At 67.6% G+C, this 113,235-nt stretch carries 102 protein-coding genes (2 of these 102 running past the window's edge); 48 read left to right on the top strand and 54 right to left on the bottom strand.

All coding sequences use genetic code 11. The features are described from left to right. Window positions 1-103 carry the start of a dihydroorotase gene (pyrC, locus tag ACFSC3_RS10785; RefSeq protein WP_380940408.1) on the bottom strand. Its footprint begins 938 nt before the window's first position, so only the first 103 of its 1,041 coding nucleotides appear in the window; the start codon lies at window positions 101-103; its stop codon lies off the left edge, out of view. Between the two features lie 47 nt (window positions 104-150). On the opposite strand from pyrC, the gene ygfZ reads away from it, so the two are divergent. After that, window positions 151-879, top strand: coding sequence for a CAF17-like 4Fe-4S cluster assembly/insertion protein YgfZ (ygfZ, locus tag ACFSC3_RS10780; RefSeq protein ID WP_380940406.1), 729 nt, complete (start codon window positions 151-153; stop codon window positions 877-879). A 46-nt stretch (window positions 880-925) separates the two neighbouring features. Here ygfZ and ACFSC3_RS10775 read toward each other — a convergent pair whose 3' ends face one another. From ACFSC3_RS10775 to dapF, 7 genes are all read right to left on the bottom strand, one after another. Further along, a complete protein-coding gene (locus ACFSC3_RS10775; RefSeq protein WP_380940405.1) occupies window positions 926-1,600 on the bottom strand; it encodes a hypothetical protein in 675 nt (224 codons plus the stop codon). Window positions 1,601-1,739: 139 nt separating this feature from the next. Beyond that, on the bottom strand, window positions 1,740-2,888 hold the full coding sequence (locus ACFSC3_RS10770) for an OmpA family protein (RefSeq protein ID WP_380940404.1): 1,149 nt from the start codon (window positions 2,886-2,888) through the stop codon (window positions 1,740-1,742). A gap of 107 nt (window positions 2,889-2,995) precedes the next feature. After that, on the bottom strand, window positions 2,996-3,448 hold the full coding sequence (locus tag ACFSC3_RS10765) for a DUF2793 domain-containing protein (RefSeq protein WP_380940402.1): 453 nt from the start codon (window positions 3,446-3,448) through the stop codon (window positions 2,996-2,998). Window positions 3,449-3,467: 19 nt separating this feature from the next. Further along, window positions 3,468-5,597: a GTA baseplate fiber-binding domain-containing protein gene (locus ACFSC3_RS10760; protein WP_380940401.1), complete on the bottom strand. Its 2,130-nt coding sequence runs from the start codon at window positions 5,595-5,597 to the stop codon at window positions 3,468-3,470. Continuing rightward, window positions 5,585-5,977, bottom strand: coding sequence for an NlpC/P60 family protein (locus ACFSC3_RS10755; RefSeq protein ID WP_380940400.1), 393 nt, complete (start codon window positions 5,975-5,977; stop codon window positions 5,585-5,587). The genes ACFSC3_RS10760 and ACFSC3_RS10755 overlap by 13 nt, the downstream gene beginning before the upstream one ends. After that, the gene (locus tag ACFSC3_RS10750) at window positions 5,974-7,833 is read right to left on the bottom strand and encodes a baseplate hub domain-containing protein (protein WP_380940399.1); all 1,860 of its coding nucleotides are present in this window, start codon (window positions 7,831-7,833) and stop codon (window positions 5,974-5,976) included. Before ACFSC3_RS10750 ends, ACFSC3_RS10755 begins: the two co-directional genes overlap by 4 nt. Before the next feature lie 563 nt (window positions 7,834-8,396). Further along, window positions 8,397-9,338, bottom strand: a complete 942-nt coding sequence (dapF, locus tag ACFSC3_RS10745) for a diaminopimelate epimerase (RefSeq protein WP_380940398.1) — start codon at window positions 9,336-9,338, stop codon at window positions 8,397-8,399. A 761-nt stretch (window positions 9,339-10,099) separates the two neighbouring features. Here dapF and ACFSC3_RS10740 point away from each other — a divergent pair. Further along, window positions 10,100-12,592: a DUF2339 domain-containing protein gene (locus ACFSC3_RS10740; RefSeq protein ID WP_380940397.1), complete on the top strand. Its 2,493-nt coding sequence runs from the start codon at window positions 10,100-10,102 to the stop codon at window positions 12,590-12,592. On the opposite strand, the gene ACFSC3_RS10735 is transcribed toward ACFSC3_RS10740, so the two are convergent. Continuing rightward, a complete protein-coding gene (locus tag ACFSC3_RS10735) occupies window positions 12,577-13,044 on the bottom strand; it encodes a DUF6456 domain-containing protein (RefSeq protein WP_380940396.1) in 468 nt (155 codons plus the stop codon). The genes ACFSC3_RS10740 and ACFSC3_RS10735 overlap by 16 nt on opposite strands. Before the next feature lie 87 nt (window positions 13,045-13,131). Between ACFSC3_RS10735 and ACFSC3_RS10730 the strand changes: the two genes are divergently transcribed. Together ACFSC3_RS10730 and ACFSC3_RS10725 are read left to right on the top strand one after the other, a co-directional pair. Next, complete coding sequence (locus ACFSC3_RS10730; protein ID WP_380940395.1) at window positions 13,132-13,695, top strand: helix-turn-helix domain-containing protein; 564 nt, start codon at window positions 13,132-13,134, stop codon at window positions 13,693-13,695. Then, window positions 13,692-14,522: an endonuclease/exonuclease/phosphatase family protein gene (locus tag ACFSC3_RS10725; protein ID WP_380940394.1), complete on the top strand. Its 831-nt coding sequence runs from the start codon at window positions 13,692-13,694 to the stop codon at window positions 14,520-14,522. Before ACFSC3_RS10730 ends, ACFSC3_RS10725 begins: the two co-directional genes overlap by 4 nt. 409 nt (window positions 14,523-14,931) lie before the next feature. On the opposite strand, the gene bglX is transcribed toward ACFSC3_RS10725, so the two are convergent. Next, complete coding sequence (gene bglX, locus ACFSC3_RS10720; RefSeq protein ID WP_380940393.1) at window positions 14,932-17,289, bottom strand: beta-glucosidase BglX; 2,358 nt, start codon at window positions 17,287-17,289, stop codon at window positions 14,932-14,934. A 169-nt stretch (window positions 17,290-17,458) separates the two neighbouring features. On the opposite strand from bglX, the gene ACFSC3_RS10715 reads away from it, so the two are divergent. Next, a complete protein-coding gene (locus ACFSC3_RS10715) occupies window positions 17,459-20,530 on the top strand; it encodes a TonB-dependent receptor (RefSeq protein ID WP_380940392.1) in 3,072 nt (1,023 codons plus the stop codon). A gap of 65 nt (window positions 20,531-20,595) precedes the next feature. Then, complete coding sequence (locus tag ACFSC3_RS10710) at window positions 20,596-22,071, top strand: glucoamylase family protein (protein WP_380940391.1); 1,476 nt, start codon at window positions 20,596-20,598, stop codon at window positions 22,069-22,071. Window positions 22,072-22,162: 91 nt separating this feature from the next. Here ACFSC3_RS10710 and ACFSC3_RS10705 read toward each other — a convergent pair whose 3' ends face one another. The 6 genes from ACFSC3_RS10705 to ACFSC3_RS10680 form a co-directional block, all read right to left on the bottom strand. Next, entirely contained in the window at window positions 22,163-23,509 is a 1,347-nt protein-coding gene (locus ACFSC3_RS10705; RefSeq protein ID WP_380940390.1) for a GH1 family beta-glucosidase, read from the bottom strand. 31 nt (window positions 23,510-23,540) lie between these two features. Next, window positions 23,541-24,362: a carbohydrate ABC transporter permease gene (locus tag ACFSC3_RS10700; protein ID WP_380940389.1), complete on the bottom strand. Its 822-nt coding sequence runs from the start codon at window positions 24,360-24,362 to the stop codon at window positions 23,541-23,543. Further along, entirely contained in the window at window positions 24,347-25,234 is an 888-nt protein-coding gene (locus ACFSC3_RS10695; RefSeq protein WP_380940388.1) for a carbohydrate ABC transporter permease, read from the bottom strand. Before ACFSC3_RS10695 ends, ACFSC3_RS10700 begins: the two co-directional genes overlap by 16 nt. Before the next feature lie 109 nt (window positions 25,235-25,343). Further along, entirely contained in the window at window positions 25,344-26,609 is a 1,266-nt protein-coding gene (locus ACFSC3_RS10690; protein ID WP_380940387.1) for an extracellular solute-binding protein, read from the bottom strand. Beyond that, the gene (locus ACFSC3_RS10685; RefSeq protein WP_380940386.1) at window positions 26,609-27,619 is read right to left on the bottom strand and encodes a LacI family DNA-binding transcriptional regulator; all 1,011 of its coding nucleotides are present in this window, start codon (window positions 27,617-27,619) and stop codon (window positions 26,609-26,611) included. The genes ACFSC3_RS10690 and ACFSC3_RS10685 overlap by 1 nt, the downstream gene beginning before the upstream one ends. 63 nt (window positions 27,620-27,682) lie before the next feature. Continuing rightward, the gene (locus ACFSC3_RS10680) at window positions 27,683-28,798 is read right to left on the bottom strand and encodes an ABC transporter ATP-binding protein (RefSeq protein ID WP_380940385.1); all 1,116 of its coding nucleotides are present in this window, start codon (window positions 28,796-28,798) and stop codon (window positions 27,683-27,685) included. Between the two features lie 163 nt (window positions 28,799-28,961). Between ACFSC3_RS10680 and ACFSC3_RS10675 the strand changes: the two genes are divergently transcribed. From ACFSC3_RS10675 to ACFSC3_RS10665, 3 genes are all read left to right on the top strand, one after another. Continuing rightward, window positions 28,962-29,423: a DUF2721 domain-containing protein gene (locus tag ACFSC3_RS10675; protein ID WP_380940384.1), complete on the top strand. Its 462-nt coding sequence runs from the start codon at window positions 28,962-28,964 to the stop codon at window positions 29,421-29,423. Beyond that, window positions 29,420-29,854: a DUF4345 domain-containing protein gene (locus tag ACFSC3_RS10670; protein WP_380940383.1), complete on the top strand. Its 435-nt coding sequence runs from the start codon at window positions 29,420-29,422 to the stop codon at window positions 29,852-29,854. The genes ACFSC3_RS10675 and ACFSC3_RS10670 overlap by 4 nt, the downstream gene beginning before the upstream one ends. A 101-nt stretch (window positions 29,855-29,955) precedes the next feature. Next, window positions 29,956-30,486, top strand: coding sequence for a methylated-DNA--[protein]-cysteine S-methyltransferase (locus tag ACFSC3_RS10665; protein WP_380940382.1), 531 nt, complete (start codon window positions 29,956-29,958; stop codon window positions 30,484-30,486). On the opposite strand, the gene ACFSC3_RS10660 is transcribed toward ACFSC3_RS10665, so the two are convergent. Further along, the gene (locus tag ACFSC3_RS10660) at window positions 30,408-32,018 is read right to left on the bottom strand and encodes an amidase (protein ID WP_380940381.1); all 1,611 of its coding nucleotides are present in this window, start codon (window positions 32,016-32,018) and stop codon (window positions 30,408-30,410) included. The two genes, ACFSC3_RS10665 and ACFSC3_RS10660, sit on opposite strands and share 79 nt — an antisense overlap. A gap of 431 nt (window positions 32,019-32,449) precedes the next feature. Between ACFSC3_RS10660 and ACFSC3_RS10655 the strand changes: the two genes are divergently transcribed. Then, window positions 32,450-34,372 carry a ribonucleoside-diphosphate reductase subunit alpha gene (locus tag ACFSC3_RS10655; RefSeq protein WP_380940380.1) on the top strand — a complete coding sequence of 641 codons (1,923 nt, stop codon included), beginning with the start codon at window positions 32,450-32,452 and terminating at the stop codon, window positions 34,370-34,372. Window positions 34,373-34,488: 116 nt separating this feature from the next. Then, on the top strand, window positions 34,489-34,857 hold the full coding sequence (locus tag ACFSC3_RS10650) for an endonuclease domain-containing protein (RefSeq protein ID WP_380940379.1): 369 nt from the start codon (window positions 34,489-34,491) through the stop codon (window positions 34,855-34,857). Between the two features lie 77 nt (window positions 34,858-34,934). Here ACFSC3_RS10650 and ACFSC3_RS10645 read toward each other — a convergent pair whose 3' ends face one another. Beyond that, complete coding sequence (locus ACFSC3_RS10645) at window positions 34,935-35,204, bottom strand: DUF2171 domain-containing protein (RefSeq protein ID WP_380940378.1); 270 nt, start codon at window positions 35,202-35,204, stop codon at window positions 34,935-34,937. 56 nt (window positions 35,205-35,260) lie between these two features. On the opposite strand from ACFSC3_RS10645, the gene ACFSC3_RS10640 reads away from it, so the two are divergent. The 3 genes from ACFSC3_RS10640 to ACFSC3_RS10630 are packed head-to-tail and all read left to right on the top strand — an operon-like array spanning window position 35,261 to window position 36,712. Beyond that, the gene (locus ACFSC3_RS10640) at window positions 35,261-35,464 is read left to right on the top strand and encodes a hypothetical protein (protein WP_380940377.1); all 204 of its coding nucleotides are present in this window, start codon (window positions 35,261-35,263) and stop codon (window positions 35,462-35,464) included. A 17-nt stretch (window positions 35,465-35,481) separates the two neighbouring features. Beyond that, window positions 35,482-35,634, top strand: coding sequence for a hypothetical protein (locus ACFSC3_RS10635; protein ID WP_380940376.1), 153 nt, complete (start codon window positions 35,482-35,484; stop codon window positions 35,632-35,634). 19 nt (window positions 35,635-35,653) lie between these two features. After that, complete coding sequence (locus ACFSC3_RS10630; protein WP_380940375.1) at window positions 35,654-36,712, top strand: ribonucleotide-diphosphate reductase subunit beta; 1,059 nt, start codon at window positions 35,654-35,656, stop codon at window positions 36,710-36,712. Window positions 36,713-36,986: 274 nt separating this feature from the next. Here the strand turns inward: ACFSC3_RS10630 and ACFSC3_RS10625 are convergent, their stop codons facing one another. Beyond that, a complete protein-coding gene (locus ACFSC3_RS10625) occupies window positions 36,987-37,793 on the bottom strand; it encodes an SDR family oxidoreductase (RefSeq protein ID WP_380940374.1) in 807 nt (268 codons plus the stop codon). Window positions 37,794-37,825: 32 nt separating this feature from the next. Here ACFSC3_RS10625 and ACFSC3_RS10620 point away from each other — a divergent pair, with 32 nt between their 5' ends. From ACFSC3_RS10620 to ACFSC3_RS10605, 4 genes are read left to right on the top strand one after another with little or no spacing between them, the layout of a single operon-like run. After that, window positions 37,826-38,572 (top strand): ATP-binding cassette domain-containing protein, encoded by a 747-nt coding sequence (locus ACFSC3_RS10620; RefSeq protein ID WP_380940373.1) that lies wholly within the window; start codon window positions 37,826-37,828, stop codon window positions 38,570-38,572. After that, window positions 38,569-40,080: an ABC transporter permease/substrate-binding protein gene (locus ACFSC3_RS10615; RefSeq protein ID WP_380940372.1), complete on the top strand. Its 1,512-nt coding sequence runs from the start codon at window positions 38,569-38,571 to the stop codon at window positions 40,078-40,080. The genes ACFSC3_RS10620 and ACFSC3_RS10615 overlap by 4 nt, the downstream gene beginning before the upstream one ends. A gap of 49 nt (window positions 40,081-40,129) precedes the next feature. Beyond that, a complete protein-coding gene (locus ACFSC3_RS10610) occupies window positions 40,130-41,239 on the top strand; it encodes a fumarylacetoacetate hydrolase family protein (RefSeq protein ID WP_380940371.1) in 1,110 nt (369 codons plus the stop codon). Further along, window positions 41,236-41,961, top strand: a complete 726-nt coding sequence (locus ACFSC3_RS10605) for an SDR family NAD(P)-dependent oxidoreductase (protein ID WP_380940370.1) — start codon at window positions 41,236-41,238, stop codon at window positions 41,959-41,961. Before ACFSC3_RS10610 ends, ACFSC3_RS10605 begins: the two co-directional genes overlap by 4 nt. Window positions 41,962-42,160: 199 nt before the next feature. Here the strand turns inward: ACFSC3_RS10605 and ACFSC3_RS10600 are convergent, their stop codons facing one another. From ACFSC3_RS10600 to ACFSC3_RS10580, 5 genes are all read right to left on the bottom strand, one after another. After that, on the bottom strand, window positions 42,161-43,039 hold the full coding sequence (locus ACFSC3_RS10600) for a transglutaminase family protein (protein WP_380940911.1): 879 nt from the start codon (window positions 43,037-43,039) through the stop codon (window positions 42,161-42,163). Continuing rightward, window positions 43,039-45,510, bottom strand: coding sequence for a circularly permuted type 2 ATP-grasp protein (locus tag ACFSC3_RS10595; protein WP_380940910.1), 2,472 nt, complete (start codon window positions 45,508-45,510; stop codon window positions 43,039-43,041). The genes ACFSC3_RS10600 and ACFSC3_RS10595 overlap by 1 nt, the downstream gene beginning before the upstream one ends. 240 nt (window positions 45,511-45,750) lie before the next feature. Next, window positions 45,751-47,130: a UdgX family uracil-DNA binding protein gene (locus ACFSC3_RS10590; RefSeq protein ID WP_380940369.1), complete on the bottom strand. Its 1,380-nt coding sequence runs from the start codon at window positions 47,128-47,130 to the stop codon at window positions 45,751-45,753. A 167-nt stretch (window positions 47,131-47,297) separates the two neighbouring features. Next, window positions 47,298-47,783 carry a hemerythrin domain-containing protein gene (locus ACFSC3_RS10585; RefSeq protein ID WP_380940368.1) on the bottom strand — a complete coding sequence of 162 codons (486 nt, stop codon included), beginning with the start codon at window positions 47,781-47,783 and terminating at the stop codon, window positions 47,298-47,300. Window positions 47,784-47,848: 65 nt separating this feature from the next. Continuing rightward, window positions 47,849-49,093, bottom strand: a complete 1,245-nt coding sequence (locus ACFSC3_RS10580; protein WP_380940367.1) for a putative DNA modification/repair radical SAM protein — start codon at window positions 49,091-49,093, stop codon at window positions 47,849-47,851. A 35-nt stretch (window positions 49,094-49,128) separates the two neighbouring features. Between ACFSC3_RS10580 and fghA the strand changes: the two genes are divergently transcribed. After that, window positions 49,129-49,971 (top strand): S-formylglutathione hydrolase, encoded by an 843-nt coding sequence (gene fghA / locus ACFSC3_RS10575; protein ID WP_380940366.1) that lies wholly within the window; start codon window positions 49,129-49,131, stop codon window positions 49,969-49,971. Window positions 49,972-50,138: 167 nt separating this feature from the next. Here the strand turns inward: fghA and ACFSC3_RS10570 are convergent, their stop codons facing one another. Both ACFSC3_RS10570 and ACFSC3_RS10565 read right to left on the bottom strand, forming a co-directional pair. Continuing rightward, on the bottom strand, window positions 50,139-51,008 hold the full coding sequence (locus tag ACFSC3_RS10570) for an ROK family protein (protein WP_380940365.1): 870 nt from the start codon (window positions 51,006-51,008) through the stop codon (window positions 50,139-50,141). Then, a complete protein-coding gene (locus tag ACFSC3_RS10565) occupies window positions 51,005-52,174 on the bottom strand; it encodes a phospholipase D-like domain-containing protein (protein ID WP_380940364.1) in 1,170 nt (389 codons plus the stop codon). The genes ACFSC3_RS10570 and ACFSC3_RS10565 overlap by 4 nt, the downstream gene beginning before the upstream one ends. Window positions 52,175-52,291: 117 nt before the next feature. Between ACFSC3_RS10565 and rpoZ the strand changes: the two genes are divergently transcribed. Next, on the top strand, window positions 52,292-52,636 hold the full coding sequence (rpoZ, locus tag ACFSC3_RS10560; RefSeq protein WP_380940363.1) for a DNA-directed RNA polymerase subunit omega: 345 nt from the start codon (window positions 52,292-52,294) through the stop codon (window positions 52,634-52,636). Window positions 52,637-52,816: 180 nt separating this feature from the next. On the opposite strand, the gene rnr is transcribed toward rpoZ, so the two are convergent. Further along, window positions 52,817-55,039 carry a ribonuclease R gene (gene rnr, locus ACFSC3_RS10555; RefSeq protein ID WP_380940362.1) on the bottom strand — a complete coding sequence of 741 codons (2,223 nt, stop codon included), beginning with the start codon at window positions 55,037-55,039 and terminating at the stop codon, window positions 52,817-52,819. 171 nt (window positions 55,040-55,210) lie between these two features. Here rnr and glpD point away from each other — a divergent pair, with 171 nt between their 5' ends. From glpD to ACFSC3_RS10535, 4 genes are all read left to right on the top strand, one after another. Then, entirely contained in the window at window positions 55,211-56,665 is a 1,455-nt protein-coding gene (gene glpD, locus ACFSC3_RS10550) for a glycerol-3-phosphate dehydrogenase (RefSeq protein WP_380940361.1), read from the top strand. Next, complete coding sequence (locus ACFSC3_RS10545) at window positions 56,665-57,045, top strand: histidine triad nucleotide-binding protein (RefSeq protein ID WP_380940360.1); 381 nt, start codon at window positions 56,665-56,667, stop codon at window positions 57,043-57,045. The genes glpD and ACFSC3_RS10545 overlap by 1 nt, the downstream gene beginning before the upstream one ends. Beyond that, window positions 57,042-57,542: a DUF5946 family protein gene (locus tag ACFSC3_RS10540; RefSeq protein WP_380940359.1), complete on the top strand. Its 501-nt coding sequence runs from the start codon at window positions 57,042-57,044 to the stop codon at window positions 57,540-57,542. Before ACFSC3_RS10545 ends, ACFSC3_RS10540 begins: the two co-directional genes overlap by 4 nt. Before the next feature lie 124 nt (window positions 57,543-57,666). After that, a complete protein-coding gene (locus tag ACFSC3_RS10535; RefSeq protein WP_380940358.1) occupies window positions 57,667-59,196 on the top strand; it encodes an amino acid permease in 1,530 nt (509 codons plus the stop codon). Between the two features lie 207 nt (window positions 59,197-59,403). On the opposite strand, the gene ACFSC3_RS10530 is transcribed toward ACFSC3_RS10535, so the two are convergent. Then, entirely contained in the window at window positions 59,404-60,405 is a 1,002-nt protein-coding gene (locus ACFSC3_RS10530; protein ID WP_380940357.1) for an adenosine kinase, read from the bottom strand. A 124-nt stretch (window positions 60,406-60,529) separates the two neighbouring features. On the opposite strand from ACFSC3_RS10530, the gene ACFSC3_RS10525 reads away from it, so the two are divergent. Together ACFSC3_RS10525 and ACFSC3_RS10520 are read left to right on the top strand one after the other, a co-directional pair. Continuing rightward, complete coding sequence (locus ACFSC3_RS10525) at window positions 60,530-61,210, top strand: EI24 domain-containing protein (RefSeq protein WP_380940356.1); 681 nt, start codon at window positions 60,530-60,532, stop codon at window positions 61,208-61,210. After that, window positions 61,207-61,584: a hypothetical protein gene (locus ACFSC3_RS10520; RefSeq protein WP_380940355.1), complete on the top strand. Its 378-nt coding sequence runs from the start codon at window positions 61,207-61,209 to the stop codon at window positions 61,582-61,584. The genes ACFSC3_RS10525 and ACFSC3_RS10520 overlap by 4 nt, the downstream gene beginning before the upstream one ends. A gap of 120 nt (window positions 61,585-61,704) precedes the next feature. Here the strand turns inward: ACFSC3_RS10520 and queG are convergent, their stop codons facing one another. After that, on the bottom strand, window positions 61,705-62,760 hold the full coding sequence (queG, locus tag ACFSC3_RS10515; RefSeq protein WP_380940909.1) for a tRNA epoxyqueuosine(34) reductase QueG: 1,056 nt from the start codon (window positions 62,758-62,760) through the stop codon (window positions 61,705-61,707). Window positions 62,761-62,807: 47 nt separating this feature from the next. Here queG and ACFSC3_RS10510 point away from each other — a divergent pair, with 47 nt between their 5' ends. From ACFSC3_RS10510 to msrB, 3 genes are all read left to right on the top strand, one after another. After that, window positions 62,808-63,737: an ABC transporter ATP-binding protein gene (locus tag ACFSC3_RS10510; protein ID WP_380940354.1), complete on the top strand. Its 930-nt coding sequence runs from the start codon at window positions 62,808-62,810 to the stop codon at window positions 63,735-63,737. Next, window positions 63,734-64,978: an ABC transporter permease gene (locus ACFSC3_RS10505; RefSeq protein WP_380940353.1), complete on the top strand. Its 1,245-nt coding sequence runs from the start codon at window positions 63,734-63,736 to the stop codon at window positions 64,976-64,978. Before ACFSC3_RS10510 ends, ACFSC3_RS10505 begins: the two co-directional genes overlap by 4 nt. Before the next feature lie 320 nt (window positions 64,979-65,298). After that, complete coding sequence (msrB, locus tag ACFSC3_RS10500; protein ID WP_380940352.1) at window positions 65,299-65,769, top strand: peptide-methionine (R)-S-oxide reductase MsrB; 471 nt, start codon at window positions 65,299-65,301, stop codon at window positions 65,767-65,769. Window positions 65,770-65,805: 36 nt separating this feature from the next. Here msrB and ACFSC3_RS10495 read toward each other — a convergent pair whose 3' ends face one another. Further along, window positions 65,806-66,363: a CHAP domain-containing protein gene (locus tag ACFSC3_RS10495; protein ID WP_380940351.1), complete on the bottom strand. Its 558-nt coding sequence runs from the start codon at window positions 66,361-66,363 to the stop codon at window positions 65,806-65,808. Between the two features lie 352 nt (window positions 66,364-66,715). Here ACFSC3_RS10495 and ACFSC3_RS10490 point away from each other — a divergent pair, with 352 nt between their 5' ends. Continuing rightward, a complete protein-coding gene (locus tag ACFSC3_RS10490; RefSeq protein WP_380940350.1) occupies window positions 66,716-67,267 on the top strand; it encodes a hypothetical protein in 552 nt (183 codons plus the stop codon). A gap of 462 nt (window positions 67,268-67,729) precedes the next feature. On the opposite strand, the gene ACFSC3_RS10485 is transcribed toward ACFSC3_RS10490, so the two are convergent. The 3 genes from ACFSC3_RS10485 to ACFSC3_RS10475 all read right to left on the bottom strand — a co-directional run bounded on the left by ACFSC3_RS10485 (window position 67,730) and on the right by ACFSC3_RS10475 (window position 69,681). After that, on the bottom strand, window positions 67,730-68,422 hold the full coding sequence (locus ACFSC3_RS10485) for a hypothetical protein (RefSeq protein ID WP_380940349.1): 693 nt from the start codon (window positions 68,420-68,422) through the stop codon (window positions 67,730-67,732). A 92-nt stretch (window positions 68,423-68,514) separates the two neighbouring features. Beyond that, window positions 68,515-68,796 carry a hypothetical protein gene (locus tag ACFSC3_RS10480; RefSeq protein ID WP_380940348.1) on the bottom strand — a complete coding sequence of 94 codons (282 nt, stop codon included), beginning with the start codon at window positions 68,794-68,796 and terminating at the stop codon, window positions 68,515-68,517. 138 nt (window positions 68,797-68,934) lie between these two features. Beyond that, a complete protein-coding gene (locus ACFSC3_RS10475) occupies window positions 68,935-69,681 on the bottom strand; it encodes a Bax inhibitor-1/YccA family protein (protein WP_380940347.1) in 747 nt (248 codons plus the stop codon). Between the two features lie 119 nt (window positions 69,682-69,800). Here ACFSC3_RS10475 and thpR point away from each other — a divergent pair, with 119 nt between their 5' ends. After that, a complete protein-coding gene (gene thpR / locus ACFSC3_RS10470) occupies window positions 69,801-70,340 on the top strand; it encodes an RNA 2',3'-cyclic phosphodiesterase (RefSeq protein ID WP_380940346.1) in 540 nt (179 codons plus the stop codon). A 102-nt stretch (window positions 70,341-70,442) separates the two neighbouring features. On the opposite strand, the gene ACFSC3_RS10465 is transcribed toward thpR, so the two are convergent. After that, window positions 70,443-70,970: a superoxide dismutase family protein gene (locus ACFSC3_RS10465; RefSeq protein WP_380940345.1), complete on the bottom strand. Its 528-nt coding sequence runs from the start codon at window positions 70,968-70,970 to the stop codon at window positions 70,443-70,445. A gap of 331 nt (window positions 70,971-71,301) precedes the next feature. Further along, window positions 71,302-73,647: an EAL domain-containing protein gene (locus ACFSC3_RS10460; RefSeq protein ID WP_380940344.1), complete on the bottom strand. Its 2,346-nt coding sequence runs from the start codon at window positions 73,645-73,647 to the stop codon at window positions 71,302-71,304. Between the two features lie 188 nt (window positions 73,648-73,835). On the opposite strand from ACFSC3_RS10460, the gene acnA reads away from it, so the two are divergent. The 4 genes from acnA to ACFSC3_RS10440 are packed head-to-tail and all read left to right on the top strand — an operon-like array spanning window position 73,836 to window position 78,115. Beyond that, the gene (gene acnA, locus ACFSC3_RS10455) at window positions 73,836-76,520 is read left to right on the top strand and encodes an aconitate hydratase AcnA (RefSeq protein ID WP_380940343.1); all 2,685 of its coding nucleotides are present in this window, start codon (window positions 73,836-73,838) and stop codon (window positions 76,518-76,520) included. Then, complete coding sequence (locus ACFSC3_RS10450; protein ID WP_380940342.1) at window positions 76,520-77,035, top strand: HIT family protein; 516 nt, start codon at window positions 76,520-76,522, stop codon at window positions 77,033-77,035. Before acnA ends, ACFSC3_RS10450 begins: the two co-directional genes overlap by 1 nt. 4 nt (window positions 77,036-77,039) lie before the next feature. Further along, window positions 77,040-77,447, top strand: a complete 408-nt coding sequence (locus ACFSC3_RS10445; RefSeq protein WP_380940341.1) for a DUF2147 domain-containing protein — start codon at window positions 77,040-77,042, stop codon at window positions 77,445-77,447. A 56-nt stretch (window positions 77,448-77,503) separates the two neighbouring features. Beyond that, window positions 77,504-78,115 carry a hypothetical protein gene (locus ACFSC3_RS10440; RefSeq protein ID WP_380940340.1) on the top strand — a complete coding sequence of 204 codons (612 nt, stop codon included), beginning with the start codon at window positions 77,504-77,506 and terminating at the stop codon, window positions 78,113-78,115. A gap of 137 nt (window positions 78,116-78,252) precedes the next feature. On the opposite strand, the gene ACFSC3_RS10435 is transcribed toward ACFSC3_RS10440, so the two are convergent. Further along, window positions 78,253-79,677: an amino acid permease gene (locus tag ACFSC3_RS10435; protein WP_380940339.1), complete on the bottom strand. Its 1,425-nt coding sequence runs from the start codon at window positions 79,675-79,677 to the stop codon at window positions 78,253-78,255. 124 nt (window positions 79,678-79,801) lie between these two features. On the opposite strand from ACFSC3_RS10435, the gene ACFSC3_RS10430 reads away from it, so the two are divergent. Next, entirely contained in the window at window positions 79,802-82,177 is a 2,376-nt protein-coding gene (locus ACFSC3_RS10430; RefSeq protein ID WP_380940338.1) for an HAD family hydrolase, read from the top strand. A gap of 3 nt (window positions 82,178-82,180) precedes the next feature. Here ACFSC3_RS10430 and ACFSC3_RS10425 read toward each other — a convergent pair whose 3' ends face one another. Together ACFSC3_RS10425 and ACFSC3_RS10420 are read right to left on the bottom strand one after the other, a co-directional pair. After that, window positions 82,181-84,031 (bottom strand): AsmA family protein, encoded by a 1,851-nt coding sequence (locus ACFSC3_RS10425; RefSeq protein WP_380940337.1) that lies wholly within the window; start codon window positions 84,029-84,031, stop codon window positions 82,181-82,183. A gap of 56 nt (window positions 84,032-84,087) precedes the next feature. Next, window positions 84,088-84,246: a DUF1674 domain-containing protein gene (locus ACFSC3_RS10420; protein ID WP_380940336.1), complete on the bottom strand. Its 159-nt coding sequence runs from the start codon at window positions 84,244-84,246 to the stop codon at window positions 84,088-84,090. 51 nt (window positions 84,247-84,297) lie between these two features. Between ACFSC3_RS10420 and ACFSC3_RS10415 the strand changes: the two genes are divergently transcribed. Genes ACFSC3_RS10415 through purH form a run of 4 tightly spaced genes read left to right on the top strand, consistent with a single transcriptional unit; the run spans window position 84,298 to window position 89,597 of the window. Then, window positions 84,298-85,572 (top strand): RsmB/NOP family class I SAM-dependent RNA methyltransferase, encoded by a 1,275-nt coding sequence (locus tag ACFSC3_RS10415; protein WP_380940908.1) that lies wholly within the window; start codon window positions 84,298-84,300, stop codon window positions 85,570-85,572. 38 nt (window positions 85,573-85,610) lie between these two features. Further along, entirely contained in the window at window positions 85,611-86,282 is a 672-nt protein-coding gene (gene rpe, locus ACFSC3_RS10410) for a ribulose-phosphate 3-epimerase (protein WP_380940335.1), read from the top strand. Then, window positions 86,279-88,021: a heparinase II/III family protein gene (locus ACFSC3_RS10405; protein ID WP_380940334.1), complete on the top strand. Its 1,743-nt coding sequence runs from the start codon at window positions 86,279-86,281 to the stop codon at window positions 88,019-88,021. The genes rpe and ACFSC3_RS10405 overlap by 4 nt, the downstream gene beginning before the upstream one ends. Before the next feature lie 10 nt (window positions 88,022-88,031). Further along, window positions 88,032-89,597, top strand: coding sequence for a bifunctional phosphoribosylaminoimidazolecarboxamide formyltransferase/IMP cyclohydrolase (gene purH / locus ACFSC3_RS10400; RefSeq protein ID WP_380940333.1), 1,566 nt, complete (start codon window positions 88,032-88,034; stop codon window positions 89,595-89,597). A gap of 111 nt (window positions 89,598-89,708) precedes the next feature. Here the strand turns inward: purH and ACFSC3_RS10395 are convergent, their stop codons facing one another. The 6 genes from ACFSC3_RS10395 to ACFSC3_RS10370 all read right to left on the bottom strand — a co-directional run bounded on the left by ACFSC3_RS10395 (window position 89,709) and on the right by ACFSC3_RS10370 (window position 98,796). Beyond that, window positions 89,709-91,199 carry a lipopolysaccharide biosynthesis protein gene (locus tag ACFSC3_RS10395; protein WP_380940332.1) on the bottom strand — a complete coding sequence of 497 codons (1,491 nt, stop codon included), beginning with the start codon at window positions 91,197-91,199 and terminating at the stop codon, window positions 89,709-89,711. Between the two features lie 162 nt (window positions 91,200-91,361). Continuing rightward, window positions 91,362-94,136, bottom strand: a complete 2,775-nt coding sequence (gene polA / locus ACFSC3_RS10390) for a DNA polymerase I (protein WP_380940331.1) — start codon at window positions 94,134-94,136, stop codon at window positions 91,362-91,364. 139 nt (window positions 94,137-94,275) lie between these two features. Continuing rightward, window positions 94,276-94,938, bottom strand: a complete 663-nt coding sequence (gene pdeM, locus ACFSC3_RS10385; protein WP_380940330.1) for a ligase-associated DNA damage response endonuclease PdeM — start codon at window positions 94,936-94,938, stop codon at window positions 94,276-94,278. Window positions 94,939-94,979: 41 nt separating this feature from the next. Next, window positions 94,980-95,945, bottom strand: coding sequence for an aspartyl protease family protein (locus ACFSC3_RS10380; protein ID WP_380940329.1), 966 nt, complete (start codon window positions 95,943-95,945; stop codon window positions 94,980-94,982). A 209-nt stretch (window positions 95,946-96,154) separates the two neighbouring features. After that, on the bottom strand, window positions 96,155-98,548 hold the full coding sequence (locus ACFSC3_RS10375; protein WP_380940907.1) for a ligase-associated DNA damage response DEXH box helicase: 2,394 nt from the start codon (window positions 98,546-98,548) through the stop codon (window positions 96,155-96,157). A 56-nt stretch (window positions 98,549-98,604) separates the two neighbouring features. Then, complete coding sequence (locus ACFSC3_RS10370) at window positions 98,605-98,796, bottom strand: hypothetical protein (protein ID WP_380940328.1); 192 nt, start codon at window positions 98,794-98,796, stop codon at window positions 98,605-98,607. Window positions 98,797-98,887: 91 nt separating this feature from the next. On the opposite strand from ACFSC3_RS10370, the gene ACFSC3_RS10365 reads away from it, so the two are divergent. Further along, the gene (locus ACFSC3_RS10365) at window positions 98,888-99,886 is read left to right on the top strand and encodes a ligase-associated DNA damage response exonuclease (RefSeq protein WP_380940327.1); all 999 of its coding nucleotides are present in this window, start codon (window positions 98,888-98,890) and stop codon (window positions 99,884-99,886) included. A gap of 35 nt (window positions 99,887-99,921) precedes the next feature. Here ACFSC3_RS10365 and rpoN read toward each other — a convergent pair whose 3' ends face one another. The 5 genes from rpoN to ACFSC3_RS10340 all read right to left on the bottom strand — a co-directional run bounded on the left by rpoN (window position 99,922) and on the right by ACFSC3_RS10340 (window position 104,249). Further along, the gene (gene rpoN, locus ACFSC3_RS10360; RefSeq protein ID WP_380940326.1) at window positions 99,922-101,373 is read right to left on the bottom strand and encodes an RNA polymerase factor sigma-54; all 1,452 of its coding nucleotides are present in this window, start codon (window positions 101,371-101,373) and stop codon (window positions 99,922-99,924) included. Window positions 101,374-101,532: 159 nt separating this feature from the next. Next, window positions 101,533-102,306 carry an LPS export ABC transporter ATP-binding protein gene (gene lptB / locus ACFSC3_RS10355; RefSeq protein ID WP_380940325.1) on the bottom strand — a complete coding sequence of 258 codons (774 nt, stop codon included), beginning with the start codon at window positions 102,304-102,306 and terminating at the stop codon, window positions 101,533-101,535. 122 nt (window positions 102,307-102,428) lie between these two features. Beyond that, window positions 102,429-102,962 carry an LptA/OstA family protein gene (locus ACFSC3_RS10350; RefSeq protein ID WP_380940324.1) on the bottom strand — a complete coding sequence of 178 codons (534 nt, stop codon included), beginning with the start codon at window positions 102,960-102,962 and terminating at the stop codon, window positions 102,429-102,431. Between the two features lie 2 nt (window positions 102,963-102,964). Then, window positions 102,965-103,636: an LPS export ABC transporter periplasmic protein LptC gene (gene lptC / locus ACFSC3_RS10345; RefSeq protein WP_380940323.1), complete on the bottom strand. Its 672-nt coding sequence runs from the start codon at window positions 103,634-103,636 to the stop codon at window positions 102,965-102,967. Next, window positions 103,629-104,249, bottom strand: a complete 621-nt coding sequence (locus tag ACFSC3_RS10340; protein WP_380940322.1) for a ribonuclease D — start codon at window positions 104,247-104,249, stop codon at window positions 103,629-103,631. The genes lptC and ACFSC3_RS10340 overlap by 8 nt, the downstream gene beginning before the upstream one ends. A gap of 353 nt (window positions 104,250-104,602) precedes the next feature. Here ACFSC3_RS10340 and ACFSC3_RS10335 point away from each other — a divergent pair, with 353 nt between their 5' ends. After that, window positions 104,603-105,442, top strand: coding sequence for a cold-shock protein (locus ACFSC3_RS10335; protein WP_380940321.1), 840 nt, complete (start codon window positions 104,603-104,605; stop codon window positions 105,440-105,442). A 649-nt stretch (window positions 105,443-106,091) separates the two neighbouring features. After that, window positions 106,092-106,904, top strand: a complete 813-nt coding sequence (locus ACFSC3_RS10330; RefSeq protein WP_380940320.1) for a glutaminyl-peptide cyclotransferase — start codon at window positions 106,092-106,094, stop codon at window positions 106,902-106,904. Window positions 106,905-106,944: 40 nt separating this feature from the next. Here ACFSC3_RS10330 and ACFSC3_RS10325 read toward each other — a convergent pair whose 3' ends face one another. The 4 genes from ACFSC3_RS10325 to ACFSC3_RS10310 form a co-directional block, all read right to left on the bottom strand. Beyond that, window positions 106,945-107,694 carry a helix-turn-helix domain-containing protein gene (locus ACFSC3_RS10325; RefSeq protein ID WP_380940319.1) on the bottom strand — a complete coding sequence of 250 codons (750 nt, stop codon included), beginning with the start codon at window positions 107,692-107,694 and terminating at the stop codon, window positions 106,945-106,947. A 73-nt stretch (window positions 107,695-107,767) separates the two neighbouring features. Beyond that, window positions 107,768-109,360: a cisplatin damage response ATP-dependent DNA ligase gene (locus ACFSC3_RS10320; protein ID WP_380940318.1), complete on the bottom strand. Its 1,593-nt coding sequence runs from the start codon at window positions 109,358-109,360 to the stop codon at window positions 107,768-107,770. Between the two features lie 61 nt (window positions 109,361-109,421). Beyond that, window positions 109,422-109,922: a Dps family protein gene (locus ACFSC3_RS10315; RefSeq protein ID WP_380940317.1), complete on the bottom strand. Its 501-nt coding sequence runs from the start codon at window positions 109,920-109,922 to the stop codon at window positions 109,422-109,424. A 116-nt stretch (window positions 109,923-110,038) separates the two neighbouring features. Further along, window positions 110,039-110,365 (bottom strand): hypothetical protein, encoded by a 327-nt coding sequence (locus ACFSC3_RS10310; protein WP_380940316.1) that lies wholly within the window; start codon window positions 110,363-110,365, stop codon window positions 110,039-110,041. A 203-nt stretch (window positions 110,366-110,568) separates the two neighbouring features. On the opposite strand from ACFSC3_RS10310, the gene rpmG reads away from it, so the two are divergent. Continuing rightward, a complete protein-coding gene (gene rpmG, locus ACFSC3_RS10305; RefSeq protein WP_181558573.1) occupies window positions 110,569-110,736 on the top strand; it encodes a 50S ribosomal protein L33 in 168 nt (55 codons plus the stop codon). A gap of 255 nt (window positions 110,737-110,991) precedes the next feature. Here rpmG and ACFSC3_RS10300 read toward each other — a convergent pair whose 3' ends face one another. Then, on the bottom strand, window positions 110,992-111,372 hold the full coding sequence (locus ACFSC3_RS10300) for a response regulator (RefSeq protein ID WP_380940315.1): 381 nt from the start codon (window positions 111,370-111,372) through the stop codon (window positions 110,992-110,994). 44 nt (window positions 111,373-111,416) lie between these two features. On the opposite strand from ACFSC3_RS10300, the gene ACFSC3_RS10295 reads away from it, so the two are divergent. From ACFSC3_RS10295 to ACFSC3_RS10280, 4 genes are all read left to right on the top strand, one after another. Then, entirely contained in the window at window positions 111,417-111,683 is a 267-nt protein-coding gene (locus ACFSC3_RS10295) for a DUF3572 domain-containing protein (protein ID WP_380940314.1), read from the top strand. Then, on the top strand, window positions 111,680-112,321 hold the full coding sequence (locus ACFSC3_RS10290; protein WP_380940313.1) for an HAD family hydrolase: 642 nt from the start codon (window positions 111,680-111,682) through the stop codon (window positions 112,319-112,321). The genes ACFSC3_RS10295 and ACFSC3_RS10290 overlap by 4 nt, the downstream gene beginning before the upstream one ends. After that, complete coding sequence (locus ACFSC3_RS10285) at window positions 112,318-112,785, top strand: RidA family protein (protein WP_380940312.1); 468 nt, start codon at window positions 112,318-112,320, stop codon at window positions 112,783-112,785. Before ACFSC3_RS10290 ends, ACFSC3_RS10285 begins: the two co-directional genes overlap by 4 nt. 181 nt (window positions 112,786-112,966) lie before the next feature. Next, window positions 112,967-113,235 carry the beginning of a TorF family putative porin gene (locus ACFSC3_RS10280; protein ID WP_380940906.1) on the top strand. It continues 559 nt past the right edge of the window, so 269 of the gene's 828 nt are visible here — the first part of the coding sequence; it begins with the start codon at window positions 112,967-112,969; the stop codon falls past the right edge of the window.

Here is a 113,235-nt window from a genome sequence, read left to right as displayed (position 1 = left end):
CGAACTGACGCGCCGTCGGCGGCGCCACGGCCTTGAGCATCGCCCCGTCACGCAGATGGACATGCCAGTCGTCGGGCCGGCGGATGGTGAGGCGATCGAGCATCTGGTGTTCCCGCTTGGAAATGGTCGCGGGCGGCTTACCTAGCTCTTATGGCCGACACCACCCTTGCCGACCGCCGCGTGCTGCGCATCGCCGGCGACGATCCCCGCGCCTTCCTGCAAGGCCTGGTCACGCAGGATCTGGCGAGCGTCACGCCGATGACCCCGCAATGGGCCGGTCTGCTGACGCCGCAGGGCAAGGCGCTGTTCGATTTCCTCCTGTGGGACGGCGGCGACGACAGCATCCTCGTCGATTGCGAAGCCGGTCAGGCCGACGCCCTCGCCCGCCGCCTGACGCTCTACCGCCTCCGCCGCGCGATCGAAGTGACGGCGACCGATCTGGCGGTCCATTGGTGCCGTACCGACGACACCGGCATCGTTGACCCCCGCCTTCCCGACCTCGGCCGACGCTGGCTGGACGCCGCAACCGATGGCGACGCGTCATCGGCATGGCGTGCCCACCGGCTGTCGCTGGGCGTGACTGAGGGGGCCGAGGAACTTGGTCAGGATGCGACGCTCTGGCTCGAATGCAACGCGCGCGAACTGAACGGCGTCAGCTTCACCAAGGGCTGCTACGTTGGACAGGAGAACACCGCCCGCATGCATCATCGTTCGAAGGTCAACCGGCGACTGGTCGTCGCGCCGCTCGGCGACGGCGGCGACCGCATCCGCGCACGGTATCCGGATCTGTCGCTGATGGTCGAACTCCGCCGCGTGGACACGCTTGGCGACGCGCTGCGACCGGCGTGGCTGGAGGCAGCGCTGACCGCCGACGCCTGATCCGTGGGCTGACGAGACGGCGTACGGAACCGTCCGGGGTGTCACGTCAATTTGCGCCGCCATCCGCTACGCGTCCCAACACGAGCCCGGTCACGCAGTCGCGTTGGCCGACATCGATCGACACGTTTGACCGTCCGCGACGCAGGATCGTGCGCGGGCTCGACATGCCATGCGTCGGAACGACGATGACCGTTTCGGAACGCCAGCCGTAGCGGCGGCCAGCGCCGACAACAGCGTCCATTGCCAGCGAGCAGGGGCTGTTCAACGGCTTCGTCGGCATCATCGTCAGATCGACCGTGATTTCGCCACGGGTCTTCGGGTCGATCAACCTCGGGCGCAAACCCGCCCGGAAGCGCGGTCGACGCCACGCATCCAGCGGAAAGAATTGCTCCGTGAAGGTAATCGTGGCCTGCCATCCCCCATCGGTGCCGTTCATGGATGCGGTGTAGCGCGCTGAGCGAGGATCATCGTAGGACGCGGCAAGTCGCGGGATGGAAAGACGTTGCTCGACGGCATCGATGCTCAAGGCCTTTTCAGGAAGTGCGAGCAGGGACACGAAACGCCGGAAAAGCTGCCGCTCGTCGTAATCGCACGACACGATCGCTGTCCGGCGGAGCCTTGAGAACGAGGATTGTTCGTGACCTGTCGTGTCGCACGAACTCGCGCCCGGCACACCGCTCGACAGGAAAGCTGCGACAATCGAAGCAAAACCGGCTGTCATGACCAGAACCTAACAGCCAGAGGATCAGCGGCAAGACCGACCGATCTCTCAGCGCCACTGCACCGATCGACAAACAAAAAGGGAGGCCGGATCGCTCCGACCTCCCCTTCTGTCTTAACCCGAGAACCGGGCCAGTGGATTACATCCCCGAGCCAGGCCCGTAGGTGATTTCCACGCGGCGGTTCTGGAGCTCGCGGACGCCATCGGCAGTCTCGACGCGCGGACGGCTTTCGCCGAACGCTTCCGACGAGATCACACCGTCGCTGATACCGCGGCCGGTCAGGTACGAACGGACCGAGTCCGCGCGACGCTGCGACAGGCCGACGTTGTAGCTCGCCGAACCCGAACGGTCGGCGTGGCCAGCCAGCATGACCTGCGCGTTACCGCAGTTCTGGTACGCCGACACGGCGTTGTCCAGAATGCCCGACGCTTCCGGCGTGATGTCCGAGCGATCCCACTCGAAGAACACGATGTACGGCCCAGGCGTGCACGTCACTGCCGGAGGCGGCGGCGGCGGCGGGGGCGGAGGAGGCGGCGGCGGCGGGGGCGGCGGCGGCGGCGGGGGCGGCGGAGCCGGTTCCGCACCACCGAAGTTGTAGGTCAGGCCACCCATCAGGCTGTGCGAACGGTAACGACCGTCGAACGTACGGCCGGTCACGTCGACCAGACGAACGTCGTCGGCGTTGAAGAAGCGATACTTCAGCGTCGCGTCCAGGTGATCGCCGAGCGGTGCACGCACGCCGGCCAGAGCCTGCCATGCGAAGACCGTGTCGGAATCGTCGAGGAACGCACCGCGGCGGTTCAGCGAATAGTTATCCGCCTTCACACGAGCGACACCGACACCACCGCCAACGAAGCCCTGCACGCCGTCATCGTCACCGAAGTCGAGCAGGCCGTTGACCATGAAGCTCAGCGCCGACGTACGGCCACCAGCATAGTCGAAATTGTTAGCGCCGATGCTGCCCAGAGCACCGGTGGTGCCATAGACCGGCGTGGTCACGCTCGAACGATAGCCATCGACGTTCGCCTGACGATAGCCGACCTCGGCTTCAGCACGGAACATGCCGAAGTCGTAACCGATGACGCCATCGACGTCCCAGCCATATTTGTGATCGACGGTCGCGGCGTTGGCGGTGGTTACGCCAGCTGCGGTTCGGATGTCGAAGTCGATGTCTTCGACGATCATCGCACCGCCCTCGACGCCAACGTACCACGAATCATCGCGGGCGAAGGCGGGAGTGGCCAGCGCGGTAGATGCAAGCGCCATCATGACGGCAAGCTTCCGCATAAGTTCCCCTTTCTTGGTTGTCACTACGGACAGCGCAAACTCACTAAACCGGCGATGGTTGCGGTGCAAGTCGACAAAAACCGGGGAATGTTGCTTAAACGTCACATTTATTGCGGGATCAAGTGCAGCCCACGAAGCGCGGCGAGCAGCTGGTCGATCGCAGTTCTCGCTTGTACATCAATGACATTGCCTCCGGACGGGTCGGTGATGGCCGCCGGCGCAAGGTCGTTCCGCCATGCTCCGGATAAAAACATGGCACGCTGTCCGGTCGCCGCGACATGGACCACGAAGCCATCGCGCGGCGCACAGAACCGCCAGCCCCCCGCGGTCCACCCGGCGATCGCATTCTCTCGTCCCGCCCACGCGCCGGTAGCAGCCGCGCCGACGACCCAACAATCGCCGAGCGACGGCGCGCCCGGCGGATCGGATCGACCGATCGCGACGACCGTGGGCTGGGTCATCAGGTCGATTAGCGCCAGCGCCTCGTTGTGCGTCAGGTCCTTCTGCGCCTGCCCCGGCGCCAGCAACGGCATGCCCAGCCGCGGTGTGGTCTCGTTCATCCTCGCTCCCTTTCCTTCGTCACAAGGCCAGCCGTACGGGTCGTGACCGCGCGGTCGTTCCCGCCTGGCGCACCGACACAGCCGTCGCGCCGGTCGGAATGACGATCCCGGTTTCCGTCGTCAGCGCCTCACCCGCCCCGCTTCCCTCGAAGGCGACGGCATAGGTTTCGCGTTCCTCGGCCAGCGGCGTATCGATGCCTTCGCCCCACACCCATCCGGCCCGGCTGCGTCGCACCCACGACGCCTGACGGCTGCCATCGGCCGCACGGCGAACGGTCAGATGAACGGGCGTCGGCGGCGCGACCGAAGCACCATCGACGACGATGCTTGCGATCGCGGGCGTATCGCCATCGCCGACGCCACTCGCCATCACGCGCACCTCGCGCCCGATCACACCGGAGGGTAAGTCGATCCGCGTCGATGTCGCGGCGTCGAGCAGGACGAAACGCTGTCCCACACCGCCGCTGTCGATCGCCCATTCGGTGCCCAGTCGTCCGCGCCACAGGTCGCGCAGCCGCCAGCGCCTTGGGCCGATCCGCTCGGCCGATCCGAACTGGATGATCTCCGCGCCGACCATCGCCAGGTTCGCATCCGCATCCAGCGCGGCGGCGTCGGCCTCCGCCAGCAGCATCGCGTCGTGGAGCAGGTCGACCTCGATCACCGTCCGCCGGTCGACCAATGTCGCAGACCCCGGCCCGCCAGCGATTCCGACGACCCGCCCGAGTACCGCCGGCCCGGCCGTCGTGCCGCGTGCTTCCCAGGTCACACCTCCGTCCAGGCTGATCTGCAACGCCGCCTGCCGCCATCCCGGCCCACGCCCCGCCGCGGCCACGGTCAACCGTGGCGCTGTCAGGATCGTCCCGTCCGCCGGCAGCATCTCGACCACCTCCAGCACGGTCGCCCCGACGATCGCATCGGACGCCGCCAGCACCGCGCCGGACGTCGCCGGAACCGCCACGGGCGCGCGCCGCACACGCACCAGTTCCACCGTCACGACCATATGTTCGACCGCCATCTCGACGACCCGCCACAAGCCGGGTTCGCCGATGATCGTCACCCGATCCCCCGGCACCAGCCCCAGCGCACGCCAGTCGAGCGCGACCGTCCGGCGCTCGCGCTCGGCATCGATACGGGCGAGCGCTGCGGCGGCCAGGCCCTTGGCGGTGCCCGCATCCACCGCCGCCGGCAACTCGATCGCCAGTTCCCGCGCACCGCTGCCTGCCCGGCGCACCCGCTGCAGTCCGACCTGATAGTCGCGCGCCGGATCGTGGTGCTGCAGCGTCACCGCCCGCGGCGCGGTATCGGCTGCCGCCACCGCGCGCACGCCCCGTCCGCCCCGGCCGGCGCCGACGTCGGCGATCGCCACCGACGCCCCCGCCCCCGCGCGCACGGTCAGCCCGTCCGCCCCCTCGCGCAGCCATGCTCCACCGACCTGAAGCAACGCCGCCAGCGGCCCGCGCACGCTCTCACCATAGCCCGAATAACCCGCCAGCCGCGTCCCGCTCTCGCCGGTCGCGCGCTGGCCCGACATCGCCCGCACGACCTCCGCGCAATCGACGTCGTCCGCGTCCGCCGTCACCTCAAAGGTGAGCGAGGGGATACGGTTGCCGAAGTCGCCCAGCCCCAGGTCCTCGAACACCGCATAGGCCTGTCCCCGGCACGCAGGCGCCCGGTCGAGGCCGATGGCAGAAGCGATCAGCGGATCGACCGCCTGGTCCTCATCGCCCAGGTACAGTCGCATCCGCACCGGCACCTTCAGGTCACCCGCCGCCCCGCGCAGCAGCCGCCCATCGGCCCAGATCCGCCCGACCGACCGGATCGCCCGCGCCGACAGCAGCACCGCGAACGACGCGGAGGAGCTGTAGCGCGTGCCCCCGCTCCGCCCCTTGCCGCCGCCGTCCTGCGCCGCATGCTCGATCAGGTCGGTCGACCAGATCACCGTCCCCGCCACGCGCATCGTCCCGAACAGCTGCGGGATCGGCGTGCCGTAGGACGATGTCTGCACCGCCAGGTCGGTCAGCCGGGGACCGTCGCGGCCCTTCTCCCGAAACAGCCGTTGGTCGATCGCCTGCCCGACGATCGCCCCCACCGCTCCGCCGATCGGCCCGCCGACCGCGGTCCCGGCCGCCGTCAAGATTATCGTCGCCATGTGCCCTCCTCCCGCCGCCACCGCGCGAGCACCGGCCACGGCGGCGCGCCCGGCCGCTCGACCACGCGACGCAGGCCAGCGTCGGCGTGGACGAAGCCGTCCCCCACATCGATCGCCAGGTGCAGCTGCCCCGGCGCGCTCGCCATCACGATCAGGTCGCCGACCGCCCCGTCCGCGACAGCCCGCAACCCCGCCGCGGCGGCCACCGCCGCGACCAGCGAAGCCGACCCGCTCCGCAACCGATATCCGGTCGGCACCGCCACCCCGTACGCCAGCCCGACCAGCCCGACGCAGTCGAGCCCGTCCGGCCCGCGTCCGTGCAGCCGGAACGGCGTCCCCACCGCTCCGCGCGCCCGCACCGCAATCTCCGCCCCGGTCATGCCGGCGGATACCGGGTCAGCAGGTCGATCCCCGGCAGGAACGGTTCGCCCCGAAAGTTCGCTGCGTTGCCGAACCGCTCGGCACAGGTCGCGAGGCTCTTGTCGCACCCCTCGATCACCACGCAGCGATCGCCGACCGCCACTTCGAAGCGCGGCGTTCCGCTCAGCCGCACGCGCGCCTGTTCGACGTTCGCGACGACCTCCTCGATCCCGGCGTTCGCGCCGTCGAGCCAGCGCAACCGCCCGCCGTCCCACGCCCCGGCAACAGGCGGGGCGTGATCGAGCGTCAGTACATCGTCGTCGACCGCGGTCACACGCGCGATCGTCCTTCGCCCCGCCATCGATACCCGACACCGCCGGTCGCCCAGTTCGGCGCGGCATTCGGGCGAGGTCGTCTCGCACGCCGGCGCATCGAACGCCGCACCGCTGCCGCGCAACTCCGCGGTAAAGGCGCCGTCCGCCGTTTCGATCGCGCCCAGCGTTCCCGTCCCGAGCGCGATGCGGTTGTCCGGCGCCGTCCAGTCGACCGCGAAGATTGCGACCCGCGCGCCGTCCCACCGCCCGCCGATCAGGTCCGCCTCGCGGATCGCCGCACTCGACAGCGCGCCCGCCACATCCATCGTGTCGGCCTCCATCGGATCGCGCCGCCGGATCGCGGACGGCGTCATGCCCGGCGCGGCGCGATAGACGCTGCCGTCGATCGTCAGGTCGCGGTCGTGCGCGGTCACCGGCTCCGCCCGCGCCACCTTGCCGCGGCTGGCGTGGACCAGTTTCAGCGGCAGCCGCGCGTCGGCGGCGAGCAGCACGCTCTTCACCATGTCGCCGCCCTGGTTCTTCTCCGCCACCACCCGGTCGGCCTTGTGCCGCGCCACGCACGCTGCGACCGCCCGCGCCCAGCCTTCGGGCGTGGCACCCGCCACGCTCGCATCCTCCAGGACATAGCCGATGTCGTCGGCGCCCAGCGCCACCGCGACGATCCCGCACGCATCGCCGTCCGCCCCCGCCGGCGGATCGACCCCCACGACCACGCGGACGATGCGCGACCGCCGCCGCTTCACCCGGCAAGTTTCCAGCCGCGCCCGCGTCCACAGCGCGCCTGGCACATCGTCGATCAGTTCGCCGTCCAGCTCCTGCCGTCCCAGCCGCGTGCCGCCATATTCGCCCAGCATCGCCGCGACGAAGCTCTGCGGCAGATGGGGATTGTCCCGCGTCCGCCCCCGCATCACGCTGCCCGACGCCCCCGCCTCGCGCTCGATCGCGCGCAGCAGGCCGCCCGGCCGTGGCGTCGTCGTCACCAGCACCCGCGGCCGCTCCCCCAGCCTCAGGCCCATCTGCAGATTATCCCACGCCACCTTGGCCGCACCGTGCCGCCACTTCGCAAGCTCATCGCACCACGCCAGATGATGCTCAGGCCCGCGCAGGCTCTCGGGCGCCCCGGCCGAATAGACGAAAGCCTTGGCTCCGGACGCGAATTCGATCTCGCCGCGATCGCGACGCCAGACGATCGCTTCGTCGTCCCGCCCGACGGCGAGCAGCCCGGCGGCGCCTTCGATCATGACGCGACGCACGTCGTCCGCCGTCCCGCCGACCAGCGCGAACCTGCCGTCGGGCATCCGCCGCGCCATCTCGCTCAGCCATTCCGATCCCGCGCGGGTCTTGCCGAAGCCGCGCCCGGCCAGGATCAGCCAGATGCGCCAGTCGTGTTCGGGCCATTTCTGGCCGCCGAGGGCATGGGCATCGAACCAGCGCTCCCGCAGTTCGCGCTTTTCCGGCATGGTCATCCGGGACAGGATCCACGCCTGTTCCTCCGGCGTCCTGCCGATCAGTTGGGTGAGCGGATCGATGGGGTCGCTCACGCCTGCTCCGCCTGGATACGACGGCGGAGCGCATCAAGCTGCTTCAGGATCGCCGCATCGGTTTCTTGCCGCGTCGCGCGTTTCACGGGTGCCCGTGTTGCTGCGCCGGATCGTATCGGTCATGCCCCATTCCCCAAAACGCGAACGGGCCGGCCGCAGCCTAAACTGCGCCAGCCCGTTCGCCTGCGCGTCGACAGGCCCCTCCGCCCCGACCCGCAATTCTTCAGCGTTCCTGTTATGTGCCAGATGAGCGTGACGATGTCAAGCAGAAAGTGCCAAATAGGTTATTCTTAAATCCTCCCCCGCACGGGGAGGGGGACCGCCGCGCAGCGGTGGTGGAGGGGGCAGGCCGAAAAGGGCGGCGCTTGGACAACTCGCTCAACACCGCCGTGCGAAGCAAACATCCACAACAGTCCCCTCAGTGCTCCCGCGCAGGCGGGAGCCCAGGGCCACAAACACCGCAACCCGTCGTATTGCTTGACCCTGGGTTCCCGCCTGCGCGGGAACACGGGTAGTTGGCCATAAGCAGGGTCTTCCGCAAAGGCTTCGCAGGCGGCGAGGATCTACCCAGCCACCACCCGCGCCCAGGCCGCCACCTCATCATCCCGCCGCCGCACGACCTCCAACCACGACGCCGTTTCCGCCGCCAGGTCGACCTCGATCACGCCGTCCCATTCGAACGTCGCATTCCCCTGGATCGTGACCACTGCCCCGTCCGCCGGCGCCTCGGCACGCGCCCGCACGCGGCCGCCCGGATTGAACGCCGTCGTCCAGGTTCCGAACGCCACCCGCCCGGTCAGCCCGGCGGCAAAGGTCGACGCCGCCATCGCGCTCCCGCACGCATCGGTCAGCCCGACGCCGCGTTCATGCGTTCGCACGAACAGGTCGCCGCCGCGCACCTCGACGAAGGACACGTTCGCCCGGTCGACCAGCAGTTCCGGCCGCGCCTCGCACCATTCGCCCAGCGCAACCAGTTCGGCTTCGTCGACCCGCTCGACGAACGTCACCAGATGCGGGTTGGGCATCGCGACGCCAGTGAACGCGCGTGCGCTCGGCAGGCCGGGGATGACCGCATCGATCGCCGGCCCGTCGATCCGGATGCCGACCGCCTGCGGGTCGGTCGACGCCGGTCCGGCCCGCGTTTCCACGCCATATACCCCGGGCAGGATATCGGCGACATGCGCGACCTCGGCCCGCGACACCTTCAACCGCACCCGCGCCGCCTCCAGCCCCATCGCCTCGAACCCAGCGCGCGCGGTACAGCGCAGGCCGTTCAGGCACGTCTCCGCCTCGCTCCCGTCCGAATTGAACATCCGCATCCCGAACTGCGCGTCGCCATCCCCCGCCGTCAGCAACAGGATACCATCGCCCCCGACAGGTCCGTCCCGATCCGCCAGAACTCGCGCGACCGCCGCCCATTGCGTATCCGACAGCGCCATTTCGCGCGCGTCGATCAGCGGGAAATCATTGCCGCTCCCGTGGCATTTGGTGAAGGCGATACGCATCGACGGTTCTCACGTGCTAGACAGGTGCGGCCACCCGTTGAACCCTTTCGGCACCAAATCCAATCCTCTCCCGCAAGGGGAGCTGGCAGGCCGCGGCTCTGACGGGGGCTGCTTAGGTGTAATACTGTTGGTTTGAATCAACCGGTGCTCCGGCGCGGGCCGGAGTCTTGGCAGTCGAAGACCTATCGCCCGCCAACGCTCCGGCCTTCGCCGGAGCACGGCTATGCATCAACCCCGTTGAATCCGACTCCAGAGCCGGGAGCGATCAGCTTTGTTCACCACCGTTCGCCCTGAGCGAAGTCGAAGGGCAGATCGCCGCAAGGTGCTTCGACTTCGCTCAGCACGAACGGTTGAACAAAGCTGATCGAAACCGACCCTAGGGTCCAAACCCAATCAGGACGGGGATCGTGATCGCTCAAAGGAAGGCGCTGGCAAGGAGCACAGCGCAGCAGGTAGCGACGCTACCTGCAAGCAAGCGACGCCGTCCAGCGCCTTCCTTTGAGCGACGGCTCCGCCGCGGGCCGATTTTGCCCCAGGGCGGCGTCGCTCGCCGGTCACGATGCAATAGCATCGCTCCGCTCCTCGCTTCTTGCCCTAAACCAAAATCGGCTCCGTCACGACCCCGTCCTGATTGGGTTTGGACCCTAGCCATCCGGATCGGGCAACATCCCTGCGCCGCTTTCACCTGTCGGTGAAAATCGAGAGCGCTTCCACCCCATTCCCGCGTGACGCCCACCTCTGATCCCTCTACTGTCCCCCCCGTGGAAGCTTCGCTCCTCCTCGTCATCGCCGTCCTCGTCGCGCTCGCCGCCGGCTGGCAGCGACTGCGGCGGCTGGAGGCGGAGGTGGCCGACCTGCGCGCCCGCCTCGAACGCGCCCACGTCGAACCGGCGCGCGCCCCCGAACAGCCGCCACTCCGCGCCGAATATGCCGCCGACGTCGCGGCCTTCGTGCGAACGCCGACACCGCTCAGCGAACCAACGCCGGCCGAGCCGCCGCCGGCCGGGCCGCCGCCGGCCGAATGGCTCCCCGATCCCGCTCTGCCAATCCCGGATCGCCCGACCTTTGAATCGATCGTCGGCGCACGCCTGCCGATCTGGGTCGGCGGCGCGGCGCTGGTCGTCGCCGGCTTTTTCCTCGTCCGCTATTCGATCGACAGCGGGCTGCTCGGCCCCGCCGTCCGCGTCGCGCTGGCCGCGCTCTTTTCGATCCTGCTGGTCGCGGGCGGCGAGCTTGCCGGACGCCTGCCCGGCCTGCGCGACGACGCGCGCGTCGGCCAGGCGCTGACCGGCGCGGGGATCGCCAGCGCCTATGGCACGCTGTACATCGCCGTCGCGCAATATGCCCTGGTCGGGGCGGGCGCGGGCTTCGCCCTGACCGTCTTGGTCACTACGCTGGCGCTCGCCCTGTCGCTCCGGCAAGGGCCGCCGACCGCGGTCATGGCGCTGATCGGCGGATTCGCCGCGCCGCTCGTCGCCGGTGTGGGCGCGGGGCAGTTGGGGGCGCTGCTCGCCTATCTCGCGGTCTTCATCGCCGCGCTGTTCGCATTGGCCGCCTGGCGCGGCTGGGCGTGGCTGGCATTCGCCGCGGTCGGTGCGGGATTCGCCTGGGCCAATCTGATCGTCGTCCTGCTCTCCGGTGCCGACACCGCCGGGGTCGCCGCCTTCGTCGTCGCGCTGGCCATCGCCGGCACGCTTGCCCTGCCGCGCACAGGCGTCGCCGCCGCGTGGCTCCGCATGCTCCCCCTCGTCATCGGGCTGGTCCAGCTGATCGTGCTGGCGCCCGCGCTCGATTTCGATGCGATCGCGTGGAGTTTCCACCTGATCCTCGCCGCCGCCGCGGTCATCCTCGCCCGCCGCGATCCGACGCTGGCCCCCGCGGCGATCGTCGCCGCTGCGCTCGTCGCCGTCCTGATCGCCGCCGGCCTTTCCGCGCCCGAACGCGCCGCCACGCCGATCGCCGCCATCGTCGCGACCGCGCTGTTCGGCGGCAGCGGTCTCGCTTGGTCGCGACGCGCGCGCGCCTGGGCCTGGGTCGCGATCCTGGGATTGGGCGCGCCCGTGCTCGCCAGCCACGCCATCGCGCCCGACCTGCTTCCCAAGGCCGGATGGACGCTCGTCGAACTCCTGCTCGCCTCCGCCGCCGGTGCGCTCGCCTGGCGCCACCGCGCCCTGATCGACCAGCGCGATCCCGGCCTCGTCGGTGGGACCGCGCTCGCCGCCGTCCTCGCCGCGACCGGCCTCGCCACCATCGTCGGCCTCGATCATGCGCCGACCGCCGTCGCCATCGTCCTCGCGGCGCTCGGCTGGTGGGGAAACCGCATCCCCGACCGCGATCTCGCGCGCCTGCCGACCATAGCGCTGGCCGCAATCGCGCTGCTCGCTTTCCGCACGCTCGGCGAATGGGCGATGCTGATCGGGTTCAGCGTCATCGGCACGCCGCTGACCTACCCGCTCATCCCCCCGCTCGGCGATATCGCCACCGCCGCCGCGATTCCCGCATTGGTCGGCGCCGCCTTGTTCGCCTTCCCCCGCACCTACGCGCCCCACCGCCCGCGTGTCGCCGCAGCGCTGGCGATCGTCGCGACGCTCGTCCTCTACAGCCTCGCCAAGCAGCCCCTCGCCATCGCCGACGACGCGCGGTTCCGCGACTGGGGCTTCCACGAGCGCGCCGCGATCACGCTCCTCCTCGCCGCCGCCGGCGTGGCGCTGGTCCGCTTCACCAGGCTCGTACGCACCGGCGCCGCGCTCGTCGCCCTCGCCATCGCCCGCGCGGTGTGGTTCGACCTGCTGGTCCACAGCCCGCTGACCCTGGCGCAGCGGGTCGGCAGCATTCCGGTCCTCAACACCGCCGTCCTGCTGCCCGCCCTGCTGGCGCTCGCGGCGGAGGCGGTGCGGTGGCGCAAGGCAGCACTCGCCCTCACCCTCGTCGCGACCCTCGCCGCCGTCCGCCAGGCGACCCACGGCAGCATCCTGACCGGCCCGCTCGGCAGCGGCGAGACGTGGCTCTATTCCGCCGCCCTCCTTGCGCTGGCCATCGTCTGGCTGTGGCGGGGCCTCGCCACCGGCGACCGTACCACCCGCCTCGCCGCCCTCGCGCTGCTCACCACCGTCACCGTCAAGGTCTTCCTGATCGACGTCGCAGCCTTGGGCGGGCTGCTGCGCATCCTCTCCTTCCTCGGCCTCGGCCTCGCGCTTATCGGCATCGGCTGGACCTATGCCCGCGTCATCGCCCGGCCTCACCCCAGCCCATAGTGATCCGCCAGCCGGTCGAGCGCCAGGCCCAGCACCAGCTTGCCCGCCCGCGCCGGCCAGCCCAGCCCCTTCTCCGCCATCGCCAGCCCCTCACCCGCGCAGACCACGAGCCACAGCACGTCGCCCAGCCCCGGCCCGACCGTCGCCAGCCCCCCATCGAACCGCCGCTTGGCCGCAACCTGCGCCAGCGTCGGGTCAAGCGTCTCGCCGCCTCCGCAGCCGCGCGGGCTCGCATCCCAGCGCATCGTCACCCGCGGCCCCAGCGACGCGGTTTCGAAGTCCGCGCGCAGCCGCTCCCCCGCCTCATATTGCCGCGCATCGACATGGCCCCGCGCATGAAGCCACGCGAGCGGCGACTCGCGCAGGTTGACCGTCACGCTCCGCCCGCCCCGCGCCGCCGCCCCCTCGCACACCCGCCCGTCCTCGAACCGCCGCTCCACCAGTTCCCGCATGCCCGCCTCCATTCGATTCGAAATAGGCTTGCCACAGCGGCATGTTTGTAGGAAAGTGTTTTCACCATATCGGTTAGGGAGGGGCCTATGATCACCGCCATTCGCGAAGTCCGCCGCGCCAAGGGGATGACGCTCGACGACGTCGCGCGCGCGTGCGTGCCGCCGACCACCGCGCAGACGATCGGCCGGCTGGAAACCGGGACGCGAACCGTCTCGGTCGCCTGGCTCAACCGCATCGCCGCCGCGCTCGGCGTCACGGCCAGCGATCTCGTCACCCTGCCCGATCGCCCGGATGTCGCGGTCGCCGCGCTGCTCGGCCCCGACGGCGCCACCGCGCCCCGGAAACCCGCGACCGTCGCCGCGCCGACCCCGGCGGGCACGATGGTCGCGGTCCGCGTCACCGGCGGCGTCGGCGACTATCGCAGCGGCGACGAAATCTGGTGCGACCGGCTGGCTCCCGAGGCCTTCGCCCGCGCACTCAACCGCGACGTGCTCGTCCCCCGCCCCGCCGGGCGCTTCCTCTTCGCCCGGCTGATCGGTCGCGACGGCGGCAAGCTCCACCTGCTGCCGCTGGGCAGCGGCGCGCGGCAGCAGGTCGTCAGCGACCCGCCCTGGATCGCCGCCGCGGTCACGCTGGTGCGAAAACTGTGAAGCGCGCGCTGCTCCTCGCGCTGCTGGCCGTCGCCACCCCCGCCGCCGCGCAGCCGCTCCGCGTGATGACCTTCAACGTCCGCGTCCCCGTGGAGAGCGACGGCGTCAATCGCTGGGAGGCCCGCCGCGATCTCGCCGCCCGCACCATCGCCCGCACCCGCCCCGCCGTCGTCGGCACGCAGGAACTGCACCAACGCCAGGGCGACGATCTGGTCCGGCGCCTGCCCGGCTATCGCTGGTTCGGCATCGACCGCCGCGGCGACCACGCCGACGAGCATATGGGCATCCTGTACGACACCCGCCGCCTGCGCCTGATCGAACAAGGCCAGTTCTGGCTGTCCGACACGCCCGACGCGCCCGGCTCGATCAGCTGGGGCCACCCCTATCCGCGGATGGTGACATGGGGCGTGTTCGAGCGCGCGAAGGACAAGCGCCGATTCCGCCTGCTCAACACCCACCTCCCCTACCGCGCCGAGGACGAAGCCGCGCGCGAGAAAGGGGCACGGCTGATTCTGGCAAAGCTCGACACCCTCCCCGGCGCGATGCTGCCGACGATCCTGACCGGCGATTTCAACACCACCCCCGACAGCGCCACCCATGCCGTGCTAAGCAGCCGCCTTACCGACGCGTGGCTTGCGGCCGGACGCCGTGGCGGACCGGACAAGACCTTCCACGGCTTCAAGGGCATTCCGGATCGCCGGATCGACTGGATCCTGACGACGGGCTTCACCGTGCGAAAGGCGGCGACGCTGACCGATCACCGGGGCGCGGTGTGGGCGTCCGATCACTTCCCGGTGGTGGCGGATTTGCGGTTCGGGAAAAAATGACGATCCTCCCCTGTAAGGGGAGGTGGCAGCCCGCAGGGCTGACGGAGGGGTGTCCCGGTATCCGGATAGGGTGACACCCCTCCGTCGCGCGTGCCGCGCCACCTCCCCTTGCAGGGGAGGACAAACTGGATCTCCGCAACCGTCACCGTGCTCTCGCACAGCCAGGCGCCTAAGGCCGATCGACATGCAAGTCTCGCGGACGTGCGGTTCGGGAAGGAACCCGCCCCCCCCACCGTCATCCCCGCGAAGGCGGGGATCAATAGTCGCTGAACACTGTGAGTCTCACGTCGTTCAGCCAGAATTGATCCCCGCCTCCGCGGGGATGACGATGGAAAGGCCGGGATGACGTGGAAAGGCGGGGATGACCGTGGAAGGCGGGAATGACGGTGGAAGCGAGTGGCCGCCCCCCTCACTCCGCCAGCGAGAACTTCACCCCCACCGGCAAGTCCGACGTCCCACCCACGAACAGCTCGAACTCACCCGGCTCCGCGCCCCAGCTCATGTCCTGCCGGTAGAAGGCCAGATCCTTGTCGCTCACCCTGAACGTCACCCGGCGGCTCTCGCCCGGCTTCAGCGCGATCTTCTGGAAGCCTTTCAGCTCCTTCACCGGCCGCGTCACCGATCCGACCAGATCGCGCGTGTAAAGCTGCACGATCTCCGTGCCTGCGCGCTTGCCGCTGTTCGTCAGCGTGACGGTCGCGGTCAGCGCTTCGCCCGGCCGGATCACCGTCTTGTCGATCGTGACCGTCGAATAGGTGAAGCGGGTGTAGCTCAGCCCATGCCCGAACGGCCATTGCGGGCTGTTCGACGAATCGAGATAGCGCGACAGATATTTCTGCCCCTGCTTTTCAGCCGTATAGGGCCGCCCGGTATTCTTCATCGAATAGAAGATCGGCACCTGCCCGACCGAGCGCGGGAAGGTCATCGGCAGTTTGCCGCTCGGGTTGTAATCGCCGAACAGCACGTCGGCGACCGCGGTCCCGGCCATCGTGCCGGGATACCAGGCCTCCAGGATCGCATCGACGTTGTCCGCCGCCCACGGGATCGTGTTCGGCCGTCCGGACAGCAGCACCAGCACGATCGGCTTGCCCAAGGTCTTCAGCTCCTTGAGCAAGGCCTCCTGATTGCCCGGCAGGTTCAGGTCGGTGCGGCTCGCCGCCTCGCCGGTCATGTCCCAATATTCGCCCATCGCCGCGACGATCACGTCGGCGTCCTTGGCGGCCGCCATCGCCTCGGCGAAACCATCGGTCTTGCCCGCGTCCGCAAACTGATAGCTGGCGCCCTTGGCATAATTCACCGTCACGCCCTTGGCCGCACGCGCACGAATGCCCTCCAGCAGCGAAATCGGCCGCGTGCGGCTGCCCTGCCCGGCCCAGCTGCCGATCATGTCGGCCTTGCTGTCCGCCAGCGGCCCGATCAGCGCGATGCGTTTGGCCGAGGCTGCGAGCGGCAGCACGTCGTTCTGGTTCTTCAGCAGCACCATCGACTTGCGCGCGACGTCACGCGCGGCCTCCAGGAACGCCGGCGTCATCACATTGGCCTTTTCGCGCTTTGCGTCGCTGAACCGGTACGGGTCCTGGAAGAGGCCCAGCCGGTACTTCATCTCCAGCACCCGCCGCACGGCGTCGTCGATCGTCTGCTGACTGACCTTTCCTTCCGCGACCGACTTGGCGAGGTGGTTGAGGTACACCGCCCCCTGCATGTCCATGTCGACCCCGGCGTTGATCGCCTGTTCGCCGGCCTGTTTCTCGTCCTTCGAGAAGCCGTGCGGGATCATCTCGTTGATCGACGTGTAATCGGTGACGACGAAGCCCTTGAAGCCCCATTCCTTGCGCAGCACGTCGGTCAGCAGGAAGCTGCTGCCCGATGCCGGCACGCCGTCGAGTTCGTTGAAGCTGGTCATCACGGTCGCCGCACCCGCATCGACGGCGGCCTTGTACGGCGGCAGATAGACTTCGCGCAGTTCGCGCATCGACATATCGACCGTCGAATAATCGCGCCCCGCCTGCGGCGCGCCATAGGCGGCGAAATGCTTGACGGTGGCGAGCAGGGAATCGGTGTCGCCGATCCTCTTGCCCTGGAAACCCTTCACCCGCGCCTCGGCGATGCGACTGCCCAGATAGGTGTCCTCGCCCGCGCCCTCGGAGACACGCCCCCAGCGCGGGTCGCGGCTGATGTCGACCATCGGCGCATAGGTCCAGTGCAGCCCTTCCGCAGCACCTTCGATCGCGGAGATGCGCGCGCTCTTCTCGATCGCCTCCAGATCCCAGGACGCCGCCTCGCCGAGCGAAATCGGGAACATCGTGCGGTGGCCGTGGATCACGTCATAGCCGAACAGCAGCGGGATCTTGAGGCGCGTACCCTCGACCGCCAGCTTCTGGAGCTCGCGCGTATAAGCGACCGAGTGCGCGTTGAAGATCGCGCCGACCTTGCCCGCCGCGATATCCTCCTTGTAGCCCGCGCGCAGCGTCGGTCCCGTCGACACCCAGTCGCTGGTCAGCAGCGTCAGCTGGCCGATCTTCTCCGCCAGCGTCATCTGCGCCATCAGCCTGTCGACGAAGCTGCGCATCTCCGGCCGATCGCCCCACACGGCAGGTGTCGGCCCCGCCGGCGTCTCGACCGGCGCCGCAACGGGCGCGCCTGCGCTGCCCGGCCGTGCCGTCTCGCGCGCGCTCAGTGGTGCGGCGATCCCGCCGGCGATCAGGCTCGCGCTCAGCATTAGGGTCCGGACCGACAGACGAACGGCGGGGCGGATGGTGATCAACATGGCTCTCCCTGAAATCCTGTTTTGGTTCCCATGATCCGCGCGCAACCCATACGAAAGGCGGTCGACTGTGACCAAATTGCCTCTTGACGACGGCACGCCTGCGGATCGATTAGGGGCGATGTAACCGTTTCCAAATCCGATAACAAGGAACAGGGGAGGATTTGATTTGATGGCTAAGGGTATCACTGCGGGCACGGCCCGCCGTTCGCGTATGGCGCTGGCGGGCGCTCTTCTGCTGGGCACCGCCCTCTCGGCAGTCGCCGTCGCGACGCCGGCCGCGGCACAGGTCGACAACGCATCGCTGCGCGGCACGATCACTTCGCCCGCTGGCGGCGCGCCCAGCGAAATCACCGCAATCGAGGTCAACACCGGCTATCGCCGCACCTCGCCGGTCGACGCGCAGGGCCGCTACAACTTCCCGGCGCTGCGCGCGGGCAGCTACCGGCTCGAAGTGACGACGCCGACCGGCACGCGTTCGACCGACAATTTCACGCTGAACGTCGGCCAGGGCGCGGTCTTCGACTTCGACCTGACCCCGGCAGCGGCAGCAACCGACGCGCCGACGACGGGTAACGAGGCGACGACCTCGACCGGCGACGATGGCGACATCATCGTGACCGGCAGCCGCATCCAGACGATGCAGGGCGGCGAAGTCGGCACCGTCATCACCCAGCGGCTGATCCAGCAGCTGCCGCAGCTCAACCGCAACTTCCTCGCCTTCGCCGACCTGGCGCCGGGCGTCCAGCTGATCACCGACGGCAGCGACCAGCAGCGGTTGCGTGGCGGTGCGCAGAATTCGAACTCGATCAACGTCTTCATCGACGGCATCAGCCAGAAGGATTACGTGCTCAAGGGCGGCGTGACCGGCCAGGACTCGACCCAGGGCAACCCCTTCCCGCAGCTCGCGATCGGCGAGTACAAGGTCATCAGCTCGAACTATAAGGCCGAATTCGACCAGGTCAGCTCGGTCGCGATCACCGCGACGACCAAGTCGGGTACCAACGAATTCCACGGCCAGGGCTTCGTCGACTATACCAATCAGGATTTCCGCGATCCGCGGCCGATCGAGCTTTTCCCGGCCGGCGCCACTAAGGTGCGGACGAAGGACATCCAGTTCGGCGGCGCTTTGGGCGGCCCGATCGTCAAGGATCTGCTGCACTTCTTCGGCAGCTACGAAGGCAAGCGCCGCACCACGCCGCGCGAGATCAACTTCCCGTCGAACCTCGTCTCGGCGATCAATCTCCTTCCGACCAATCTGCGCGGTCTCTACGGCTCGGCGAACGAGACGTTCAACGAGGACCTGTACTTCGCCAAGCTGAACTTCTCGCCGACCGCGAAGGACCTGTTCGAACTGTCGGGCAAGTACCGCACGGAAGATGGCGAACAGTTCAACAGCGGCATCAACGCCTTCGAAACCCGCACTATCGCCCGCGTCCGGGAAAAGCGCGGGACGCTGCGGTGGCAGCACAGCGAGGATACGTGGGTCAACGACGCCAAGGTCGCCTATGAGAACGTCAGCTGGAACCCCAGCCCGTTCCTCCAGGCCCCGCGCCTGTTCTACAACATCCAGATCCAGAACCCGGCCAACCCGACGCAGCTGCTGCGCGGCGACGTGCTGTCGACCGGCGGCGGGCGGAACTTCCAGGACAAGGGCCAGAAGGGCTGGCAGGTCTCGGACGACTTTACGTACACCGGCCTGACCGGGCATACGATCAAGGTCGGTGCGAAGGCGAAGTGGGTGACGCTCAATTCGCTCCAGCTCAACGGCTTCAACCCGCAGTTCAGCTATTTTACGCCGGTCGGCGCGACGGCGCTGAATACGACCCAGCCCTATCAGCTCCAGTTCCAGGCGCTGGCGGGCGGGTTCACCGATGCGGCGATCCGGTCGAAGAACTTCCAGTTCGGCATCTATGCGCAGGATGACTGGGATGTCACCGACCGGCTGACGCTGAACCTCGGCGTGCGCTGGGATTACGAACGCACGCCTGCCTTCCTGAACTATGTGACGCCGGAGGCGCAGGTGACGGCGGTCAGCGCCGCCAACTATCCGAACCTGACGCGCGCGAACTACAATATCGCCGACTATATCTCGACCGGCAGCAACCGGAAGGCGTTCATGGGCGCCATCCAGCCGCGCCTGGGCTTCTCCTACCAACTCGACGAAGCCGGCCGCTTCTCGGTCTTCGGCGGCTACGGCCGCAGCTACGACCGCAACCAATTTGACTTTATCCAACAAGAACTCGCGCAGGGCCAAGCCGCCGGTCGCACGTTCAATTTCCTGAACAGCGGTCTGCCGACTGCGGATCAGTGCACGACGACGGCTACGAACTGCATCGCCTACACGCCCGCGCTTCTGACGCCGGAAGGTCGCGCGGCGCTCATCGCCGGACTGCCGGCCGGGGCGGGCCGCGAGTTGCGGTTCATCAAGAACGACCTGCGCATGCCCTATTCCGACCAGTTCAGCCTTGGCCTGCGCGGGCGGTTCGACCTGCTCGAGACCGAAGTCGGCTACAGCCATGTCGCCAGCCGCGACGGCTTCGCCTTCCTGCTCGGCAACCGGCGGACCGATGGTTCGTTCTTCCCGCCGACGGGCAGCATCGGTTCGCCGTTCGGCTTCGCGCCGTCACCGTTCGGCTCGATCCTCATCGGCGATAACGGCATCGATACCAACCTCGACAGCGGCTATCTGAAGCTGGTCAAGCGCTACACCCAGGAATCGCCCTGGAGCATCGACGCCACCTACACCTTTACGCTGGCGACCGAAAACCGCAGCTTCGGCGAAACCTTCAGCCTCGATTTCCCGAGCCTGGACGATTATCCGACGCTGCGGTCGGCCGGGGTGCGCAAGCATCGCTTCGTGATGGCGGGCAGCGCCGATCTGCCGTTCGGCATGACGCTGGCGGGCAAGTTCCAGATTTCGTCGCCGGTCTGGCTGCATCAGTTCATCGACGTCGCCGGCACCGCCACGACGCCGGGCAGCCGCACGATCGTCGCGCGCGAAGCGGCCGGCAACGGCGATCGCTGGGGCTTCCGCCAGATGGACCTGTCGCTGACCAAATACATCGGCCTCGGCTTCCTGCGCGACGACGCGCAGATCTGGGTCCGCGCCGACGTCATCAACCTGTTCAACGACCGCAACTACAACGGCTTCAACTCGGCCACGGGTCTGCGTGACTTCAACAATCTGAACATCGACGGGCCGCCACGGACCGTGAAGGTTTCGACCGGCTTCAATTTCTGAGCCTCCTCACCTGCCCCGCGCGATGTTCCGGCATCGCGCGGGGTTTTCTTTTCCCGGAGACATGCATGTTCCCGCGTACCGCAGCCGCCGCCCTCGCTCTCCTGACCGGTGCCTGCGCCACGCCCCCGCCGCGCGTCGCGGCGACACCGCCCCCCGCCTGGCGCGCGACGCCAACGCAGACCGCCTTCGTCGACGACCTGTCGCAGCGGACCTTCCGGTACTTCTGGGACACCACCGATCCGCGCACCTGCCTCGCGCCAGATCGCTGGCCGTCCAAGCCCTTCTCCTCCGTCGCCGCGATCGGCTTCGCACTGACCGCTTACGGCATCGGAGCCGAGCGCGGCTGGGTATCGCGCGCGGATGCGGCGAAGCGGACCGCCGACTGCCTCGACTATCTCTACGCGCTGCCCCAGGGGCCCGAAGCGACCGGCGTCGCGGGCTATAAGGGCTTCTACTATCACTTCCTCGATTTCGAGCGCGGCCGCCGCTACCGCACGGTCGAGCTTTCCAGCGTCGACACCGCACTGATGCTGGGCGGCGTGCTGTTCGCGGAGAGCTATTTCGACGGCACGACCATCGACGAACGCCGCATCCGCGAGCGGGCTGACCAGCTATATACCCGCGTCGACTGGACCTTCATGCAGCGCGGCCCGAACGACAAGCCCGCGACCAACCTCCCGGACTCGAAGGGCCTGTCGATGGGCTGGCGGCCGGAACGCGGCTACGAGCCGCACGACTGGGTCGCCTATAACGAGGGGATGCTGGTCTACATCCTCGCGCTCGGCTCCCCGACCCACCCGGTCGGGAAGGAGGCGTGGGATCAGGGCTGGGCGAGGAAACTCCCCGAAGACTGGCGCGAGTATATGGGCCAGACCTACCTCACGTTCGAACCCTTGTTCGGCCACCAGTACAGCCATGTCTGGGTCGACTTCCGCGGCATCACCGAGCCGTTCATCGCGTCGAAGGGTATCGATTATTTCGAGAACAGCCGCCGCGCGACGCTGGCGCAGCAGGAATATGGTCGGCGCAATCCCAACGACTGGGTCGGCTATGGCGAATATATGTGGGGCTGGACCGCATCGGACGGGCCGGAAGGGTCGAGCGGCAAGCGCATCGTCAATGGCCGGGCGCGCACCTTCGAAACCTACTCCGCCCGCGGCGTCAGCCCGACCGTCGTGCGCGACGACGGCACGCTCGTCCCGACCGCACCCGGCGGATCGATCCCCTTCGCCCCCGAAGCCACCATCCCCACGCTGATGGCGATGAAGGACCGCTATCCGCGCATCTGGGACCGCTACGGCTTCCGCGACGCGTTCAACCCCAGCTTCACCTTCACCGACCCGCCGAGCCGGTCAGGGAAAGTTGATCCGCAGACCGGCTGGGTCGCCAACGACTATCTGGGCATCGATCAGGGGCCGATCCTGGCGATGGCGGAGAATTGGCGCAGCGGGCTCGTCTGGAAGACCATGCGCAAGAACCCGCACATCCGCCGTGGCCTCACGCGGATCGGCTTTACCGGCGGCTGGCTGGACAAGAAATAGCCCGGTGCTCCCGCGCAGGCGGGAGCCCAGAGCCCGCAAGCGACGATCTATGTGTCCCTGGGCTCCCGCCTGCGCGGGAGCACCGCGCCGCTCAGTCGTTCAGCACCGCGCCGTTCGTGGCGATGACCTGCGTGTAGAGCTTCGCGCTGTCCTTCGGCGTACGTTCCTGCGTCGCGAAGTTGACGTGGACCATGCCGAACCGCTTCGTATAGCCAAGCGACCATTCGAGATTGTCGAACAGCGACCACAGCATATAGCCGCGCACGTCGACCCCGGCCGCGATCGCATCGCTCACCGCGGCCCAATGCTTCTTCAGATAGGACACGCGCAGCGGATCATGGACCGCGCCGTCCTCGGCCTGGGGCGGATCGTAGAAGGCCGCGCCGTTCTCGGTGATGTAGAGCGGTAGGTCGCCGTAGCGGTCTTTGAACCACAGCAGCAGGTCAGTCAGCCCGCGCGGATACACTTCCCACCCCGTCTCGGTGTAGGTCGCATCCTGTTTCACCGGCGCCGTGCGCAACAGGAAGCCGTCGCCGTCGGTCACGACGTTGCGCGTGTAGTAATTGATCCCGACGAAATCGAGCTTCTGGCGGATGAGCGCCAGGTCATCCGCCGGGAAGTCCGGCCAGGCGACGCCGAAGATCTCGCGCATCTCGTCCGGGTAACGGCCGAGCATGGCGGGGTCGAGATACTGACGGTTCATATACGCATCGGCCCGAACGGTCGCCGCCTGGTCCTCGGCGCTGTCGGAGGCGGGGTATTTCGGCTCGATATTGACGACAAGACCGATCTCGTGCGCGCCGATCTCGCGGTACAGCTTTACCGCAGCACCATGCGCGCGCATCATGTTGTGGCTGGCGATCGGCGCTTCGAACATGTTCTTGTGCCCCGGCGCCAGCGCACCGTGCAAGTAGCCGCCGTCGCTCACCACCCAGGGTTCGTTGAGCGTCACCCATTTCTTCACGCGGCCATCCAGCCGTTCGAACAGCACGCGAGCGTACTCGACGAACCAGTCGGCGATGTCGCGGTTCAGCCACCCGCCGCGATCGTCGAGCGCGGCCGGCAGATCCCAGTGAAACAGCGTGCAGATCGGCTCAATGCCGTTCGCCAGCAATGTGTCGACCAGCCGCTCGTAGAAGGCGAGCCCGGCTTCGTTCACGCGGCCAGTACCTTCGGGTAGAATCCGCCCCCAGGCGACGGAGAAGCGGTACGCCTGCAGGCCCAGCCGCTTCATCAGCGCGACGTCTTCCTCCATCCGGTTGTAATGGTCGCAGGCGACGTCGCCGCTGTGGCCCGGAGCCGCCATCAGCCGGGGGTCGTGGCAGAAGCGCTGCCAGATGCTCGGCCCCGCCCCGTCGGCGAGCGGCGAGCCCTCCACCTGATAGGCGGCGGTGGCGGCGCCCCAGAGGAAGCCGTCGGGAAACGATACGCGCGTCATGCGAAGTCCTGTCTGACAATAGGAAGAGGGGTCATCCCTTCACACTCCCGGCGAGCAGCCCGCGCATGTAGAAGCGTTGGAGGACGAGGAAGAGGATCAGGACCGGGAGCGTGGTGACGACTGAGCCGGCCATCATCAGCTCGACGTCCTGCACCCGCTCGCGGCTCAAGGCGGCGAGCGCGACGGGCAGCGTGTACAGGCGGTCGTCGCTGAGCACGATCAGCGGCCAGAGGAAGTCGTTCCAGCTGCCGAGGAACACAAACAGCGCCAGCGTCACGATGATCGGCTGAAGCGCGGGCAGGACGATGCGGGTCAGGATCTGCCCCTCGCTCGCCCCGTCGACGCGCGCGGCCTCCAGCATCTCAGTCGGTATCGACAGCGCGTACTGGCGGACCAGGAAGATGCCGAAGATGCCCGCCAGCCACGGTACCAGTACCCCGGCATAGCTGTTGACGAGGCCCAGCGCCTTCAGCTCCAGGAACAGCGGCAGCATCCCGATCTGGCCCGGAATGACCAGCGCGGCGACCAGCGTCTGGAACACCGCATCGCGCCCGCGGAAGCGCAGCTTGGCGAAGGCATAGCCCGCCGGCACGACGAACAGCAGCGCGAGGCCGGTCGCGGTCGCCGAGACGAACGCGCTGTTGGCGAGGTAGCGGCCGACGCCGTAGCTGTCGAACAGCGCGCGGTAGTTGGCGAGCGTCGGCGCGGCGGGCACCAGCGGCGGCGGAAATTGCGCAGCCTCACCAGGCGCCATGAACGACACCGACACCATCCACATGAGCGGCAGCAGGACGAGCGCAGCGATCACGGCGGCGCCCAGCGTCGTCAGCGCACTTCTCACGTCCGCACCCACCGCCGCGATATCGCGATCTGGATCAGGGTCACCGCCAGGATCAGGACGAACAAGATGAAGGCCACCGCCGACCCCGCCCCAAGGTTCCACCATTTGAACCCTTCCTCATACATGAAATAGAGGATGGTCACGGTCGACTGCGCCGGCCCGCCCTGCGTCATGACATAGGGCTCGGCGAACAGCTGGAAGAAGCCGGCGATCGACAGGATCGACACCAGCAGCACGGTCGGGGCAATCGCGGGCAGCGTGACGTGCCGGAACCGTGTCCACGCCCCCGCCCCGTCGATCCGCGCCGCCTCATGCAGGTCCTGCGGCACGGTCTGGAGCGCGGCGAAAAAGATCACCATATTGTAGCCGAACGTCTTCCACGCGACGAAGATCAGGATCGCGGGCAGCGACGCGCTCGGGCTGCCCAGCCAGTCAACCGGCGGTATCCCCACCTCCGCCAGCGCCGCGTTGACCAGGCCGTAGCGGGTGTGGAGCAGATAGCGCCAGACGACCGCCGTCGCGACCAATGTCGTCACATAGGGCGCGAACAGCGCGACCCGCCACACCGGCTTCCAACGCACCGTCTTCGCATCGAGCAGGATGGCGGCTGCGAGCGACAGGCCGACCGTCAGCGGCACGCCGAAGACGACGAACCACAGGCTGTTGAGCGTCGCACGCCAGAACAGCGGATCGCCGAGCAGTCGGGCGTAGTTGGCAAGTCCCACGAAGCGCAGGTTCGACAGGTCGGCAAGCGCGTAGATATCGAAATCGGTCAGGCTCAGCAGCAGCGACGCCGCAGCGGGCAGCGCGAAGAACAGCGCGATCGCGGCCAGCGCCGGTCCGCTCATCCACCATGCGGCGCGGGCTTCGCGGGTCATTGGCATGACCGGCCGCCCTCACCCTTCCCACCGGCTGCGCCGGCGGGCCCCTTCCCTCTCCCAATGGGACAGGGAGGGAGGCGCGAAGCGCCGGAAGGGTGAGGGCGACGCATAATCACGCCGCCCGCCCCTTTTCGCGCATCCACCGCCGCTTCGCGAGCAGCGCGTCGGCTCGGCGGTCGATCTCCGCAGCCGCTGCCGGGATGGTCAGCGTACCGGCAACCGCGAGTTCGGCGACGCGCTGCATCTCGGTGACGATCCGCTCCCATTCCGGCACCTTGGGCACCGGCCGCGCCCGGCCGAGTTGAGCGGCGAATGGTGCCATGCGCGCGTTGCGATCGAGCCCCGCCAACGCCCAGGCGCTCGGCCGTGCCGGCAGGTCGTCGGACAGCGCGTTAAAACGCGCCTGTACATCAGGTGTCGATAGATACCGGACCAGCGCCGCGACATCCTTACGATCGCGGGCAGCATCGAACACGACCAGGCTCGACCCGCCCGGCGCCGATGCCCCCGGCCCGTCCGGTCCGGGCATCGTCACCGTCGCCCAGTTCTTCGCAAAATCCGGTCCCCGCCGCGCGATCAACTCACGCACCGTCCACGGACCTGACAGGAACACCGCGAAGCGCCCGCGCGCGAACTCGTTCCAGATGTTCGCGATGGTCGTCGACGACACTTTGGGCGCCAGACCGTCCCGAAACAGCGAAACATAGAATTCGAGCGCTCCCCGGAACCCGGCGGAGGCGAAATTGCCCCGCGTGCCCTCGTCGCGCAGCAGCGGATCGGGTTGTTGCAGGGCGAAAGTCAGCAGCTGCTCAAATTCGTTGAGCGGTAGCAGGATCGCGTGATCGCCGCGCGTCGCTCGACGCTGGATCGCGGCGAGCGCACGTTTCCATCCTGCCCAGTCGTTCGGCAAAGGATCATAGCCGGCCGCATCTGCGATATCGGTGCGGACGAACTGCAATCGCGTGTCGACATACCATGGCACCGCGACCAGCCGCCCGTGGATGCGATTGGTCTCGACCACCGCGGGGAAGGCGTCTTGCGTTGCCCAGCCGGTATCGCCCGTCAGCGGCGCGATCGCACCGATCGCAGCGAGCTCCGCCAGCCAGGTATTGCCGACCTGCGCGACATGCGGCAGCGATCCGCCGGCGAAACCGGTCAGCAGTTTTTCGTGCGCTGCTGACCAGGGCAGCGCCTGCAACCGCACCCGCGTACCCGCGTGGTCCCGTTCGAACGCACGCAGCAGCGGCGCAACCGCCGCCGCCTCGTTGCCCATCGCCCAGAAATCGATCGTGTCCGCCGCTCGTCCGGTCCCGCACCCGCCCAGCGCAAGCGCACCCCCGGCGGCGAGGCCCAGTATCTGGCGGCGGTCGACCGGCATCAGCCGGACAGACGGGTCGATCGGCGGACGACCAGTTCGGGTTCCAGCGTCTGCGGCGATGGCGGTGGCGCGTCGGGACTGGCGATCAGCGCCATCAGCGTCTCGAAGGCGCGCGTGCCCATTTCCGCAATATGGACCTGCATCGTCGTCAGCGGCGGCTGAACGTAGCGCGCGATCGGCACATCGTCGAAGCCCGCCACCGCAATCCCGTTCGGCACCGCGATCCCCGCGGCGGACAAAGCGGCCATGCAACCGACCGCCATCATGTCGTTGCCCGCAAACACCGCGTCTATCCCACGCCGGTCAGCCAGGATCGCAGCGCCGGCCGCGTATCCCGCGTCTTCGCTGAAATCGCCCGGCAGGACGACCGGATCATGGTCGCCCAACAGGTCGGCCACCGCCGCACGGAAACCCGCGCAGCGTCCGTCCGAATCGCCATTGCCCTCCGGCCCGGAGATCATCGCGATCCGTCGATACCCACAGGCGACGAGATGCGCGACCATCGCTCGCGCGCCGCCTTCGTTGTCGATCGCGATCGAACTGTGCCCTTCGCCCTCGATCCGGCTGCCGAGCACGACGGTGGGCAGTCCGGCCGGCAGATGCGCGGTCAGGAAGTCGGCGTCGATGCCCGGCGACATCAGCAACAGGCCGTCGACCCGTCCGCGCATCGCGCGGATCGCCTGCGTCGTCTCACTGGCGTCGCCGTGCATGTTTGACAGCAGCAGTTGCAGCCCCACGGCATGCGCCGCCCGATCGATGCCGCGGATCACTTCGGAAAAGAACTCGCCGAACAGGTCGGGCAGCACGACGCCGATCGTGTTGGTCCGCGCCATCGTCAGGCTGCGCGCGCCCAGGTGCGGGACATAGGCCAGCTTGTTCGCCGCCGCGATCACGCGGTCGCGTGTCGCGGGCGTCACATTGGCGTGCCCGTTTAAAGCGCGGGAGGCGGAGGCAACCGATACATCCGCCTCGCGCGCGACATCGCGAATGGTGGCCGTCGCCCGCTTCATCCCCACTCCCATTTGCCTCAGGTAACCGGTTACAGCTTTATAATTCAAGCGATATCGATCGGATCACGCCGCACTGCGCGTCGCCATCCTGCGGCGGTCGAACGCCCGGCCCTCGGCATCGAAGAGATGGACATGCTCCGGCGCCATCGTCAGCATCGCATCGTCCCCGATCGGATCGCCGACGCTGCCGCCCGCCTGCCGGACCAGTGGCTCGGCCGATGCGATATCCGCCAGATCATAATGAACGTAGCTGGTGCCCCCCAGCATCTCCACGAACCGCACCCGCGCCGGCAGGCCGTCCGGTCCGTTCGCAACACGCAGTTGCTCGGGACGGACGCCAATCGTCACCGCGCTGCCCACAGGCGCAGCACGCGCATCGACCGCGACCTGGACCATGCGATCGCCGACCCGCACCATCGCCATATCAGCGGTCGCGGAGACGAGCGTCCCCGGCAGCCGGTTCATCGCCGGCGACCCGATGAAGCCCGCGACGAACAGGTTCGCCGGCGCCTCATAGAGCTCCATCGGCGTACCGATCTGCTCCACCCGCCCGCCGTTCAGCACGACGATGCGATCGGCCAGCGTCATCGCCTCCGCCTGATCGTGCGTGACGTAGATCATCGTCGTGCCGAGCGCGCGGTGGAGCGCGGCGAATTCGTAGCGCATCTTGACGCGCAGCGCGGCGTCGAGGTTCGACAGCGGCTCGTCGAACAGGAAGACCTTGGGCTCGCGGACGATCGCACGGCCGATCGCGACACGCTGACGCTGTCCGCCCGACAGAGCGGCGGGCCGGCGATCGAGCAGATGCGCGATACCCAGCGTATCCGCCGCCCGCGCGACCGCCGCGTCGATCTCGGCACGCGGCAGCTTCGCCAGCTTCAGCGCGAAACCCATATTCTCGGCGACGGTCATGTGCGGGTAGAGCGCGTAGGACTGGAACACCATCGCGATGCCCCGATCGCTCGGCGAGCGGTCGTTGACCGTCACGCCACCGATCCGCACATCGCCGGCGTCCAGATCCTCCAGCCCGGCGATCGCGCGCAACAGCGTCGACTTGCCGCACCCCGACGGTCCGACCAGGACCAGAAACTCGCCCGCGCGTGTTTCCAGGTCAATGCCGCGCAGCACTTCGGTCGCCCCAAACGCCTTGGTCGCGCCGGTCAGGCTGACGATCGTCATCCAGCTTCTCCCGGCCGTCCGTGGCCGCGTGAGCAACTTAAGCGCGATTGCCGTGTCGGCGCCAGACCCCGGCGAAGGCGGCACCTGCCCGCCGTAGCGCCTTAGCCATCCGGCCAAGTCATGAAGCGTTGCCCGCGCGGTGTGAGCAAACTAGGTTATCGTCATGACCTTCGCCCCCGGCCTGTCGACCGTCGCTGCGACCATTCAAACCGCGATCGCGCCCGTGTTCCTGCTGGCGGGCATCGGCGCGATCCTGAACGTGCTGGCCGGGCGGCTCGCGCGGATCATCGACCGGTCGCGCGCGCTGGAGGAACTGCATCCCCGCTCGACCGGGCCGGAGCATGACCGCCACGTCTGGGAATTGCGCATTCTCGACCGGAGGATCGGCGTGATCAGCAGCGCGATCAGCCTGTGCGTAGCGAGCGCCGTCACCGTCTGCGTCGTCGTCGCGCTGCTGTTCGTCGCGCGGATCGTCAACCTGCACATCGGCCAGGCGGTCGCGGTGCTGTTCATCGGCACGATGATCCTGCTGACGCTGGGGCTGATCCTGTTCCTGGTCGAGGTGCATATCTCGCTGAAGGCGATCCACGTCCGCGCCGAACTGCTCGAACGCGAACGCCGGTGAGTCCGCTTGTCGAAAAGCGCGCGCTTCAGGTCGCGGTCGCACTGGTGCTGCTGCTACCATTCACGGCCGCCATCGCGGGGGTCGTCGGTGGCCCGAAATTTCTGGGCAAGCCGCCCGTCATCCCGACCGACCTCGACAGCCACTTCCGCTATGTGTCCGGCCTCTTCCTCGCGATGCTGCTCGCCTATGTCAGCTGCATCCCGCGCATCGAGCGCAAGACCGAGCGACTGCGCTTGCTCGGCTTCCTGACGGTCGTCGGCGGGTTGGCGCGACTGTGGTCGCTGGTGAAAGTCGGTGTGCCGTCAACCGGACATCAGGTCGGGCTGGTCATCGAACTCGGCATCGCGCCGGCCATTCTGCTGTGGCAGACCCGCGTCGCGCATCGGTTTGAAGGCAAGGCGCGGGAAGCGGCAGCCGGCGCTCGCCGCTAAAGCCTGCCGTGCTCCCGCGCAGGCGGGAGCCCAGAGTTACGAAATGCAACGCTCGCCGCCCTGGGCTCCCGCCTGCGCGGGAGCACGGTAGGATACCAGCCATGCCGCTCTCCTCGACGACCATACCCTCCCCCGTCGGAGCACTGGCACTGATCGCAAGCGACGCCGGACTGGTCGCCGTGTTGTGGGAAGACGACCGCCCCGGTCGCGTCGTGCTGGAGGATGCCACACAGAACGCAGACCACCCGATCCTCACCGCCGCCGCCCGACAACTCGCCGACTATTTCGCCGGCATCCGCACGCGCTTCGACCTTCCGCTCGACCCACGCGGCACGCCTTTTCAGCGGCAAGTGTGGGCGGCACTCGATACCATCCCCTACGGCGAGACGCGCAGCTATGCCCAGATCGCCGCGCAGATCGGGCGCCCGACCGCGTCGCGCGCAGTGGGCGCCGCCAACGGGCGCAATCCGGTGTCGATCGTCACCCCCTGCCACCGCGTCGTCGGCACGAACGGCACGCTGACCGGGTTCGCCGGCGGGCTGGCGGCGAAGGACTACCTCCTGACGCTCAAACGCCGCGCGGGCGCGACCGCGCCGTCCATACCCGGCCCGGCATCTGCGCTCGGCAGGTAGCGCGGCGCCTGGCGCGCCTTCGCCCGCACCTCATAGGCATAGCCGGCCGCCAGCAGCATCTGCTCGCTCCACTCCGGCCCGATGAAGCTCAGACCGACCGGCAGCGCCCGGACGAGGCCCATCGGCACGGTCAGGTGCGGATAGCCCGAGATCGCCGGCAGCTGACTGGCGCTCGCGCCCGTCGATCGGTCGCCGTGCACCGGATCGCTGAACCACGCCGCACCGTAGCTCGGCGCGACGATCAGCCGGGCATCGGCGTTCTTCAACATCGCATCGATCGCGCCCGCCGCCTGTGCCCGGCTCTTTTCCCGCGCCGCGCGATAGGCGGGATCGGCCAACCCCTTGGTCTTCGCCGCCGCCAGGAACGTCTCCTGCGCAAAATAGGGCATTTCGGCCGCGGCATTCGCATCGTTGAACGCGATCACCTGATCGAGCGTCCGCGTCCTCACCGCCGCCGGCGTTGTGGCAAGATAGGCGTCCAGGTCAGCCTTAAGCTCGGTGTACAGCACCAGCCCCTCGGCATCGCCGAGTCCGGGCGTCGGCGGACGCTGAACGTCGACCAAGGTCGCGCCGGCCGCGGTCAGCACCGCCAGCGCAGCATCGAACCGCGACTTCAGGTCCGCCGTCATGTCGGGCCGGAGCACCGCGACCCGAACGCCCTTTAGCGCACCTTCCGACAGGCCGGCAGCATAGTCGCGCCGCTGCGCATCGGCTCCCTTTGTCGCGGCGTCGGCGGGATCGCTGCCGACCATCGCCGAATAGAGCATCGCGGCGTCGCGCACGCTGCGCGCCATCGGCCCCGGCGTGTCCTGGCTATGGCTGATCGGCACGACCCGCGTCCGGCTGACCGCGCCGACCGTCGGCTTCAGGCCAACCAGCCCGTTGATCGCCGAGGGGCAGACGACCGATCCATCGGTTTCCGTTCCCAGCGCCGCTGCTGCGAAGCTTGCAGCCACCGCGGCACCCGACCCGCTCGACGATCCGCAGGCCGTCCGATCGAGCGCATAGGGGTTGCGCACCAGCCCTCCGACCGCGCTCCACCCGCTCATCGACCGGGTCGACCGGATGTTCGCCCATTCGCTGAGGTTGGTCTTGCCGAGGATCACCGCCCCCGCCGCCCGCAGGCGGGCGACGACCGGTGCGTCGCGGCGGGTGACATTGTCCTTCAGCGCCAGGCTGCCCGCCGTCGTCGCGATGGGGTCGAGCGTCTCGATATTGTCTTTGATCAGAATCGGAACGCCGTCGAGCGGCCCCAGTCGCCGCCCCGCCTTCGCCCGCGCATCCGAAGCCCGCGCCTGCGCCAGGGCGTCGGGATTGACCGCGATGACGCTGCGCAGCGTCGGTCCTTTGCGATCCATCGCCGCGATCCGGGCAAGGTAACCGCGGGTCGCGGCCTCCGACGTCATCCGTCCGCCCGCGATGCGTGCCGACAGGTCAGCCAACGGCAATTCGACGACCGCCGATGCACCTGCCTGAGCTTGCGCCGTGACGGGCGCGACAATCGCCATGATCCCGATCAATGCCATGCGCATATCCGTCTCTCCCCTGGGTTTCGGGCGGACGCTATGCCCTGGCTCCGACAACCACAATCGGTAGCTGTTCATAGCTGATCCACAGCAAAATTTTTTTCGTTTCGCACGACGACTCTTGCCTTTCAAAAAGGCGAGGAAAGTCCACGCGTCGCTGCTTGCCAGTGGGACTCTCCGGCCCAATCGAGCGACGAACCGTTGACCGCATCGCATGTTTACCGACTTGCCTTGCAACGAGATTGGGCACAATCTGTTGTGGTTGTGTCGGGGGACCAACCCCAAGCCTTGGTGATCACACCGTACGACCCCATATCGTACGAACACCGGCTTGCGCCCCTTGCCAAGGAATTGGTCCCGTTTTGTTCCGGGATCGCAAGATGATACAAGCCGGTCTTCGACGAGTCGGACCGGCGATGCAGACGAGGGACGGCACGATGGATTTCAGGGATACTGCGGAGAGCGACGTGACGGACGCGACCACCATCGAAACCCCGACCGAAACGACGGCGCCGGCCACCCCGGCGGACCGGGATTCCCGCCACGTCGCGACCCCCTATCCGGTCGAAGTCGACCACAGCCGCGACGCGCTGCTGACCGAATTCGGCAAGGAAACGTTGCGCGACCGCTATCTGCTGCCGGGCGAAAGCTTCCAGGATCTGTTCGTCCGCGTGGCGTCGGCGTACGCCGACGACGCCGCGCACGCCCAGCGCATCTACGACTATATCTCGCGCCTGTGGTTCATGCCGGCGACGCCTGTGCTGTCGAACGGCGGCACCGGTCGCGGCCTGCCGATCAGCTGCTTCCTGAATTCCGTGCCCGACAGCCTGAACGGCATCGTCGACACCTGGAACGAGAATGTCTGGCTCGCCTCGCGCGGCGGCGGCATCGGCACTTATTGGGGCAACGTCCGCGGCATCGGCGAACCGGTCGGCCTGAACGGCAAGACAAGCGGCATCATCCCGTTCGTCCGCGTGATGGATTCGCTGACGCTGGCGATCAGCCAGGGCTCGCTGCGCCGCGGCTCGGCCGCCTGCTACCTCGACATCTCGCATCCGGAGATCGAGGAGTTCCTGGAAATCCGCAAGCCCAGCGGTGACTTCAACCGCAAGGCGCTGAACCTCCACCACGGCGTCCTTATCCCCGACGCCTTCATGGAAGCGGTGCGCGACGGCGCCGAATGGGAGCTGAAGTCGCCAAAGGACGGCTCGGTGCGCGGCAAGGTCGACGCGCGCAGCCTGTTCCAGAAACTGGTCGAAACCCGCCTCGCCACCGGCGAGCCGTACATCGTGTTCTCCGACACCGTGAACAACACGATGCCGAAGCATCACCGCGACCTCGGCCTCAAGGTTTCGACCTCGAACCTCTGCTCGGAAATCACGCTGCCGACCGGCAAGGATCATCTGGGCAACGAACGCACCGCGGTCTGCTGCCTGTCGTCGCTGAACCTGGAAACCTGGGATCAGTGGAAGGATGAGAAGGGCTTCATCGAGGACGTGATGCGTTTCCTCGACAACGTCCTCCAGGACTATATCGACCGCGCCGAGCCGGGCATGGAAAAGGCCGCCTATTCCGCCGCGCGCGAACGGTCGGTGGGTCTGGGCGTCATGGGCTTCCACAGCTTCCTCCAGGCGCGTGGCCTGCCGATGGAAGGCGCGATGGCCAAGTCGTGGAACCTGCGCATCTTCAAGCATGTCCGTAGCGCCGTCGACCAGGCATCGATGCAGCTCGCGGTCGAACGCGGCGCCTGCCCCGACGCCGCTGACATGGGCGTGATGGAGCGGTTCAGCTGCAAGATGGCGATCGCCCCGACCGCTTCGATCAGCATCATCTGCGGCGGCACGAGCGCCTGCATCGAGCCGATCCCGGCGAACATCTACACCCACAAGACGCTCAGCGGCTCGACGTCGGTGAAGAATGCTCACCTCGAAAAGCTGCTCAAGGAAAAGTCCAAGAACAGCGACGCGATCTGGAATTCCATTTTGGAGCGTGGCGGGTCAGTCCAGCACCTCGACTTCCTGTCGGACGACGAGAAGGCGACGTTCAAGACCAGCTTCGAGATCGACCAGCGCTGGCTGCTCGAACTCGCCGGCGACCGCACGCCCTACATCGACCAGGCGCAGTCGCTGAACCTGTTCATCCCCGCCGACGTCGAGAAGTGGGATCTGCTGATGCTCCACTTCCGCGCGTGGGAACTGGGTATCAAGTCGCTCTATTACCTTCGCTCTAAGTCGATCCAGCGGGCTGGGTTCGCTGGGTCCGAGGGCCAGGGCGGCGTGGAAGCCGACAACACGCTCGACAAGCCGCAGTTCAATCTTGGCGAGTCGACCGACTATGACGAGTGCTTGGCGTGTCAATAGAGCGATGATGACCCGTCACCCTCACCCTTCCCACCGCCTACGGCGGCGGGCCCCTTCCCTCTCCCGACGGGAGAGGGAGGGAGCGGCGCATCGCGCCGCGGAAGGGTGAGGGTGACGTGCGGCTCTATGACGGTCGCCCGAGTGGAACCGTGGGCCGCGCACGGCAACTTCGCCGCGATGCCCCGGAGCCCGAGCGTCGATTACTTCGTGTGCTGAAGGCGGCGTTCCCGACCCTCAAATGGCGGCATCAGGCACCGATCGGGCCGTTCTACGCCGACATCCTGTGTTTTTCGGAGCGACTGGTGATCGAAGTTGATGGCGATACCCATGCGAATGCTGAGGCGCGTGACGAGGGACGTTCGGCCTTCATCGCCAGCGAAGGCTTCCGCGTGATCCGCTATGCGAACGCTGACGTGATGCAGAACTCGGACGGCGTAATCGCCAACGTTGGAGTTGCGCTCAAAGCAAAGGGCAGCGCCGTATGACCGGCACTGCCCTCACCCTTCCCACCGCTGACGCGGCGGGCCCCTTCCCTCTCCCGACGGGAGAGGGAAAGTCAGCCTCAGCCGGCGTTCTCTTCTTCCTCGAACGTCACCGCCACATCGGCGTTGGCGCTCAGGCGCACCTGATCACCCTCGACGTCGGCGATCAGGCCGAGCGGGATGAAGTGGTGGTGCCCTTCATGGCTCCCCTCGGCGCCCTCGACCTGCGCGCCGGAGTCCTTCTTGGTCAGCTTGATGCGCTCGCCTTCGACGCCGTCGACCGTGCCGACATGGACGCCGTCGGCGCCGATGACTTCCATATGTTCGCGAATGCTGGATGCGTCGGCCATGTGTCGTCTCCTGTGAATGATACGGCGGCTGAACGCGCCCGCGGGCGGTTGGCTGCATGATGCCCCTGCAATCGATCATCATGTACGCCGTCGCCGTGCTGTTCTGCCTGATCGGCGCCGGGTTGCTGCTCGCGCTCGCCCGCCCGCGCACGCCGGGCCAGGTCTACGCCTTTCGCATGGTCGGCATCATGGCGCTGTCCGGCGGCGTCGTTCTGGCGATGAGCGCGACCGCCATGTGGCAGTGGAGCGTCGAGGGATGAGCTTAGCGATTCCCTTAATGTTCGTCGGCGTCGCCGCGGCGATGTTCGGTGCCGGTGTGTCGGCGCGTCGCTCGCCCGAGCCCGGCCAGGACTCCCGTCTCTTCTTCGTATCCGGCAGCCTGTTTCTAATCGCCGCTTTCGCCTTTCTTCTTCCCCATCTGTTCGACTGATAGTCTCGGAGTAATTCCCATGTCCCTCACCTCCGCCCGCAAGACCTACAAGCCCTTCGAATACCCCTGGGCCTATGAATTCTGGAAGCGCCAGCAGCAGATCCACTGGATGCCCGAAGAAGTGCCGCTGGGCGAGGATTGCCGCGACTGGGCGCAAAAGCTGACCGATCACGAGCGCAACCTGCTCACGCAGATCTTCCGCTTCTTCACGCAAGCCGACGTCGAGGTGCAGGATTGCTACCACGAGAAATACGGTCGCGTGTTCAAACCGACCGAGATCAAGATGATGCTCGCCGCCTTCTCGAACATGGAGACGGTGCACATAGCGGCGTACAGCCACCTGCTCGACACCATCGGCATGCCCGAAAGCGAGTACGGCATGTTCCTCGAATATGCCGAGATGAAGGACAAGCACGACTATCTGCAGAACTTCGGCGTCGATACAGACGAGGATATCGCGAAGACTCTGGCGATGTTCGGCGGCTTCACCGAGGGGCTTCAGCTGTTCGCGTCCTTCGCGATGCTGATGAACTTCCCGCGCTTCAACAAGATGAAGGGCATGGGCCAGATCGTCAGCTGGTCGGTGCGCGACGAGAGCCTGCACTGCGAAGGCATCATCAAGCTGTTCCACACCTTCGTGAAGGAACGCGACTGCCTGACCGCGAGCGTCAAGAAGGACATTCGCGACATGTGCCACACCACGGTCGACCTGGAGGATGCCTTCATCGACCTGGCGTTCGAACAGGGGCCGGTGAACGGCATGGCGCCGGAAGAGATCAAGCGGTACATCCGCTACATCGCCGACTGGCGCCTGGGCCAGCTGGGCCTGAAGCCGATGTACATGATCAAGGAGCACCCGCTGCCCTGGCTCGCCCCGCTGCTGAACGGCGTGGAGCATGCGAACTTCTTCGAACAGCGGGCGACCGAATATTCGAAGGGCGCGACCAAGGGCCAGTGGAACGACGTCTGGTCGAGCTTCGACAAGCGGCAGAAGGCGAAGGCCGTGCCGGCGGCGAACGAGGACGCCGGCGATGATGCGGGCGACATGTTCAGCCGGGCTGGCGTCGCGGCGGAGTAAACGCCGACGCGGCGCCGGCGGAGGCTGGCGCCAGCCCAGCCGGCCGTCGGCGCCCGAAAGCGCCGACCGACGGTATGGGCTTTGCCCATGCCCGCCCCTTGGCTCCCCCCGCGGCCGGTTGCTTTATTTTGACCCACACGAAGGCACGAAGGCACAAAGAGGGGCCGACTTCCTGGGACCGCGCGCAGCGCAATCTCAAATATTCGAAGAGAACTTCGCTCTCGGAAGACGTCCGACCTTCTTCGTGCCTTCGTGTCTTCGTGTGAGTCGAAAATCACCCAAACCGCCGCCGCATCAACTTGCGCAACCGCCCCGGCATCCACCGCGCCGCGAACCGCAGCCGATGGGCGGTCTTCCCCACATATTCGAACAGCGCATCGCCGTGCACGGCGCGCCACGCCGCCTCCGCCACGTCTTCAACCGGCGATAGCTCCAGACCCGCGCCCGTCACCGTCTCACGGATCGACCGGTTGGAACCGGCGGTCGGATGCGCGAGCAACGGCGTGTCGATGAACGCCGGGACCAGCCCACGCACCCGGATGCCGTCGCCAGCCCATTCGCCGTCCAGCGCTTCGGTCAGCGCGCGCACGCCGAACTTGGTCGCGGAATAGATCGCCAGTCCCGCCGATCCATAGATCGCCGACGCCGACGCGGTATTGAGCAGGCAAGCCCCCGGCGTGCGTTTCAGATAGGCATGGCCGATCCGCGCGCCGTTGATCACACCGGTCAGGTTGATCGCCACTGTCCGATCAATCTCGTCGAACGCCGCCTCCGCTAGCGGGCCGCCGAGCGGAATGCCCGCGTTGTTCGCCAGCACGTCTAGCCGCCCCGCCTTCGCCGTGAAATCGTCGAGCGCAGCCACCCAGGCATCGCGGTCGCGGACGTCCATGACATAGGTTTCCGCGCCATCCGGCAACAGCGCGGCCGTGGCCGCCAGCCCCGCCGCATCGACGTCGGCAAGGCCCACCCGCCAGCCCTCGCGCGCGAAGCGCTCGGCGATCGCGCGACCGATGCCCGACGCACCGCCGGTGATGAAGATCGCCTGCACGCTTGCCTCTCCCTTTGCGTTCGCGCGCAGCATCGCGCACTCTGGCCCGGATGCCAACGCCCAGCATGATCGCCTTCGAACGGCTGACCGTCGCCTATCCCGGCGGGACGACCGCGGTCGACGACGTGACGCTGGCGATCGCGCCGGGCAGCTTCGTCGCGCTGGTCGGGCGGTCGGGGTCGGGCAAGTCGACGCTGCTGAAGACCGTCAAACGCCTGATCAGCCCGACCGCAGGCCGCGTTCTGGTCGACGGCCGTCCGGTCGATGCCGAGCCGGCGCCTCTGCTGCGGCGACGGATCGGCTATGTCTTCCAGGGCATTGGCCTGTTCCCGCATATGACGGTGGCGGAGAATATCGCGGTTCCGCTCCGCCTCGATGGCCGCGTCGACCCGGAACGGGTGGCAGCGCTGCTCGATCTGGTCGACCTGCCGCAAGAGGTCGCCACGCGCCGGCCCGATGCCCTGTCCGGTGGCCAGCGCCAGCGTGTCGGCGTCGCCAGAGCGCTTGCGACCGAGGCGAAGCTGTTGCTGATGGACGAACCGTTCGGCGCGCTCGATCCGATGACGCGCGACGCGCTGGGGCAGGCGGTGCGCACCTTGCATGATCGCCTCGGCCTGACGACGTTGATGGTGACGCACGACATGGCCGAGGCGCTGTTGCTGGCGACGCGCGTGCTGGTGATGGCGAAGGGGCGGATCGTCGCCGACACCACGCCGGCCGCGCTGATCGCCGGTGAGGGCGGGCCGGAGGCACAGGCGCTAGTCGATGTGCCGCGCCGCCAGATGCAAGCACTGAAGGCCTTGAGCGCATGACCGCGGCCTTCGCCCGCGTGCCCGAGCTGCTGGCCAGCCACCTGCTGCTGTCCTTCGCCGCGCTGCTGCTCGGGCTCGCGCTCGCGCTGCCGATGATCCTGCTCGCCGCGCGCCATCCCGCGGTCGCGCGTGTCGCGCTCGGTTTCGCCAGCCTTGTCCAGACGATCCCGGCGCTTGCCCTGCTCGCGTTGTTCTTCCCGCTGCTGCTGTGGCTTGGCCTGCCGCCGCTCGGTTTCCTGCCGTCGCTGCTGGCGTTGTCGCTCTATGCGCTGCTGCCGATCCTCAGGAACGGCGTCACGGGCCTGGCCGGCATCGACCCGGCGGTGCGTGAGGCGGCGGACGGGGTCGGCATGACCGCGCGGCAGAAGCTGCTGTGGGTGGAAGCGCCGCTGGTCCTGCCCGTGCTGATGGCCGGCATCCGCACGGCGGCGGTCTGGACGATCGGCGCGGCGACGCTGGCGACGACGGTCGGGCAGCCGAGCCTGGGCGACCTAATCTTTTCCGGCTTGCAGACGCAGAGCTGGCCGCTGGTGCTTGCCGGCTGCATCGCCTCCGCCGGGCTGGCACTGGCGGTCGACGCGCTGCTCGGGCTGGCCGAACGCGGGGTCGCGACCCGGCGACGATGGCTATGGATGGCCAGTCTGGCGCTGTTGGCGGTCGGTGCCGGCGCGGCCGCCCTGCCCCGCCTTTCCCCCGCACGCCCGACCGTGGTCGTCGGCGCCAAGAATTTTTCCGAACAGTTCATTCTCGCCCGACTGATCGGGGCGCGATTGCGGGACGCGGGATATGACGTCGCCTATCGCGAGGGGCTAGGCTCGGCGGTCGCCTATGGCGCGCTGAAGACCGGAACGATCGACGTCTATGTCGATTATGCGGGCACGATCTGGGCGAGCGAAATGAAGCGCGCGGGCGCCCCGTCGGCGGCGCAGATGCTGCCCGCCATCGCGCGCTGGGCGAAGGACACCGGCGGCGTCCGCCTGCTCGGACCGCTGGGGTTCGAGAACGCCTATGCGTTCGCGATGCGTGCCGACGAGGCAAGGGCGGCGGGGATCGCGACGCTCGACGACCTTGCCCGTGCATCGCCGCGGTTGCGGCTGGCGAGCGATCTGGAATTCCTCGACCGGCCCGAATGGGCGGCGGTCCGTCGCGCCTATCCGATGCGGTTCGGCGAGGCGCGCGCCTATGCGCCGAGTTTCATGTACCAGGCGCTGGCAAGCGGGCGCGCCGACGTCATCTCCGCCTTTTCCTCCGATGGCCGGATCGCTGCCGATCGGCTGGTCGTGCTGAGCGACCCGCGCGGCGCCATTCCCCGCTATGACGCGATCCTGCTGCTGTCGCCGAAGCGGGCCGGCGATACGCGCTTCATCGACGCCCTGCGCCCGCTGCTGAACGCCATCCCTGTCGCCGCGATGCGCGAGGCCAATTATCTGGTCGACCGCGACACCGACAAACGGTCACCCGACGATGCCGCACGATGGCTCGCGACCCGGATCGATCGGCGACCTTGACGCTACGGCCCCTGCGACGCAGGGGTCTTGTCTGAGTTTTGGGAGAGACATGATGCCGATCGACGCCACGCTGCTGCCCGACGACTGGCGCGATGCGACGTTGGTGGGCCGGGTCGATTTCGGCGACGGCCCGACGCCGATCGCCGTGCGGGGCGGCATCGCACACGACATGAGCGCGGTCGCGCCGACCGTTTCGCATCTGATCGCGCGCGGCGACCTGTCGGGTGGTACCGCCATCGGGCCGCTCGATACGATCGACGGCGATCTGCTCAGCCCGATCGACCTTCAGTGCATCAAGGCCGCGGGGGTCACCTTCGCCAATTCCGCGCTCGAACGCGTGATCGAGGAAGCCGCGCGCGGTGACGCCGGCGCGGCGGAGGGCGTCCGGGCCAAGCTGGAGGGGCGGATCGGCGGATCGCTGCGGTCGGTCGTACCGGGATCGGACGAGGCGGCGGCGCTGAAGGCGGCGCTGATCGAGGACGGGTTGTGGTCGCAATATCTGGAGGTTGCGATCGGCCCCGATGCGGAGATTTTCACGAAAGGACCGCCGCTGTCTTCGGTCGGCGCGGGCTCGGACATCGGCGTGCGGGACGATTCGGCCTGGAACAACCCAGAGCCCGAAGTGGTGCTGGTCGTGACGGCGGCCGGGGAAATCGTCGGCGCGGCGCTGGGCAACGACGTCAACCTGCGCGATTTCGAGGGGCGGTCGGCGCTGCTGCTCGGCAAGGCCAAGGACAATCGCGCGGCGACCGCGGTCGGGCCGTTCGCCCGCCTGTTCGACGATGGCTTCACGCTGGACGACGTGCGTGCCGCCAAGATCACGCTGCGCATCGACGGGCCGGAGGGCTATGTGCTGAACGGCGTTAATTCGATGGACCAGATCAGCCGCGATCTGGCCGAGTTGGCGCGCCAGGCGATGAGCCAGCACGACTATCCCGACGGCTTCGTGCTGTTCTGCGGCACCCTGTTCGCGCCGACCGACGACCGTGATGCCCCCGGCCGCGGCTTCACGCACAAGCCGGGCGATGTGGTGACGATCGCCAACCCGCTCCTCGGGCGGCTGGTCAACCGCGTCGTCCACTGCCCCGACGCGCCGCGCTGGGACACCGGCATCGGCGCGCTGATGACCAATCTGGCCAAGCGGGGGATGCTGGCATGAGCAATACGCGCTACTCGAGCCTTGCCGGTCGCCGCGTCATCGTGACCGGCGGCGCGTCGGGCATCGGCGAGGGCTTCGTCACCGCCTTCGCCGAACAGGGCGCGACGGTCGACTTCCTCGACGTATCGGACGGCAGCGCCGTCGCAGCGCGCACGGATGCGACCTTCCATCACTGTGACCTGACCGACATCGCTGCGCTGCAGGCGACCTTCGCCGCGATCGGGCCGGTCGACGTGCTGATCAACAATGCCGCGAACGACGATCGCCATAGCGTCGAGGACGTGACCCCCGCCTATTGGGACGAGCGGCTGGCGGTGAACCTGCGCCACAAGTTCTTCGCCGCGCAGGCGGTGGTGCCGGGAATGAAGGCACAGGGGCGCGGGGTCATCCTGAACCTCGGTTCGATCAGCTGGCACTTGGGGCTGCCGGACCTCGTCCTCTACCAGACCGCCAAGGCCGCGATCGAGGGGATGACCCGCTCGCTCGCTCGCGATCTCGGCCGGCATGGCATCCGGGTGAACACGATCGTGCCGGGCAACGTCCAGACCCCGCGGCAGGAGAAATGGTACACGCCGGAAGGGGAAGCGGAGATCGTCGCGGCGCAGTGTCTCGACGGACGGATTCAACCGGCCGATGTCGCGGCGCTGGCGCTGTTCCTCGCATCGGACGATGCGCGGATGATTACCGGGCACGACTATTTCGTCGACGCGGGTTGGCGTTGAAGACCGATCAGCGGATTAGCGAAAGCTAATCTGCGTCGCGGATCGCTCGCCGGCCGGCGGGTGCAATCCGGTCGACGGCGCGGCTTTGCCGCGACGCGATGCGCCTCCCCCGTTCGTGCCGCGAGCGATGCGCGGGCGTATTGGAGTACGGTGCTTCGACTTCGCTCAGCACGAAAGGGAACGGGAACGGGAACGGACGTTAGCCCAGCGGCTCTACATCCACTGATACATGCATCTTCTGCGCGCCCGATCCCAGCACCACGCCGTCGATCGGGGCGATGTCGGCATAGTCGCGGCCGATGGCCATCACCACGTGATCCTCCGCCATCCAGATGCCGTTGGTCGGATCGACCCCGACCCAGCCATGGTCCGGCCCGCACCACAGCAGCACCCAGGCGTGGGTCGCGTCCGCGCCGACCAGTCGTTCCTGCCCCGGCGGCGGCAACGTGCGCAGATAGCCCGAGCAATAGGCCGCCGGCAGCCCCGCTGCGCGAAGACCCGTAATCATGATCTGCGCGAAATCCTGGCACACGCCCCCGCGGGCATCGAACGCCTCGCGCGGGGGCGTGTCGACCAGCGTCGCCGACGGGTCGAAGGCGAAGTCGTGCTGGATGCGGCGCGCGAGCGCGATCGCCGCCTCCAGCGCGCCGCGGTCGGGGTCGAGATCGAGCGCGCACCAGTCCCGGATGACGGGGTCTAGCGCGATGCGCGGCGAGGCGAAGAGATAGGCGGCGGGACTCGCCGGTCCCATGTCGCGGCTGGTGCGGGCGAGCGCGGCGACTTCTCGCAGTGTCGGGTCCGAGGGGCTCGGCACCGGAATCGGCCGATTGACGACGACCGTCGCACTGCTGGTGATGGTCAGCGACCGCGCCGGGCTTTCCACGACCAGTCGCGTCACATTGGCGAGGCCCGCCTCCGCCCGCGCCGGGAAGGTGCGCCCGCCCGGCTCGATCGAGAGGTCATAGTCGATCAGGTCTTGCCCCGACCACAGGATCGGCCGCAGACGCAGGTTGCAGCGTGCGAATCCGACCGGCGCGGCATAGTCGAACCGCGTGATATGCTTGATGGCGTAGCGCATCATGCCAGCGTCAACCCGGCAGCGCGCAAGGGTTCGGCGCCTTGCAGGAAATAGCGGCGGGCGATCGCGCTCGACAGCGCGAACAGGCGGTTGGTCATGTCGGTCATCGCGTCGTCGTCGATGTCGACCGCGCGCAGAGTCGAAACCCGGGCAATGAGTGCCGTCGCCAGCGCCTGTTGCGATTCGGCCAGGCCGTCGTCGTCGAGCACCGGCAGGCGGCGCAGATGGTCGACGATGGCATCGACCTGATAAGCGATGCCACGCGGGTTGCCGGGATCGAGCGCGACCAGATCGAGCACAGGCACCCGGGCGATGCCGGTCAGATAGCGCTGGCGGTAGCTGATCTGGCTGTTGGCGAGGTCGAGCAGGGTCGACAGGTCGTCGGCGCTCGCCTGCGGCGCTCCCAGCGCACGGACGGCCGCCGCGACGGTCGTCGCGCGTTCGATGCGGCGGCCGAGGTCATGGAACCGCCAGCCGTCGCTGCGCCCCATATGCTCGGCCGACAGCCCGGCGAGCGCGGCGTAGCGGCGCTGGAGCGAGCCAGCGCGATCGAGCAGATGGCCGCGCGCCGGATGCGGGGCGTCGAGCAGGCGGATCATGTCCGCCGACAACCGGTCGCGCGATCCCTCACCGATGATGCGCGCCTGATTGTTGACTATGCGCACGCTGTAGCCCTCCTCGGCCTCCAGCGCAGTGCGGGCAAAACGGACCAGATCGGCACGGGCAATCCCGTAGGGCGGCGGCGCGGCACCGGAGCCGACGATCAGGCCGACGAGGCGCCACACCGTGTCCGGCGCCAATGCCGCGCCGGTATCTGCGCCGATCGAATGGCCGAGCAACACACGGATCGCGCCGAGCAGCGCCTCACCGCGTTCGAGATAGCGGCCGAGCCAGAAGAGATTGTCGGCGACGCGGCTGGGCAGCGTCCCCGGATTGCGGCGCAGGTTGACCGTGTCGGCGGGCGGCAGCAGCGACAGGTTGTCGACCGGCTCCGGCCCGTGGATGCAGACGTCGGCGGACCAATTGCCCTCGCCCATGATCGCGGCGCGCTCGTCCGGATGCTCGCCGATGCGCGCGAAGCCGCCGGGCAGGACCGTCCACCGCCCCGCGCCATCGCGCGCGGCGAAGACGCGCAGGGTGAACGGTCGCGGCGCCAGCCCGCCCTCGGCGACCACCGGCATGGTCGACAGACGGACAACCTCCTGCCCGACATAATCCTGCGGCCGCCGCTCCATATCGGCGAGCAGCAGCGCGCGCGCATCGGGGTCGAGATCGCTCCCCAGCGTCGGACGGCCATCGGGCAACCCCAGCGGCCGACTGTCGAAGGCGGGTGCGATGACCATGCGGTCGAGGTTGTCGCGGACCTCAGCAGCCTGCGCCCGGCCGCCACACCACCATGTCGCGACATTGGGCAGGATCAGGCTGGCGCCGGTCAAGCGGGTCGCGATCTGCGGAAGGAAGGCGTTCATCGCCGCGCTTTCCACCACGCCGACTCCGGGCGCGGAGGACAGCACGACATGGCCGGTCGCCATTGCATCGATCAGCCCGGCGACGCCGATGCGGGAGGTGGAATCGAAGGCGAGCGGATCGAGCAGCCGTGGATCGACGCGGTGCCACAGCGCATCGATCCGCTTCAAGCCCGCGATGGTCCGCACATAGAGCTGGTCCTCGCGCACCGCGAGGTCGGCACCCTCGACCAGCAGGAAGCCCAGATAGCGCGCGAGATGCGCCTGTTCGGCATAGCTGGGGCTGAACCGCCCGGGGGTCAGCAGGCCGATGCGCGGCTCGGCCCGGCGGCACATCGCGGCCAAGCCATCGCGGAAGGCGGCGAAGAACGGCGCGTGGCGTTCGATGTTGAGCCGCGACTGAAGCCCGCCCAGCGTCCGCGCAACGGCCAGCCGGTTCTCCAGCGCATAGCCCGCACCGACCGGCGCGCGGACGTGATCGGCCAGCACGCGCCAGTCGCCGGCAGGACCGCGACACAGATCGACCGCGTAGAAATGCAGGTGCCGGCCGCCCGGCGGCGTCAGCCCGACCATCGGGCGCAGGAAATGCGGGCTGCCGGTGACGATCGCGGCGGGGAGATGGCCTTGCGCGACCAATCGGCCGGGTCCGTAGATATCGGCGACCACCATCTCCAGCAGGTCGGCGCGCTGGGTGACGCCGCGCGCGATCTTTGCCCATTCATCGCGGCCGATCAGCAGCGGTACGGGCGACAGCGGCCAGGGGCGCTCGGCGACTTCCCCGGCGACGCGAAAGCCCGTGCCGATATCGCTGGCATGCCGCTGCACTCGGTCGCGCGTCTCGTCGAGCGCCCCGCTACCGATACCCGCCAGTTCCTCCAGCGCGATCAGCCACGCGGCCTGGTCCGCGCCGCGAGCGGTGCACAGCACATCGCCCTTCGGACGGTCGCCGCAATAGGCCGTCAGCCACTCCGCCGCGACCGCGCCGGCGTCGGTTACGCTCGCCATGACCGGATCGCTTGCCACTTATGCCCCTTGGTGCCTTGCTTCGGTGTCCGACCACAAAGTGTCGGCGGGCGCAACGAAGAAGAGAAGACTGTTCACGCAAAGGCGCAAAGGCGCAAAGATTTCCTGCTTCGCGCCACCGACCGGAGGGCGCCACTAGCGCCGTTTGACCGACGACCGCGCGACGAAATGTCCAAAGGTCTTCGCGCCTTTGCGCCTTTGCGTGAACAGTCCTTTTCTGCCTCAACCCACATACGCCGCGGCGGCCTTCAGATCCTCGACGAAACGTGCGTACTCATCCTCCGCCTGGGCCTTGTCGGGCAGGCGCAGCAGGTAGCTGGGGTGGACCGTTACCCAGCCCGTGCCCCCGCTCGGCAAAGCGATCGGCGCCCCGCGGGTCTTCGAGATGGTGACGACCTTGCCCATCAGCGACCGCGCCGCCGTCGCGCCCAGCGCCACCGTCATTTCCGGCTTCACCAGCGCCAGTTCCTGGTCGATCCACCAGCGGCACGCGTCGATCTCGCCTGCGTCGGGCTTGGCGTGGATGCGGCGCTTGCCGCGCGGTTCGAACTTGAAGTGCTTGACCGCGTTGGTGACGTAGACGCCCGCGCGATCGATCCCGGCGTCGCCCATCGCGCGGTCGAACACCCGCCCCGCCGGCCCGACGAAGGGGTGGCCGGCCAGATCCTCCTGATCGCCGGGCTGTTCGCCGACGAACATCATCCGCGCATCGACCGGACCTTCGCCGAACACCGTCTGGGTCGCGTGCTTGTAGAGGTGGCAGCGGGTGCAGCCCATCGCCTCTTCGCGCAGCGCGGCCCAGGCGCCCGCGATGTTGCCGCCCACCGCGGTCCGTGCCTTGTCGATCATCGCCACCTCGCGTGCCTGCGCGCCGGCGACCAACTGCCCCACCAGCGCGGTTTCGGGCATGTTCTTCCAATATTTTCGCGGCATTTCCTTCAGCATCGCGCCGACCTTCAACCGCGCGGGGTTGAAGATGGAGGCGTAATAGGTCTTCCACACCTCCTCGATCGGATCGCCTTCCGGCGCGTCGGCCTTGGATGCAGCCGGGCCTTCGGACAGCACTTCGCCGTCCCAGTGGATCGATAGTTCCGGGGTCAGGATCGACCAGCGCATCGCCGTGAAGCGATTGACGAAGAAGCGCCCGTTCTCGCGAACGATATGATGTTCGGGTTCGAACCACGCGACATATCGCGTGTCGCCATCCTGCTCGACCTCGCGGAAGCGGACGAAGGCGCGCATCTTGTGGATGTCGCGGCGGACGGCCTTGGCCATCTCGTCGAGCTTGCGGATCAGCGGGTCGGCACGGTCGTCGACCAGTTTCGGCTGGGCGAGCACGCGGGTCAGCGCGGTGTAGAGTAGCGCCCAGCGCTCGGGGTCGGCGTGCAGCGCGACGGTGCGGGCAAGGTCGACGAACGGTCGCGGAACCTTGAACGCGGGGGCGCGGGATTCGAGGACGGCCTCGTCGCCGAACAGGTCGGCGGGGGTTTCCCCGACCTGCCAGACGACCTCCGACGGCGCTACCTGTGCGGCAGCGAGGTTGCGCGCGGCGTCGCGCCAGCCGTCGAAGTCGTCTTCGGATGCGAGGGTGGCCAGGCGCACGACTTAAAATCCTCCCCCAGCTTGCTGGGGGAGGGGGACCGCTCGGCGGAGCCGAGTGGTGGAGGGGCGGCGCGGCACGCGCCGTACGATCCAAGCCCCTCCACCATCGCTACGCGATGGTCCCCCTCCCCGAGACAAGTTCGGGGAGGAATTTAGCCACGGCATACTCACTCCCGCTCGTCGCTCCCGGCCGGCTTTTCCTTCGCCAGCTCCAGTTCCTTTGGCTTGCGATCCTCATAGGTCTCGGCCAGCTCCTCCTCGGTCGCGTCGTCGAGTTCCTTGGTCGCGGCCGGGAACATCTCCTCTTCCTCCTCTTCGATATGGTGGAGGTAGCGATGGCGCATCTGGTGGAATTTCGCTTCCCATTCGTCGCCGCCGAAGTCGAGATCCATCATCTCGCCGATCAGGTCGTCGACTTCCTTATGCTCGCTGACCGAATGGCGCGCGTCGTCGCGCAATTCGGGATTGCCGAGCATCGTCGCATAAAGCGACTCCTCCTCGGCGGCGGCGTGAGCGGCGATTTCGATGCGGAAGCTCTCGAACAATTTCTTGCGCTTGGCATCGTCGCCGCTCAGTTCGCCGAGCTGTTCCAGCATCTCGCGATGCTTGTCGTGATCGGCCTTCAGGTCGAGATAGATTTGAGCTTCAGCCATGGCGGGTGTCTCCTTCGCTGGCGCCAACCGGCGAAAGGCGACCGTGTTTCACCCGCGAGTCATTCTCAGGCGAACAGCTCCATCTGCTCACGCTTGGGCGCGACGATCGGGCGCAGATCGGCGCGACCGTCGATCAGCGTCGGGCGCCAGTCCTCGGTGACGATGAAGGGACGGATCTTGGCGATCGACACGGTCAACCGCGCGACGTCGTCGAGCCGCAACCGCCGCCAGCGTCGCGCCGACAGGATCGACGCGACCGCCTTCGTGCCCAGCCCCGGCACGCGCAGCAGCATCTCCTTAGGCGCACGATTGACGTCGACCGGGAACCGCTCGCGGAACTTCAGCGCCCAGGCGAGCTTGGGATCGATGTCGAGCGGCAGCATGCCCGTCGCCGGGTCGACCGCCGCCTGAACCTCGGTCGGCGTATAGTCGTAGAAGCGCATCAGCCAGTCGGACTGGTACAGCCGGTGTTCGCGCATCAGCGGTGGGCGCTTCAGTGGCAGGACCGACGACGCCTCCGGGATCGGGCTGAACGCCGAATAATAGACGCGGCGCAGGCTGAAGCGGTCGTAGAGACTCGCCGCCTTGCCGACGATGTCGCGATCGGTCGCGGCATCGGCGCCGACGATCATCTGGGTCGACTGGCCGGCGGGCGCGAATTTCGGCGCCGACTTGTACTTCTTGCGCGCATCCTTGGTGTCGATGATCGCCGACTTGGTATCGGCCATCGCGCCTTCGATCCGGCCGATGTCCTTTTCGGGCGCCAGCCGCTGGAGTCCGCCGACGGTCGGCAGCTCGACGTTGATCGACACGCGGTCGGCGTAGAGCCCGGCCTGATGAACCAGCTCCGGGTCGGCGTCGGGGATGGTCTTTAAGTGGATATAGCCACGGAAATCGTGGTCCTCGCGCAAGCTGCGCGCGACCTCGACGATCTGCTCCATCGTATAGTTGGACGACTTGATGATGCCCGACGAGAGGAACAGCCCCTCGATATAATTGCGCCGGTAGAAGCTGAGGGTGAGGGTGACGACCTCCTGCGCGGTAAAGCGCGCGCGGCGGACGTTCGAGCTCTTGCGGTTGATGCAGTAATGGCAGTCGAACACGCAGCTGTTCGTCAGCAGGATCTTCAGCAGGCTGATGCAGCGGCCGTCCGGCGCATAGGCGTGACAGATGCCGCTGCCTTCGGTCGACCCGATGCCCTTGCCACCGACCGAGTTGCGCTTAGAGGTGCCCGATGACGCGCAGGACGCATCGTATTTCGCCGCATCGGCGAGGATTTCGAGCTTCTCGCGGACGTCGAGCTGGGCCATGCGTTCGATATACGTTCTCAACACAGGAGAATCCAGTGCCGCTTGAAAAACTTAGCGAAAGCAGGGCGTTCGGTGGCGTTCAGGGCGTGTACCGCCATGCGTCCGAAGCGACCGGCACCGACATGACCTTCGCGGTCTATGTGCCGCCGCACGAGGAGGGCACGCGGCTGCCGGTGCTGTGGTATCTGTCTGGCCTGACCTGCACTCACGCCAACGTCATGGACAAGGGCGAGTATCGCCGGGCGTGCGCCGAACATGGCGTCATCCTGATCGCGTCGGATACGTCGCCCCGCGGCGAGGGCGTGCCGGACGACGCGAGCTGGGACTTCGGCCAAGGCGCGGGCTTCTACGTCGATGCGACGGAGGAGCCATGGGCGGCGAACTTCCGGATGAAGCGCTATGTGGAGGACGAATTGCCCGCCCTCGTCGCGGCCGAATTTCCGGTGGCCGACCTGACGCGCCAGTCGATCTTCGGCCATTCGATGGGCGGGCACGGGGCGCTGACGATCGCGTTACGCAACGAAGGGCGTTTCCGCAGCGTGTCCGCCTTCGCGCCGATCGCCTCACCGCTGAACTGTCCGTGGGGAGAGAAGGCGCTGGGCGGTTATCTCGGGGCCGACAAGGCGGCATGGCGGTCGTACGACGCCTGCGCGCTGATCAACGACGGCGCGCGGGTGGACGAGTTGCTGGTCGATCAGGGCGAGGCGGACGGCTTCCTGGCCGAGCAGTTGAAGCCCGAGCTACTCGCCGCCGCCTGCGAGCGGGCCGGCATCCCGCTGACGCTTCGGATGCAGGCGGGGTATGACCATAGCTATCTATTCATCTTGACCTTCATGGCCGATCATGTCGCGTGGCATGCGGAGCGGTTGAAGAAGTGAAGAAGGTTTTGTTCACGCAAAGGCGCAAAGGCGCGAAGATGTCTCGCTTGCCGCGATAGCGGCCTTCAGCCTCTTGCCAGGGGCTTGAAGGTCTCGCTGGCGCGAGACAAAAATTGCAGCCTCTTTGCGCCTTCGCGCCTTTGCGTGAATCAAAACTTCCTTCTTCCCTACGCAGCCGTCATCCCCACAGCGATCGCCCCGAGCGGCCCCGCCATGTCACCCAGCCCCGGCGGTCCCAGCCGCGTGTCGAGTTCCGACGCATAGCGGCCGAACATGCCGTAGCCCGCCAGGCTCTCCGCCAGCTTCACGCGGATCATCGGGAACAGCTCGGGCCGCGCGGAGGGGATGCCGCCGCCGAGCGCAATCCGCTCCGGCGCTAGGGTGATGACGAGGTTGTGGAGCAGCATCGCGATGTCGTGCGCAGCGTGGTCCCACACCGGATGATCGTGCGGGATGTCGGCCCCCTTGATGCCCGTCCGCAGCGCCAGCGCCGGCCCGGACACCAGGCCCTCCACGCAGTCGCCATGAAAATGGCACCAGCCGGCGAAGTCGTCGCCCGTCGCACGCTTGATGCGCATGTGCCCGGCCTCGCCATGCGCGACGCCACCCGCCGGACGGCCGTTCACAACGGCGCCGATGCCGACGCCCGTGCCGATCGTGATGTAGATGTGATCGGCCATCCCCTGCGCCGCACCCCACTGCCCCTCGGCCAGCGCCGCGCCGACGACGTCGGTCTCGATCGCGCACGGCTTGCCGTAGCGCCCGGCGAAGCGCGCATGGAGCGCGGTGCCGCTCCAGCCCGGCTTGGTCGTCCCCGCGATCGAGCCATAGGCCGCGGTGTTCGGGGTCAGGTCGATCGGTCCGAACGACGCGATGCCGATGCGGTCGAACTGCCACCCGTCGAGCGCCTGTTCGAGCGCGCCCACCGTCTCCTCCGGCGTCGTCGTCGGCACGCCGACCCGCTCGATGATCCGGTTCGGCCCATCCCCCAGCAGCGCGACGCACTTCGTGCCGCCCAGCTCCAATCCTGCGATCACTCGATTGCCCCTTCGTTCCCGAAATTCAGCCCCCGCGACACACTGGGATCAAGCACCGCCATCACGAAATAAGCGGCGAATTGCTTGACCCGCATCCAGGGCGTCGTGCGCGCCCGATAGAGCGTTTCGCTGATCTGTGTCGAGTTGGCGATTTCGCCGTCGACATAGGCGCGGACATGGCGCGCAAAGGCCGGGTCGTGGACGCGCAGCATCAGTTCCAGGTTCAGGAACAGGCTGCGCATGTCGAAATTGGCCGACCCGATATGGACGGTATCGTCGATAACATAGAGTTTCGTGTGCAGCTTGGTCGGCTGATACTCGAAGATCTGCACGCCCTTGCGCAGCAGTCCGGCGTAGGTGAAATGCGACGCCCACAGCGCGGCGCCGTGGTCGGTCTTCGACGGCAGCACCACACGCACGTTGCCGCGCAGCCCCACCTTGTCGAGCCGACGCAGCATCGCCGGGCTCGGCGCGAAATAGCCGGCGATGATGTCGGTCCGCGCGGCGCGGCGCATGTCGTCGCGCACGACCTTGGCCCAGGGGGACAGCCGCCGCGTCGGTCCGCCGAGCAGCCAGCGGGCGTTGCCGCGCGGCTCGCTCCACCGCCGCAGCAGCTTGCGCAACGCGCGCATTTTCGCCTTGGGCGTGTGCATCCATTTGGCCAGCGCATCATAATAGCCCGCCAGCCGCGCCACCGCCGGCCCCTCGACCAGCAGCCCCAGGTCGCGCCACGCCTGTTCGGCGGGCGTCCCGAAATAGCTGTCCTGCACGTTGAACCCGCCGACGATGGCCTGCGCCTCGTCGGCGATCGCCAGCTTCTGGTGATTGCGCAGCAGATAGCGCCGGCCCCAGCGCGGAATGAACTGGCAGACGTTGGCGCCCGCCGCCGCCAACGGGCCGAAGAAGTCCCGTGCCGCGGCCGGCTCGCTGCCCATCCCATCGATCGTCAGCGACACTGCGACACCACGCCGCCGCGCCTCGATCAGCGCGTCGCGGATCGCCCGGCCCGCACGGTCGTCGACATAGATGTAGAACAGCAGCCGCAGCGACCGCTTCGCCCCCGCGATCAGCGCCAGCAGCGCATCCAGCCGCCGCGGCCCGGTATCGAGCAGCGTCAGCGCATTGCCCTCCACGGTGAAGGTCGGCTGCACGGGCGGATCGGCCATCAGCCCCCTGTGACGCGGCGGCACGCGGGCGGCAAGCCGATTTCCTTGACTCAGGGCGCCTCCCAGCCTATCTGCCGCGCTCTCCCGGACCCCGGTATTAGCCTCAAGGAACCGCCGATGGCGCGCGTTACCGTCGAAGATTGCGTCGACAAGATCCCGAACCGTTTCGACCTGGTGCTGCTGGCGGCCCAGCGCGCGCGCCAGATTTCGGGCGGCGCGGAACTGACCATCGACCGCGATCGTGACAAGAACCCGGTCGTGGCCCTGCGCGAAATCGCCGAGCAGACGGTGCGCCCGAACCAGCTGGAAGAATCGGTCGTGTCGGGCCTGCAGAAGGTTCAGATCGACGACGAGGAGGCTCCGGACGAAATCGGCTCGCTGGCCGCATCGGCCGAAGCCCTGCGCCTGACGGCCGCCGCGCCGCCGCGCAACACCAACGTGGGTGGCGATTACGACGGCTGATCGTTCGGCTGGTCGTTGAAGTTTCGAAAGGGCCGCGGGCGACAAGCCGGCGGCCCTTTTTGGTTTGTGCTACCACCGACGTCATGCCGGACTTGATCCGGCATCCAGGATCACAGGCGACGTCGCTTGCGGCTCTGGATGCCGGATCAAGTCCGGGCATGACGTATGAAGCACCCCCCCTTACCGCCGCTTCCCCTGATGCCGGATGTTGGCCGGCCGCCCGCGCCGTTTGAGCACGCGCGGAGGCTTGCCGCGGCGGTCCTCGCGCAACGACCCGCCGGCCGAGCCCTTGCCGTCGGGCAGCTCGAAGCGCAGCGCGCCGTTCGCCGGATTGGCCTCTGCCAGCCGAAGTTCCAGCCGCTGGCCGATCGCGAATTCGGTCCCTGAATGCTCGCCGACCAGCCGCTGGGCGGCCTCGTCATAGCGGAAATATTCGCTGCCCAGATCGCGCGCCGGCACCAGCCCGTCGCCGCCGACGCCCTCGACCGTCGCGAAAAAGCCGAAGCTCTGCACGCCGGTGATGCGGACGGGCAGGAGTTCGCCGACATGCTCGCTCAGATAGGCGGCGACATAGCGGTCGGCAGTTTCGCGCTCCGCCTCCATCGCGCGCCGTTCGAGCTGGCTGATGCCTTCGCCGATGCGTTCGAAATTGACCGCTTCGTCGGGTGTCAGCCCCCCCTCGCCCAGGCCATAGCCCGCCACCAGTGCCCGGTGGACCATGACGTCGGAATAGCGGCGGATCGGCGACGTGAAATGCGCGTAGCTGCCGAGCGCCAAACCGAAGTGCCCGGCGTTCTGCGGCCCGTAATAGGCCTGGGTCTGGGTGCGCAGGACCTGCTCCATTGCCTGTGGACGGAAGTCGCTGTCGCCGATCTTCTCGAGCAGGCGGTTGAAGGTCGCCGGGCGGATGACCTGGCCGAGCGCGAACTCGACGCCCAGCGTCTTCAGATACTCCTTCAGTGCGACCAGCTTCTCGCGTGCGGGCGGCTCGTGGACGCGGTACATGACCGGCTGCTTCTTCGCCTCCAGCGCCTTCGCCGCGGCGACGTTGGCGGCGATCATGTAATCCTCGATCAGCTTGTGCGCGTCGAGCCGCTCGCGCGGCGCGACCGACAGGATGCGTCCCTGCTCGTCGAGGACGATGCGACGTTCGGGCAGGTCGAGGTCGAGCGGTTCGCGCTCGGTGCGGGCGGCGTTGAGTGCGTGCCAACAGGACCAGAGGGGCTGGAGGATGCCCAGAAGATCCGCTGCCGAGTCGCCGCCCCGGCCATCGATGATCGCCTGCGCATCCTCGTAGGCGATGTTCGCCCGCAGCCGCACGACGGCACGCGAGAACCGCCAGTCTTCGATCTTCCCCTTCGCCGAGATACGCAGGTGACACGCCATAGCCGCACGATCGACGCACGCCTTCAGCGAACACACGTCCGCCGACAGAATTTCGGGCAGCATCGGCACGACACGGTCGGGGAAATAGACCGAATTGCCCCGCCGCCGCGCTTCCTTGTCGAGCAGCGAGCCCGGCCGGACATAGAAGCTGACGTCGGCGATCGCGACGATCGCGTCCCAGCCGCCGTCGTCGCGGGGGGATGCCCAGACCGCATCGTCATGGTCGCGCGCATCGACCGGGTCGATCGCGACGATGGGCAGGTGGCGCAGGTCTTCCCGGTCGTCGCCGAGCGGCCGCGCCGCCACCCGCGTCGCCTCGTCGAGCAGCTCGTCCGAAAAGACATGCGGGATGCCGTGCTTGGCGATCGCGATCATCGAGAAACTGCGCGGCGCGAAGGCCTCGCCCAGTCGCTCCACCACCCGTGCGGTGATCCGGGGCGGCCGGCCGGTGCGCTCGGCGACGACCAGCTCGCCCGCCTCGGCCCCGTCCGCGTCGGATACCAGCCAGTCGCGGCGGTCCTTCTTGTCGAGACCCATCAGGAACAGCTTGCCGCCCTCTTCGCGCAGCACCCCCATGATCGTATCGGCACCGGCGGGCAGCAGCTTCATCGGAAGCGCGATCCAGCCGTTCCCCGCTTCCTCCGTCCGCGCGAGAATGCGCGCGCCGATGGCAAGGGCACCGCGCTTGCGTTCGCGCACGCGCAGCCGCGGTTCGGGGACACCCTCCGCCTCCCAGCGTTCGGGCTGTGCCCAGACATTGCCGCCGTCGTCGACGTCGACGATGCGCAGCACGGTGACCTTGGGCAGGCCGCCCATCTTGTGGAAGGCGCGACCGGGGGCCGAATCGATCAGCCCTTCGTCGGCCATGTCCTTCAGCAGCGCCTTCAGCGCGATCTTGTCCTGCCCATGCAGGGCAAACGCGCGCGCGATCTCGCGCTTGCCGGCCGGCGTATCGCTCGTCGCGATGAAATTCAGGATCTGCTGACGGCTGGGGAGGCCGGGAATGCGTTTCACCATGAGGGGAGAGATAGGGTGTCCCGCCGCGTCCGTCACCTCGAACCGCACCGTCATGCCGGACTTGATCCGGCATCCAGGGCCACGGGCGACGTCCTCTGTGACTCTGGATGCCGGATCGAGTCCGGCATGACGGTGGAAAACACGGGGGCAAGGGCCTAGACGAGGTCGCTCATGGCGTACGACCTCCTCATCGTCGGCGGCGGGATCAACGGCTGCGCGATCGCACGCGAGGCGGCGCTGTCGGGACTGTCGGTGCTGCTGGTCGAGCGCGACGATCTGGCGCAGCATACTTCGTCGGCATCGTCGAAGCTGATCCACGGGGGCCTTCGCTACCTGGAATATCACGAGTTCGCCCTGGTGCGCGAGGCGCTGCAGGAGCGCGAGCGGCTGATCCGCGCCGCGCCGCATCTCATCCACCCCATGGCGTTCGTCCTGCCGCACGACCATGCGGTGCGGCCGTGGTGGATGGTGCGCGCGGGGCTGTACCTCTATGACGCGCTGGCGCTGGGGACGACGCTGCCGCGCTCGCGAAGGCTGCGCGCAAAGGACGATGCCTATCGCGCCCCGTTGACCGGAGCGGCCAAGGGGTTCGTCTATTACGACGCCTTCGTCGACGATTCCCGGCTGACCTTGGCCAATGCGATCGACGCGCATGATGCGGGGGCGGAGATCGCGACGCGCACCGCCCTGCTCGCGGCGCGGCGCAAGGACGATCACTGGCGCGCCACGCTGTCCGACGGACGGACCGTGCTCGCCCGCGCCGTCGTCAACGCCGCGGGGCCGTGGGTCGGCGAGCTGTTCGCCAAGGTCGGCGTCACCACGGCCAGCCACGTCCGGCTGGTCAAGGGCAGCCACATCGTTGTGCCGCGGCTCTATGACGGCGACCACGCCTATATCCTCCAGCAGCCGGACGGCCGCATCGTCTTCGCCATCCCGTGGCTGCGGGACTATACCGCGATCGGCACCACCGACATCCCCGTCGAGCGCCCCGAGGACGCGCGGATCGGGTCCGACGAGATCGCCTATCTGTGCGCAGCGGCAAACACCCATTTCACGACGACGATCGCGCCTGAGGACATCGTCGACAGCTGGTCCGGCGTCCGCCCGTTGTTCGACGACGGCGCATCCGATGCGAAGGCGGTCACGCGCGACTATGTCCTGGAACTCGACGACGGCGGTCCGCCGCTGCTGAGCGTGTTCGGCGGCAAGATCACGACCGGCCGCCATCTGGCAGAAGACGCATTGGCGAAGATCGCGCCGGCGATCGGGCTCGACGCCCGCCCGGTCACGCACGACCGGGCCTTTCCCGGCGGCGACACCGGCGATTTCGACAACTTCCTGTCAGCGGTCCGCCAGCGCTTCCCGTTCCTGGGCGAGCAGCGCTCGGCGCGGATGGCGCATGCCTATGGCACGCGTCTGTGGGAGATGCTGGGCGACGTCCGCACCATCGCCGACATGGGGCCGGAGTTCGGCGCCGGTCTGACCGCGGTCGAGCTCGGCTGGATGCGCACCCGCGAATGGGCACGCAGCGCCGACGACGTGCTCGACCGCCGCAGCAAGCTCCGCCTGACCGCCGATCCGGCCACGGTCGCCGCGGTCGAGGCCTATTTCCGGGAGAACCAGTGATGCCGATCGACGCGACCCTACCTTACGACGACCAGAATATCTTCGCGAAGATCCTGCGCGGCGAAATCCCGTCGACGCGCGTCTACGAGGACGAATGGGCGATCGCCTTCCACGACATCGCCCCCCAGGCGCCGCAGCACATCCTGGTCATCCCGCGCGGCGCCTATGTCTCGTGGGATGACTTCAGCGCGCGCGGATCGGACGCGGAGATCGCCGGCTTCGTCCGCGCCGTGGGCGCGGTGGCGCGGCAGGCGGGAATGGTCGCCGACGGCTACCGCCTGCTCGCCAACATCGGTCAGGATGCCGGCCAGGTGGTCCCGCACCTGCACGTCCATGTCTTCGCGGGACAACCGCTCGGCCCGATGCTCGCGCGGACATGACGAGTGCCCTCGTCACCTGCCCGGGCTGCGGGTCGGTGCTGCCGGCGGTCGACGGGCCGGTGCATGATTATATGACATCGTCGCCCGCGTGCTGGGCGTCGTTCAGTGCGATCCTGGCGCAAGAATATGCGACGCCCGCACTGATGCCGATCCAATGGCTGTCAGTCGACACCTGGGCGGTCCAGCACCCGGGCGACGGATCGCGCCGGGCGATACAATCGGTCGGGCTGCATCTCGCGCGGCTGATGCGCATCCTAGAGGACGGGTTGGATGCCGCGGCGGCCAATGCCGAGATGCAGGCGTTCGCGAGCCGCCGGACGACATTGCCCGAGTTGCCGCCACGGCCGGGCTATGCGGTGACCATCGCCGACGTGCCGCCGACCGACGACCCCACCGTCCACCGCGCCGCCGTGGAGCATTGGGCACGGGCGACGTGGGACGCCTGGCGTGACCAGCACGCCACCATCCGCGCCCGGGCGGATAACATGAAGCGATAGGGGATTGCGCAAGGGTAATTTCGGGCTAGGCTCTCCGGTCATCAGAGCGATCAGCCGCTGATACTTCGGCTTAGAGGGGATTTCGATGGCAACCATGCCACCTAAGAGGGGCGTGATCGAACGGATGTTCGCACGCAAATCGATCGCGCAGGTCCAGCGCGAGACGGAAACCAGTGAACTCAAGCGCACGCTCGGCAAGTGGAACCTGCTGCTGCTAGGCGTCGGCTGCATCATCGGCGCGGGCATCTTCGTCCGCACCGGCTCGGCTGCCGCGCTCCACGCCGGCCCGGCGGTGCTGCTGAGCTTCGTCGTCGCGGGCATCGTCTGCGCCTTCGCCGGGCTCTGCTACGCCGAACTGTCGTCGACCCTGCCGGTATCGGGGTCTGCCTATACCTATGGCTACACCACACTCGGCGAATTCGTCGCGTGGACGATGGGTGTGCTGCTGCTGCTCGAATATGGCATCGCGGCGTCGGTCGTCGCGGTCGGCTGGGGCGGATATGTCGTCAGCCTGCTCGCCGATTTCGGCCTGCACATCCCTGCGCAGCTGACCGGCCCGGCCGGCTACACGCTGATGCGCGACGGGGTGCCGGTGCTGGTCGACGGCCAGACCGTGACAACCATCTTCAACCTGCCCGCCTTCCTGATCTGCATCGCGCTCGCGCTGCTGCTGGTGCGCGGCGTGTCGGAATCGGCCAAGGTCAACAACATCATCGTCGCGGTGAAGGTCAGCGTGCTGGTCGCGTTCATCGTCGTCGGCGGCCTAATCGTACTCGCCAACCTGCCGGAGCTCGTCTCGAAGAACTGGACGCCGTTCATCCCGGAGAACCAGGGTGACGGCAAATACGGCGTCGACGGCATCATGCGCGCCGCCTCGATCGTGTTCTTCGCCTATATCGGCTTCGAAGCGGTCTCGACCGCCGGCCAGGAGGCGAAGGACCCGAAGCGCGACATGCCGTTCGGCATCATCGGCAGCCTCGTCGTCTGTACCGTCATCTACATGCTGGTCGCCGCCATCATGACGCTGCTGGTGCCCTACACCTCGCTCAACGTGCCCGATCCTGTCGCGGTCGTCGTCGATGCGTTCGGTCCGCAGTGGAGCTGGCTGGCGAAGATCATCAAGATCGGCGCGATCATCGGCCTGACCTCGGTCGTGCTGGTGCTGATGTACGGCCAGACCCGCATCTTCTACACGATGGCGCGCGACGGCCTGCTGCCGCGCGTGTTTGCCAACGTCCACCCGCGGTTCAAGACGCCCTATATCAACACGCTGCTCGTGGGCCTGATCACCGCGTTTTGCGCGGGCTTCCTCGACATCAACCTGCTCGGCGACGCGACGTCGGTGGGCACGCTGGCGGCGTTCGCCATCGTCTGCCTGTCGGTGATCTACCTGCGCCGCACGGCCCCCGAACTGCCGCGCGGGTTCAAGGTGCCGCTGTACCCGATCACCCCGATCCTCGGCATCCTGTCGTGCGGCTATCTGATCACGACGGTCCCTGCGAGCGTGCTGCTGCTGTTCGTCATCTATCTGGCGATCGGCATGGTCGTGTATTTCTTCTACGGCATGCACAATTCGAACCTGCAGCGCGGCGAGCCGCAGGACGACAAGCCGGACATGGGCGAGTTCGTCGCTCCGGTGGGCGAGCAGCCGTAACGCTGCCGCTACCCTGACGGGCAAGAAAAGGGGCCGGGGAGAGCATGTCTCCCCGGCCCCTTGCCGTATGATCCTCCCCGGCACGGGGAGGGGGACCAGCCGCAGGCTGGTGGAGGGGGCGGGCCACGAAGGACACCGCTTGTGGAGAGCCCCCCTCCACCACCGCTTCGCGGCGGTCCCCCCTCCCCGCGCCGGGGAGGATCTTGGTCAGCCCAGCTTGTCCGTCAGCAGCGCCTTCAGGTCGGCAAGCGGGCGCGGGCCGATGTGGCTGATGCATTCCGCCGCGCAGATCGCGCCCATGCGCAAGCTGGTCTCCAGGTCGCGGCCCTGCGCCTGACCCGCGAGGAAGCCGGCGGCGAACAGGTCGCCCGCGCCGGTCGTGTCGACCACCGCCTCGACCGGCTCCGCGGCCACGCGCGCATGCTCGCCGGCCGAATGCGCTTCCGCACCAGCGGCGCCGTGGGTGCAGACGAGCAGCGGCACGCGCGCCGACAGGCCGGTCACGGCCGCGGCAATGTCGTCGGTCTGCATCATCGCCATGACTTCGGCGTCATTGGCGAACAGCAGGTCGATCTGGCCGGCATCGATCAGCTCGAAGAAGGCGTCGCGGTGGCCGTGGACGACGAAGGTGTCGCTGAGCGTCAGCGCGACGCGGCGGCCGGCGGCCCGCGCGATGCCGATCGCGCGCTTCATGGCATCGCGCGACTGGTCGGCATTCCACAGATAGCCTTCGAGATACAGGATCGCGCCGCCCTCGATCGTCGCGGTGTCGACCGCGGCTTCGGGCAGGAACTGGGCCGCGCCCAGGAAGGTGTTCATGGTGCGCTGGCCGTCCGGCGTTATGAAGATGAAGCAGCGGGCGGTCGGATCGCCACCGGCCTGCGCTGGCGGGGTAGCGAAGTGGACGCCGAGCGACTGGATGTCGTGCGCGAAGACCTGGCCCAGCTGGTCGTGGGCGACTTGGCCGATGAAGCCGCACGGATGGCCGATCGCGGCGAGGCCAGCGATCGTATTCGCCGCCGACCCGCCCGACACTTCGCTGCCCGGCCCCATCTTCGCATAGAGCGCATCGGCCGCCTCGGCCGAGAAGATCAGCTGCATCGAGCCCTTGATCATCCCCTCGGCTTCGATGAAGGCGTCGTCGGCCTTGGCGAGAATGTCGACGATGGCATTGCCGATCGCGACGACGTCATGGGTGGCGGTGGTCACAGATGTCTCCTGAAAACAGATGCTGCGCCGTAGTTTGGCTGTCGTTTCAGCGCAATCGCGGCGTCGCTTCCGCCTACGCACGGCAGGCTTCAAACGCCCATCCGACAACGTTAGGGATAGCAGTGTGATCGCAGCATTTTTCCTATCCGTGGGCCAGCTGGGCGACCGACGCATCCTGGCCGTGCTCGCCAAGTCGCTCGCGCTGACGTTCGCGCTGCTCGCGACGGCCGGCGTGGGGATCTGGTTCGGCGTCCGGGCGCTTGCCGGGTGGATGGGGATCAGCGCGGTCGGCGGCGATCTGGCCGGGGCGGCGGCGGTGCTGGCGGGTGTGGCGCTCGGCTGGCTGATCTTCCGCGCGCTCGCTATCGCGGTCATCGGCATCTTCGCCGACGATGTCGTCGCCGCAGTCGAGGCGAAACATTATCCCGCAGCGCTGGCGTCCGCGAAGCCGGTGCCGTTCGCACGCGGACTGGCGATGGGCGGCGGGTCGGCTGCGCGGGCGGTCCTGTGGAATGTCGCCGCCGCCCCGCTCTACTTGATCCTGTTGGCGACCGGCGTCGGCACGGCGATCGGCTTCTTTGTGGTCAACGCCCTGCTGCTCGGTCGCGATCTGGGCGACATGGTCGCGGCCCGGCATCGTCAGGCGGCGGCGCTGCCCGCGTTCCGCCAGGAGACGCGAGCCGCACGCCTTTTGCTGGGTGCCATCGGAACGGCGCTATTGCTGATCCCGTTCGTCAACCTGCTCGCCCCCGTGCTCGGCGCGGCGATGGCGACGCATGTGTTCCACCGGAGACTGTCGAAATGAAGCGTCTGCTGCCCCTGCTCCCCGCCCTGCTGCTCGCCGCGTGCAGCACCGGGACCACCGCCCCGCGCCCCGCCGCACGCATCCCGCTGCCCCAGCCGCGGACGATCAGCACCGTCGGACTTGAACGCGTAATGGGCCAGAGCGCCCGCGCGCTGACCCAGGCGTTCGGCGCGGCGGATGCGGATGTGACCGAGGGGATGGGCCGCAAACTGCAATTCGGCAGCCGCATCTGCGTGCTGGATGCCTATCTCTATCCGAAGGACGGTCGCGGCGAGCCGGTGGTGACCTATGTCGACGCGCGCCAGCCGGACGGCAGCGCGATCGACCGGGCGAGCTGCGTGGCGGCGCTGGCTCGGCGGGATGGGGGAAAGTAGCGGGACGAACGCGCGAACGCGCGTTCGAGGATCGTCCGGGGGACGATCCGGCCCGCTGCTCCGCCGGAGGCAGCTAGCCGCGAAGGGTTAGCTCTGCGGAGAGCCCCCTCCACCACGCCGCTACGCGTCGCGGTCCCCCTCCCCGTGCCGGGGAGGATCTAAGCGCCCCAGCGCCCACCCCGCCGCTTCCGCGATCACCGCATCCTCATCGCCAAGCAATCGCCGGAGCGGCGCGATCAAGCCCGCATCTCCCGAATTGCCCGCCGCGATCGCCGCGTTGCGGACCATCCGTCGGCGCCCGATCCGCTTGATCGGCGACCCCGCGAACACCTGCCGGAAGCCCGCATCATCCAGGTCGAGCAGATCCGCCAGTCGCGGCGCCATCAGTTCGCTACGCGGCTGGAACGCCATGTTCGCGCGCGCAGCGGCGGCGAACTTGTTCCACGGGCACACCGCCAGACAATCGTCGCAGCCATAGATGCGGTTGCCCAGCCCCACGCGAAACTCCTCCGGGATCGGCCCCTTATGCTCGATCGTCAGATAGGAGATGCAGCGCCGCGCATCGAGCCGGTAGGGCGCAGGGAACGCATTGGTCGGGCATGCCCGCTGGCAGGCGTCGCACGACCCGCAGCTATCGCGCCCAGGCATATCCGGCGTCAGGTCGAGCGTGGTGTAAATCGCGCCCAAGAACAGCCAGCTGCCATCCATCCGGCTGACGAGATTGGTATGCTTGCCCTGCCAGCCGAGCCCGGCCGCCTCGGCCAGCGGCTTTTCCATGACGGGTGCGGTGTCGACGAAGACCTTCAATTCGCCCGGCGCCTGTTCGACCAGCCACCGCCCCAGCGCCTTGAGCGCCCGCTTCACGACGTCGTGATAGTCACCCCCTTGCGCATAGACCGAGATGCGCCCGCGGTCCCCCACGCCCTCCAGCGCCAGCGGATCGCGACCGGGCGCGTAGCTCATGCCGAGCGCGATGACGCTCTTCACATCGGGCCACAGCCCGGCCGGGCTCTCGCGGTGATGGGCGCGTTCCTCCATCCAGATCATCGAACCGTGCGCACCGTCGGCCAGCCATTCGCGCAGCCGTGCGGCCGAGCGGGGCGCCGCGTCGGCGCGCGCGATGCCTGTGGCGGCAAAGCCCAGCTCCGCCGCCTTTTCCTTCAATCGTTGTTCGATCGGCTTGTCTTCGCGCACTCCGGCCCGCTACCACAGCTGCACATGCGATGGGGGACAATTTGAGCGACACATTGGCCGTACAGGCAAGCGGCCTCGTCAAGCGCTTCGGCGATCGGCGCGTGGTCGACGGCGTCGACATCGCGGTGCCGAAGGGCGCGATCTATGGCGTGCTCGGGCCGAACGGCGCGGGCAAGACGACGACGCTGCGCATGTTGCTGGGCATCATCGAGCCCGACGACGGCATGCGCACGATGCTCGGCACGCCCCATCCGCGCGACGCCAGCGACCGGGTCGGCTATCTGCCCGAGGAGCGCGGCCTGTATCCGAGCATGAAGTCGGTGGAGGCGATCGCGTTCATGGGCGCGCTGCGCGGGCTCGACTGGTCGACGGGGCGCAAACGCGCGCGGACCATGCTGGAGGCGGCGAACCTCGGCCATGCCGCCGACCAGAAGATCAAGAAATTGTCGAAGGGCATGGCGCAGTTCGTCCAGCTGCTCGGCTCAGTCGTTCACGAACCCGAATTGCTGGTGCTCGACGAACCCTTCTCCGGGCTCGACCCGGTCAATCAGGAACGGCTGGAGGCGCTGATCGTCGCGCAGCGCGACCGCGGCGCGACGATCCTCTTCTCCACCCACGTCATGGCCCATGCCGAGCGGCTGTGCGACCGCCTGACGATCATCGCCGGCGGCAAGGCGCGGTTCGAGGGGACCGTCGACGACGCGCGCGCGACGCTGCCGGTGAAGGCGCATTATGTGCCGCATCATCCAAGCGCTGATATCGCGCGGCTGTTGCCTGCGGATGCGCAACCCGAAGGCAAAGGCTGGGTCTTCACGCAGCCCAAGGAAGGAATTGAAGGCGTGTTGGTGAAGCTGATCGACGCCGGCTACGGCATCTCCGGCCTGTCGATCGAACCTGCACGGCTGCACGACGCGTTCGTGAAAATTGTCGGACGCGAAGCCCTGGAGCAGGCGGCATGAACAAGTCGGTACGCCAGACGCTGACCGTCGCGCGGCGCGATTTCATCGCGACCGTGTTCACACCAACCTTCCTAATCTTCCTGCTCGCGCCGCTCATCATGATGAGCTTCGGCGCGGTCGGCGGCCTGGGTGCCGCGACGATGGCGGGCAGTTCGGTCGGCAAGATGCGCATCGCGGTCGTCGCCGATGCGTCGACCTGGGCCGCGCTCCAGGCGACCGACAAGCAGTTGCGCCCGATGTTCCGCAAGAGCGAGGCGCCGCCGCAGCTGATCCTGGCCAGCCCGGCCGGCGATCCCGCCAGCAGCGCCAATGCGACGATGCGCCGCAGCGATGTCGAGGTGACGGCGACGATGTTCGGCCCGCTCGACCGGCCGACGATCCTCTATGCCGCCAATGCCGGGCGCAGCGCGTCCTATCTCGCCGCGCTGGCCGAATCGACCATCCGGGTCGAACGCACCGGCACCGCGCCGCTCAGCACCGCAACCAAGGTCGCGTTCCAGGCGGGCGCCCAGCGCACCACGATCAGCGGATCGAACCAGGCTGCGTTCTTCGCGGTCTTCGGCCTGTTCATCCTGACGCTGATGCTGGCGGGCCAGGCGGTGGGCACGATGGCGGAGGAGCGGTCGAACAAGGTGATCGAAATCCTCGCCGCCGCGGTGCCGCTTGAAAGCGTGTTCCTCGGCAAACTGCTCGGCATGTTCGGCGTCGCCATCCTGTTCGTCGCCTTCTGGGGCACGATCGCGGTCAATGTCGGACAGTTGCTGCCGGCCGGCATGGCGCGCGCGTTCGCGGATGTCGGCCCGGCGGTCGGGCCGGTCTTCCCGCTGCTGTTCTTCGCCTATTTCACCATGGCCTATCTGCTGCTGGGTGCGGTGTTCCTGGGCATCGGCGCGCAGGCGAGCACGCCGCGCGAGATCCAGATGCTGTCGCTACCGATCACCATTTTTCAGGTGGCGATGTTCGGCCTGAGCCAGGCCGCGGCCTCGCAGCCCGATTCGACCGTTGCGCGGATCGCGGAAATCCTGCCGTTCAGCTCCCCCTTCGCGATGGCCGCGCGGGCGGCAAACCGGCCGGAAATCTGGCCGCACCTGCTGGCGCTCGGCTGGCAGGCGCTGTGGGTCGGGCTGACGGTGTGGCTGGGCGCCCGGCTGTTCCGCCGCGGCGTGCTGCAATCGGGCAGCCCGGCGTTCTGGAAGCGGGGGAGGACGGCGAAGGTGCTGGGGGCCGGCGGATCGATCTGATTGCGGCCGGAGGTTCGCGATCGTCATCCCTGCCCTCGCATCCGTCATTCCTTCCCTCGCAATCGTCACCCCTTCGCTCAGATTCGTCATCCCCGCGAAGGCGAGGGTCAATTCTGGCTAGCCTTCGTGAGTGTCGCGAGGTTCAGCAACTATCGATCCCCGCCTTCGCGGGGATGACGGCTGTTGGGGCCGGGGTCAGGGCGGACGAGGAATTTTCGCCGTCGCGGGGATGACGGCGGTGTGAAGCTGAGACCCGGTGGAATCGTACCCCACCGCACCGGCCCCTACCCGCCCGGCGGCGCGCTCCCTACATCCCGCGCATGCTCACCACCCGCCGCACCCTGCTCGCCGCCGCCGGCCTCGCGCCGGTCGTTGCCGCCTGGCCTGCCCTCGCCAAGTACGAGGTCACGCTGACCGATGCGCAATGGCGCAAGAAGCTGTCGCCCGCCGCCTATAAGGTGCTGCGCCAGGAGGATACCGAACGCCCCTATTCCAGCCCGCTCAACGGCGAGCATCGCTCGGGCGTCTTCTCCTGCGCTGGCTGCGCGCTGCCGCTGTTCACGTCCAAGACCAAGTTCGAAAGCGGCACCGGCTGGCCGAGTTTCTGGGCGCCGTTACGGGCGGCCGTCGCGACGACGACCGACCGGACGCTGGGGATGGAGCGAGTGGAGGTGCATTGCCGCCGCTGTGGCGGGCATCTCGGCCATGTCTTCGACGACGGACCGAAGCCGACCGGCAAGCGCTACTGCATGAACGGCGTCGCGATGACCTTCACACCGCGGGCGCTTTAGGAACCTCGATCGCGCCGTAAGCGCCGAGGCTGCCGCTTATTCCAGGTTCAGCGTAAACGCCGCGGCGCGCTCGGTCGGTGCGACCGGAACCGGCGTCGCCGCCGCGATCGTCACCTTCGGCAGTGCGACCTCGTCAGCCTCCGGCGCGCCGTTCGCGTAGATGAAGCCGTTGACCGGGAAGCTCGACGTACCAAGCCCGCCGTTCGCGGCGAACCACACCTTGACCCGGCTCCAGTCGCCCTTTTCCGACACATCGACCGCGCGGACGTCGGTCTCGATCCCGCCGCGGCGCGACCAGTTTGCGTGGGTCAGCAGGACTTCGCGCTCGCCAATCACCTTCGACACCATCGCGACATGGCCATAGCGCATCTTGCCGGTAGCGGCGAAGGACATCACTGCGCCCTTCTTCGGCGCGGTGCCGCGATCGTACTTGCCGGCGGCCTGGTTCCACCACGTCAGCGCATTGCCGCGGATGTCGATGCCCGAGATCAGCCGCGCATAGGGCGCGCACTGCCAGAACTTGGCTTCCGCCTTGGGAGCGGCGATCGTCAGGGTCATCAGCGCGGCGGCAACCGCGACGAAACGAGCGAACATGGTGTTGAAGACCCCCCGGTCGGGCTGAGAAACTTCGATGAGTCCCAGGTACCGAATGCCGCGATGCAACCAAGCGTTCGGCGGCGAAACGCGGGGGTTTCCCGACGAATCGAAAGAGGTTCCGATCGATAAAGCGACTCGTCCACAGCTGAGCACGACTCGTCTTGGCTGACGATCGGCATGTCACCCAAACGCCGACAATTGCGACGAATCGACGACGTTCCGTCGCAGATGATGTTGCGGCGCAGCGGATTTCATGATCGACTGATGAATGCCGGACAAACGGGTGGTTAAGGGGAGTGTTAACCATCCGGGTGCATCATCCGGCGATGACTTGGGTGGGGTGGGTATCATGACGGCACGCATGAAGCCGGCCGAAGGCGCGATGACGCTGGCCGAGATGAAGGAATTCGCTGGATTTTCCTCCAGTACGCAGCGGTACATCCGCCGCGCGCTCGACGTCGGCCTGGATCGCGACGATGCGACGACGCGCTGGTCGCGCGATGTCGTGGAGGCCGCCAGCATCCGGGCGCAGGCGCGGATGTACGACCGCCTGCCCGACCTGCGCGCGATGATCCCCGACGACAGCGGGCTCGATGCGGTGGAGCCGTTCATGGCGCCGCTCGTCACTGTCTCCGCCTTCGACCTGGGCCAGGGGCGGCTCCCGACCTTCTCGGCCTATCGGTTCCTCTATGAGCGGCTGCTGGGCGCCGAAGTCCGCCCGTGGCTGCCCGCCGCCTTCTGCGCCGCCGCGGCCCTCCCGACATTACACCCGGACCTGCGCCGGCGGCTGCTCCAGTCGATCAGCGAAGCCGCGGCGACCGCCAGCGGCTGGTCGAACCGCAAGCCGGCCTTCTTCCCCTATTGGGTGGAGAAGGTGGGCGACATGGGCCTGGCGCACTGAGCGGGCGCACCCGGCTTGCGCAAGCAAGCCGGGAGACGCCACGGCGGGCAGCGGGACGGCACGGCCGCCCCGTCTGACGACGTGGCGGTATGGGGGCTCGACTCAAGCCCCGAGTGCTCAAGATTTCGTAGCCCACGCTTTTCGCCACCAAAGCCGTTCGTGCTGAGCTTGTCGAAGCACTGCACTTCCTGCGGCGGGGGCATTGCTGGCAGATCGAAGAACGGTGCTTCGACAGGCTCAGCACGAACGGTTTGTGGGGCGGCTCTTACGCGATCCACACTGGCGGCATGAACTAACGGGCTCGATGCGTAGTGGCGCTCCGGCAAAGGCCCTAGCATTGGCGGACGGCAGGGCTTTGACTACCTAGGCTCCGGCCTGCGCCGAAGCACTTAGTGGTTCAGCGTGGCTGGATCACAGCTTAGAAGTCAGCACAGCAAGCGGCACTGAGCCGCCTGTACCACCTCAGCGCGCCGGCACTGCCGCCACCGGAGCGGGCATCGGCGCATCCTCGACCTTCGGCCGCTTCGACATGCGCCGCTCCAGCACCGATGCCTTGTTGTCCGCCGGGACCGCGAAATTCTCGTCCTTGGGATATTTCGCCCAATATCCCGCCGCGTCGGTATCGAGCACGGTCACGCGTCCGGGGTTGAGTGCGATGAGCGACCGGGTGAAGGATTTTGGCTTCTTCATCAGCCTCTTGTCCTCGACGACGATCAGTCCGGCCCGGCGCGCGGCTTCTGCGACGAAGAAGACGCAGTTGCGCTTGTTCAGGCTCCATTTCGAGCCCGGCGCGCCCCATTCGGCAACTTGCGCCTTGATCGCGGCATATTGCGCGTCGGTGATGGCGATGCGGAACTGGGCGTCGCTGCCGCGGATATATTTCTTGTTGGTATGGTCGACGTGCGCGGGCACCGCCGTGAACAGCGCGATCGGATTCAAGTCGTTGAGGGTGAAGCCATAGCTTTCGTCGATCGGCTGACCGGTCGCGTCGAGCGTGCCCTTCAACGTGAAGAAGGCATGCGGAAAATAGTTGCTGGTGTCGCGCGACCAGAAAGTCATGCGAACCTCGGCCGCCGCCGGCACCGTTTGAATGACGAGCGAAAAAAGCAGCGCCGTCAGCCACAACCGGACGCGTCGCGTGCCCAACATACTCATTTTCCTCGCTAATCGATAGAAGCCCCCGCATACGCCAACGGCGGCGGCCCTGGAAAGGACCGCCGCCGTGCCGTGGTGAACCGGGCGTCGGGTCAGGCGTCGCGCTGACGGGCTTTTTCGGCTTCCTCGTCGAAGCCGGACGACGGCGCGGGACCATGGTTGTGGACCGGCTGGGTCGTGGCGGGCGGATCGCTCGCGTCCATCGACTCGTCAAGCGCGCGGTCGAGCCGGGCTTCCTTGCTCTCGGGATTGCGCTGAAGCCGCTCCTCGATGGAGGTATCGTGGCCCGCGTCCTTCTGGCGCGACCGGTCCGCGTCGTCCGCATCGGGGGCGACGGTCATGGTCTCGTCCACCGTCTCCTTGATCTCCGTCATCGCCACACTCTCCCTCGGTATCGATGTTGCGGATGGGAAACGAACGGTCCGGGCTGCCGTTCCCGGTACCGCCCACAAGAAAACGGCCCGGCGAACACTGTCCGCCGGGCCGCAAGTGCTTGTCCGAGTTTCGCGATTTTATTCGCGGCTGCCCAGGAACGACAGCAGGAACTGGAACATGTTGATGAAGTCGAGGTACAGCGACAGCGCGCCCATGATGACGGCCTTGCCCATCATGTCGGTACCGGCGACGTAATCGTACATGCCCTTGATGCGCTGCGTGTCATAGGCGGTCAGGCCGGCGAACAGCAGCACGCCGATCGCACTGATCGCCAGGTTGATGGCCGGCGACTGGAACCACAGGTTCAGCAGCGACGCGACGATCAGGCCGACGACGCCCATGATCAGGAACGTGCCGAAACCCGACAGATCACGCTTCGTCGTGTAGCCGTAGAGGCTCAGCGACAGGAAGGCGACCGCGGTCGCGAAGAAGGTGATCGCGATCGACGCCCCGGTATAGACCAGGAAGATCGTCGACATCGACAGGCCCATCACGGCTGCGAATGCCCAGAAGATCGCCTGCGCTGCACCGGTCGACAGACGGTTGATGCCGAAGCTCAACACCATCACGAATGCCAGCGGCGAGAACATGATGACGTACTTCAGGATGCCGCCGCCAAAGAAAACCGCCGCCGCCGGGCTCTGCGCCCCGCCGCTGGCGAACAGCAGCGCGACGATACCCGTCAGCAGCACGCCCGATGCCATGTAGTTGTAGACGGACAGCATGTAGGACCGGAGCCCCGCGTCGTACGCAGCATCGCGCGTACGGGCGGACCGCGTCGCGAACGGCGCGCTCTCCGTCCGGGGATCAGACCAATTTGCCATTGTGAGCCAACTCCTTTGCCCGGCGCTTCTGCCGGTTCCGTCAAATATCGCCCTGCATGCGGCGGGTTTCAAGCGAAACCGCGCTCGCACCGGTGTGCAGAAACACTTAGATACAATCCATGCACCGCCTGTTTGTTGCCCTGCGCCCGCCATCGGACATTCGCGCGCTATTGCTCGATGCGATGGGCGGCATTGCGAATGCGCGGTGGCAGGACGACGAGCAACTTCACCTGACGCTGCGCTATATCGGTGAAGTCGAGCGGCCGATGGCAGAGGATATCGCCACCGCACTGGACGGAGTTCGCGCCGCACCGGTCACCTTTCGGATCGCCGGCGTCGGGCGGTTCGACGGCGGCGGGCGGCCGGGCAGTGCCGTGTGGGCGGGCATCAGCCCCCGCGAACCGCTGGCTGCGCTACACGCCAAGATCGACACGGCACTGACGCGCGCCGGACTCGAGCCGGAGCGACGTGCCTATCTCCCGCATATCACCCTGGCGCGGCTGTTGCGTAACGCCGGCTCACCCGATCGCTTCCTTGCGGACCAGGCAATGCTGTCGAGCGCGCCGGTCACGCTCGACCATTTCCTGTTGTACGAAAGCCGCCTGCGATCGACCGGCGCGACCTACGAAGCAGTCGCGCGCTATCGTCTGGATCGATAGACTTGGCTTCGCTCAAACGTTCGTGCTGAGCGAAGTCCAAGCATCGTGCGCGGGGCTGCCCTTCAACTTCGCTCAGGGCGAACGGGGGAAAATCGATCGCGTCTAGCTCCGCTCGAACACGCCACACGCGATGCGGCCGCCCGAATTGCCCGACGGGTCGGTCTTATAGTCATCGGCGGCGGCGTGGATGACGAAAGCGGCGCCATCGTCATCCATCAGGCCGGCCATGGTGCCCGACGGCAGCATCATCTCCAGCTTGCCGCGTCCGTCTGCGGCGATCTGGACATTGGGGAAATCGCCGGCGTGCGGACCCATCGGATTCTCCGTGCCATGCTTCATGTTGGTCGGGTTCCAGTGGCCGCCCGCGGTGGTGAAGTCGGGGCCGTCGCAACGGCCGGTGGTGTGGACATGCGCGCCGTGCGGACCAGCGGGCAGCTTCGAGGCGTCGAGTGACACGCGGATGCCGCCGCTCGCCTCGGTCGCTACCGCGCGGCCGACCTCTGTCCCATCGGCCATGCGCAGCACCGCAGTTGCGCCGCGCGTCGATCCGGTATCGGCGGTGGTGCTGCCCATCGTCGTGCACCCTGCCATCAGAACCGCGCCTGCCGCCGCCGTCATCACCCGAATCATCGTCGTCCCCTGTCGAAAAGATGCGTCAGGCCAATGATCGAGCGATCCCGCGGTTCCGTCCAGCGCCATGTCGATCGGGTCATAAAAAAGCCCCGGCGGTGAGGCCGGGGCTTCTGGAAACCTGAACAAACGGGTGAGGGCTTAGCCGTTCACGCCGGTGTTCACGTCGTTCCCATTCCAGTTGCCGGTCGAGACCCAGTCCCAGAAACCGCGAACCGGACGCGCAGTCTTCTTCATGTCCGTTCCCCTGTCATCAAATCGGGACCGCCGCAGGACGGCCCGACCGGGGAATCTGTATCTGATTGGGACGGTCTTTACAATTGCGTAACCATTATGCCGCGCGCACGGCCGGCTGGTCGCGCATCAAATTTGCCAGATCGGTGAGTTTCATAGGCCGGCCGATCAGATAGCCCTGAGCCTTGTCGCAGCCGAGAGCGATCAGCTCGTTGAGAATTTCCGGTGTCTCGACGCCTTCGGCCACGACGCTGCGGCCAAGTGAATGCGCCAATTCTATCGTGGATCGCACCATGACGCGGTCACTGGCGCTGCGATCGATCGACTGCACGAAACTGCGGTCGATCTTAACCTCCGTGGCGGGAATCTTCTTGAAATATTCGAGCGTCGAGAAACCTGTGCCATAGTCGTCGATCGACACGTTGATGCCCAGAGAACCGATCTCTTCCAGCGTCCGGATCGAGGCTCGACCGCTGTCCATGGCCGCCGACTCGGTGACTTCCAGGGTGAGTCGCTCCGCCGACAGCCCCGAGTCGGCCAGCAGATTCTGAACCATCGCGACGAGACCGGGCTTCTCCAGCAGGCGCGCCGACATGTTGACTGCGATATCGAAGGCCAGACCCTGCGCCGCGAAGTCGGCGGCGGCGCGTAAGGCGTCGCCGAGCACGAAGGCGGTGAGCTTGTCGATGCGATTGTGCTGTTCGGCGGCCAGCACGAATTCCATCGGGCTGACCTGCCCCTTCTCGGGATGCGACCAGCGAACCAGCGCTTCGGCCCCACAGATGGCCCCGGTCGCGAGCTCGATCTGCGGCTGATAGGCCACCCAAATCTCACCGCTGTCGATCGCCGAATCAAGCTGGCCGAGCAGCGATAGCTTCCATTCCGCATCGGCCAGTTTGGCGGGGTCATAGGCTTTCCAGCGCAAGCCCTCGCTGGCAGCCTCGTCAGCGGCGACCAGGGTCGCACCGATCCGGTTGGCCAGCGTCCGCGTGCCGTCGGCGTCGATACCCAAGGTCATCGATAGATCGATAGGCTTGCCGTCGATCAGCGCAGGGCTGCGGAACAGGGCGTGCAGGGCATCGAGCTGGTCGGGGCCAGCGACCTCGGGCGTCGTCGTCCAGACGAAGATGCCCTCGTCACCCTGATAAATGCGCGCCCCCCGCGCGCCCAGCGCGAGTCGACCGACAATCTGTTCGACCAGCGCGCGTTCCGCCTCGGGCGGCAGGGCGGAAGAAATCTCTGCGAAATTGCGGATACGCGCGGCGACGACGACCGCGTCGGCCGCCGTTTCTTCGCGAAGTGCCGCCAGGTTCGGAAGGCCCGACACCGCGTTGATGTTGCCCCGCACCTTGTAAGAGCTTCGGAAGCGCGCCCACGCGCCATAGCCGGCGCCGATCGAAATGCAGGCCAACAGGGGCATGATCTCGAAGGTGAGCCCGCGATCTTCCGCGACGAGCGGGCCGAATGCGGCAAAGGCGAGGGCGAGGATGACCGCGCTACGCCCCACCCAGCGGCGCCGCGCGAACAGATAGGTTGCGCAGGCCGCGAAGCCGAGCAGCAAAGGTGCGATCCAGCCCAACTGGCGGAAGCCGCCGGCCAGCAGGGTCTCGGCCGCGACGATCTGGATGAACATCCCGTTGATCGGCCCCACGCCGGGCGCGCGGTACACGTCCCCCATTTCGGCAGAGGCCGCGCCGATGACGACGTCCTTCCCGCGGATATTGGTGTCGAGCACCCGGCCGGCCAGGACGTCGGCCGCGCTGACATACGGCACTTTCCAGGCGCTGATGGCATAATCGATAGCGAATGTTTCGTCCGGCGACCCCTTCCGCCCGGCCAGCGCCGCGGACATCGTCGGAGCCATCAGGCTTCCCAGGCGGGTCGCGTAGCCCATGTCCGGGATCGCCGCCGACCCGTTCGCCTTGGTCGACACGCTGATGACACGCGTATGCGCGCGAAACTCGGCGCGCGGAATTTTGTAGTGGTGCTCGCCGGTCGACGGATCGCGGCTGATCATCGCGGCGAGATAGACGTTTCCTGCCCCCTTCAACGCCGTCGCCAGGGCGGCATCCTGCGCGCGATCCGACTTCGTCGCAAAGGACACGTCGAAAAAGATCCGGCGCACCCCGGCTGCATTCAGGCGCTCGATCAGGTCGACATGGCGCTGCCGTGGCCAGGGCCATGTCCCAACCTCTTCGAGGCTGCGATCGTCGATCCCGATCGCGACGATCTGGCCGGACGGCGTCTGCGGACGCAGGCGATCGCGCATCTCGTGGAGCTTGCCCTCGATCGGCTCGGCCAGGCCCAGCACGCCGATGACGATGGCGGCCAGCGTCGACCAGAACAGGATCTTGATGCCCGAACGCCGGCGCGCGACGACGTCGTCAGGCCCCTCGCGGTGGGCCAGGCGGGTCAACAGACGGGTGGGTGGCGCTATGGTCACGATGCCGCCGTATCGGACTTTGGTTAACGAAGCCCTCACGTCGTCGTCCGACCACCCTTCCCCCGTTCGGCATGCCCTGCTATCCGCCGGCCGAATCTCGCACCCGCGAGCACCCGTCGGTACGCACCCGCGGCACCTCAGCGCCGCCCGCCGCCCGTGCCGGCATGAAGGAAGGGACCGCAGACCACATGACCGCCATCGGCCAGGACACGCTTTCGACCCGCACGACGCTGGACGTCGCGGGCAAGCAATATGATTATTTCTCGCTGGCGAAGGCGGCGGAAAAGTTCGGCGACATCAGCCGCCTGCCCTTCTCGATGAAGGTGCTCCTGGAAAACATGCTCCGCTTCGAGGACGGCAAGACCGTCACGACCGAGGATGTGCAGGCGATCATCGACTGGCAGAAGGATGCGCGGTCCGACCGCGAGATCCAGTATCGCCCGGCGCGCGTGCTGATGCAGGATTTCACCGGCGTGCCGTGCGTCGTCGACCTCGCGGCGATGCGCGATGCGATCACGAAGCTTGGCGGCGACGCGCAGAAGATCAATCCGCAGGTTCCCGTCCACCTCGTCATCGATCACTCGGTCATGGTCGACGAGTTTGGCACGCCCAAGGCGTTCGAGGAGAATGTCGAGCTGGAGTATCAGCGCAACATCGAACGCTATGAATTCCTGAAGTGGGGATCGAAGGCGCTCGACAATTTCTCGGTCGTGCCGCCGGGGACCGGCATCTGCCACCAGGTGAACCTGGAATATATCGGTCGCGGCGTCTGGTCGACCGATGCGAGCGGCGAGCACGGCGACGGCCGCGCGATCGCCTATCCGGACACGCTGGTCGGCACCGACAGCCACACCACGATGATCAACGGCCTGGGCGTGCTCGGCTGGGGCGTCGGCGGCATTGAGGCGGAGGCCGCCATGCTCGGCCAGCCGGTCAGCATGCTGATTCCGGAAGTCGTCGGCTTCAAGCTGACCGGCAAGCTCCAGGAAGGCATCACCGCGACCGACCTGGTGCTGACCGTCACGCAGATGCTGCGCGCCAAGGGCGTCGTCGGCCGCTTCGTCGAATTCTACGGCCCGGGCCTCAGCGAGATGACGCTCGCCGACCGCGCGACGATCGCCAACATGGCGCCCGAATATGGCGCGACCTGCGGCTTCTTCCCGATCGACGGCCGCACGATGGACTACCTGCGCCTGTCGGGCCGTCCGGACGAGGACATCGCGCTGGTCGAGGCATACTGCAAGGCGCAGGGCCTGTGGCGCGAGGAGGATGCGCCGGACCCGATCTTCACCGACACGCTCGAGCTCGACATGAGCACCGTCACCGCCAGCCTCGCCGGCCCGAAGCGCCCGCAGGACCGCGTGTCGCTCAGCAAGGTCGACGAAGTGTTCAACGGCGACCTGACCAAGGTCTACAAGAAGGACGGGCCAGAGCGCGTTGCGGTCGAGGGTCGTGGGCATGACATCGGCGATGGCGACGTCGTGATCGCCGCGATCACCAGTTGCACCAACACCTCGAACCCGTCGGTGCTGATCGCCGCCGGCTTGGTCGCCCGCAAGGCGCGTGAAAAGGGCCTGAAGCCAAAGCCCTGGGTCAAGACCTCGCTCGCCCCCGGCTCGCAGGTCGTGACCGACTATCTCGACAAGTCGGGGCTGTCGGCGGATCTCGACGCCATGGGCTTCAACCTGGTCGGCTATGGCTGCACCACCTGCATCGGCAATTCGGGGCCGCTCGCCGAGCCGATCTCGAACGCGATCAACGGGCATGACATCGTCGCCGCGTCGGTGCTGTCGGGCAACCGCAACTTCGAAGGCCGCGTGTCGGCCGACGTTCGCGCGAACTTCCTCGCCTCGCCGCCGCTCGTCGTCGCCTATGCGCTGAAGGGCACGGTGACCGAGGACATGGTCGCGCTGCCGATCGGCCAGGGCTCGGACGGGCAGGACGTGTTCCTGAAGGACATCTGGCCGACCAACGACGAAGTCCGCGCGATGATGGACGCGAACATCGACGACGAGATGTTCCGCAGCCGCTATGGCAACGTCTATCAGGGCGACACCCACTGGCAGGGCATCTCGGTCGAGGGGTCGGACACCTATCGCTGGCCGGCGGCATCGACCTACATCGCCAACCCGCCCTATTTCGAGGGCATGGAGATGACCCCGGCGCCGGTCGCCGACATCATCGACGCCAAGCCGCTCGCCATCCTGGGCGACTCGATCACGACCGACCACATCTCGCCGGCGGGCTCGATCAAGACCGACAGCCCGGCGGGCAAGTGGCTGCAGGAGCGTCAGGTCAGCAAGGCCGACTTCAACAGCTATGGCGCGCGTCGCGGCAACGACAACGTCATGGTCCGCGGCACCTTCGCCAACATCCGCATCAAGAACGAGATGGTCCCCGGCATCGAAGGCGGCATGAGCCGCTATGGTGACGAGGTCATGCCGATCTACGATGCCGCCATGCGCCACAAGGCCGACGGCACGCCGCTGGTCGTCATCGCGGGCAAGGAATATGGCACCGGTTCGTCGCGCGACTGGGCGGCGAAGGGCACCAACCTGCTGGGCGTCCGCGCGGTCATCACCGAAAGCTTCGAGCGTATCCACCGCTCGAACTTGGTCGGCATGGGCGTGCTGCCGCTGCAGTTCGCCGAAGGCGTGACCCGCGAGACGCTGGGCCTGACGGGCGACGAAACCTTCACCATCGAGAATGTCGCGAGCCTTCGCCCGCGTCAGAACGTCACGGTGAAGCTGACCCGCGCCGACGGCTCGACCGAAACCTTCGAGACCCGCTGCCGGATCGATACCGTCAACGAACTCGAATATTTCCTCAACGGTGGCATCCTGCAGTACGTGCTGCGCAACCTCGCCGCCTGATGCGATCCGTCGCGGGGCTCGTCCTGCTGCTCAGCCCGCCGCTCGCGGCGGCGCAGCAGCCGGCGGGTCCCGCGCGTGGGCTGACCGGCGCCTATGACGCCGGCAACCCCTTCGCCCGCATCCTGCGCGGCGAATTACCGGTGTCGAAGGTCTATGAGGACAAGACCGTCCTTGTCTTCATGCCGCTGACGATGGCCAAGCCCGGCCATGTCCTCATCATCCCGAAGCGACTGGGCGTCCGCAACCTGCTCGACCTGACGCCGGCCGAACTCGCCGCCTGCATGGTCGCCGCGCAGAAGGCCGGGCGCGCACAAATGGCCGCGCTCGGTGCCACGGGCTTCCAGATCCGTCAGAACAACGGCAGCGACGCGGGGCAGGAGGTGTTCCACCCGCATGTCCACGTCATCCCGTTCGTCGGACCGGACAAGGCCTTGCGCACCGACGCGGATCGCAACACACGTGCGGAGCTCGATGCAATGGCGGCGCGATTGCGTGCCGCCTGGCCGAAGGACTGACGTGATGCGTATCGCCCTGCTTGCCGCCGCCCTGCTGTTCCCCGCGACGGCCCTCGCCGCGCCTGCCCCCGTCACCGGCCGCTGGCTGACGGTCGAGGGCAAGGTGATCGTCGAGATCGCGCCCTGCGGCGCCCAACTGTGCGGGCGGATCACGAAGGTGCTCAAGCCCCGCCCCGGCGGCCCGGCGGTCGACGCCAACAACCCCGACCCCGCCAAGCGCCGCCAGCCGATCGAGGGCCTGTCGATCCTGACTGGCTTCACCGCGAAGAACGACCGCTGGGGCGGGCGCATCTACGATCCCGAGAGCGGGCGGACCTATCGCTCCGAACTGTCCGCCGCCGGCAACGTGCTGAAGGTCAAGGGCTGTTTCGGTCCCTTCTGCCGCTCGCAGGAATGGACGCGGCTGCGGTGAGTGGCCTTCGTTAACCATAGGATGGTAGTGGACCCGCTTCGGAGCGGGAGAGGCGCGTGAGAAAACCACAGACCGTCGCGGCGCTGACCGAGCTTGGCCGGGTGCAGCTGTCGAAGAGCTTCTTCCTGCGCGACTTCCTGTTTTCCGAAACCGCGGCGATGCACGGCCTGTCGAACGTGCCCGACGATCCGACCCTCGCCATCGCGGCGGGCACCCGGCTGTGCGAGGATCTGCTGGAGCCGTTGCAGGACGCCTTCGGCCGGATCGCGGTGCGATCGGCCTATCGCTCCAGCGAGGTCAACGCGCTGTGCCATGCGAAGGGCTATGGTTGCGCCTCGAACGAGCGCAACGCCGCCTACCACATCTGGGACCGCCGCGATGCGAAGGGGCATATGGGCGCGGCGGCGAGCATCGTCGTGCCGGGCTTCGCCAACCGCTTCGACCAGCCGGGCGACTGGAAGCGGCTGGCGTGGTGGATCCACGATCACCTGCCCTATGCGACGATGGAATTCTTTCCGACGCGGTGGGCGTTCAACCTCGGCTGGCACGAACGCCCGCTGCGCGCGATCATGAGCCATATCCCGGGCGACCGCGGCTATCTGACGAAGCCGGGGATGGCCGGGCATGACGACGCCCATGAGGCGGAGTGGGCGGGGATATTGCCCTGAGAATCCTCCCCGCTCGGGGAGGGGGACCGCGACGCGCAAGCGGCGTGGTGGAGGGGGCTCTCCACCAGCGGATCGGTCAATGGAGAGCCCCCTCCACCATGCTGCGCATGGTCCCCCTCCCCGTGCCGGGGAGGATCTCAGTTCGCCTTCCGCGCGCCCATCGTCAGGAAATAGATCGCGAGCCCGACCACGTTCCACCCCAGGAACCAGAGCTGCGTCGTACTGGGCAGGCTGATGAACAGGTACAGGCAGCCTAGCACAGCTCCCGCGCCGACGACCCAGGCGGCCGGTGTGCGGAACGGGCGATGCATGTCGGGGGCGCGGCGGCGCATGACGAGCATGCAGACGGCGACCGCGACGAAGGCGGTCAGCGTGCCGGCATTCGCCAGCGCCGCGATCGCGTCGATCGGCAGGAAGCCGGCGAACAGCATCACGACTGCGGCGGTGAACATGGTGATGCGCACCGGCACGCCGCGCCGCGACACCTTCGCCAGCCCCTCCGGCAGCAGACGGTCGCGCGCCATCACGAAGAAGATGCGGCTCTGGCCGTAGAGGAAGGCGAGGATGACGGTCGGCAAGGCGATGATGGCCGACGCCGCGAGGAACGCCGCCGCCCCGCCCTGCCCCAGTTCGCGCAGGATCAGCGCCAGCGGCTCCGGGCTGTCGGCGAACCGGGCATATCCGATCGCCCCGACCGCGGCGACCGCGACGAGCATATAGATCACCACGCACGCCAGCATCGATCCGACGATGCCAATCGACAGGTCGCGGCCCGGATTCTTGGCCTCTTCCGCCGCGGTCGAGATGGCGTCGAAGCCGTAGAAAGCGAAGAAGATGATCGCCGCCGCTGCCATCACCCCGCGTTCGACCCCGCCGTCCGACAGATGCTTGGCGAAACCATAGGGCGAGAACGGCTTCATGTTGGCGGTATCGAAATAGGGCAAGGCGACCGCGACGAACACGGCGAGCGCGATCAGCTTCACGACGACCAGGATCGCGTTGAGCGTCGCGCTTTCCTTGGTGCCGAGCGTCAGCAACCCGGCGACGACCGCGACGATGAACAATGCGGGCACGTTGATGCCCCAGTTCGTCACGGCGCCGTCGACCATCGTCGGCCCGTGCGTCAGCGCATCGGGCAGCGCGATGCCCAGCCCGCTGAGGAATCCGACCGCATAGCCCGACCAGCCGACCGCGACCGTCGCGACGACCAGCGTATATTCGGCAAGCAGCGACCAGCCGACGACCCAGGCGATCACTTCGCCCAGCACGGCATAGGAATAGGTATAAGCGCTGCCCGACACCGGCATCATCGTCGACATTTCGGCATAGGCGAGCGCGGCGCACGCGCAGATCGCGCCGGCGATGGCGAACGACAGGATCACCGCCGGCCCGGCACGATCGGCACCGACGCCGATCAGCGTCAGGATGCCGGTGCCGACGATCGCACCCACCCCCAACGCGACCAGATGCGGCCAGGAGAGGGTGCGCGCGAGCTGATGCTCCGACGCCATCTGCGACGACGGCACGATCGCCTTGCGCCGAAAGATCCCACTGTCGCTCATGCCCGCTCCCCGTATCGAATGTTACGACCCGGTGTAGCGCGCACGCCTCCGTCGACCAAGTCTAACCATTTGCTAACCATTATCCTCAATATCTCGGGAGGACACCTGCGGGACGAGATGGACGATGGCGACGAAGACGACGATCCGGGCCTATGATCTGGCGACATTGCTCGATTCCGCACCGCCGGGCATCACGACGCTGTCGCTCGACTGTTTCGATACGCTGCTGTGGCGCAATACCCACGCGCCGAAGGACGTGTTCTGCGACATCGCGATGCGCGGCGGCGCGATGCAGCCGCGCGCCTGGGCCGAGACGATGGCGCAGCGGATCGCGCACCGGACGTCCGGCAGCTACGAAATCCGCCTGGCCGACGTCTATCGCCGGCTGCTGACGAACGCGTCCGAAGCGGAGATCGCCGAGGCGGTCGAGCGCGAGATCTGCTTGGAGGAACGCCAGCTCTTCCCCTTCGCCCCCGCCGTCGCACTGATGCGCGAGGCCAAGGCGCGCGGGCTGAAGATCATCATCGTCAGCGACATGTATATCGGCGAGGCCGAATTGCGCCGCCTGCTCGCCAAATGCGCTGGCGACGACGTGCTCGCGATGGTCGATCACATCTTCATGTCGTGCGAGCATGGCAAGCCCAAGGCAGCGGGACTGTTCGAGCCGGTGCTGAAGGCGATCGGCATGCGGCCGGACCAGGTGCTGCACGTCGGCGACAACAAGATCGCGGACTATGACGGTGCGGCGCGCGCAGGCATCCACGCGGTCCATCTCGAACAGTTCGATGAGGAAGCGAAGACCCGGCTGCGGCTGGAAATGAGCGCCGGGATCATGATCGATCCCGCCACCCGCGTGACCGTCCCCGCCTATCAACCCCACCGCGCAGCCGTTGCTGTCCGCCAGGAGACAGACGCCGCCTATGTCGTCGGGCACGACGTGATGGGCCCGGTGATGCACGCCTTTGCCGAACTCATCAAACGCGACGCCGACGCCCTGTCGGCCCGGATCGGCAAGCGCGTCCGCCCGCTGTTCATGCTGCGCGACGGCTATCTGCCGTGGCGCGTGTTCGATGCGCTCTATCCGGACTATGGCGCGGCGCAGGTCGAACTCAGCCGCCTGGTGGCGACGCGCTCGACCCTGACCGATGCCGCCGCGCTCGACCTGTTCACCGCCGAGAACGTCCACGTCCTGACGCCGCAGTCCTTTGCGCGCCACCTGATGCTGTTCGACGGCGAATGCCGCACCGCGCTGAAAAGCTCCGATCCGCGCGCCGCGATGGGCAAGCTGGTCCGCGATCCCGACATCCGCCGAAAGGTCTTCAAGCGCGCCGCCGCCTTCCGCGACCGCACCATTGCACACCTGCGCCGGGCGGGTGTGCAGGACGGCGAAGCGGTGATGCTGGTCGACGTCGGCTACAAGGGGACGGTGCAGAACGTCGTGACGCCGATGCTGGAGGCGCAGATGGGCCTGCATGTCGCCGGCCGCTACCTGTTCCTGCGCGAGGAATGCGTGTCGGGCCTCGACAAGGTCGGGCTGCTCGACGTCGACATGATCGAATGTCGCGCGATGCACGCGCTCGCCACCTGCGTCGCGGTGGTCGAACAGATGTGCAATCTCGAACAGGGGTCGACCATCGATTTCAAACCCGACGGAACGCCGATCCGCGAGGATTACGAGCTGAACGTCAAACAGGGTGCGATGCGCGAGCGGATTCAGTCCGCCTGCGTCGACTTCGCCCGCCATGCCTATGCCGAGATGCACCGCCGACCCGCTTCGGATGACGTGACCGCGCGCCGCCGCATGGCCGCCGCCATCCTGACGCGGCTGCTGTACCTGCCGATGCCGCGCGAGATCGAGCTGTTCAAGGCGTTCGACCACGACAATAATCTTGGGTCGAAGACGGTCATCAAGCTGCTGGACCCGACGGAGGCCGAAGAGGGTCTGCGGCGCCGCGGGCTCGCCTATGTGTCCGAGAACCGCCGCATGTATGTGCCGGCGGAGATTGCGAAGCACGGCCTGCCGCTGAACATTTCGCTGCTGTCGTGCAGCCGCTTCGCGCTCGATTTCCGCAACAGCGATTTCCAGGTCGGCGGGATCGACGTGCCGGTGCTGTTGCTCGACGCGACGGAACAGACCGTCATGCCGATGACCGCCTATCCGACGCATGAAGGCTATTACCGCCTGTCGGTGCCGATCAAGCGCGGCTGGACGACGGTCGCGGTGCAGTTTGGGCAGCTCTTGTCGTCGGTGCAGATCGGCGACGCCTGCTGGATCGGCGCAGGCGAATATGACGCCGATTGGGTGGCGGATCGCACGGCTGCGATCACGATGACCGACGGAATGCAGAATCTGGCCGGCGACCTGTACGCTTGCGAGGCGACGGGCGTGCTGATCGCCGCGCCGCCGAACGTCGACGATCAGGTACTGAGCCTCGTCTTCCGCCCACTCCACGCCCGCGCGAGCGACGCGGCCGAGGTTTCGCAGCAGATCGCCGCCTGATCGTCAGCGCCCGATCGCCTGGCGGCTGAGCGCGGCGCAGTCCGCGTCGCTGGCGGTCGGCCCCTGTCGGCCGGTGATCGCGCGGCCCAGACCTTTCAGGATATTGCCGACCGATTTGGTTTCCGGCGGCACGACGACCTTCGGCGCGCTGAGCGTGCCGGATGCCGTCGCCGATCCGGGAATGCGCAGCAGGCTGCCGTGCTTCGGCGCGCCGGTCAGCGTCGCCGCGATCGTCTCTGCCGGGAAAGCGATCCCACCGGTGCCACGCGTCTGGCTGGCGCTGGTGTCGACGATCAACGGCGCGAAACGGCCGCGCCCGCCGTTCATGTCCAGCCGCGCCACCGCGCAACGCAACCGCGCCCGATCGTCGTCGCCCGCGGTCAGCGCACGCCCGGCGTCGAAGCCGAGCATCGCCGCGACCTTCGCCGGCAGCGCCCCGTCGCGCGCGACGATGCCGATCGCGCCGCTCGAACGCCCGACCGCCGCCCGGATCGTCTCGCCGACACCGGTCAGTCGCACGCGTGCATCGACCCGGCCCGTCACGTCGCTGCCGCCCGCCAGCGCGGCAATGCTGCCGCCGGTCAGGTCGAGGGCCAGGGTGACCGTAGGATCGGCCCGCCCACCGCGCTGATCGACCTTGACCGTGCCAGCGACGACACCGCGCGGCAGGCCGACCCGCAAGGGATCGATCGTCAGCAATTGCCGGTCGAGCGTCAGCACGCCCTTCGCCGATCCGATCGGCGATGCCGATCCGCGGGAAAGGATGCGATCGATCCGGAACGCGATACGGCCATCGGTCTTGTCAATCTTGCCGATATCGACGCGGGTGTTCGGCACCACCCGCGGCCCGATCGCCCGCGTCAACGCCGCCGCCTTCGCCAGGCCGGCATCATCGGCGAGATCGTCGAAATCGAGACGCGTCGCGTGGATATCGCCGTCGAGCACGGTGCGCCCGCTCGTCTTGTCGACGCCCAGTCGGCCGGCAAAGTCCGACCGCCCGATCCGTCCGCGCAGGTCGTCGACCTGCCATTTCGGACCGTCGTGGCGGACGTTGGCCGTCAGGCGGACGGGCTGGGTGCCGAACAGCCCGGCCTCGATCACCGCGTCGATCCGCTTCAGGCTGTCGGCCTGTGCGGTCACCGCGATCGTCATGCGTTCGGTATCCAGCGGTGCATCCATCTGGCCGCGCGCGGTCATCGACAGTTGCGCGCCGTCGATCCGCGCGCGGAACGGCCAGGGCGTGGCGGCGGCGGTGATCGCCGGTCCGCTCGCCTCGACCCGCACCGGCGCCCCGCGCACATTCCCTTGCCCGCGGGCGACGAAGCCCTTCGCATCGGAGGTGACGGCGATAGTGAAACGGCGATCCTGCTTGGCGTCGCGATAGTCGACGACGGCATCGCGGATCGTCAGCCCGTCGAGGCGCAGCGGATGTCCGGTGCCCGATTCCGCGCTATTCGGATCGTCCCAGTTGGTGCGGCCATCGGCCTGCCGGACGAGGTTCAGGCGCACCCCGCTTGCGGTAACGTCTTTCGGATCGAGACGCCCGCGCAGCAGCCCGAAGGCCCGGATCCGCATGTCGAGCGTCCCGATGCGCGCGAGATCCCCCGTTCCCGCCCAGCCCGGCTGTGGGATACGAATATCGCGGATGCGGATCGTCGGCGTAAACGAGAACGCCGGGGTACGATCGAGTGCCCCGATCGTCACCGGGCGTCCGAACCGCTCGCTGAGTGTCGCCTCCGCCCGCTCGCGAAACGGCGCGACCGGAAAGGCGGCGATGACCAGCACCGCGACCGCCACCAGCGCCACGAGCAAAATTGCGGCCCAGCGGAGCCATTTGCGATGATTCGATGCCATTGTTGCGGCGACGAAGGACGGCGGCTTTTGTTCCAGCCCCGCAACGACGGGTACGGTCAGAAGTCGATCGCGATGCCCTTCTTTTCCCAATCGCCGTAGCGGGTCGGGTGCCGATCGTTCGACGGTTCGGGCTTGGGATCGGGGCCGGGTTTGGGGACCGGCGGGTTGGGCGGCAGGTCGGCGGGCGGTTTCACATGCGCGGGTCGCTCACCCATATCCAGTCTCCGGCGATTGCGGTTTGCGTGGCAAGCGGCCACATCGGCGCGATGGCCGCTCCATACAAGCCCAACCGTGACGATGCCCCCGGCGTTCCCACCCGTCGTGCCGCATTGCGCCTGCTCGATGCCGTATTGCGGCGGGGGCAGGCGCTGGAGGGGGCGTTGCACAATGCGACGCAGGGGCTCGACCACCCTTCCGACCGCGCGCTCGCTCACGCCATCGCCGCGCAAGTGCTGCGGCGGCTGGCCGACCTCGATGCGCTGATCGATTCGGCGACGCGCCTGCCGCTCCCCGACGACGCCAAAGCGCGCACGGCGCTGCGCATCGCCCTTGCACAGGCGATCCTGCTGGAGACGCCGCCACATGCCGCGATCTCGACGGTGCTGCCGCTGGTCGACGGCGGCCCCCGCAAGCTGGTCCACGGCGTGTTCGGAACGTTGATGCGGCAAGGCGCGACCTTGCCGGAGACGCCCGCCCTGCCCCCGATAGTCGCCGCGCGCTGGACCGCTGCCTGGGGAGCGGAGATGGTCGCCGCCGCCGGACGCGCGATCGCCGATCAGCCGCCGCTCGACCTGTCGCTGAAGTCGGACGCGGTCGAGCATCCGGACGGCGTTTCGCTGATGCCGCGCCATGTCCGCCTGCCTGCGGGCACGGGCGTACGCGCGGCGGAAGGGTTCGGCGAAGGCGGCTGGTGGGTTCAGGATCTTGCCGCCTCGCTCCCCGCGCGCCTGCTGGGCGACGGGGCGGGCCGCGTACTCGACCTGTGCGCGGCACCGGGCGGCAAGACGATGCAGCTGGCCGCCGCCGGGTGGCAGGTGACCGCACTCGACGTGTCCGAAAGTCGTCTGGCGCGACTTTCCGACAATCTGACCCGCACCGGTCTGTCGGCGGACGTGGTGGTCGCCGATGCGCTGAGCTGGACGCCACCCGAGCCGTTCGATGCGATCCTGATCGACGCGCCATGCAGCGCGACCGGAATCTTCCGCCGCCACCCGGACGTGCTCCACCGTGCGTCGCCCCGCGTCATTGCCGAGGCTCGGGATATCCAGGCGGCACTGCTCGCCCGGGCCGGCGACTGGGTGCGTCCGGGCGGGACGATCATCTATGCGGTATGCTCGCTGGAGCCCGAGGAAGGCGAGGCGCAGGTCGCCGCCTTGCTCGACGCGCGGAAAGATTTCGCGGTTTCGCCGGTTACCGGCGGTGACTTGCCGGGAGGTATCGCGCCCACCGCGGAAGGCTTCGTTCGCACGCTGCCCGGTATGCTCGCCGACGCGGGCGGACTCGACGGCTTCTTTATCGCACGGATGACCCGCAACGCCTGACTTGTCGCGCGCGGGGACGGTGGCTAAGGGCAGCGGGCATGCAGCCGGTCCGCATCGCCCCGTCCATCCTGTCCGCCGATTTCGCCAAGCTGGGCGAGGAAGTCCGCGCGATCGACGCGGCGGGCGCGGACTGGATCCACATCGACGTGATGGACGGACATTTCGTCCCCAACATCACGATCGGCCCGGCGGTGGTGAAGGCGCTGCGCCCGCACACCAGCAAGCCGTTCGACGTCCATCTGATGATCTCACCGGTCGACGCCTATCTCGACGCCTTTGCCGAGGCCGGTGCCGACATTATCACCGTCCACCCCGAGGCCGGCCCGCACGTCCACCGCACCGTCCAGCACATCAAATCACTCGGCAAGCGCGCCGGCGTGGTGCTGAACCCCGCGACGCCGGCCAAGATGCTCGACTATCTGATCGACATGGTCGACCTGGTGCTGGTGATGAGCGTCAACCCCGGCTTCGGCGGGCAGAGCTTCATCCCAAGCCAACTCAAGAAGATCGCCGCGATCCGCAAGATGATCGACATGTCGGGCCGGCAGATCGACCTGCAGGTCGACGGCGGCGTCGATGCAGCGACCGCGCGCCAGTGTATCGAGGCGGGGGCGGATGTCCTTGTCGCCGGCAGCGCGACCTTCCGCGGCGGGCGGGACCGCTACGCCGCCAACATCGCCGCACTCAGGGGCGAAGTCGCCGCGGCATGAGCGACATGCCGCTCGACGACCTCCCCGCCGACGGGATCGACGAGGGCAAGCGGCTGATCCGCGTCGGCGGCGATACCGCGCTATCGTTGACCGAACGCCTCGTCGAACGCTTCTACCGCCTGACTTGGCGTACGCCGCTCCACGGGCTGCGCCTACGCGGCAAGCATCCACTGCGGCTGATCACGGTCGCCGACGATCCGTTCGCCGGGGACGCGTCGCGCGGTCGCGCACTGCTCGACGGGACCATCGCATTGCGGGGCGAGCGGCGCGCGATCGAGGGGCTGGACGCGAGGCTGCCGGGCGCGAGCCGTGCGTTTGCCGACCATGTCCACGGCTTTGCTTGGCTGCGCGACCTGTCGACCGTCGCCCCCCGCACCCAGGCTGCCCCGATCGCGGAAGCGATTATGCGCGCCTGGCTCGCGGTGCATGCGGACGACATTTCCGATCCGGCATGGCGGCCCGACCTGTGGGGCCGGCGCATTCTGGCGTGGGTCGCGCACGCGCCGCTGATCCTGTCGTCGAGCGACCTCGTCTATCGGTCGTCGGTGCTCCATGCGCTCGCCCGCGGCGCGCGGCATCTGGAACGGACGGCCGACAAGGCCCCCGCCGGCGCGCCGCGGATCGCCGCTTGGGCCGGCGTGATTGCCGCCGGGCTGATGATCCCCGGTGGCGATCCCCGCCGCATGTTCGGCGAGGACGGCATGGTCCGCGCGCTCGCCAAGTCGTTGTCCGACGACGGCGGGACGGTCGGTCGGTCGCCGACCGGCCAGCTCGACGCGCTGATGACGCTCGTCGCACTGCGCGCCGTCTATGCCGCGCGGCGGATGGAGATGCCGGCCGAGATCGAACTGGCGATCGGCCGGCTGGTGCCCGCGCTGCTCGGCGTGGCGCACGGCGACCGCGGGCTGTCGAGCTGGCAGGGCGGCGGGCCGATCGCGGGTGACGTGATCGACGCCGCGATCGCGGCCAGCGGCGTGCGCACGCGTCCGCTGCGCCAGGCCCGCGCCTGGGGATATCAGCGGCTCGCCAACGCCGGCACCTTGCTGATCGTCGACGCTGCCCCGCCGCCGATCGGACAGATGATCGACGGCGGCTGTGCATCGACGCTCGCGTTCGAGATGTCGGACGGGCCGAACCGGCTGATCGTCAATTGCGGCGGCGCCCGTGCGGCGAACGCGCAGCTGCCGCCGGCCCTGACCCAGGGATTACGTACGACCGCGGCGCATTCGACGCTGACATTGGGCGATGCCAATTCGACCGCGATCCAGGCCGACGGAATGCTGGGGCGCGGCGTGGGCGAGGTCGAGCTGGCGCGCCAGGAAACCGATACGGTCAGCCGTATCGAGGCCAGCCACGACGGCTATGTCCGCCGCTACGCCCTCACACACCGCCGCCAGATCGCGCTGGGTGCGGATGGCCGCGACGTGCGGGGCGAGGATTCGCTCCTGCCCGCCGGACGCGGTGGCAAGCGGCGCAGCGGCCCGCTGGGGTTCGCCATCCGCTTCCACCTTGCGCCGTCGGTCGAGGTATCGCCGACCGCCGATGGCCAGGCCGCGCTGCTGCGCCTGCCGGGCAACATCCTCTGGCAGTTTCGCTGCAAGGGCGGCGCGCTGACGGTCGAGGAAAGCGTCTGGATCGACGGCGATGGCCGCCCGCATCCGACCGAACAGCTCGTTGTCTCCGGGGAAACGCCCCCCGGCGGCACGAGCGTCAGCTGGTGGCTCCACCGCTCACGATAAGGGATATCGAATGACCGACGTTACCATCCGCCGCGCCCTGCTATCGGTGTCGGACAAGACCGGCTTGGTCGATCTCGCCCGTGCGCTCGCGGACAAGGGTGTCGAGCTGGTCTCGACCGGCGGCACTGCCAAGGCGATTCGCGAGGCCGGCATCGCGGTCCGCGACGTGAGCGACCTGACCGGCTTTCCGGAGATGATGGACGGCCGCGTGAAGACGCTGCACCCGACCGTCCACGGCGGCCTGCTCGCGCGCCGCGACACGCCTGAGCATATGGCTGCGGCAGACGCGCACGGCATCGGCATGATCGATCTGGTCGTGGTCAACCTCTATCCCTTCGCGGCGACCGTCGCGCGGGGCGCGAGCCGCGAGGACATCATCGAGAATATCGACATCGGCGGCCCGAGCATGGTGCGGTCGGCCGCGAAGAACCATGACAGCGTCGCGATCGTCACCGACCCAGCCGACTACGAGGCAGTTGCGCGCGGCGTCACCACGCTCGACGAACGCCGCAAGTTCGCCGCCAAGGCCTTCGCTGCAACGGCCGAATATGACGCGATGATCGCCAGCTGGTTCGCCTTCGCCGACCAGGGCGAGCAATTCCCCGAACGGCTCAGCGTCCCGCTGAAGCGCGGCCAGTCCCTGCGCTACGGCGAGAACCCGCACCAGTCGGCCGCGCTCTATCTGCCCGCCTTCGCGCCCGCCGGTAGCATCGCCGACCACGTCCAGGTCCAGGGCAAGGAATTGAGCTACAACAACCTCAACGACGCCGACGCGGCGCTGGAACTGGTCGCGGAATTCCGTGACGGCCCGCCGACCGTCGTTATCGTCAAGCACGCCAACCCCTGCGGCGTCGCGACCGGCGAGACATTGGTCGAGGCGTATGAGAAGGCGCTCGCCTGCGACAGCGTCTCGGCGTTCGGCGGGATCATCGCCGTCAACCGCCCGCTCGACGGCCCGACCGCGGAAGCGATCAGCGGCATCTTCACCGAAGTCGTCGCCGCGCCTGACGCCGACGATGCGGCCAAGGCGGTGTTCGCGAAGAAGAAGAACCTGCGCCTGATCCTGACCGGCGACCTGCCCGATCCCGCGCGCGGCGGCATGATGCTGAAGTCGATTGCGGGCGGCATGCTGCTGCAGGGCCGCGACGGTGGGCAGCTGGGCGACCTGACCGTCGTCACCAAGCGCCAGCCGACGACCCAGGAACTCGCCGACTGCCGCTTCGCCTGGACCGTCGCCAAGCACGTCAAGTCGAACGCGATCGTCTATGCCAAGGACGGCGCGACCGCCGGCGTCGGCGCCGGACAGATGAACCGCCTGGAAAGCGCGCGCATCGCCGCGTGGAAGGCCAAGGACGCGGCCGAGAAGGCCGGCTGGGCGGAACCGAAGACGATCGGTTCGGCGGTGGCGTCGGACGCCTTCTTCCCCTTCGCCGATGGCTTGCTCGCGGCGGTCGAAGCGGGCGCGACCGCGGTGATCCAGCCGGGCGGCTCGATCCGCGACGAAGACGTGATCGCGGCGGCGGACGAGGCGGGACTGGCGATGGTCTTCACCGGGATGCGCCACTTCCGGCATTGAACGCCAAACGCCGTTCGCCCTGAGCTTGTCGAAGGGCTATCCTTTCTTCGCGCCGCGCACCGATCGGTGACGAAGAAGGACAGTGCTTCGACAAGCTCAGCACGAACGGAATTAGGTGGAGGCCTCCGCCTTCGGCATCTTGCGGAACAACGCGCGGTCTTCCTCGCCGAACGCCCATTTCCACAGAACGAATGCATAGGTCGCGGCGATCGCCGGGATGCCGATCAGCAATTCGGCCCACTCCAGGCGCTTGGGCAGGCTGGTGAACGCCCCCCCGACGAGGATCGCCGCCACCGCCGCCCACACCAAAGGCCAGCGGATGGGATTGACGCTTGCGCCCAGCAGTCGGGACAGGAACAGGTTCTTGACCACCGACCCGCAGGCGAGCGCGACCATCAGCGCCACCGCGACGCCCGCTGCCTGATAGTTGATCGGCCACCCCGCCCAGCGCATCGCCAGGATCAGCGCGAAGCTCAGGCCGATCTGGAACGCGAGCACGCAAACGGAGATCATCAAGTTGCGATGCCGCGCGATGTAGACCAGCGCGGACTCGCTGACCGCGCCGGGCGAGGCCAGCACCTCCGCGAACAGCAGGAAGGCGAGCGCGGCGGTGCCGGCGACGAACTGCGGCCCGACGACGCCCATTACGGCTTCGCCGGGGATTGATCCCATCAGCGCCAGCATGCCCTGTGCGGCGACGATCCAGAAGCCGACCTGCCGCACCTGTCGCGCGACGGCCGCCCGGTCGTTCTCCTTCAGGCTGTGCGTGATGACGGGGCCGAGGACGGGATCGAAGCTGGTCTTCAGCTTGGCCGGCAGCGACGAGACCTGCTGCGCCATATAATAGATGCCGACGACCGTGGGGGTGAACATCACCCCCAGAATGAATCGGTCGACGTTGCGCGTCGCCCATTCCAGCGTGTCGGCCCCGGCCAGCGGCATGTTCGCGCGGGCAAGTGCGAACAATGGCCGCAATTCCGGCTTCCACCCCCGCGGCACGCCATAGCTGCGCAGGAACGGCACCAGCGACGCGGTCAGCGCGGCGACCATCGATGCGGCATAGGCGAAGATCAGGCCGTCGCGCGCCGAGACATAATAGAAGCCCCACGCCGCGATCGAGATCGTCCACGGTTCGATCACCGCGCGCGCGGTCACCGTCGCCTTGACGTTCAGACGATAGGCGAGCGCGGCCAGGCTGACATCCGACCAGGCGATCGCGACGACGATCAGGCTCAGAAACCGCTCGGCGCCGTAAATCTCGCTGTTCGGGTACATCGCCTGCGGAAAGACGAACAGGATGGCACTCGCGATCATCGACGCAACGAAGGCGACCGCCATCGCGTCCCAGGCGACATCGACATGCGGCCGGTCGGTGCCCGTCAGCGCCTGCGCGAGGCCCCGCTTGAGCCCCAGCGTGGCGACGAGCGCGGCGAACTCGACCACCACCACCGCCAGCGCGAAGCGGCCGACGATATCCGGGCCATAGAGGCGGCCGGCGATGAACAGGAACGGCAGACGCGCGAGCAGGCGCAGCGCGAAGCCGGCGATGTTCGTGCGGCCGCCCTTCGCGAGGGCGGCGATGTCCTGTTGGGACTCAGCCACGGACCGTTACCAAAGATACCGTTCGTGCTGAGCCTGACGGGCGCCCACCAAAGTAATACTTTGGTGGGATCCTGGCCGAAGCACCGTACTTCGATACGCCCGTGCCTCGCTTGCGGCTCAAAGAACGGCCCTTCGACAAGCTCAGGGCGAACGGGACGTGGGTCAATGCGCCGCGCCCCAGCTCGGGCCGGTGCCGATCTCCACCCCCAGCGGCACGCTCAAGCGGACCGCAGGCTCGGCCGCCGTCTCCATCACCCGCCGGATCACCTTGGTCGCCGCCGCCACGTCGCCTTCGGGCAATTCGAACACCAGTTCGTCGTGGACCTGCAACAGCATCCGCACATGGCCCAGCCCCGCATCGGCCAGCGCCGGCCCCATCCGAGTCATCGCGCGCTTGATGATGTCGGCGCTGGTGCCCTGGATCGGCGCGTTGATCGCGGCGCGTTCGGACCCTGCGCGCTCGTTCGGATTGGGCGCCTTGATCCGCGGGAAATGCGTCTTCCGTCCGAACAGCGTCGTCGTATAGCCGCGCGCCTTCGCCTCTTGCAGCGTGTCGGCGATGTATCGGTTGATGCCTGGGAAGCGCTCGAAATAGCGCGAGATCATCGCCTGTGCCTCGTCGGGCGTCACATCGAGCCGGCCCGCGAGGCCCCAGCGCGAGATGCCGTAGAGGATCGCGAAGTTGATCGTCTTGGCGCGGCCGCGGGTGTCGCGGTCGACCGTGCCGAACAGTTCCTGCGCGGTCATGCTGTGGATATCGTCGCCGCGTTCGAACGCCTCGCGCAGCTGCGGCACGTCGGCGATATGAGCGGCAAGGCGCAGTTCGATCTGCGAATAGTCGGCGGACAGGATGACGTTGCCCGGCTCCGCCACGAACGCATCGCGGATCTGGCGGCCGACCTCGGTGCGGATCGGGATATTCTGGAGGTTGGGATCGGTCGACGACAACCGCCCGGTCTGCGCGCCGGTCAGGCTGTAGCTGGTGTGGACGCGGCCGGTCGCCGGGTTGATCTGCGCCTGTAGCGCGTCGGTGTAGGTCGACTTCAGCTTCGACAGCTGGCGCCAGTCGAGCACCTTCACCACCATCTCGCGGCCCGGCGAATCCTTGTCCGCGGCGATCCGCTCCAGTTCGTTGACGTCGGTCGAATAGACGCCCGACTTGCCCTTGCGCCCGCCCTTGATCCCCATCTTGTCGAACAGCACTTCGCCCAATTGCTTGGGGCTGCCGATGGTGAACTTGAAGCCGGCGATACCGTGGATTTCCTCCTCCAGCGCCGCGATCTGCTGGGAGAAATCGGCGGACAGCCTGGCGAGGATGTCGGCATCGACCTTGATCCCGTGCATTTCCATGCCGGCGACGACCGCGGGCAGCGGCCGGTCGACCATCTCGTACACACGGGTCGAGCCTTCGAACGCCAGCCGCGGTTTCAGACGGCGCCACAGCCGCAGCGTGACGTCGGCATCCTCGGCGGCATAGCGGGTCGCGGCCTTCAGATCGACTTCGTGGAAGCCGATCGCCTTCTTGCCGGTCCCGGTCACGTCCTTGTACGCGATGCAGCTGTGCGACAGGTGCGTGGCGGCCAGTTCGTCCATGCCGTGGCCATGGAGCCCCGCATCGAGGTCGAAGCTCATCACGATCGTGTCGTCATAGGGCGCGACGCTGATGCCCAGCCGCCCGAGCACGATCATGTCGTACTTCAGATTATGCCCGATCTTGAGGACGCTCGGGTCCTCCAGCAGCGGCTTCAGTTTGTCGACCAGCACATCGCGGTCGATCTGCACCGGCTTCTCGGCGAACATGTCCGTCCCGCCATGACCGACCGGCACATAGCAGGCGAGGTTCGGGGCGAGCGCCAGGCTAACCCCGACCAGTTCCGCCCGCGTCGCGTCGAGCCCGGTCGTCTCGGTATCGATCGCGACGAAGCCCTGGTGACGCGCGATCTGCACCCAGTGATCGAGCCGTTCGGGATCGGTCACCGTCTCATAGCCATCGTGATCGCACGGCGGATCGGGATCGGGATCGGGCATGCCCGCCACGTCCGGCGTCTCGACCGGCGCGTCGGCGGCACTCGCGCCGGTGCCGAGCTTCGCCAGCAATGACTTGAAGCCGTGATGCTCTAGAAACGCGCGCAAGGGGGCATCGGGGATGCCCTTCAGCTCCAGATCCTCCAGCGCGTCGGGCAGCGGCACGTCACAGGCCAGCTCGACCAGCTTGCGGCTGATCCGCGCGCTTTCGGCGTGCTCGATCAAATTGTCGCGCAGTTTGCCCTTCTTCATCGTCTCGGCCGCGGCGAGCACGGCTTCGACGTCGCCGTGCTCCTGGATCAGCTTCGCCGCGGTCTTGGGGCCGACACCGGGGACCCCCGGCACATTGTCGACGCTGTCGCCCATCAAGGCGAGCACTTCGCCGACCTTGTTGGGCGGCACGCCGAATTTCTCGAACACCTCCGCCGATCCGATGCGGCGGTTGTTCATCGTGTCGAGCATGTCGAGGCTGCCGTCCTCGACCAGCTGCATCAGATCCTTGTCGGACGACACGATCGTGACCTGCCACCCTTGCGCGAGCGCGGCCTTGGCATAGCTGGCGATAAGGTCGTCGGCCTCCCACCCCGCCTCGTCGATACACGGCAGCGAAAAGGCGCGGGTCGCGTCGCGTATCATCGGGAACTGGGGCACCAGATCCTCGGGCGGCGGCGGGCGATGCGCCTTATACTGATCGTACAACTCGTTGCGGAAGCTGTGCGACGACTTGTCGAGCACCACCGCCATATGGGTCGGGCCATCCGCCTTGTGCAGGTCGTCGGCCAGCCGCCACAGCATCGTCGTATAGCCATAGACGGCGCCCACCGGCTCGCCATGCTTGTTCGTCAGCGGGGGCAGGCGGTGATAGGCGCGGAAGATATAGCCGGAGCCGTCGACCAGGTAGAGATGGGGCATCCGCGGGCGATAGCAGGGGGCGGGGATTTGCTAAAGCCTAAGCCTCTCGATCGTTATGCCGGACTTGATCCGGCATCCAGAGCCGCAAACGACACGGCCTTTGGCCCTGGATCCCGGGTCGAGCCCGGGATGACGGTCATTACGCCGCGATCGGGAACCGCAACAACCGGTCGTCGAGCGCCACCAGCGCCTGCGCACCCGTCCCCACCGCGCGGACGATCTCCGGATGCCCGGCATCCAGCCCTCCGGTCAGCGCACCGAACGCGGGCAGGATCAACTTGGTCGGCGTCGCCACGAAGCAGCGGCGGGCGACCTGCTTGCCGCGAACCCGAACGCGCAGCTTGGGGTGGAAATGGCCCGACAGTTCGGGCCGCGGATCGCGGGGATCGGCTTCGTGGCGCAGCACCAGGCCGTCGACCAGCGCCTCGTCGACGATCTCGCCGCCGCAATGGTCGACCATCATGGCGTCATGATTGCCGGTGATCCACGTCCAGCTCGTCGCCGACGTGAGCGCGCGAAGGCGATCCTGCGCGGCCTGCGGCAGGCGCTCGCAGCCCTTCGAATCGTGGAAGCTGTCGCCGAGGCACCAGATTTCCTGCGCGCCGGTCCGATCGACCAGTGCCGTCAACGCGTCGAGCGTGACGAGCGAATCATAGGGCGGCAGCAACTGGCCGAAGCTCGCGAACCAGCTCGCCTTTTCGAAATGCAGGTCGGCGACCAGCAGCGCACGGCGCGCAGGCCAGAACAGCGCTCCCTCACGAAGCGCGTCCAGCTCGATACCGGCGAACGAAAAGCGAACCATGCGGGCGCCCTTACACGCACGCGACTCGCAGATTCAAGAGGTTAACCGGCAATCCGCGACGCCCGGTTGCAGCCGACACGACAGGGTGTGGTCGTCGGGACGCCACGCTGCATCAGGAAGCGCGCCTCACGGTTGGCGAAGTCGATGTCGACGCGACGAAATTGCCGGAGCGCGTCCATGCCGAGCATCAGCGCCGGGCGCCGGTCGAGCCCGAAATGCGCGAAGGGCGCGACATCGGCAAAGGCGATCGGCATGTCGCTGAATTGGATGCTGCCCAGACGCAACGTGCCGGCGCGACCATAGTCGGCGGTGACCGTGCCGCCCGTCGCGCTGTACAGCGTCAGCGGCTGGAATCGGCCCGTCCGCTGCATCAGCCGCTTCAGCGCCAGATTGCCGATGGTGACGGCGGACCCGGTGTCGAGCACGATCCGCACCGCCCGGCCATCGACCTGGGCATCGGTGACGATCAACTGCCCCAGCGTCGATTTCGCGCGCACGACGATCTCCCCGGGCGCGGCGGCGGGCGTGCGGCGCAGCTTCACCGAAGGCGACACCGCCATCGCTTTGGCATCCAAATCGATGGTGACCTTGTGGTTCTGCAGCGTATCGATGCCGAGCAGCCCCATGGCGCCCAGATCGGTCGCGTCGAGCGCGGGGGCATCGATCCGACCGATGCCGGGTACGCTCGACAGGCGCAGCGACGGGATGACGACGGTACCGACCCGCGTCCGCCCGCTCATCGCCACCACCATGACGTCACCCGCCGAGGCAAGACCGAGCGTACCGGCCAGCTGCCGCGAAATGACGGTGCGTTCGGAACCGGTGTCGATCACGAAGCGGAACGGCCCCGCCCCGGCGATCTGGACGGGGACGGTCATACGCTCCTCGACCATCGTCAGCGCGACCGGCGTTTCGACGGGCGGCGGCGGGGGCGGGGGCGCCCGCACCGCATCGGTGGCGAGCGGGAGCAGGCCGAGCAGCGGCAGCATGACGATGGGCAGACTCATCGCGACCTCTCCTATGATCGCGGCAGGCTATGCCTGTCGGGGATGGGGGGCAAGCATCGCCCCATTTTCCGGATACTTGCGCGCCCTCCCCGTTCGCCCTGAGCTTGTCGAAGGGCTGCACTTCTTCTGACCGCGAGATGTAGGGCGGCAAAAGAAGGACAGTAGTTCGACAAGCTCAGCACGAACGGATTTGCGGCATGGTCGCCCTCTCAATCCAGCGCCATCGCCTCCGCCGCCAGCGCTTCCGCCTCGGTCAGCAAGGCGTCGTCCGCCGCGCCCGATTGCGCAACGCTCTCGCGCCCGATCAGCACCAGCACTGGCACCGCGAGCGGGCTGATGCGGTCCAGTCGCGCATGCAGCATCGTCCCCTGTGCGCGGTCGAGCAGGTCGGCCAAGCGCCCGACATCGGTCATCCGCGCCCGCGCATCCTCCCACGCCGCCTGGAGCAGCAGGTGGCTCGGCTCGTATTTGCGCAGCACCTCGTAGATGAGGTCGGTGGAAAAGGTGACCTGCTTGCCCGACTTGCGCTTGCCGGGGTGCTGGCGCTCGACCAGGCCCCCGATGACCGCGACTTCGCGAAAGGCGCGTTTGAGCAGGTTCGATCCCTGCACCCAGTCGACGAACTCATGCTCCAGAATTTCGGGGCTGAACAGCTGGGCGGGATCGTCGATCGGCTCCAGGGCGTAGCAGGCGAGCGCATAGTCGTTCGACACGAAACCGATGGGTTTGAGGCCCATCGCCTCCATCCGCCGGGTGATGAGCATGCCGAGCGACTGGTGCGCGTTCCACCCCTCGAAGCTGTAGGCGACCATGTAATGCCGTCCCTCACGCTCGAATGTCTCGACCAGCAGCTGATCGGGCGCGGGGAGCATCGAGCGGCGGTCCTGCACCTCCAGCCATTCGCGCACGTCCGCCGGGAAGCGGTGCCATTCGGCACGGTCGTAGAGGAAGGTGCGGACGCGGTGGGCGAGGTTGGTCGACAGCGCCATGCGCGTGCCGACGTAGGTCGGGATGCGGGCGGGCCTGGTCGTCGCGCGGACCCACAGGTCGGCGATATCGATCCGCTCGACCTCCAGGCTCAGCCCGGCAAAGAAGAAGGTGTCGCCGACCGACAGGGTGGACGCGAAATATTCCTCGACCGTACCCAGCTTGCGGCCGTTCTTGAACCGCACGTCGAGCGTGACGGCGTCGACGATGATCCCAGCGTTGAGGCGGTGCTGCGCGACGAAGCGCGGGTGGCTGACGCGCCACAAGCCGTCCGCCCCCTTTGTCAGCCGCTTGAACCGGTCATAGGCGCGCAGGGCATAGCCGCCATCGGCGATAAACTGGAGCACGCGGTCGAACGTCTCGTCGGGCAGTGCCGAATAGGGCAGTGCAGACCGGATCTCGCCCAGCAACGCGTCACGCTCGAACGGCGCGGCGCAGGCGACCGCCATGATATGCTGGGCCAGCACATCGAGTGCGCCGGAGCGGAAGATATCGGGATCGAGCTCCCCCGCCTCCACCGCGTCCAACGCCGCACGCGCTTCCAGATATTCGAAGCGATTGCCCGGCACGAGCACCGCTTCCGACGGTTCGTCGAGCCGGTGGTTGGCGCGGCCGATACGCTGAAGCATACGGCTCGACCCCTTGGGCGCGCCCATCTGGATCACGCAGTCGACATTACCCCAATCGACACCCAGGTCGAGGCTGGCGGTCGCGACCAGCGCGCGCAGGCGACCGTCGGCCATCGCGGTTTCGACCTTGCGCCGCGCCTCCTTGGCGAGACTGCCGTGGTGGACGCCGATCGGCAGGCTCTGGTCGTTCTCCTTCCACAGATCCTGGAAGATCAACTCAGCGAGGCTACGGGTGTTGCAGAACACGATCGTCGTCTGCCGCGCCTCGATCTCGCGCATCACCTGCGGCGCGGCGTAGCGGCCGGAATGCCCCGACCAGGGCACGCGGCCCTGCGGCAGCAGAATCGCGATGTTCGGGTCGGCACCAGGCTCGCCGCGGACCAGCCGGACGGTATCGATATCGCCATCGGGGGCCAGCCAGGCGCGATAGCCGTCCGGATCGGCGACGGTCGCCGACAGCGCGACGCGGCGCATGGCGGGGGCGATCGTCTGGAGCCGCGCAAGGCTCAAGCCCAGCAGGTCGCCGCGTTTTCCGGTCGCGAAGGCGTGGACCTCGTCGATCACGACCGTCTTCAGGTTCGCGAACATCTCGAAGCTGTCGGGATAGCTGAGCAGCAGGCTGAGCGATTCGGGCGTCGTCAGCAGGATGTGGGGCGGCCGCGCGCGCTGGCGGGCCTTGCGATCGGAGGGCGTGTCGCCGCTGCGCGCCTCGACCCGGATGGCCACGCCCATCTGCTCGATCGGCGTCATCAGGTTGCGCTGCACGTCGACCGCGAGCGCCTTGAGCGGCGAGACATAGAGCGTGTGAAGTCCGTCGAAGCCGGGGCTTTCGATCAGATCGGCCAGCGTCGGCAGAAATCCCGACAGCGTCTTGCCCGCGCCCGTGGGCGCGACGAGCAGGGCGTTCTCACCCGCCCTGCCCGCGCTAAGCATCTCGCGCTGGTGCCGGCGCGGCGACCAGCCCCGCGCGGAGAACCAGGCAGTCAGCGGCGCGGGAAGGTCGGTCAGGTCATGCACATCGGCGATATAGGATGCGGCCCGCCTCAGTGCACTTCGCTTGCCTTGTCGGCCCGCTCCTGCCGCTCGTAATTCGCCCGCGTCGCCTGTTCGGTGCGCTGTTCGGCACTGCGCGAGCGGCGATTGCTCATCACCACCCAGGCCAGCACCGCGATCAGCAACAGCGGCCCAACGATCGTCAGGATGCTCCAGATTCCACCACCGGTATCCATCATCATATTCCTTTTCAGGTCCGGCGGCGTCAACGAAGCGCGGGCGACAATCGATCCGCCACAGGGAACGGCGGCGCGCTTCGCGCGATTGGCAGCGATGGCCCGACTAGGCGACTGGGTGCAGCCGCACCCGACCGGCATCTACCTTCCGTCCGCGGACGCCTGGATCGACCCCTCGGTCCCGGTCCCGCGCGCGCTGGTGACGCACGGCCACGCCGACCACGCCCGCGGCGGCCATGGCGAAGTGTGGGCGACGCCCGAGACGTTGCAGATCATGGAAGTCCGCTACGGCCCGCAGACGGCGCGGCCGGTCGCCTACGGCGAATCGCTGACGCTCGGCGAGATCGAGGTGAGCTTCGTCCCTGCCGGCCATGTGCTGGGCTCCGCACAGATCGTGCTCGACCACCGCGGCGAGCGGATCGTGGTGTCGGGCGACTACAAGCGGCGCGAGGACCCGACCTGCGCCCGGTTCGAGCCCGTGAAGTGCGACGTGTTCGTCACCGAAGCGACGTTTGGATTGCCGGTGTTCCGCCACCCCGAAACGCATGACGAGATGGACAAGCTGCTCACCGTCCTGCGCGCCAACCCCGACCGCTGCGTACTGGTCGGCGCCTATGCACTGGGCAAGGCGCAGCGCGTAATCCGCGAGCTGCGCGTGATGGGGTTCGACGATCCGATCTACATCCACGGCGCGTTGCAACGGCTGTGCGACCTTTATGTCGAGAACGGCGTCGACCTCGGCGAGCTGCGCCCGGCGATGGGCGTGGCGAAGGCGGAGCTGGCCGGCCGGGTGATCGTCGCGCCGCCCTCCGCGCTCAACGACCGCTGGTCGCGCCGCCTGCCCGATCCCATCGCCGCGATGGCAAGCGGATGGATGACGGTGCGCCAGCGCGCGCGGCAGAAGAATATCGAGCTGCCGATCATCCTGAGCGACCACGCCGATTGGGACGAACTGACCGCGACGATCGAAGAACTCCGCCCCCGCGAAGTCTGGGTTACCCACGGCCGCGAGGACGCATTGGTCCACTGGTGCGCGATGCGCCAGATCAAGGCGCGGGCGCTCGACCTAGTCGGGTTCGAGGATGAGGACGACTGACCGGGGGCGATCTCAAGCCGGCGCCGCCGCGATCTTCAGCCCGCCCCCTCCAGCGCCTTCTGCCGCCGACGCTGCACCGAGCTGCCGATCCCCATCGCCTCGCGGTATTTCGCGACCGTGCGGCGCGCGATGTCGAAGCCCTTGGCGTTGAGCAGTTCGACCAAGGTGTCGTCGCTCAGGATCGCCTTCGCGCTTTCCCCGGCGATCAGTTCGCGGATCGCCGACTTGACCGCCAGCGCCGACACCGCCTCGCCGCCATCGGCCGCCTGGATCGCGGAGGTGAAGAAATATTTCAGCTCGAACACGCCGCGCGCGCAGCTGAGATATTTGTTGCTGGTCACGCGGCTGACTGTCGATTCGTGCATCTCGATCGCCTCCGCCACGCGCGCGAGCGTCAGCGGACGCAGATGCGCGACGCCCTTGTGGAAGAACGCCTCCTGCTGTTTCACGATCTCGGTCGCGACCTTGATGATCGTGCGCTGGCGCTGGTCGAGCGCCTTCACCAGCCAGTTGGCGCTGGCCAGACAATCGCTCAGCCACGCCTTCGACGCCTTGTCGCTGCCGGCACCCGCGAGTTCGGCATGATAGCGGCGGTTGACGAGGACGCGGGGGAGCGTCGCCGAATTGAGCTCGATCCGCCAGCCGGCTGCGGTCTTCGCGACGAAGATGTCGGGAACGACCGCCGGCGCGCTCTCCCCGCCATAGCGGCAACCGGGCTTGGGATCATAGTCGCGCAACTCGCGGATCATGTCGGCCAAGTCTTCGTCGTCGACTCCGCAGATACGCTTCAGCCGTGTGCGCTCGCCGCGCGCCAGCAGGTCGAGATTGTCGATCAGCGCCGCCATAGCCGGATCGTAGCGATCGGCCTCCTTCGCCTGGAGCGCGAGGCACTCGCCGAGCGTGCGCGCGCCCACTCCGGTCGGGTCCAAGGTCTGGACCTGCGCCAGCACCGCCTCGACCCGCGCCAGCGGCACCCCCAGCCGGTTGGCCATGTCGAGCAGCGGCGCGGTCAGATAACCCGCCTCGTCGATCTGATCGATCAGATGCGCGGCGATGAACATGTCCGCGCCGGACACGACGGTACCGGCCTGCGCGAGGAGGTGATCGGCCAGGCTGATGTCGGGATTGGCGAAGCCGTCGAGGTCGGGGCCGTCCTCCGGCGCCGCACCGCCTGCGGCTCCCGTCAGCCCGAGCGAACCGTCGCGGTCGCCCGGCGAATCCTCGTCGAACGCACTCGACGTATCGATGTCGAGCGCCGCTTCGCCATCGCCGCTGCCGGCCTCCGACGGTTCGACGACCACCGGCTCGGGAGTGTCGATCGCATCGCTGCTGCCGGCTTCCAGAAGCGGATTCTTCTCGATCTCCTCGGCCAGGAAGCCTTCGATCTCCAGGTTCGACAGTGCGAGCAGGCGGATCGCCTGCTGCAGCTGCGGCGTCATCACCAGCGATTGCGACTGGCGAAGGTCGAGGCGCGGAGCGAGACTCATCGGATCCTCGCCGCTCGCGGGGAGGGGGACCGTTCGCGCAGCGAATGGTGGAGGGGGTGGGCCGCAGGCGAGTCGCTCGCGGCGCCCCCCCTCCACCAGCCTGCGGCTGGTCCCCCTCCCCGTGCCGGGGGGGATGTATGAGCGCCCCGCTCCATAGCCCTAGAGCTCGAAGCCCTCACCCAGGTACAGCCGCCGGACATTCTCGTCGGCCACCAGCGCCTGCGGACTGCCGGTGAACAGCACGCGCCCGTCGTAGATGATGTAGGCGCGATCGACGATGTCGAGCGTCTCGCGCACATTGTGGTCGGTGATCAGCACGCCGATGCCGCGGCCCTTCAGCGTCTTCACCAGGTCGCGGATGTCGCTGATCGAAATGGGGTCGATGCCGGCGAACGGCTCGTCGAGCAGCATGATCGACGGCTCCGCCGCCAAGGCGCGCGCGATCTCCGCGCGGCGCCGCTCGCCGCCCGACAGCGCCATCGCCGGCGCGTCGCGCAGGCGGGTCAGGCCGAATTCGTCGAGCAGCTTGTCGAGCTTCGCCTGACGCGCGTCCTTTACGGGTTCGGCCAGTTCGAGCACGGCCAGGATGTTCTTCTCGACGCTAAGGCCCCGGAAGATCGAGGTTTCCTGCGGCAGATAGCCGAGGCCGAGGATCGCGCGGCGATACATGGGGAGGCCGGTGATATCCTCGCCGTCGAGCATGATGCGGCCCGAATCGGGCTTCACCAGTCCCATCACCGAATAGAAGCACGTCGTCTTGCCCGCGCCGTTCGGGCCGAGCAGGCCGATGACCTCGCCGTGACCGACCGTCAGCGAAACGTCGGTCAGCACGCTCCTTTTGTCATACGCCTTGGCGATCGACACGACCGACAGGCCGTTCTCGGTCTCGACCGGAACGACGGGCGTGGGGTCCAGAGTGGCGACGTCGTTCATCGGTGCTCCTGCTCGCACGACCTGGTTACCGAAGCGTTACTTTCGGCGACTTGGCAGGATTCCTGCATGAAAGGCGTGCAGGAGAAAAGCGCAAAAGCGGCGAACCGCCCGGCCGGTGCCGTTTATTGCGAGCGTTCGGGCACCGAGAAGCGGCCGGTTACGCGACCGCCCTGGCGGATCACGCTGCCGTCAGGCGCCTTGGTGGTTCCGACCGACGACCCGTCAATCGTCGCACGGCCGGTGTCGAGATCGATCGTCAGCCGCCCGCCATTCACGGTATTGCCGGCACCCTGCACCAATGTGACGCCGCCCAGCATGGTGATGACCCGACGATTGAGGTCGTAGACGGCATATTGCGACTTCGCGCGCTGGTCGGGACGCGTCACCGTGACGCCACCCGACGCGTCGAGCCGCGACACCTGCGGCGACCCGCCGGTGATCTGGCCGGTATAGGCGACCGTCATTCGCTGCGCATCGAGCGTCATGTTCGCCTGGCGCACGTTGACACCGCCCGATAGGATCGCGCGGTTGGCACGGTCCTGCAGCTCGATCGTTCCGGCGTTGAAATCGATCGGGGCGTTCGAATTATGACGCACCTGCGCGCTCGCGGCGGTCGCGAACAGGGTCAGGGCGAGAAGGGCGAAATGGCCGCGCATGATCAACGCCTATTCGCGCCCTTGGGGACGATCCGCAAGCGGGCATTTCCCTCAAGGCGCACGACGCGGCCTTCAAGATCGGCCGACAAGCGATTGGCGCTGAACGTCCCCATCGGCGTGTTGCCCTCGACCGCGCCGTCGCTTTGCAGGCGGCGGCTCTTCATGTCGACGGTCGCGCCGGAGGTGCCGAGCCGATAGCCGTCGGCGGCGGTGAAGGCGATCGGACCGTCGACCTTCATCTGCTCGCTGCGCATGTCGTAGCGGCCGCTGGGGGCGGTCAGTTCGGCCGGCCCTTCGCGCATCTGCAACTCGGCGGTGAGCTTGGCGATTTGGACCACCGGCTCGGCCGAACTCTTCTGGACCGCGGAGCCGGCGTCGAGCGTGAAGGCCTGGCCCTTGGCATCCTGGCCGCGATATTGCGCAGCCTCGGTCTTCATCCGCTCCTGCGCGATGGCGACCTTGTTCTTGTCGAGCATGAAGCTGACGTCGCCGCCCATGAACAGGGGCGCCATGACCAAGAACGCGGCGAGGACGCCGATGCCCAGCGGCAGCGCGATCTGGAGCAGCGCCACGAACCGGTCGTGTGCGCTGCCCGGCGCGGCCCAGCGCTGGCGCGCGGTCCGCTCGATCCGGGCGGCACGCGACATCGGCAGAGGCGCGGCGACTTCAGGCATGAGCGAAGATATCGGTCTCGGGCCAGCCGGCTAGGTCGAGCTCGGCGCGATGCGGCAGGAAGTCGAAGCAGGCCTGCGCCAGCTTCATCCGCCCCTCGCGCTCCAGCCTCTTGTCCAGCTCGACCTTCATCGCGTGAAGATACCGCACGTCAGACGCGGCATAATCCTTCTGCGCGTCGGTCAGTGTGGGGCTGCCCCAGTCAGACGATTGCTGCGCCTTGGACACCTCCTGCCCCAGCAGTTCGCGGACCAGTTCCTTCAGCCCGTGGCGATCGGTGTAGGTGCGCACCAGCCGCGAGGCGATCTTCGTGCAGTAGACGGGTGCCGCAACGACGCCCAGATAGTGGCGGATCGCCGCGATGTCGAAGCGGCCGAAATGATAGAGCTTCAGTCGCGCCGGATCGGCCAGCAGCGCCTTCAGGTTCGGCGCGGCATAGTCGCTGCCGGCGGCAAAGCGCACGAGATGCTCGTCCGGCCCGCCGTCGGACAGCTGCACGACGCACAGCCGGTCGCGCGGCGTGATCAGCCCCATCGTCTCGGTATCGACGGCGATCGCGGCGCCCGGCGCGAACAGGTCGGCGGGAATGTCTTCTTCATGGAGATATACGGCCATGAGCCGGCACATAGGGGGCAGAGGCTGAACGCTCAACAACCCAGACGCCACAGCGGGAAATAAGCTTAGCCGGGCATTCGGCGCGCGGGGCCGCGGCGCATTCGACGATGTGACGTCATGATGTTGCGCGAATGACACGCTCCCGATGGCGCATTCTGTGCCGAAAGCGCCACAGATGGGCAATCATATGAGGATCAGGCGCCTTAATTGCGTCGAATTTGTTCGCGGGACTTGATTAATTCGTCTATGCACGATTCTCACACGTGCGCGTATTCGCGTTCGGAACCCTGCGTCCGTCGTCCGGCGCAACGGTTGGGAGACGGTTCGGACGGCCCGGGAAGACGAACAGGGTTATGAGTTTCAATAAAGGTGGCCGCGGGGATCGCGGTGGACGCGGCCGCGACAAGCGGGACGGTTTCGGCGGCGATGACGGCGGCTTCGGCGGCGGTTTCGGTGGCGGCGGCTTCGGCGGCGACCGCGGCGGTTTCGGTGGCGGCGGCTTCGGCGGCGGTGACCGTGGCGGCTTCGGTGGCGGCGGCTTCGGCGGCGGTGGCGGTTCGCGTGGCGGCGGCTTCGGCGGCGGCGGCGGCGGATTCCGTGGCGGCGGCGGTGGTGGCGGCTTCGGCGGCGGCCGTGGCGGCGGCGGCATGCCTCCCCAGGTGATCGGCGAAGGCACCGGCGTGGTGAAGTTCTTCAACGCGCAGAAGGGCTTCGGCTTTGTCGTTCGTGACGATGGCGGCGAAGACGTGTTCGTCCACATCTCGGCGGTCGAGCAGGCCGGCCTGACCGGTCTGGCGGAAGGCCAGCCGCTCGGCTTCACCCTCGTCGATCGTGGTGGCCGTATCTCGGCGACCGAACTGAAGATCGACGGCGAGCCGATGCCCGTCACCGACCGCGGCCCGCCGCGCGATCGTGACGCCGCACCGCGCGGTGGCGCCGGTGGTGGCTTCGGTGGCGGCCCGCAGCGGCAGCTGACCGGTGAGCGTGCATCGGGCACCGTCAAGTTCTTCAACGCGATGAAGGGCTTCGGCTTCATTCAGCGCGACGACGGCCAGCCGGACGCGTTCGTTCACATCTCGGCGGTCGAGCGTGCGGGTCTCCCGACGCTGAACGAAGGCGACAAGCTCGACTTCGAACTCGAGATCGACCGTCGCGGCAAGCATGCCGCGGTGAACCTGGAGCCGAAGCAGTAAGCTTCGCGCCCTTCAGGTGATCGAATAGAGCGGGCGGTGCCGGATACGGCGCCGCCCGTTTTGTTTTGGGGGTGGTCGGCTAGTGCGGCGATGCGCCTTGCCCACGTTCGGCATGCGGTCGTCCAAGAGCCGTTCCGAGATACGACCGCCGGCCGCTCGCGACATAAGGTACAGCGCTTCGACGCGCGCAGCCGATCGGGAACGGGTTACGCACCGCCCTCACACCCCGTCATTACCGCGAAGGCGGGAATCCATCTCTTGCGCGCGTGACCCATCGGATTTGGAGCATCGCCATGTTCCGACGGGAGCCGGAGCGCTGGTTACCGCAAAGGCTTTGGCCGCCAGGGCTCCTGCCTGCGCCGGCGCACGAAGCGCGGTCGCACCGATGACCGTTCCCCGCCGCGCAACTCTGTGAAGTTCTTATCCGTGCTATCGCGCAGGCGAGCCGTTTGCGAGAGACAACCACAATCCCCCGCTGCTCCCGCGCGGGCGGGAACCCAGAACCGGGCAATACGACGGGCGGTGTCATTCGTGGCTCTGGGCTCCGGCCTGCGCGGGAGCACCGAGGGGATGTTGGCGGAAGTTTCGCCTGGCCGCGCACTCGCTTTCCGCAATTCCCCATTCACCCGCGGCGCAGTATATTCCGCCCATGATCCTGCGCCCTGCCCTGTCCGCCCTCGCCGCCCTGCTGATCGGCGCCGCTCCGCCGCAGGTGCAGCCCGCCCCGCCCCGGCCGCAGGTCGCCACGCCGGCACCCGCCCCGGTCCCACTCTTCCGGGTCGAGGTCGTCGCTCGCTATCCACACGACGCCAGCGCCTTTACCCAAGGACTCGTCTGGCATGACGGCAGCCTGTTCGAGAGCACCGGCAAGGAGGGCCGGTCGGAGGTCCGTCACGTCGCGCTCGCCGATGGTCGCGTCCTCATGCGCCGGACGATTCCTGCGGCGCAGTTCGGGGAGGGGCTGGCGCGCTATGGCAAGACGCTGGTCAGCCTGACGTGGAAGGACGGCATCGCCTATCGCTGGGACGCGACGTCGCTCAAGCCGATGGGCACGCGGCGCTATCCCGGCGAAGGCTGGGGCCTGGCGACGCTGGGCGACACGTTGGTCCTGTCGGACGGCACGCCTGCCTTGCGCTTCCTTGATCCCGAAACGCTCGCCGAACGCCGCCGCGTCAGCGTGACGTTGCGGGGCAAGCCGATCGACCAGCTCAATGAGCTGGAGGTCGTCGATGGCCAGGTCTTCGCCAATATCTGGCAGACCGACTATATCGTCGCGATCGATCCGAAGGACGGGCACGTCACGCGGATCATCGACGCCGGCGCGCTGACCCGCGAAGTCGCGGCGCGCGATCCCGATGCGGTGCTGAACGGCATCGCCTGGGACGCGAGGCACAAGCGTCTGTTCCTGACCGGCAAGCTGTGGCCGACACTGTTCGAGGTGAAGCTGGTGCCGGTGCAGTAGGCCTTCCGTGCTCCCGCGCGGGCGGGAGCACGGAAGAGTTTCAGCCCACCGTGACCCCGACCACTCGCCACGCGCCGTTCTCGCGGTCGAGCGTCACCGTCTCGGTCACCTCGCCACCCGAATTGGCGAAGCGCGTGTGGAACTTGACGACTTCGTAGCCGCTGGGCGGCGCGGGCAGGTTTTCCTGGCTGAGCAGCGTACGTGACATCACCGCGCCGAGCGGTTTGCGCACCCGGTTCGAGGCATCGCTCCAGACCTTGAGCGTATTGAGCCGGCGGAACTCACTGCCGGTCACGCGATAGCTGTCCTCCCATCGTCCCTGATCGAGCAATTGCAGCCATTGCTGCGCCGCGTCGGTGACGTCGGAGCGCGTGGCCGCCGGGACGGTCGTCGGCGACTGGGTGAGGGATGGTGCCGCGATCAGCGCGACGAGGCCGAGGATGAGGGTCATGAGCAAAACTCCGATCAACAGAAGCGACCGGCGACGCGCCGGGCCGCCGCCGGGATCGCCTGAGTTCGCAGCCGGATCACCCCCGAATGGCGCGTCCCCAAGCGAATTGGGGGTCGCCGCCGCCCCGCCCTCAACCGCCAGCAGCATCCGCGCCGCCTCGCGACTGCTCGCCACCGCCATCTTGCGCCGCGCATCGCGCAGCCGCTCGTTGATCGTATGCACCGACAGGTTGAGCGTGCGCGCGACGGACTTGGCGTCATGACCGCGCACGATCAGCCGCAGCGTCTCCTTCTCCTTCTCGGTCAGCCCCCAATGGGCATCGCCGCCCTGCGTGCTCATACCCCTCGGGTACGGCGAGCGCCCGGCGGCGGCCACCCCCAAAAAATCGGGGTGAGAGCGGTGTCCGACCGATCTAGGTCACCAGCCGTTCCAGCGCCGCGATCGTATCCGCCTCCGCAGCGGGCTTGTCGCGCCGTATGCGCGAAATGCGGGGAAAGCGCATGGCAACGCCCGACTTGTGCCGCTTCGATGCGTGGATCGAATCGAATGCGACTTCGAGGACCAGCGTCTTCTCGACCTCGCGAACCGGGCCGAAACGGGCGACCGTATTGTTGCGGACGAAGCGGTCGAGCCATTTCAGCTCCTCGTCGGTGAAGCCCGAATAGGCCTTGCCGACCGGCGACAGCTCGCCACCCTCGGTCCAGCAGCCGAAGGTGTAATCGGAATAGAAGGACGAGCGTTTGCCCGATCCGCGCTGCGCGTACATCATCACGCAATCGGCGACGAGCGGATCGCGTTTCCACTTGTACCATAATCCGACCCGGCGCCCGGTGACATAGGGCGAGTCGCGCCGTTTCAGCATCACGCCCTCGATCGCGGCATCGCGGCTGCCCGCGCGGATCTCGCCCAGATGCGCGAAGTCGCTCGCATCGATGACGGCGGAGATGTCGAAGCTCTCAGTCGGCAGTCGCGCGACGAAGGCCTCCAACCGGGCGCGCCGATCGGTCCAGGCCAGCGGGCGCAAATCCTCCGCGCCGTCGAACAATATGTCGTAGAGCCGGACGAAGGCGGGCGCGTCGGCCAGCATCTTCGCCGATACCTGCTTGCGCCCCAGTCGCTGTTGCAGCGCGTTGAAGCTGGCGGTGGCATCGTCGCGCCCCACGCCCTGCGCGTCGCCGCGGACCAGCAATTCGCCGTCGAGCACGCCCGGCACCCGGAAGGCTGCGGCGACTTCTGGAAAGCTGCGCGTGATGTCGTCGCCCGCGCGGCTGTAGAGGCGCGTCTCGCCGGCGACATGGACCAACTGGACGCGGATGCCGTCCCATTTCCATTCCGCGGCATAGTCGGCCAGATCGACGATCGTCTCCTCCAGCGGATGCGCGAGCATGAAGGGGCGGAAAACGGGCACGTCGGCTGCCGTCGGCTGTTCCCCGCGCCCCTCCACCCAGTCGAACAGCGCAGTGTAGGGCGGCGCCAGGCCGTGCCACACCTCCTCCACCGCATCGACGTCGACGGCGAAGGCATTGGCAAGCGCGGTCTTCGCCAGCCGTGCGGACACACCGACCCGCAGCGCGCCGCTCGCCAGTTTCAGCAGCGCATAGCGCTCGTCCGCCGCCATCGCATCTAGATAGGCGCCGAGCACGCCGGCGGTGTCCGCCTTCGACAGCGAGGCGAGGCGATCGACCACCGCGGACAACCGCAGCGCCTCCGGCGGCAGGGCCGGCGGCGTGGCGGGTTCTGGCCACATCAGCGCGATCGTTTCCGCCGAATCACCGACGAAGTCGCGACTCATGCGATAGAGCACCGGATCGACCCGCTCGTCGACCATCGCGCGGATCACGGCCGGCTTGACCGCCTTCAGGTCGAGTTCCCCGGTCAGCGCCGCCATCGCCCAACCGCGATCGGGATCGGGCGTGGCGCGCAGATAGTCGCCGATCAGCTTCAGCTTGGCATTGCGCGACCGCGTGTAGATGAGCGAGTCGAGCAGGTCGGCGAAGGCGCGCATGACACGCTAACCGGGATAGGGCCGGACGGTTCCCCAGCCCGGCCGTAGGGCCGATCGACCTTCAGCCCTTGCGGCTGGCCTCGAACAGGAACCAGGCGCGCTCCTCCGCCTGGTCGGTCCATTCGTCGACGATCCCGCTGGTCGCGTTGTCCTTGGCGTCTTCGGCCGCTTCCTTCACCGTGCGGAAGCTTTCGACCAGCTTCAGATTGTCCTCGCGCAACTCGGCCAGCATGTCGGCGGCGGTGACGAATTCGGCGTCATTGTCCTTGATCGTCTGGCGCCGCGCGATGTCGCCGATCGACCGCAGCGTCAGGTTGCCGGTCTTGCGCACCCGCTCCGCGATCGCGTCGGTCACGTCCAGGATTTGCGTGGCCTGATCGTCGAGCAGCAGGTGATAGTCGCGGAAATGGGGGCCCGAGACATGCCAGTGGAAGTTCTTGGTCTTGAGGTACAGCGCATAGCAATCCGCCAGCGACGCGTTCAGCGCATCGGCGACGGTGCGGGTGTCGTTGCGGTTGAGGTCGGTCGGCGTCGCGAGCGGCGCGGGATTGGCGTTGGCCACGTTTATCTCCGGCGATTGGCAGTTACGCGCAGGTAACGACCTTTCACGCGATTGGCTCCCGGCTTGTCCGCGTCAGTCTGATCGACCCGCTGGATCAGTCGCGGGTCGCGCGAGCTTTAGCGCACCAGCCGGACGGCACAGGCCGCGGCATAGGTTTCCGCCGCATGCGGCAAGCCGCAGGGGCTGCCGACCGCGTCACGCAGGAGCGACAGCCAGTCATGGACGAGCGATCCGCGCTCGCCGCGCGTCAACGCGCCGTCAAGCGCATGGACGATCGTGATCGCGGCGCCGATCCCGTGACGGCTGGCGATGCGGCGAATCGCTTCGAGCTCATAGGCGACTTCGTCCGGCCGCAACCGGTCAGCGCGCCGATCGATCGCGTCGACCCGCGCCACCAGATCGTCGCGCACCAGCTTCATCGCATCCATGCCCCGCAGTGTCATCTCGACTGCATCCCTCACCTGTCCTGCGCGCGAAGTTGCGCCTAAAGTGGTTAACTTGCGGTCAAAGACGATATGGCAATCGGGCGGCGAATCGATCGCACAGCTTGACATCGCCCGCCATATCGACGATGCGCGCTCCCCTGACGGCGGCCGCCCGTGGGTGTGCCGCCTCTTTCATTTGAACAGATTCAGGTATTCGGGTCATGGCCAAGCCGGCAACCGTCAAGATCAAGCTCGTCAGCACCGCCGATACGGGCTTCTTCTACGTCACGAAGAAGAACCCGCGCACGCAGACCGAGAAGTTCACCTTCCGCAAGTATGACCCGGTCGTGCGCAAGCACGTCGAGTTCAAGGAAGCGAAGATCAAGTAAAAGTCGCTCCGGCGATTTCTACGCAGCCCCCGCGCAGGCGGGGGCCACAGAGCCGCAGGCGACTCGCTGAGGTTTGAAAGCCGTAGGGCCAAGCGCCCCACGGCTTTTTTGCGTGGTTTTTAAATCCTCCCCGCTCGCGGGGAGGGGGACCAGCCGCAGGCTGGTGGAGGGGGCTCTCCACCAGCGACTCGCTTCGAGGCCCGCCCCCTCCACCACCGCTTCGCGGCGGTCCCCCTCCCCTTGCCGGGGAGGATTTTAAGCCGCCCCCTCGGCCGGAACCAGCGCCCGCACCTCCTGCACGAATCGCATCACCGAAATCGGCTTCGACACATAGGCATTCGCCCCCGCCGCACGGATGCGCTCTTCGTCGTCCCGGCCGGCATAGGCCGTCACGGCCATGATCGGGATCGCGCGCAGTCGCGGGTCGCGCTTCATCTGGCCGATCAGCTCCAGTCCGCTGACATGCGGCAACTGGATGTCCATCACCACCAGATCGGGTTCGAACGCCTTCGCCCGCCCCACCGCCTCGCGCCCGTCGCGCACCGGTTCGGTGACGAAGTCGTGCGCACGCAGCAGGTCGCAGAAGAGTTTCAGATTGAGTTCGTTGTCCTCGACAACGAGCACCCTTTTTGCCACGCCCGCGATGACCTTCCCGAAGCTATGGTGCAAATCTGTAAGCGATGCAGACGCCTGAGACAAATGACGATACGCTGGCGCTGCGTGCGCTCGTCTGGACGCTCGACGATCCGAACCGGGCGATGCGGCTGCTCGACCTGACCGGGCTGGACCCGCAGTCGCTGCGCACCTCGGCCGGCTCGCCCGCGACGCTGGCCGCTGCGCTCCAGTTCCTGGAGAATCACGAAGCGGACCTGATCGCCTGCGCCGACGCGATCGGCTGCACGCCCGCCGATCTGGTGCGCGCCCGCGAGCGGCTGGACCGCGCATGAGGCCGCTGCTGATCACCGACTGCGACGAAGTGCTGCTGCACATGGTCCGGCATTTCGGAACATGGCTCGGCGAGGCGCACGATATCGACTTCGCGCCCAACGGCGGCGATTTCGCGACCAGCATGAAACGGCGCGACGGCTCGCTGCTCGACCGGGACGAGATGTGGACGCTGCTCGACGGTTTCTTCCCGCACGAGATGGCCCGGCAGACACTCGTGCCCCATGCCCGCGAGGCGTTGGCCGCGATCGCGCAGAGCGCCGATATCGTCGTGCTCACCAACCTGCACGATCATTGCCGCGACGCCCGCATCGAGCAGCTCGAAGCGCACGGCATCGCCCACCGCGTCGAATGCAACCAGGGCGGGAAGGGCACGCCGGTCGCGCGACTGATCGAGGAATATCGGCCGAGCGTGACCGTGTTCGTCGACGATCTCGCGGTCCATCACGAATCGGTCGCCCGCCACGCGCCGGCGGTCCACCGCCTGCACATGGTGTCCGAGCCGACACTCGCACCATCGGTGCCCAAAGCGCCGCATGCCCACGCCCGTATCGACGACTGGCGCGACGCGCGCGCCTGGATCGCCACCCGCTTTGCCGAGGGCCAGCCGGCCCCGGCCCTCACTGGAGAGACAGCATGACCACCCATATCGATCGCAAGCTCGAAGAGCTCGGCCTGACCCTGCCGGAGGCTGCCGCCCCGGTCGCTTCCTACGTGCCCACCGTCGAGGCCGGGGGCCTGCTTCACGTGTCGGGGCAGATCCCGTTCGACGCCAACGGCCAGCTGATCCTCGGCCGCATCGGAGAGGGCGAGCACGACCTCGCTTACGGCCAGGAAGCGGCGAAGCGCTGTGCGCTGATGGTCGTCGCGCAGGCGAAAGCCGCGCTCGGTGGACTCGACCGGGTCGTGCGCATCGTCAAGCTGGGCGTGTTCGTGAACTCGACGCCCGATTTCACCGAACAGCCGCAGGTCGCCAACGGTGCGTCGGACTTGATGGTCGCGCTGTTCGGTGACGCCGGCAAGCACGCCCGCGCCGCGGTCGGTGTTGCGTCGCTGCCACGCGGTGTTGCGGTGGAGGTCGACGCGATCATCGCCATTTCCTGATCGTCGACTGTTGCACCAGCGCAACAAAAGAGCGTCGTCGGCTATCGCCGCGACGCTTTTTTGTTGTGCGTCGCAGCACAATGCGGCACTTTCACTGTGTCGCCGGTAAGCGGGAGCGCCACGTAGCAGCCCCGCACCCGGCACGCAGGCGGAAACCATCGACCCAACATGGAGTCTCATGATGCGTTTTCCGAAATACCCCCTCGCGCTCGCCCTGAGCGTTCTCTCGACGCCTGCCTTCGCGCAGGACGTGAAGGACCCGCCGCCACCGATCACCGTGTCGGGCAGCGTCGGCGTCGTCTCCGACTACCGCTTCCGCGGCGTGTCGCAGTCGGACAAGGAAGTCGCCGTGCAGGGCGGCATCACCATCGCGCATGACAGCGGCTTCTACGTCGGAACCTGGGGTTCGAACCTCGCCGGCTGGGGCACGTTCGGCGGCGCGAACCTCGA

Origin of the sequence: Sphingomonas floccifaciens, assembly GCF_042681125.1 — a bacterium.
Classification (GTDB): Bacteria; Pseudomonadota; Alphaproteobacteria; order Sphingomonadales; family Sphingomonadaceae; genus Sphingomonas; species Sphingomonas floccifaciens.
This window is presented reverse-complemented; position numbering and strand designations above follow the sequence as displayed.

Bases quoted from the DNA above. Each gene is read 5' to 3' on its own strand.
- ygfZ (WP_380940406.1), top strand. From the start codon at position 151: ATGGCCGACACCACCCTTGCCGACCGCCGCGTGCTGCGCATCGCCGGC.
- ACFSC3_RS10775 (WP_380940405.1), bottom strand. From the start codon at position 1,600: ATGACAGCCGGTTTTGCTTCGATTGTCGCAGCTTTCCTGTCGAGCGGT.
- ACFSC3_RS10770 (WP_380940404.1), bottom strand. From the start codon at position 2,888: ATGCGGAAGCTTGCCGTCATGATGGCGCTTGCATCTACCGCGCTGGCC.
- ACFSC3_RS10765 (WP_380940402.1), bottom strand. From the start codon at position 3,448: ATGAACGAGACCACACCGCGGCTGGGCATGCCGTTGCTGGCGCCGGGG.
- ACFSC3_RS10760 (WP_380940401.1), bottom strand. From the start codon at position 5,597: ATGGCGACGATAATCTTGACGGCGGCCGGGACCGCGGTCGGCGGGCCG.
- ACFSC3_RS10755 (WP_380940400.1), bottom strand. From the start codon at position 5,977: ATGACCGGGGCGGAGATTGCGGTGCGGGCGCGCGGAGCGGTGGGGACG.
- dapF (WP_380940398.1), bottom strand. From the start codon at position 9,338: ATGCGTATCGCCTTCACCAAATGCCACGGGAGCGGCAATGATTTCCCG.
- ACFSC3_RS10735 (WP_380940396.1), bottom strand. From the start codon at position 13,044: ATGCGGGAACTGGTGGAGCGGCGGTTCGAGGACGGGCGGGTGTGCGAG.
- ACFSC3_RS10730 (WP_380940395.1), top strand. From the start codon at position 13,132: ATGATCACCGCCATTCGCGAAGTCCGCCGCGCCAAGGGGATGACGCTC.
- bglX (WP_380940393.1), bottom strand. From the start codon at position 17,289: ATGTTGATCACCATCCGCCCCGCCGTTCGTCTGTCGGTCCGGACCCTA.
- ACFSC3_RS10715 (WP_380940392.1), top strand. From the start codon at position 17,459: ATGGCTAAGGGTATCACTGCGGGCACGGCCCGCCGTTCGCGTATGGCG.
- ACFSC3_RS10710 (WP_380940391.1), top strand. From the start codon at position 20,596: ATGTTCCCGCGTACCGCAGCCGCCGCCCTCGCTCTCCTGACCGGTGCC.
- ACFSC3_RS10705 (WP_380940390.1), bottom strand. From the start codon at position 23,509: ATGACGCGCGTATCGTTTCCCGACGGCTTCCTCTGGGGCGCCGCCACC.
- ACFSC3_RS10695 (WP_380940388.1), bottom strand. From the start codon at position 25,234: ATGCCAATGACCCGCGAAGCCCGCGCCGCATGGTGGATGAGCGGACCG.
- ACFSC3_RS10690 (WP_380940387.1), bottom strand. From the start codon at position 26,609: ATGCCGGTCGACCGCCGCCAGATACTGGGCCTCGCCGCCGGGGGTGCG.
- ACFSC3_RS10685 (WP_380940386.1), bottom strand. From the start codon at position 27,619: ATGAAGCGGGCGACGGCCACCATTCGCGATGTCGCGCGCGAGGCGGAT.
- ACFSC3_RS10680 (WP_380940385.1), bottom strand. From the start codon at position 28,798: ATGACGATCGTCAGCCTGACCGGCGCGACCAAGGCGTTTGGGGCGACC.
- ACFSC3_RS10675 (WP_380940384.1), top strand. From the start codon at position 28,962: ATGACCTTCGCCCCCGGCCTGTCGACCGTCGCTGCGACCATTCAAACC.
- ACFSC3_RS10665 (WP_380940382.1), top strand. From the start codon at position 29,956: ATGCCGCTCTCCTCGACGACCATACCCTCCCCCGTCGGAGCACTGGCA.
- ACFSC3_RS10660 (WP_380940381.1), bottom strand. From the start codon at position 32,018: ATGCGCATGGCATTGATCGGGATCATGGCGATTGTCGCGCCCGTCACG.
- ACFSC3_RS10655 (WP_380940380.1), top strand. From the start codon at position 32,450: ATGGATTTCAGGGATACTGCGGAGAGCGACGTGACGGACGCGACCACC.
- ACFSC3_RS10645 (WP_380940378.1), bottom strand. From the start codon at position 35,204: ATGGCCGACGCATCCAGCATTCGCGAACATATGGAAGTCATCGGCGCC.
- ACFSC3_RS10640 (WP_380940377.1), top strand. From the start codon at position 35,261: ATGATGCCCCTGCAATCGATCATCATGTACGCCGTCGCCGTGCTGTTC.
- ACFSC3_RS10635 (WP_380940376.1), top strand. From the start codon at position 35,482: ATGTTCGTCGGCGTCGCCGCGGCGATGTTCGGTGCCGGTGTGTCGGCG.
- ACFSC3_RS10630 (WP_380940375.1), top strand. From the start codon at position 35,654: ATGTCCCTCACCTCCGCCCGCAAGACCTACAAGCCCTTCGAATACCCC.
- ACFSC3_RS10625 (WP_380940374.1), bottom strand. From the start codon at position 37,793: ATGCTGCGCGCGAACGCAAAGGGAGAGGCAAGCGTGCAGGCGATCTTC.
- ACFSC3_RS10620 (WP_380940373.1), top strand. From the start codon at position 37,826: ATGATCGCCTTCGAACGGCTGACCGTCGCCTATCCCGGCGGGACGACC.
- ACFSC3_RS10615 (WP_380940372.1), top strand. From the start codon at position 38,569: ATGACCGCGGCCTTCGCCCGCGTGCCCGAGCTGCTGGCCAGCCACCTG.
- ACFSC3_RS10610 (WP_380940371.1), top strand. From the start codon at position 40,130: ATGATGCCGATCGACGCCACGCTGCTGCCCGACGACTGGCGCGATGCG.
- ACFSC3_RS10605 (WP_380940370.1), top strand. From the start codon at position 41,236: ATGAGCAATACGCGCTACTCGAGCCTTGCCGGTCGCCGCGTCATCGTG.
- ACFSC3_RS10600 (WP_380940911.1), bottom strand. From the start codon at position 43,039: ATGCGCTACGCCATCAAGCATATCACGCGGTTCGACTATGCCGCGCCG.
- ACFSC3_RS10595 (WP_380940910.1), bottom strand. From the start codon at position 45,510: ATGGCGAGCGTAACCGACGCCGGCGCGGTCGCGGCGGAGTGGCTGACG.
- ACFSC3_RS10585 (WP_380940368.1), bottom strand. From the start codon at position 47,783: ATGGCTGAAGCTCAAATCTATCTCGACCTGAAGGCCGATCACGACAAG.
- ACFSC3_RS10580 (WP_380940367.1), bottom strand. From the start codon at position 49,093: ATGGCCCAGCTCGACGTCCGCGAGAAGCTCGAAATCCTCGCCGATGCG.
- ACFSC3_RS10565 (WP_380940364.1), bottom strand. From the start codon at position 52,174: ATGGCCGATCCGCCCGTGCAGCCGACCTTCACCGTGGAGGGCAATGCG.
- rpoZ (WP_380940363.1), top strand. From the start codon at position 52,292: ATGGCGCGCGTTACCGTCGAAGATTGCGTCGACAAGATCCCGAACCGT.
- rnr (WP_380940362.1), bottom strand. From the start codon at position 55,039: ATGGTGAAACGCATTCCCGGCCTCCCCAGCCGTCAGCAGATCCTGAAT.
- glpD (WP_380940361.1), top strand. From the start codon at position 55,211: ATGGCGTACGACCTCCTCATCGTCGGCGGCGGGATCAACGGCTGCGCG.
- ACFSC3_RS10545 (WP_380940360.1), top strand. From the start codon at position 56,665: ATGCCGATCGACGCGACCCTACCTTACGACGACCAGAATATCTTCGCG.
- ACFSC3_RS10540 (WP_380940359.1), top strand. From the start codon at position 57,042: ATGACGAGTGCCCTCGTCACCTGCCCGGGCTGCGGGTCGGTGCTGCCG.
- ACFSC3_RS10535 (WP_380940358.1), top strand. From the start codon at position 57,667: ATGTTCGCACGCAAATCGATCGCGCAGGTCCAGCGCGAGACGGAAACC.
- ACFSC3_RS10520 (WP_380940355.1), top strand. From the start codon at position 61,207: ATGAAGCGTCTGCTGCCCCTGCTCCCCGCCCTGCTGCTCGCCGCGTGC.
- ACFSC3_RS10510 (WP_380940354.1), top strand. From the start codon at position 62,808: ATGGGGGACAATTTGAGCGACACATTGGCCGTACAGGCAAGCGGCCTC.
- ACFSC3_RS10505 (WP_380940353.1), top strand. From the start codon at position 63,734: ATGAACAAGTCGGTACGCCAGACGCTGACCGTCGCGCGGCGCGATTTC.
- msrB (WP_380940352.1), top strand. From the start codon at position 65,299: ATGCTCACCACCCGCCGCACCCTGCTCGCCGCCGCCGGCCTCGCGCCG.
- ACFSC3_RS10495 (WP_380940351.1), bottom strand. From the start codon at position 66,363: ATGTTCGCTCGTTTCGTCGCGGTTGCCGCCGCGCTGATGACCCTGACG.
- ACFSC3_RS10490 (WP_380940350.1), top strand. From the start codon at position 66,716: ATGACGGCACGCATGAAGCCGGCCGAAGGCGCGATGACGCTGGCCGAG.
- ACFSC3_RS10485 (WP_380940349.1), bottom strand. From the start codon at position 68,422: ATGAGTATGTTGGGCACGCGACGCGTCCGGTTGTGGCTGACGGCGCTG.
- ACFSC3_RS10480 (WP_380940348.1), bottom strand. From the start codon at position 68,796: ATGACGGAGATCAAGGAGACGGTGGACGAGACCATGACCGTCGCCCCC.
- ACFSC3_RS10475 (WP_380940347.1), bottom strand. From the start codon at position 69,681: ATGGCAAATTGGTCTGATCCCCGGACGGAGAGCGCGCCGTTCGCGACG.
- thpR (WP_380940346.1), top strand. From the start codon at position 69,801: ATGCACCGCCTGTTTGTTGCCCTGCGCCCGCCATCGGACATTCGCGCG.
- ACFSC3_RS10465 (WP_380940345.1), bottom strand. From the start codon at position 70,970: ATGATTCGGGTGATGACGGCGGCGGCAGGCGCGGTTCTGATGGCAGGG.
- acnA (WP_380940343.1), top strand. From the start codon at position 73,836: ATGACCGCCATCGGCCAGGACACGCTTTCGACCCGCACGACGCTGGAC.
- ACFSC3_RS10450 (WP_380940342.1), top strand. From the start codon at position 76,520: ATGCGATCCGTCGCGGGGCTCGTCCTGCTGCTCAGCCCGCCGCTCGCG.
- ACFSC3_RS10445 (WP_380940341.1), top strand. From the start codon at position 77,040: ATGCGTATCGCCCTGCTTGCCGCCGCCCTGCTGTTCCCCGCGACGGCC.
- ACFSC3_RS10435 (WP_380940339.1), bottom strand. From the start codon at position 79,677: ATGAGCGACAGTGGGATCTTTCGGCGCAAGGCGATCGTGCCGTCGTCG.
- ACFSC3_RS10430 (WP_380940338.1), top strand. From the start codon at position 79,802: ATGGCGACGAAGACGACGATCCGGGCCTATGATCTGGCGACATTGCTC.
- ACFSC3_RS10425 (WP_380940337.1), bottom strand. From the start codon at position 84,031: ATGGCATCGAATCATCGCAAATGGCTCCGCTGGGCCGCAATTTTGCTC.
- ACFSC3_RS10420 (WP_380940336.1), bottom strand. From the start codon at position 84,246: ATGGGTGAGCGACCCGCGCATGTGAAACCGCCCGCCGACCTGCCGCCC.
- ACFSC3_RS10415 (WP_380940908.1), top strand. From the start codon at position 84,298: ATGGCCGCTCCATACAAGCCCAACCGTGACGATGCCCCCGGCGTTCCC.
- rpe (WP_380940335.1), top strand. From the start codon at position 85,611: ATGCAGCCGGTCCGCATCGCCCCGTCCATCCTGTCCGCCGATTTCGCC.
- ACFSC3_RS10405 (WP_380940334.1), top strand. From the start codon at position 86,279: ATGAGCGACATGCCGCTCGACGACCTCCCCGCCGACGGGATCGACGAG.
- purH (WP_380940333.1), top strand. From the start codon at position 88,032: ATGACCGACGTTACCATCCGCCGCGCCCTGCTATCGGTGTCGGACAAG.
- polA (WP_380940331.1), bottom strand. From the start codon at position 94,136: ATGCCCCATCTCTACCTGGTCGACGGCTCCGGCTATATCTTCCGCGCC.
- pdeM (WP_380940330.1), bottom strand. From the start codon at position 94,938: ATGGTTCGCTTTTCGTTCGCCGGTATCGAGCTGGACGCGCTTCGTGAG.
- ACFSC3_RS10380 (WP_380940329.1), bottom strand. From the start codon at position 95,945: ATGAGTCTGCCCATCGTCATGCTGCCGCTGCTCGGCCTGCTCCCGCTC.
- ACFSC3_RS10370 (WP_380940328.1), bottom strand. From the start codon at position 98,796: ATGATGATGGATACCGGTGGTGGAATCTGGAGCATCCTGACGATCGTT.
- ACFSC3_RS10365 (WP_380940327.1), top strand. From the start codon at position 98,888: ATGGCCCGACTAGGCGACTGGGTGCAGCCGCACCCGACCGGCATCTAC.
- rpoN (WP_380940326.1), bottom strand. From the start codon at position 101,373: ATGAGTCTCGCTCCGCGCCTCGACCTTCGCCAGTCGCAATCGCTGGTG.
- lptB (WP_380940325.1), bottom strand. From the start codon at position 102,306: ATGAACGACGTCGCCACTCTGGACCCCACGCCCGTCGTTCCGGTCGAG.
- ACFSC3_RS10350 (WP_380940324.1), bottom strand. From the start codon at position 102,962: ATGCGCGGCCATTTCGCCCTTCTCGCCCTGACCCTGTTCGCGACCGCC.
- lptC (WP_380940323.1), bottom strand. From the start codon at position 103,636: ATGCCTGAAGTCGCCGCGCCTCTGCCGATGTCGCGTGCCGCCCGGATC.
- ACFSC3_RS10340 (WP_380940322.1), bottom strand. From the start codon at position 104,249: ATGGCCGTATATCTCCATGAAGAAGACATTCCCGCCGACCTGTTCGCG.
- ACFSC3_RS10335 (WP_380940321.1), top strand. From the start codon at position 104,603: ATGAGTTTCAATAAAGGTGGCCGCGGGGATCGCGGTGGACGCGGCCGC.
- ACFSC3_RS10330 (WP_380940320.1), top strand. From the start codon at position 106,092: ATGATCCTGCGCCCTGCCCTGTCCGCCCTCGCCGCCCTGCTGATCGGC.
- ACFSC3_RS10325 (WP_380940319.1), bottom strand. From the start codon at position 107,694: ATGAGCACGCAGGGCGGCGATGCCCATTGGGGGCTGACCGAGAAGGAG.
- ACFSC3_RS10320 (WP_380940318.1), bottom strand. From the start codon at position 109,360: ATGCGCGCCTTCGCCGACCTGCTCGACTCGCTCATCTACACGCGGTCG.
- ACFSC3_RS10310 (WP_380940316.1), bottom strand. From the start codon at position 110,365: ATGACACTGCGGGGCATGGATGCGATGAAGCTGGTGCGCGACGATCTG.
- rpmG (WP_181558573.1), top strand. From the start codon at position 110,569: ATGGCCAAGCCGGCAACCGTCAAGATCAAGCTCGTCAGCACCGCCGAT.
- ACFSC3_RS10295 (WP_380940314.1), top strand. From the start codon at position 111,417: ATGCAGACGCCTGAGACAAATGACGATACGCTGGCGCTGCGTGCGCTC.
- ACFSC3_RS10290 (WP_380940313.1), top strand. From the start codon at position 111,680: ATGAGGCCGCTGCTGATCACCGACTGCGACGAAGTGCTGCTGCACATG.
- ACFSC3_RS10285 (WP_380940312.1), top strand. From the start codon at position 112,318: ATGACCACCCATATCGATCGCAAGCTCGAAGAGCTCGGCCTGACCCTG.